Genomic DNA, 81,695 nt, shown 5'->3' with positions numbered 1-81,695 from the left:
CCGGGCCTGACCGCTCATGCTGTATCCGTTTCCGGCATGAGCGGGGCCCTGCGTGGTCACGCTGCGCTGCCGCCTCCGGGCCTGACCGCTCATGCTGTATCCGATTCCGGCATGAGCGGGGCCCTGCGTGGTCACGCTGCGCTGCCGCCTCCGGGCCTGACCGCTCATGCCAACACCGTCCCGGCACGAACGGAACGCTCCGCCGTGCTGTGCTGCATGATTCGCTCGCTGCGCTCACTCATGGTGTGACCACCGATCCCTTGCTGCTTGGCTCCGTTGCCGTATGCGAGGTTGTCGTATGCGGGGTTGTCGAGTGCTGGAGTGCCGGGTGCGCCTGCGCCGCGTGCGGGGTCGGCAGGCGGTGCGCGATGCGGCCGGATCCGGCGTGCGCGACCTCCGGCAGCGGGGACTGCTCGGCGTTGCGCACCCGTTCGAACGACAGCATCTGCATCTCGACGGCCAGGTCGACGCGCCGGACCTCGACGGTCGCCGGTGCGACCAGCTCGCAGGGCGCGAAGCTCAGAATCGACTGCAGACCCGACGCGACGAGCCGGTCGCACACGTCCTGGGCCGCGTCGTCGGGAACCGTGATGACCGCGATGGTCGGCTCCAGCTCGGCGACCGCCGCCGCCAGCTCGGCCACGTCGCGCACCACCAGGCCGGCGACCGGCATGCCGATCACCTCGGGGTCGCTGTCGAGAATGCCGACCACGGTGAAACCGCGCCGCTGGAACCCGCCGTAGCCGACCAGGGCCCGGCCCAGATTCCCCGCGCCGACCAGCACGACGCGGTGGCCCTGCGACAAGCCGAGCACGTCCTCGATGCGGGAGCGGAGCTTGGCCACGTCGTAGCCGACGCCGCGAACTCCGTTGGGGCCGAGGAAGGAGAGATCCTTGCGCAATTTGGCCGAATTGACACCCGCCGCGACAGCCAGTTCCTCACTCGATACGATGGCAACACCGTCGTCGGCCAACATGGCGAGGACCCGAAGATAGGTAGCCAGCCGCGCGACGGTGGCCTGCGGGATGTCCTTCTGCAGAGCCCTGCCGGAGACGCCGCTCGGCGCCTCATGCTGCTCTGTCACGTCGTCGGCTCCTCGTCCCGGGCCTCGGGCTCCGGTTCGTCGCTCGACCCGCTGCCCCGGGGACGGTCCGGTGCCAGGGTGTCGAAGTTTCGGATTTCGGGGCGGCTCCGCAGCCTCGGCATGCGGGTCGCGTGCCACCACCGTAACTGCTTGTGAAGCCCTGCACAAAGTCGGTGAAATTGGCCTCATTTTCCGCCGCGACCAGCACAGCGGCCGAATCGGACGGAAAACGGCGCGCTCAGCGCTTCAGGTCCGCCCGCAATCGGGTCTCGTCGACATCGAAATAGCTGTGTTCGCGGCCGTCGAGCAGGACGACGGGAAGCCGGTCGCCGTACTCCGCCCGCAGGCCAGGGTCGGTAACGGCGGCTTCGTCGACGTCGACGGTGCCCGGTTCGATACCGAATTCGGCGCAGATCACGCGCAGCTGTTCCAGTGCTGTCGCACACAGTCCACAGCCCGCGCGAGTCAGCAATGTCACCGAATGTGTGGGATTGGTCATGACCGGAATTTAATCCGCGGCCCGCGCGCCGGGCGGCCCGGTACGCGCCACGCGAATGTGTCGCGCGCCGCCTTCTGCCGTGACTGTCGGCTCATCCGGCTACTGTTGACATGGTTCGCGCGACGGGCGGAGGTACTGGTGCCGGAACGATCGAAGGTGGCGAGGGCCGGATTCATCGCGGGACGATTCGGTGAGTTTCCGGCGCGGTGGAACCTGACCCAGATGGGCCAGGGGTTGCAGGACCAGCTCGCCCGCATCTCGCGCAGCCCTTTCGGCCCGAGTGAAGAGGAATTGCGGGCCAATCTGGCCGGTGAGGCGAGCGCCGATGCGGCGCTGACGCTGCACGACGCCGAACTCGCCGCGGGTGAGTTGGAAGCCGTCGGCCCGGAGGCCCCGCGCGATCTCACCGCGGCCGCGTTCTTCGACGTCGACAACACCATGGTGCAGGGCGCGTCGATCGTGCATTTCGCTCGCGGTCTGGCGGCGCGCAAGTACTTCAAGACCTCCGATCTGGTGGACGTCGCCTGGAAGCAGGTGAAATTCCGGGTCACCGGCAAGGAGAGCAGCACCGATATGGCCAGCGGCAAGGAGAAGGCGCTGGCGTTCATCGCCGGGCGCTCGACCGCCGAGCTGGCCGAGCTGGGCGAGGAGATCTACGACGAGATCATCGCCGACAAGATCTGGCCCGGAACGCGCGCGCTCGCCCAGATGCACTTGGACGCGGGCCAGCAGGTGTGGCTGGTGACCGCGACCCCGGTGGAGCTGGCGCAGGTGATCGCGAAGCGGCTCGGGCTCACCGGAGCGCTGGGCACCGTGGCCGAGAGCGTGGACGGGAAGTTCACCGGGCGACTGGTCGGCGACATCCTGCACGGCCTCGGCAAGGCGCACGCCGTGCGCACGCTGGCGATTCGCGAGGGCCTGAACCTCAAGCGGTGCACCGCCTACTCCGACAGCCACAACGACGTGCCGATGCTCTCACTGGTCGGCACGGCCGTGGCGATCAACCCCGACTCGGATCTCCGCGAGGTCGCCAAGAACCGCGGCTGGGAGATCCGCGACTTCCGGACCGGCCGCAAGGCCGCCAAGATCGGCGTGCCCACCGCCCTGGCTTTGGGCGCGGCAGGCGGCGCGGTCGCCGCGGCAGTTACACGCCGTCGTGATGATCATTGATGGACCACCAGAGCGGAACGACGAACATCATCCGTGCGGCACGCCCCTTTACGGCCGGGCGCACTCCGATGCTGGAATGCCGAACGCGCCCAGCGCACTGCAACCACCGGTTTCGAGCGAAGCGAGATCGAGCATCCGCCGTTCGCGCGGAGGCGCGGCCGATTAACCAGTGAAGACGTTGCGGCGCTTGGTGAGCAGCTTGTAGAGCGTCTGCTGGATGGTCTCGCGGACCTGGTCGGTGACCTCGAACATGGTCATCGGGTCGTCGGCGGCTTCCGGCTCGTAGGGCGTGGTCGGGATGGGGGTGCCGAACTCGATGTACCACTTGGACGGCAGCGGCACCGCGCCGAGCAGGCCCAGATGCGGGAACAGCGGCGTCACCGGGAAATACGGCAGGCCGAGCAGCCGGGCCAGCGGCTTCAGATCGGCCAGCTTGGGGTAGATCTCCTCGGAGCCGACGATGGAGCACGGGATGATCGGCACGCCGGTGCGCACCGCCGCGGCCACGAAGCCACCCCGCCCGAAGCGTTGCAGCTTGTAGCGATCGGTGTACTGCTTGCCGACGCCCTTGAACCCTTCCGGGAACACCCCGGTCAGCTCGCCGGAGCGCAGCAGCCGTTCGGCGTCCTCCCGGCAGGCCAATGTGTGGCCCGCCCGGCGGGCCAGCACCCCGAGCACCGGCGTCTCGAAGATCAGGTCGGCCGCGAGCAAGCGCAACGCGCGCTGCTTCGGGTGCCGGTCGTGCACGGCGAGCTGTAGCATCAGCCCGTCCAGCGGCACGGTGCCCGCGTGATTGGCCACGATCAGCGCGCCGCCCGCCTCCGGGAGGTTGTCCATCCCGCTGACCTCCACCCGGAACCACAGGTCCGACAGCGGCCGCAGGGCGGGCAGGATGACCGACTCGAGCAGATGCTCGTCGAAACCGAACTCGTCGACCTGGTAGTCGCCGGTGAGCCTGCGGCGCGCGAAATCCGCGGTCTTCGTGATCTGCTTGCCGAGCGCGCCGCGCAGCATTCCCGACAGCGACTGCGGCGCGGCGGGCGTCACCGCCGCGCGGCGCTCGACCAGCGAGGTCACCGGACTCGGCGCGGCCAGGCGTCGTGGCGCAGGCCGCTGGCGCGCCTCGATCTGGAGGTCGTGGAGTCGGATGACTTTCGCTACGTCATTCATTGGTGTGCTCCCGTACCGGCCCCGAGCAGGCCGAGCAGTTTGTGTTCTGCGGCGTCGATCCAGGCTGGATCGACCACGGGCCGCAACGCTGCGCCCCCGATGAAGTCGTCGAACGCCTGCACTGTCGTCCAGCGCGGCACGAACCCGAGTTCGGTGCGCATGCGCGTGGTGTCCAGGCCACAACCGAAGTGGAAATAGTCGAGCTGTTCGGCGGAGAACTCCCGCATCACCGGGCCCATGAGCAGGCGGCCCGCGGTGCGGAACACCGTGAAGGGAATGGGCAGTTCGATCCGGCCTGCCCGCCGGACCGCCTGGGACAGTGACAGCGCGCCGTCGCCCGCGATGTTGTACGTACCCCCCACCGTACGCCGCGCCGCGTGCGTCAGCGCGGCCACGGCGTCCTCCTCGTGCAGCAACTGCATCCTGGCGTCCCGGCCGAATACGGTGGGCGTCACCGGCGAACGCAGATATTGCACGCCGCGAGCGGCCAACCGCGGGCCGACGATGGGTGCGAACCGCAGAATGGACGCGGCGATATCGGGACGTCGCCGGGCGAGCCCGCGAACGTAACCCTCTATATCGATCATGTCGCGAGCAAACCCGCCGCGCGGCGGTGTGCGCGCGCTCATTTCCTCGCTGAATTTCGCGGGATCCTTCGCACTGCACCCGTACACCGCCGACGAGGAGCGCAGTACCACCCGGCGCACCGAAGACACCTTCTGACACACCGCGAACAGCTGCATCGCGCCGAGGACGTTGTGATCCTTCATCACCGCGCGACCGCCGCCCGCGGGCGGGCGGGTCAGCAGGGCGGTGTGCACCACGGTGTCCACCTCGGCACCATCGATCACCTTACGGATCAACGGGTTTCGAATGTCCGCTCGCACGAATTCGGCGCGGCCCATGCGCCGCTGCAGCTCTCGGCTGGGCGTCATGGTGTCGACGGCGAGAATGCGCTCGATCCCGGGATCCTGGGCCAGCCGGGCGACGACCGTGCCACCGAAGAAGCGGCTGGCCCCGGTGACCAGCACGACCTTCGGCGCGTTTCCTTCCCGACCCGCAGAACCCACCGGCACCCGCTTTCCCTTGCCAGCCGCCCTTGTGATTATTCCCAGTGCCTAGCGTAGCGGCTGCCTACCCGCTCACCGAGAGTATTAACCAGGATCTAACGATGACTTCAGTCACGTGATACAAATGAGGATTTCAAAATTTCAAATTTCAAACAAAAGAGCCCGTCACCTATTGGTGACGGGCTCCTGCGGCTACCACGCAGCGATGCCTTACTTGCCGAGTTTGCGCCGCTGCACACGCGTACGGCGAAGCAGCTTGCGGTGCTTCTTCTTCGACATGCGCTTGCGGCGCTTCTTGATCACAGAACCCATAGGGTTGTCCTCGCGTTCTCTCTACTCGGCGCGCACGTTGCCCGTGCGCGATTGCCGGACGCCCGTCCGCCGAGTCCCCGGCCGACGGGCCGGGGTCACTCGGCAAGCTCACGCCCCGTGTCCGCGCCGCCGGATACCACGGGGCAACGAACAGCGATGCCACCGGCGGGCGAACACGAACCGAGGAGCTATCGTACCGGCCCGCCCCGATGGTCTCGAAACCGCCTCATCCGGCGTCGAAATAGGACGTTTCCAGATAGTCGTGCACCGCCTTGGCGTGCACTCGGAACGATCGGCCGACGCGCACGGCGGGCAACTCGCCCGAGTGCACCAGCCGGTAGACCGTCATCTTGGACACCCGCATCAGATTCGCCACTTCGGCGACGGTGAGAAACTGGGTGCCGCCGCCGAGCACGGATTGCCCCTGTGTCGCGGCCTCACGCTGTGTACGGGAATTCCCCCGACCGCCCGCGGGACCGGAGCCGCCGGACCCTCCGGAATTCGCAGACATCTTGTTCGCAGACATCATTGCACCATTGACCTCCGGCACGTCCGCGCCGCCGGCTTCCCCACCGGCGGAACAGACACGCACGTGCTCCTTGAAGCTTAGCGGGACCAGTGGTGTTACTGCGACGGGAGTGAGAAATCGGGTTTTCCGATTTTAAACAGACCGGTCACTCCGCTGACGCGCCCTGTTCCAGCGACCTTTCCTTGGCCGCCACGAGGGCTTCGTAGAACGCCGAGCGTAGTCCTCCGCGCTCGAGCTCGCGGATCGCGGCCGCGGTGGTGCCCGCCGGTGAGGTCACCGCGGCGCGCAGTTCCGCGGCGGTCTGCGTAGAACTGTCGAGCAGGGCGGCCGAGCCGACCATGGTCTGCACGACGAGCTGGGTGGCCACGTCCCTGGTCAGCCCGAGCCCGACGCCCGCCTCCACCATGGCCTCCACGACCAGGAAGAAATAGGCGGGCCCCGATCCGGACACCGCGGTGACCGCGTCCATCTGGCTCTCCGCCACGGTGACCACCTTGCCGACCGCGCCGAGCACCTCGCTCACCAGTTCCAGATGCTGCTCGCGCGCGTAGCGGCCCGGCGCGATGACGCTCATGCCCTGCCCCACCAGCATCGGCGTATTCGGCATCACCCGCACCACCGGGAACCCGGCGGGCATCTTGCCCTCCAGCCGGCCGGTCGGCACACCGGCCGCCAGCGAGACCAGCACTTGATCGCGGTCGCTGCCGATCTCCGCCTTGCCCAGCGGCGCGAGAACCGCGTCGACGTCGTTCGGTTTCACCGCGATCACCAGCAGATCCGCGCCGATCGCGGCATCCGCCAAATCGTCGGTGACCCGGATGCCGAAGCGTTCGGCGAGCTGATGGGCGCGTTCCCGATGGGTCTCCACGACGACCAGGTCCTTGGTCAGCCGCCCGGACTCGAGCAACCCGGCGACCAACGCCTCCCCGATGCGCCCGCCACCGATCACCGCAATTCTCGTCATGGGCCTCAAGGCTAGACGGCGCGCGCCGAAGCTCAGCGCTGGGGAACGAGCGCCAGCTGACGACTCTGCGCGACGACCGCGCCGGTGGAGTCGAGCACCAGCTGGTCCTCGTCGAACATGCGCCCGCCCACCTCGTGCGTGGTGGCGATGATCCGCAGCCAGCCCGGCGCGGGCCTGCGGCGCAGGTAGGTGGTCATCTGCACGGTGGGGGCCCAGCCGAAGTGGCCCAGGTTCACCGGCACCGGCGGGCTCATGTCGGCACACATCATGGCGAAGTACATCGCGACGTCGGGGTCCTGTTCGTCGCCCGGTCGCGGGCGGATCCACATCCGCAGACGCGGTTCGCCCTTTTCTCCGTCGAGGAAGCGGGCCCACTCGCGATCGAGGTAGATCTCGGCGCCCTGGCCGACGTGCACGATGTCGCCCATCTGGGAACCGGGCTCGTAGCCGATGGCGTCGGCGGGCGGCTGCACGGGCATGTCGGAGTGCTGCGGCGCGTAGCTCGGTTCCGCGTCGTCGAGACGGCTGAAGGTCAGCGCCGTGCGCACCAGGACGCGGCCGTCCTGGATCAGGTCGGTGTCGGCCAGGCAGATCTGGCGACCGATCTTGCGGACGCGCACCTCGTACTCGACCTCGCCGGGGTCCGGGGCGCCGAGGAAATCGGAACTCGCGGCGATCGGCGCCATGCCGACCAGCGCCGGATCTGAGGCGCGCAGCCAATTCGTGGCCGCCGCGGCGCTGCCCGCGACCATCGTCCCGCCGTGCACCTTCGGGCCGATGGTCCAGATGTCGTCGATGACACCCAGATAGCGGCCGGTCTCCGCGGTGGCGGGCGATGCCTCGCGCACCGCGCACACCCGGCTGAACGGTGCGTCGGTCGTGGCCGCCGGGCCGAATTCGGCCGTCAGCTCCATCGTCATCCTCACTCCTGTCCGTCGACCTCCCCCCGATGGCGCCGTTGGCGGATGCGGCCCGCATCGTCGCCGGAGGGTTCGTACAGCGTACAACGCGTTCCGTGCCGAACCGCATCGCCGCATGGCGCAGAAGCGACGAGCGTCACATCGGGCGGTCGGGCGACCTCCGGCTCGCACCGGCCGAGGTGGGCGCGGCGGCCACGACCAAGTGCTTGCGGGCGAAGGCCAGCGTGCGGTGCAGCATCTCGGCCCGCTCCTTGGTGGTGCGCGCGTTCTGCGTGTTGATCTCGGCGACGACTTGGCCGCTGAAGCCGGTACGGACAAGATTCGCGCACACCTCGACGCACGGCTGGGTGCCCTCGCCAGGAACGAGATGCTCGTCGTGCGCGGCGCCCCGGCCGTCGGCCAAGTGCAGATGGGCCAGTCCCGAGCCCATGCGCGCAGCCAGCGCCAGGGGATCGGCTCCGGCGGTGGCGGTGTGCGACAGGTCCAAGGTGTAGTGGCGGAAGCCGGTGTCGGTCGGGTCGTAGGAGGGGCTGAAGGCGGTGACCGCCGGGCCGGGACCGCCACGGCGCTCCAACCGTTTCACCGCGCCTTCGCGCCGGCCGAACAGCGTGTCGGCCCGCATCGGGAACATGTTCTCCACGGCCACGATCACCGGGCTGTTCTCCTCCAGCTCGGCCACCTGCGCGGCGAACCCCGCCGCGTAGCGGCGCTGCCAGCGGAACGGTGGATGCACGACCACCGTGCTCGCGCCCAGCGCCTCGGCGGTGTGCACACTGCGCTCCAGCTTGGCCACCGGGTCCGACCCCCACACGCGCTGCGAGATCAACAGGCACGGCGCGTGCAACGCGAGCACTGGAACGTCGTATTTGCGCGCGTAGGCCTGCACGGTGGCGATGCTCTGGCTGGCGGGCTCGGCCCACACCATCAGCTCGACGCCGTCGTAGCCCAGCTCGGCGGCGTACCGGAACGCGGCCTCCGTATTCTGCGGGTACACCGAGGCGGTCGAGAGCCCCACCCGGATCGGACGCGGCCGGGCCGCACTCTCGTCTTCTCCCGGCGGCCCGGCGTCCGTGCGCGTCCCCGCCCCGGTCTCGTTCGCTTGTCCGATATTCGCCACGACTGCTCCCTGCTCAGTTCGTGCTGAGAAGAAAGGCCAGTGGCCCCAGCGTCACGAAGATGCCCACGACGACGGCGATCACAGTGCTGAGGATGTCGTCGGTCCTGCGCAGAATCCGCACGAGGGCCACCAGGCCGAGAATCACGATCATCGCCAGCGCGAGCGCCACCCAGGGAAGCATCTCCCACATGCGCTCGAAGCCCTTGAACAGCAGCATGCCCGCGACGGCGGCGCCGGTGCTCTGGCCGCCGAGGATCATCCATTGGCGCCGGTTGTCGTCGTCCTCCGTCTTCCTGGCCGTCCGGGACCGGCGCGACGCGGCCCGGGTGGCGGCGCGGGGTTCGCCGGGGAGATCGTCCTCGTCGTCCTCGTCCAGCTCGATCGGCTCGTAGACGTCGGTGACGCCGTCCATTTCCGCGACGTCGACGGCGGGGCGCCCACCGCGCCCGCGCCGCTGCGCCGCCCCGCGCTCGGCCCGGTCGACGCCATCGCGCAGCAGGTCGCCCGCGACCGTCTGGCCGGAGAGCAGCTGCTGGTCTTGGCTGGCCAGCGACCATGCGGCGGTCGAAAGGCCGCCGGATTCCGGCGCGGGATCGGGCTGTGGCTTGTGCCGCCGGGCCGACCAGGCCGGGAGACCGTTCTCGCCGACGCCCTCGCGACGGGCCGATCTGCGATGCCCGTCCGGCTGCGGCTCGGGAGGAGCGGGTCTGCTCGGCTTCGGTCTCGGATCGGGCGGCGGCGGGAGCGGTAGCGGTTCCGACTCCGGGGCGAATCCGCCGGTGGACGGTGACCACGCCGCGGTGGACGGGCCGAGATCCTCGGCCGCTTCCGCCGCCTCCGCCGCTCTGCGCCTGGCCGCGCGACCGCCCCTGGCGCCATTGCGCTCGGGAAGGGCTGAGCGGCCGAACGCGGAGTCGTCGAGTTCGGCGTGGCTGTTGCGCCCCGGTTCGCCGATACCGCGATCGGGCAGCGCTCCCCCGCCGAACGGCTCGGGCGAGACATCGTGCCAGGAGCGGACCTCGGTGGCCTGCTCGTCGGGTTCCTCCCGCCTGCGCCTGCGCCCCGAACGCGGCGGCGTCTCGGGCAGCGGGTCGGGGACGTACGGAACGGAGGCGGCCGAGAACAGCTCGGACACCGGGGTATCGGGCGACAGCGGGTCGAACGACGAGCCGTGCCGCGCGGAAGGCATCTCCCGCCCTGGCATGACCCGGCTGGATCTACCGGGCGGCGGATCGGACTGCGGCGGGTCGGGCTGCGCGTAACCGGCCAGCGGGTCGTACATCGAGATCGGGCCCGACATGGGCGAATACGACGACAGGTCGGGCTGCGGCTCGGGCGAGTAGGACACCGGCTCCGGCGCGGGCGGATCGAACGAGGGCGGCGCGTAGGCCTGCTCGTCGGCGCCGGCATCGGGCGCCGCGTGCGCGGAGTGACCGCCGCCTTCCCGGATGACCGGCAGGTCGCCGGTGAGTTCGGCGACGGAGATGCCGCGCCCACTGCGGCGGCGCCTGCCACCGCCGGACGAGGCGCCGCTCTGCTGGCCGTTGCGCGCCAGCAGTTCCGCGACCGACAACTGTTTGGAGTCCTCACTCATGACGACACCGTCCCGATCGAGCCCGGCGCCGGGGCGCCGCTGCCGGACGCCGGCCGACCGTCTCCGGTCGCCGAGCCCGCTGAGTACGTTGCTTCGGGTCCACCATTCATATCGGTATCCAGTTTGCGCAGGATGAGCCCTTCACGCAGCGCCCACGGACAAATCTCCAAGGAATCCAGCGAAAGTGCCCGCATACTCGCCTCCGCGACCAACGCACCGGCCACCAATTGCTGTGACCGATCGGAACTTACGCCTTCCAATTCTGCACGGTCCGCCGCGGTCATCCGCGAGATGAACGCAATCAGTTGGCGCAGGCCCGAGCTCGTGAGTGTACGACGCACCCGCGGGCCCGCCGCCGAGGGCGCCGCTCCGGTCAGGCGGGCCAGGGACCGGAACGTCTTCGACGTGCCGACCGCGAGATCGGGCTTACCCGGCTCGAGCAGCTTCTTCGCCGGTACCACCAGCTCGGCGTCGAGCCAGTCGCGCAGCACCGCCACCCGGCGCTTGCCGGGCGGATCCTCGCGCAGCCATTCCCTGGTCAACCGGCCGGCGCCGAGCTGTAAAGAGAGCGCGACATCGGGTTCCTCGTCGCCGCCGTTGGTCATTTCCAGCGAGCCGCCGCCGATGTCCAGGTTGAGGATGCGCCCGGCGCTCCAGCCGTACCAGCGGCGTACCGCGAGAAAGGTCAGCCGCGCCTCGTCGACGCCGGTCAGCACCCGCAGATCGACGCCGGTCTCCGCGCGCACGCGGCCGAGGACCTCGTCGGAATTGGCCGCTTCCCGCAGCGCGGAGGTGGCGAACGGCATCAGTTCGACGCATCTGGAGGTCTCGGCGATGCTGGCGAATTCGGCCACGGTGTCGATCAGCCGCCGCGCGCCCGCCTCGGTGATGCACCCGGCGTCGTCGATGTTCTCCGCCAGCCGCAAGGTGGCTTTCGTCGAGCTCATCGGCAGGGGGTGACCGCCACGGTGCGCGTCCACCACGAGCAGGTGAACGGTATTGCTTCCGACATCGAGTACCCCAAGCCGCACATGAACACGGTACTGGGTGATGCGGCACTTCAACCCAGGCGACCGAACTGTTAGCGTCCTATTTCGTGACGGTAGGCGCATCCCCGAGCAGCCCGACCCGGCCCCGACCAGCGGGGAAGATCGACCCAGCCCCCGAAGTCGACCCCGACTTTCCCCGTGAGTGGATCGAGTTCGTAGACCCGGCAAACGACGAGCACGTGATCGTCGCCGACCTGACCTGGCTGCTGTCGAGGTGGACGTGCGTCTTCGGCACCCCGGCTTGTCAGGGGATCCTGTCCGACCGGCCGGACGACGGCTGCTGCTCGCACGGCGCGTTCCTCTCCGACGAGGACGACCGGAAGAGGCTGGCTCGCGCCGTGAAGATGCTCACACCCCAGGACTGGCAACTGCGGGAGGAGGCGACCAACCCGCAGGGCAAGATCACCAAGGGCGGCTATCTGGAACTCGACGAACTGGACGACGAGCCCGCCCTGCGCACCCGGCGGTTCGAGGGTGCGTGCATCTTCCTCAACCGTCCCGGCTTCGCCGGCGGGGTCGGCTGCGCCCTGCACACCATGGCGCTGCGGCGCGGCATCGAGCCGCTGGAGGTCAAGCCGGACGTGTGCTGGCAGTTGCCGATCCGCCGCACCCAGGACTGGGTGGACCGGCCCGACGGCGTGCAGATCCTGCGCACGGTGATCACGGAGTACGACCGCCGCGGTTGGGGGCCCGGCGGAGCCGATCTGGACTGGTACTGCTCGGGCTCGCCCGACGCCCATGTCGGCAGCAAGCCGGTGTGGCAGTCCTACGCTCCCGAGCTGACCGAACTGATCGGCGCGCCCGCGTACGCCGAGCTGGCCCGGCACTGCAAGCGCCGCGAGGGCTTGGGCTTGATCGCCGTCCACCCGGCGACGGTGCACGCCGATCGCATGCGCGATTCGGCGGATCCGTTCGCCTGAGCGTTTGCCGATCGAGCGCTCGGTTGGGAGCCGTGGGCGGTCCGGTTCGGCGGGTGGTTCACCCCGTCGCCATGCGAGCTTTACCCGGATCGGGTTTGATGTGCCGTTATGTCCAAGAAAGTTCTCACCGTGGCGACCATCGCCCTGGGCGCCGCCCTCTCGCTGACCGGAGTAGCCCACGCCGAGCCGAACGGCGATCCGCACAAGTTCTACGACTTCACCACGGAGTTCGTGGCGGCCACCGACCCGGCGGCGGTCAACGCCAAGGCCGCGGGCAAGCTCCTGATCGCGAGCCCGTACGGCACCTCGCACACCATCGCCTGCCGTGGCACCAACACCGCGGACCTCTACGACTGCATGCAGGAAGACGATCTGGGCTGGATCACTCTGCAGAAGACCGAGACCCCGCTGGGCACCACCTGGATCTACTTGCCGTAGCCGCCTCTCCGCGTCTTCAGGCCGTACTGGTCGGGAGCGCGAAATTTGCGTTCAGGTCCTGCGTTGGATGCCACGCGCGTTCTGGGCGTCCCCGGCGAGTTACCCATGTGCTCACGAAATCAGTTGTTGCGTTTCGTGAGCACATGGGGCGTCGGCGTGGATCGAGGCCGGAACTGACCTCGCTTCGGGGGTCTACGCTTCGAGTTTGTAACCGAGGCCGCGCACGGTGACCAGGTGTTCCGGCTTGGCCGGATCCGCCTCGATCTTCGAGCGCAACCGCTTGACGTGCACGTCCAGGGTCTTGGTGTCACCGACGTAGTCGGCGCCCCACACGCGGTCGATCAGCTGGCCGCGGGTGAGCACCCGTCCGGAATTGCGCAGCAGGTATTCGAGCAGATCGAACTCCTTGAGCGGCAGCGTGACCGGCTTGCCGTTCACCATCACGGTGTGCCGGTCGACGTCCATCCGGACCGGACCGGCTTCCAGCACGCCGCTCTCGTTGGAGCCCTCCAGCTCGTCGCCCGCGCCGCGGCGCAGCACGGCGCGGATGCGCGCGATGAGTTCACGCGCGGAATACGGCTTGGTCACGTAGTCGTCGGCGCCCAGTTCCAGGCCGACCACCTTGTCGATCTCGCTGTCGCGCGCGGTGACCATGATCACCGGGACGCCGCTGCGGGTGCGCAACTGCTTGCACACGTCGGTGCCGCTCATGCCGGGCAGCATGAGGTCGAGTAGGACGATGTCCGCACCGGACCGGTCGAACTCGGCGAGCGCGGATGGCCCGTCACCCACCACGGTGACCTCGAAACCCTCCTTGCGCAGCAGGAACGCGAGCGGATCGGCCAGCGACTCCTCATCCTCGACGATCAGAACACTCGTCATCTGCGTGCCTCCACACCATTCGGTCGGCCCGGCCCGGTGGGACGCGGGCTTGTTTCTTTCGTGCCCACCACGGCGCCGTCGTGGTCGTCGTCGGCGCCTGCTTCGTGGTGGGCGGGTATGCGCAAGGTGAACGTCGATCCGGTGCCCAACTTGCTCCACAGGGTGATTTCCCCGTTGTGGTTGGCGGCCACGTGTTTGACGATAGCCAGGCCGAGACCGGTGCCGCCGGTGGCGCGGGAACGCGCCTTGTCGGACCGGAAGAAGCGCTCGAACACCCGCTCCTGGTCTTCCTTGGCGATGCCGATGCCGCGGTCGGTGACCGCCATCGCCACGTGATCGCCGCGCAGCGAGCGGCTCACCGAGACATGGGAGCCGGCCGGTGAGTAGGCGATCGCGTTCTCCACCAGGTTGGACAGGGCGGTGACCAGCAGTGTTTCGTCGCCGAGCACCTCGAGGCCGCTCGGGCGGTCGGTGCTGACGGTGATCCCGGCGGCTTCGGCGGCGGTGCGGGAACGATCCACGGCCTGCATCACCACGGTGTCCACGTCCACCACCTCGAGTTCGGGCAGTTTCTCCGCGCCTTGCAGGCGAGAGAGCGCTATGAGTTCGGTCACCATCTTGCCGAGGCGACGCGATTCGCCGAGCACACGCTGACCGAAGTGTCGCACGGCCTCCGGGTCTTCGGCGGATTCCAGGAGAGCTTCGGCGAGCAGGCTCATCGCGCCGACCGGGGTCTTGAGCTCGTGACTGACGTTCGCGACGAAGTCGCGACGGGTGGCCTCCATGCGGGCCTGCTCGGAATCATCGTCGGCGAACAGCACGGTGAAGGTGGTCTCCTCGCGCGACAGCTGCCGGGCGACGCCGCGCACCGCGATGCGGCCGCGGCCGGGGACCGGATTCTTCGCGGTCAGGTCGAACTCGGCGGATTCGCCGGTGGCCAGCACCTTCTCCACCGCGGCCCAGGCGCGCTCGTCGAGCAGGCGATTGCGGACCAGCCCGAGTTCCTCCGCACGCGGATTGACCAGCACCACGTCGCGGTACTCGTCGACGACGGCGATCCCGCTCTCGGAGGCGAGCACGATCAGGTCGAGGACCTGGGACATGGTGAGACCGGACTCGGCCTGCCTGCGCGCGGCCTGCCTGGCATTCACATACGGGATCAATAGCCCGCCGACTGCCAGGCCGACGACAGCCGCCAAGATGGCCAGCAGCACGGCCTGGGGAACACTCACACTTGAATCGTACGGTCGCCGACCGGTCGGCCAACGCGGGGTACACGAAGTTTCGCGCAGGTCATGGCCCCTTCCGGCCCCGTTAGCCGCATGTTTACGCACTGTTCGACGTTGCGTACCCGCAGCGTATTCACCGACCGGTCAGTCCGCTTGGTCGTCGGCTCCGGCGAGCGCCTCGTTCACCGCGCGGCCGTGTTTGTCCACCCAGTCGCCGAGGGCGTAGATCGGCACGAGCAGATCCGCGCCCGCGGCCGTCAGCTCGTACTCGACGCGCGGCGGCGCCTCGGCGTAGCGGCGGCGGCGCACCAGCGTCATCCGTTCCATCCGGCGCAGCGTCTGCGTCAGCATCTTCTGGCTGATCCCGCCGATGGCCGTGCGCAGCTCACCGGGACGCATGGGGCCATCGCGCAGCAGGTAGACGATCACCGGCAACCAGGAGTTGCCGAAGATGTCCACCCCCATCCGGGCCGGGCAGTCGGATTCGAAGTCGCCGTAGGGCGCGAATTCCACCCGTTCGGCGGTGACCGGTTCGATCGGTACTGCGCTCACGGTTCCAGCTTGCCAGCGCCGTTGCGCACCCCGGAGTGCGTATCGGGGTTCCTAGCCTCGTCGGCGGAAACCTTTCGAGTGAGGAGTTCGGATGCGAATCGGAATCATCGGCGCGGGCGCGATGGCGCGGGCGCTCGGCGGCGGCTGGCGCGCGGCGGGTCACGAGGTGCTGGTCGGCGCCCGGAACGCCGGGGCCGCGGCGGAACTGGCGGACGCGATCGGCGCGCGGGCCGGAACGATCGGCGACGCCGCGGTTTTCGGGGATGTGGTGCTGCTCGCGTTGCCGGTGCCCGCGTTGCCGGAAGTGCTGCGCGCCGTCGGAGAGCTGCTGACCGGCCGCACGGTGATCGACTGCACGAATGCCTTCGCCCCGGACGCCGCCGCGCCCGAGGGGGCCACCGCGTTCGTCCTCGCGGAGGACGCTGTCGCCGAACGGATCACGGCGCAGGCGCCAGGGGCGAAGGTGGTGAAAGCGTTCAACCTCTGTGCCGCCGAGGTGTGGCAGGCGACGGCGCGGGTCTTCGACGAGCGTCGCTTGGCGGTGCCGCTCTGCGGCGACGACGCGGCCGCGGTGCGAGCGGTCGCGACGCTGGCCGAAGACCTCGGCACACAACCTTTTCCGGCGGGCGGGCTGCACCGGGCCCGGTACCTGGAGGCGACGTCGGTGTTCGCCGTCGGTCTCTGGTTCGCCGGGCACGACGTCCGCTCGATGTTCCCGCCCTTGGCGGCCGCGTTCGCCGTCGCGGACTGACCGCGGGCCGCTCAGGCCGGATCGGCCGCGTCGAGGCCCGCGAGCTTGCGCTCCAGCACCACCCGCTCGCGCTGGTTGCCGCACAGCCCGAGGGCGCGCTCCAGTTCGGTGCGCGCCTCCTGCGTGCGTCCCAGCCGGACGAGCAGTTCACCGCGAACGCTCGGCAGCAGGTGTGACCGCGCGAGCGCCTCGGTGGCCGCAAGCTCGTCCACGATCGGCAGCGCCGCGGCCGGTCCCTGCGCCATAGCGACCGCCACCGCCCGGTTGAGGTCGACCACCGGCGACGGCGCGAGCCGGCCGAGCGCCTCGTAGACGAGCACGATGCGCTCCCAGTTCGTCTCCTCGACCGACGGGGCGACGGCATGGCATTCGGCGATCGCCGCCTGCAAGCCGTAGGCGCCCAGCCCCCGGCCGGCCTGCTCGGCGCGGGCCAGGGCGGCTCGGCCCCGGCCGATCGCCGCCCGGTCCCAGCGGCGGCGGTCCTGGTCTTCCAGCAGCACCGGCTCGCCGTCCGGCCCGGTACGGGCGGGGAAACGCGCCGCGGTCAGCTCGAGCAGCGCCAGCAGGCCGTGCACCTCGGGCTCGTCCGGCATCAGCCGGGCCAGCACCCGGGCCAGGCGTAGCGCCCCGCTCGCGAGGTCGAGCCGGATCAGATCCGCACCGGAGCTGGCCGAGGACCCCTCGGTGAAGATCAGGTAGACGACACTGAGCACCGAGCCGAGGCGCTCGGCCCGTTCGTCGGCCGCGGGCACGGCGAACGGCACCCGGGCCGCCGCGAGGGTCTTCTTGGCGCGCGTGATCCGAGCCTGCACGGTGGCGGCCGGAACGAGGAACGCCTTGGCGATCTCGTCGCTGGTCAGACCGCCGACCACCCGCAAGGTGAGCGCCACCCGCGCCTCCCGCGACAGCACGGGATGGCAGGAGACGAACATCAGGGCGAGCAGGTCGTCGTCGATCCGGTCCGGATCCCAGAGCACATCGTGGGCGTCCCGGACGGGATCGGCCGGTGGGCCACCCGAGACGGCGCCGCCTTCGCCCAGGTCCCGGGCGAAGGCGGCGTACCTCTCGTCGAGGGCGGAGCGCCGGCGGAACGCGTCGATCGCGCGACGGCGGCCGACGGTGAGCAACCACCCGGCGGGATTGCGCGGCACCCCCTCCCTCGGCCAGGTCACCAGCGCTTCGGCCAGCGCCTCCTGCGCCAGGTCCTCGGCCAGCGCGAAGTCGCCGGTGTAGCGGGCGAGCGCGCCGACGATCCGGGCCGACTCGATCCGCCAGACGGCGGCGACGGCCGCACGGCCGGTGTGGTCACCCATCGCCCCTCGATCCGTTCAGAGCTGACCGGTGGCCTCGCGCCACGCCCGCTCCTTCTGGATCCACACGTTGTCCTGCGGGAACTCGTCGATCGTGGGAACCCGGCGGATCTCGGTCTTGAAGCCGGGGCCGGTGACCGGCATCCGCTTGGCCCACTCGATCGCCTCCTCCTTCGACGCCACGTTGAGGAGGTAGAACCCGCCGAACAACTCCTTGGTCTCGCCGTACGGGCCGTCGGTGACGACGGGGGTCTCGGCGGAGTAGTCGACGACCACGCCCTCGGCGGCATCCTCCAACCCCTCCGCCGCGAGCAGCACGCCCGCCCGGATCAGCTCGTCGTTGAATTTGCCCATGGTGTCGATCATCTGGTTGAAGTCGGTGTTCACCATGCTGGCGTAGGCCTCGTCGGTGGCGCGCATGATCAGCATGAATTTCATCGTTGTCTCCCTGACTGTCCGGGTCCCTTACTGGACCCTCTCACCCATAGGTCGAACGGGAGATGCAGACGATCGACACACGCGCGGAAATTTTTTTCCGCCTGTTCCACAGACCCGGTCGGAGCGTGCACCCTCACCCATACCCCGCGGCGTCAACCTTGATGCGCGAGGGAGCACGCCCCGGTCTACCAGCCCGGATTCCCCCGGACCGGGATGTTGACGAAGCTCGGACGAGCGGGATCCAGTTCCAGATGCTGGGGCCGCAGGCCGGTGTCGATCAGCATCGGCAGAATCGGCAGGCCCTTGGGGAAGTTGCCCGCGTACACGTCGACGCGCAGGCGATGGCCCGGCTGCAGGAGCGCCTCGGTGGCGGGCAGCGCGATGTCCAGCGTGGTCACTTCGCCCGGGACCGTCGGCTGCCGCTGCTCGAGCGAGGTGTACGGCCGCGGGTCGGTGTAGTCGCCGTTGGCCGACTTGCTGCTGTTCGCCTCGTCGATCGCGCGCAGCGAGGCCATGAGCTGCCCCGACGACAGCACGCTGGACTGCCCGTCCGGCGCGACGTCGTTCACGGTGACCACCCAGTAGCCGTCGGCCGCGTCCTGGACGGTGTTGAGTCGCACCGCGATCCGCCCGGAGATCGAGGTCGGCTCGGCGACCGGGGCGCTGGTGAAGGTCAGCCCGTTGAGTTCCTCGACCCTGGAGTCCTTGGCGCAACCGTCGATGACCGACAGCACACCGGCGGTGCCCTGGGCCGCGTCGTTGGAGCACAAGCTGGTCAGGCCGGGTGCGACCGTCAGGCGGGCGGGCTCGCCGCTGCCCTCGGGGCTGAGCGAACCGTCGTAGACGCTGGCGGCGGTGCCGCTGCGCGCGGCAGACAGATACATCCTGCGGTGCACCGCCTGCGCCGGATCCGCCGTAGCGGTCGGCGCGGCGAACGAATCGGTGGTGATCCAGCCGCCGCCCTGCTGGCGCAAGGTGATCGGGCCGTATTGGTCGATGCCGTTGTCGACATCCTTGAGCCACTTGTCGAACCACGCGCGCTGCAGCACGTCCAGCCGCGGCGGCAGGCCCGGCTTGCCGTACTCGTTGCCCGAGTTGAGGTGGTAGGTGTTGCCCATCAGCAACTGCTTCTGGCCCGGCGGCAGCGGAATCTCGTTGTAGATCTTGGATTCCGAGTAGGTGAACAGGTCGTGCCAGCCGCCGGTGACGAAGGTCGGCGTCCGGATGCCGCCCGGATCACCGAGCCAGTCCTGCCGCGGCCCGGAGCCGTCGGTCAGCAATTCCTTGGCGCGCGGGTCGAGATCCTCCAGACGCGCGGTGGTGTAGACGTTCAGCAGGACGTCCATGAACGTCAACGGGTCGCGGGCGCGGTCGGCCAGCCACGTGGTGTCCAGTTGACCGTTGAGCACCGAGGCCAGGTCCGGGATCAGCTTGAGGCCGTTGATCGCGGTCAGCCACAGCGGAATGAAGTTGAAGCCGAAGCCGCCGCCCGGCGCCAGCACGTCGTTGACCAGGTCGCTGCCCGGCACCACGGGGAAGATCGCCTGCAAGGCGGGCGGCCGCTGCTCGGCGGCCTGCACCTGGTTGATCCCGGAGTAGGAGATGCCGTTCATGCCGACGCGCCCGTTGGACCACGGCTGCCGGGAGGCCCAGTCGATCACCTCGACCGTGTCCTGCTGTTCGCGCCCGCGCAGCATGTCCCAGACACCCTGGGAGAACCCGGTACCGCGCACGTCGACGACCACCTGGGTGTAACCGCTCTTGATCAGCTGCCGGTCGACGGTGAAGTTGCGCAATTCGCCACCGCCGAACGCCTTCGTCAGATCGGTGACGCCGGACAGCGGGGTACCGCTCATGTCGATCTGCCGGAAGAACTCGATCAGCGCGTCGGACAGGCCGGGTATCGACTGCGCGTGATCGGCCAGGTTCGAGACCAGCTTGGTGTACGGCGTGAGGTTGACGATCGTCGGCGTGGGCGCGTCGACCGGGCGGCCGGAGGCGTCGGCGGGGCGGTAGACATTGCCCTTCAGGACGGTCCCGTCACTCATCGTGATGGGAACGTCCCACTGGATGTGGATGTTGGGGTACTGCTGAGGGCCGTCCTGGGTGGCCGCCCAGGCCGCTCCCGCGGCGCCGCCGTCCGGACCGGTAGGCGGCGCGACGGCATCGGCGCCGCCGGCGAGGAAGGGAACGAGCATCGTGACGGCAACTGCCGCCACCGTGGCCCGCAACGCGTGCTTCATCGGACGTGATCCACCTCTCGGCTGGTCGAACGACCAGAGTGTACCTATCTACTTGCCGGTAAAAACAGTGGGTAACTTAATCCGGCGCAGCCGCGTCGCAGGTCGATGTCAGCGCACCGGCGTGTCGCCCGGCAACGCTGTCGCCCGCGGGAAAAACGACAACGCGCCGCCACCCCGGCGGGGCGACGGCGCGTCGCAGGTTCGCGCTGTGCGGGCTATTTGCCGCCCTGCCCGGCGACAGCGGCGGCTCCCGCGGCGGCCGCCTCGGGATCCAGGTACTCGTGCGGGCGCACCGGGCGGAGGTTCTCGTCCAGCTCGTAGCGCAGCGGGATGCCGGTGGGGATGTTCAGGCCCGCGATGTCGTCGTCGGAGATCCGATCGAGGTGCTTGACCAGCGCGCGCAGCGAGTTGCCGTGCGCGGCGACCAGCACGGTCTTGCCGGACAGCAGGTCCTTGGAGATGGTCGACTCCCAGTAGGGCACCATCCGGTTGACCACGTCCAGCAGGCATTCGGTCTTCGGGACGTCGATGCCCGCGTAGCGCGGGTCGCCTTCCTGGCTGTACTCGTTGGCCGGGTCGATCGGCGGCGGCGGGGTGTCGTAGCTGCGGCGCCACAGCATGAACTGCTCGTCGCCGTACTTCTCCCGGATCTGCGCCTTGTTCTTGCCCTGCAGCTCGCCGTAGTGCCGCTCGTTGAGCCGCCAGTCCCGGATCACCGGGATCCAGTGCCGGTCGGCGGCGTCCAGCGCGATGTTCGCGGTGGAGATCGCGCGGCGCAGCAGCGAGGTGTAGACGACATCCGGCAGGATGCCGTGCTCGGCCAGCAGTTCCCCGGCGCGCTTGCCCTCGGCGATGCCCTTGTCGGTCAGATGCACGTCCACCCAGCCGGTGAACAGGTTCATGGCATTCCATTCGCTCTCGCCGTGGCGCAGCAGCACGAGGGTGTACGTCATGCGGTCATCCTCCCATGCGCGCTCGACCCGGTCGCATCGGTTCCCGCCACGCCGCCCCGGCCCGCGCGGGAAAGCGCGAAGTCAGACCGGTTCCTCGACGGCGAGCACCCCCGCGCCCGCCAAGGTGGCGCCGTGGGTGATCTCGGAGAGTTCCACTCGCAGCCCGCGCAGGAACTTCAGCCCGGCGTGCGCGTCCAGCGCGGCGCGCAGCGGATCCCACAGCGGCGCACCGGATTGCGCGAATCCGCCGCCGATCACCACCCGGTCGACGTCCAGCAGGGCCGCGGCCGACGCGATGGCCGTGCCGAGCGCGGTGCCCGCCCGGCGCAGCGCGGCGACGGCGAGTTCGTCGCCCGCGTGCGCGTCCGCGGCCAGTTGCGCGCCCGTCGCGCCGGACCAGCCCTGCTCGCGCGCCCAGCGCACCGACGACATGCCGCTCGCGACCGCTTCGACGCAGCCGCGGCCACCGCAGCCGCAGGGTGTGTTCCAGCCGGGCACGACGATGTGGCCCACGTGCCCGGCGTTACCGGTGCGCCCCAGCAGTACCTTCCCGTCCGCGACGATCCCGCCGCCGATCCCCGACGACACCGTCATGGCCAGCGCGTCCGGCACCCCGCGCAGCGCGCCGAGGCGATGTTCGGCCAGCGCCAGACAGGCGCCGTCGATGGCGAAACGAATCGCGGCGGCGGGGAACAGCTCCTGCACGGCGGCGACCACCGGAAAGCCCGCTTTCCACTCGGGAATGTTCAACGGACCCGTGACACCGGTCCGCACGTCCACCGGTCCGGCCGCACCGATCCCCACCGCACCGACGGGTTCCCCACCGGCCACCGCCAGGAGCAGCTCGCGGCAGGTTTCCCACACGCCGGCGTCCGGCACGTCCACCCGGCGCACGTCGCGCACCTCGGGGCCGGGGCCGACCACCCCGGCCGCGAACTTCGTCGCGCCGATGTCCAGAGCGAGAATCGCCAACGCCGTGTCCCTTCGCCGATCCGAGCCGCCTGCGATTGTCACCCGGCGGGCCGGGTCCGGCGACCGGCTACGGCTTGTCGGCGGAGTCGACCAAGTGCTCGAAAGCGCGCAGGTTCTGCAGCGACTCGCCGCGCGAGACGCGCCACTTCCATTCCCGCCGAATGGATTCCGCGAAGCCGAGTTCCAGCAGCACGTTGAAGTCGGCGTCCACGGCCTCGAGAATCTGCCCGAACACCCGGTCCAGTTCGTCGGCGGTGACGGCGTGCGCGGACATGCGGCCCACCAGATAGATGTCCCCGACCCGGTCGAGGGTGTAGGCGACGGCGTAGAGCCTGCGGTTGCGGCGCAGCAGGAATTTGTAGACGCCCTCGAAGTTCTCGTCCGGCTTGCGGCAGACGAACGCCTCGAACCGCAGGCCGTGCTTGCCCACCGTGACCATCACCGTGGTCTTCAGCTTGCGCTCGCCGGGCAGGACGACGACGAACGTCTCCTCCCCCGGGCGGGTGTACTCGATCTCTCTGTCGCGCAGCGTCTCGTCGATGAGCTGCGCGGTCACCTGTATCTCGTTCACCGGCGTACTCCCATCCGGCGCCGCCACAGCGCCCGCGATCTGGACTGGCTGGTCTCACCGAGCAGGGCGGCCGTCCGCTCACCGGCCGGGCCGGTGGCGACCCGGTCGTAAGCATCGTCCCGCACCACGCTGTGTGCGAGGACGCCGAGCCCCGTCCGCTCGTCCCGGAAACCGGCAAGAGCCGCGGCGTAGCTGGCGAGCAGCCCGTCGGCGGTGTGCGCCCAGGAGAAATTGGCCGCGTGCGTGACGGCCTGCTCGCTCATCCGATGCAGCCGATCGGGGTCGTCCAGCAGGTGGCGCAGCGCGTTCGCCCAATCCGTGGTGCGATGTCCCGGGACCAGCAGGCCGGACACTTCATGCCGCACGGCCGTGCCCAGGCCGCCCACATCGGCGGCCAGCACCGGAGTACCGCTGGCCTGCGCTTCGATCGCGACCAAACCGAAGGACTCGTTGTAACTCGGCACCGCCACCAGGTCGGCCGCGCGATAGATCTGCACCAGCCGCTGCGGCGGCTGCGGGGGCAGGAAGCTGACCCGATCGGCGATGCCCAGTTCGGCGGCCAGATCGATCAGCGCGTGGGGCCGCTCCAGTCCGCTGCCGGACGGACCGCCCACGATCAGCACGCGCAGTTTGCGATCCGGGTCGGCCCGCAGCACCTCGGCCGCGGCGCGCACCAGCACATCGGGCGCCTTCAGCGGCTGGATCCGGCCGACGAACGCGACGATCCGCTCGTCGGCGGCCAGTCCGAGTTCGGCGCGGGCGGCGGCCTTGTCACCGGGGCGATAGCGGGTCAGGTCGGCGCCGGGCGGGACGACGTCGATGCGCTCGGGATCGGCGCCGTACAGCTCGACGAGCTGACGGGCCTCTTCGGCGGTATTGGCGACCAGCCGGTCGGATTCGGCGATCACCTGTTTCTCACCGATCTCGCGGGTCGCCGGTTCGGGACAGTCGCCTTCGGCCAGCGCGGCGTTCTTCACCGCCGCCAGTGTGTGCGCGGTGTGCACCAGCGGCACCCGCCAGCGGTCCCTGGTCAGCCAACCGACCTGGCCGGACAGCCAGTAGTGCGAGTGCACCAGGTCGTAGTGACCGGGCAGGTGCCTGGCTTCCTGGCGCAGCACCTCCGCGGTGAAGGGGCACAGCTGGGTGGGCAGATCGTGCTTGTCCAGCCCCTCGAACGGGCCCGCCACCACGTTGCGCACCAGCACGCCGGGCGCGGCCTCCTGGACGGGCGGGACGTTGGAGGCCGTGGCCCGGGTGAAGATCTCCACCTCGGTGCCGCGCCGGGCCAGCTCGACGGCCGTCTGCAGAACGTAGACGTTCATGCCGCCCGCATCGCCGGTACCCGGCTGAGCGAGTGGTGAGGTGTGCACCGATAACACGGCGATACGGTTCGGCCGTAGGCCCGGGCGCTGGCTCACACTATCCATAGTGCACGTTGCGTTCCCCGGCCCAGACACGCTATCCGCGGCAAGTGAGAGCTATCACAGGGCAGACATGAGTCCGATCACAGGCTCTCGGCGAACGCACCGACCTCGGCGACGAAGCGGGGGCGGTCCTCGATGAACAGCCCGTGCTGGGCGCCTTCCCAGAACGACGCGCGCGCGTCCGGGGCGGCCTCGACGATGTAGCGGCCGTTCTCGATCGGGACCACCCGGTCGGCCGTCCCGTGCAGCACGAGCACCGGAACGTCCAGCGCGCGCAGCGTCTCGGTGTTGTCGACGGTCCGGTAGAACAGCGCTTTGCGCACCGCGGGCGGAGTGGCGAGACTGGCCCCGAACAGGCGCTGGGCGTCCGGGCCCTTGTCCGTGCCCGGTCCGGTGTTGGCGTTGCCGAACACGCCGAAGGCGCGCACAGCCCGTCCCGCGCTGTCCTCGAAGACGCCGGGGATGGCCTCGCGCATCATGTCGCCGGTCGCCGCACCCGGCACGCCGGGACCGATGTTCGCCATCGAGCCGGTGTAGACGACGCCCGCGACGGCGTCCGTGCCGTAGGCGGTCAAGTAGTCCGACAGCACGATCCCGCCGTAGGACCAACCGAGCAGCACCGCGCCGGACGCGATGCTCTCGGCCGCCAGCACCGCCGCGACGTCGGCCGCCCAGTTCTTCGGATCGTCGTAGCCCGCCGCGGGCGCGTCGGAGTAGCCGTGGCCGCGCAGGTCGACGGCGATCACCCGGAAACGCGCCGCGAGGTCGTCGGCGGCCGCGCCCCAGCAGCGCAGATTCGCCGACCAACCGTGCAGCAGCACCAGCGGCCTGCCGTGCGCCGGACCGCTCACCCGGTAGACGATGTTCGTCCCGTCCGCACTCACCACGTCCCGAATAGCCATGCCCCGAGGCTAACCGCGCGCGGTGACCGGGCCGCGCCCGGCAAACCTCGCGCACCTAGGATCGCTGGCATGAGCACTCGCACCGCCGTCGTCACCGGAGCCAGCTCGGGGATCGGGGAGGCCACCGCCCGCGAGCTGGCGAAGCAGGGCTATCACGTCTACGTCGGCGCGCGCAGGCTCGATCGTCTGCGCCGCCTGGCCGACGAGATCGGCGGCACCGCAGTCGAACTCGACGTCACCTCGGACGAATCGGTGCGCGCGTTCGGCGAAGCGGTCGAGCGCGTCGACGTGCTGGTCAACAACGCGGGCGGCGCCAAGGGGCTGGCTCCGGTGGCCGAGGCGGACCTGGACGACTGGCGCTGGATGTGGGAGACCAACGTGCTCGGCACGCTGCGTGTCACCAAGGCCCTGCTGCCGAAGCTGATCGCTTCCGGCGACGGGTTGATCGTCACCGTCACGTCGGTGGCCGCGTTCACCGCCTACGACAACGGTTCCGGTTACACCTCCGCCAAGCACGCGCAGGCCGTGCTGCACCGCACGCTGCGCGGTGAGCTGCTCGGGCAGCCGGTGCGACTGACGGAGATCGCTCCCGGGGCGGTGGAAACCGAGTTCTCGCTGGTGCGTTTCGGCGGCGACGCCGACCGGGCGGCCAAGGTGTACGAGGGCATCGACCCGCTGGTCGCCCAGGACATCGCGGAAGTCATCGGGTTCGTCGCGTCGCGGCCCGCGCACGTCAACCTGGACCAGATCATCATCAAGCCGCGGGACCAGGCGGACGCGGGCCGATTCGCCCGCCGCCCCGCGTAGCGAACGACTCGGCCGGTGCCGTCGGTCCGGCCGCGAAATGCCGGGACTTCGCTGTTCGCCCGGAGCCGTTAGCATCCGTGCAGCCGCAAGGGCAAGGACATCGGATGGGAGTGATTCGGCTCATGTTCAAGGGCTTCAAAGAGTTCCTGATGCGCGGGAACGTCATCGACCTCGCGGTCGCCGTCGTGATGGGCACGGCGTTCACCTCCGTGGTGACCTCGGTGACGAAAGGCGTCGTCAATCCGCTGCTCGCGGTCTTCGGCAGCACCAACCAACTCGGCCTCGGCGTGCAGCTGATCCCCTCCAAACCCGCCACCTTCATCGCCATCGGCCCGATCATCACCGCCACCATCGATTTCGTCATGGTCGCCGCGGTGCTGTATTTCGTGCTGATCCTGCCGATGAAGACGATCAAGAACCGCTTCGGCACCCCGAAGGCCGCCGAGCCCACCCAGATCGAGCTGTTGACCGAGATCCGCGACCTGCTCGCCGAGCGGCACGACGCGATCCACGCCGAACGCGCTGCCAACCGCGAGGTCGAAGCGGAGCACTCGGACGACCGCGAGGCCGAACCCCAGAACGTGAAGGTGCGCTAGAACCGGTCAGCGCGCTCCGGCGGGCCGCGGCGGCAAGGGCGTGGCGGAGACCACGGCCGACGGCGCGCCCTGCAACGCCGACATGGTCTTCCAGGTGCTCCAGTCGATGGTCCAGTCGTAGAGGTCGCCGTCGGCGGCCGACAGCGGGATCGATGTGCCGGTCACTTCGACCGGATCGCCGTACAGAGCCGTGGGGAAATACGCCTGGGCGTCACCGGGCGAGAGATTGATGCACCCGTTGGTGACGTTCGCCGACCCTTGCGCCGACAGTGATTCCGGGTTGGCGTGGATGAATTCGCCGTTGTTGGAGATGCGTACCGCCCAGCGTTCGCGGACATTGGTGTAGTACGGCGGATTCGACATCAGGAAATCCTCGTACTTCTCCGTGACCACGTGAACGCCGGAACGGGTCACGTTGCGCGGTTCGTTGCCCTCGCCGTAACTGACCGCGAAATCGAACACCACCTGCCCGTCGCGCACCACCTGCATGCGGTGGCTCGGCGCGCTCGCCTTGACGATCTGGCTGCGGCCGATGCGGAAATCCGTGGTCAGATCGGAATCGCCGTAATTGCCGCCGCCCAGGTCGAGTCCGTAGAGCCGGGCCGAGACGTGCACGCTCGTCCCCGGCGTCCAATAGTTCTTCGGACGCCAGTGCAGCCGGGAGCCGCCGTCGTCCGGGAACCAGGCCCACGCGCCCTCGGTTGGCGGATCGGTGGTGATGGTCAGCGCCTTCTCCACCGCCGCCTTGTTCGCGACGGAGGACTTGAACTGCAGGATGATCGGCGCGGCGATGCCGACTTCCTGGTTGTCGCCGATGTTCAGGGTCGCCGGGACGGTGCTCTTGGGGGCGAGGGTGCGGAACGAGCCGTCGATCGGGATCGCCTTGCCGTCGGTGCCGACGGCGGTGCCCGACCAGGTGTAGGTGGCGTCGTAGCCGAGCGGCTCGGTGATGGTGAAACCGCGCCGGTCCGGCGCGAGCTCGCCGCGAACCTGCTTGCCTGCGGCGTTGGTCAGCGCCACCTGGTCGATGGTGCCGTCGCTGATCGTCACCGAGACCGGCGCGGTCGGGTTGACGTTCGTGGCGTCGTCGGCTGGATTCAACGTTGCTTTCGCGATCGGACCGGTGGCGGACCCCGGCTTGCCGGAGTCGCGGTCTATCGTGCATCCGGTCGCCAGGGCGACGACCACCAGCAGGACGGCCGACACCACGGCAACCGATCGGCGGATCATCGGGCGGTGGTTCACTTCGTCGAATCTACGCTCGGCGCGTGTTCCATCCCGTTGTCGCAGCGTGTGGTGTCGGCCTCAGCGTCAGAGCGTGATGCCCACGGTGACCGGTTCCGGTTCCAAGCGGATCCCGAAACGCTCGGCGACGCCGTCGCGGACCGTCCGGGCCAGCGCCACCAGATCGGCCGCGCTGGCTGCGCCGCGATTGGTCAGCGCCAGTGTGTGTTTCGTCGACAGCCGGGCGGGCGCCCCGTCGCCGGGGAACCCCTTGGCGAACCCGGCCCGCTCGATCAGCCAGCCCGCGGAGAACTTGACGCCGTCCGGCGCCGGGTAGGTGGGCACCGGGACGTCGCCGGCGTGCGCGGCGATCATGGCGCGCACCCGCGCCTCCCGTTCCGGCGTGACCACCGGGTTGGTGAAAAACGATCCCGCGCTCCAGGTGTCGTGGTCGGCGGGATCGAGCACCATGCCTTTGCCCGCGCGCAACCGCAGCACCGCGTCCCTGACCTGCGCCGCGGGCCGGGACTCGCCGTCCGCGGCGCCCAGCGCCGAAGCCAGTTCGCCGTACCGCAGCGGCACGCTGGAACCGTCGGCCCGCAAGGCGAATTCGACCGCGAGCACGACGGCGTCGTCGCGATGCTTGAGCACGCTGGTGCGGTAACCGAACCCGAGTTCGCCCGGCTCCACCCAGCGGATCTCCCCCGCGGCGCGGTCCAGCAGGCGAACCCGGCGCAGCAGGTTCGCCACCTCCGCGCCGTAGGCGCCTACGTTCTGCACGGGCGTCGCACCGGCCGAGCCGGGAATCCCGGACAGGCACTCCAGTCCGCCGAGACCCGCGGCGACCGTCGCGCGCACCACGTCGTCCCAGTTCGCGCCCGCCTCGGCGATCACGCCGCCGTCGCCGATCTCGACACCGGTGGTGGCGACCCGCACCACCACGCCGTCGAAGCCATCGTCCCCCACGAGCAGATTGGAGCCGCCCGCGAGCAGCAGTACCGGGACGCCCGCCGCGTCCAGCGCGCGTACCGTCGCGACCAGCGCCTCGGTCGTCGCGCATTCTGCGACCAGCGCGGGCCCGCCCACCCGCAGGGTGGTCAGCTCCGATAGCCGCACGTCCGCGCGCAGCCGCGCACCGGTACCGGCGAGGAGGTCCGACGGCGCCACTCGTGAAGTTCGCACGGTGCTCAACGGTAGCGTGCGCCCTGATGACCGCACGCTCGCGTAGTCCGCCGCGAGCGGATCGGAGACAGCACGCCGGAAGCTCGAATCGCCCACTTGTAGTGCCGGCTGACAGCTACTCGCCGGCATATTTCCACCGCCGGCGGATCCGGCGGCACGACTCGTGCGGCCCGAGCGCCGCACGGTAGCGTGTGCACCCATGGCTACACCGCTGGCGTACACGGCCCGCTACTCCCATCCGCCCGCCGCGGTGCGCGCGGCGTTCGCGAACGACCAGTACTGGAAGGATCGCATCGCGGCGGTCGGTGGCCCCAACGCCCGGCTGGATTCGGTCACCGTCGGCGGTCACCAGGTGCGCGTCGAGATGGTGCAGGCCATCGCCACCGAACAGCTGCCGCCCGCGATCACCGCGGTGCGCCCCGGCGATCTGATCATCCCGCGCGTCGAACAGTGGAGCGGGGACGAGGCCACCTTCGAGGCCCGCGTCGAGGGCGCGCCCGCCGAGGTGCGCGGCACCATCAGCCTGGCCGCCGAGGGCTCCGGCGCCGTCGCCACGGTCGAGGGCACCATCGAGGTGAAGATTCCGCTGTTCGGCGGCAAGATCGAGAAGGCGATCGCGGAGCATCTCACCGAGCTGCTGAAGAACGAAGCCGAATTCACCGGCACCTGGCTCACCGAGCATTGATTCGCCCGCGGCGCGCGGGCATTGTTCCACGTCACACCATGCGGTCCCGGCGTTCGTGGCTATTGGGCACTCCACCCGCCCGCCGAGGTCGGCGCCGTCGCACCCAGTAACGTGTGAGCCCATGGCACGCCGATTGGACTACTCCGCCCGCTATCCGCTGCACACCACGAAAGAGCTGTACGCGGCGCTGTCGAACCGCGACTACTGGGAAGCGCGGATGGAAGAGATGCGGAAGCTCACTCCCGGCAACCAGGTGGTCCGGCTGGAGGCGGGCGACGGCGGCATCGACGTCGAACTGCATCACGTCCTGCCCCGCGACATGCTGCCGGAGATCGCGCAGACCGTGATGCGCAAGGACATGGTGATCACCCGCAAGGAGTCCTACAGCCCGTACAACGCGGAGGAGACCACCGGCAAGTACTCGGCGTCCATCCCGGCGGGGCCCGGCAGCCTCGGCGGCGCCATCCGCCTGTTCCCCACCGAGACCGGCTGCACCATGCGCTTCTCCTCGGAGGCGAAGGTGTTCATTCCCATGGTCGGGCCGCGCCTGGAACAGCTGATGCTGGTCAACCTGGTCGACCTGTTCCGCGGCGAGGCAGAGTTCACGGTGCGGTGGCTGGAAGAACAGCACTCCACTCGCTGACCAAACCGGTCGGCACCATCACCCGTGGCACCACCGCCGTCAACCGTCTCCGCCGCAGCGATCGCTGGCTGATCAACGACGAACTCGTCGCCGACCGGCTGCGTGCCGCCGCCGATCCACTGGTGGTCGACCTCGGCTACGGCGCGAGCCCCTGGACCACGTTCGAGCTGGCCGCGCGGCTGCGCACGATCCGCGCCGACGTGCGGCTGGTCGGGCTCGAGATCGATCCGCAGCGCGTGGTGCCCGGCCGCGACGGCGTCACCTTCGCACGCGGCGGCTTCGAACTGGCCGGGTTGCGGCCCGTTCTGGTGCGCGCCTTCAATGTGCTGCGGCAGTATCCGGAGTCGGCGGTCGCCGAGGCGTGGTCGACCGTGCTGGCCGGGCTGGCACCGGACGGTCTGCTGGTGGACGGCACCTGTGACGAATTGGGCAGGCGCTGCGCATGGGTCCTGCTCGATCGGGACGGGCCGCGCTCGCTCACGCTGGCCTGGGACCCGTTCACCGTCGAGCGGCCCTCCGATCTCGCCGAACGCTTGCCGAAGGCGTTGATCCACCGCAACGTCCCCGGCGAACCGATCCACGCGCTGCTCGCCGCCGCCGATCGCGCCTGGGCCCACGCGGCGCCGATGGCGCCTTTCGGTCCTCGCGTCCGCTGGCGCGCGGCGGCGCACGCGCTGCGCGCCGAGGGCTTCCCGATCCGCCACTACCGCCGTCGCCAGCGCGACAACGTGCTCTCGGTGCCGTGGCAGGCTGTCGCGCCGCTCGGTGCGGGCTGAGGGCGGTCTCGTCACGCTACGGCGAGCGCCTGATATACCCGTCGCGCGGCGCGCGGCGACAAGCGCGACCCCGCGTCGGTGATCTCCCCGCCCGCGCACCGGCGGATGGCGACCGCGTCGGCGACCACCTCGTTCAGAGCTGCTTGGCCGATATCGGCCTCGGCCAGGTCGAGCACCGTGCGCACCGGCGTCGTCACCAGGAACGGGCCCGCCGATTCCACGTCGCCGCCGACCAGCGACCGGCGCACCACCGCCAGCCGAGGCGTGACCGGCGGACGTCCGGTGCGCACCGACAGGTGCAGGAAACGCGGGCGCAGGCTGCCGAGCCCGTGCAGTTCCGCCGCACTCTGGTGGGAGACGACCGCGGCGCCGTCGAACCAGGCCGCCCACATCGCGTATTCGTCGAGTGGGCCTTCCGGCCACCCGGCCAACCGCAGCATGCCGATCCCCGCCCTGGTCACCGAACCGTCGCCGAGGGCTGCTCGCACCCGCGCCCCACACCCGGTGCGCAGCACCTGCCGAGTCGTGAAGAAACCGGCGTGCCGACCGGCCCAACGGCGCAGAACACGCCATCCTTGTTCCGCGGATCCGATCGCGCGGCTTGCCACATCGCCAGCCATGGAGATCAGGCTACGCCCGGATTTTGTGCTTCATGTCACATTCGAACCCCTCACCGCCTCCACAGAGACGGCTCAGAAAGGTCGGGAAGAATTTTGACCATGAGTACGAACGCAACCTCCACCTCGACGATCACCCGGCGAGGCCTGCTGATCGCCCTGACCGTGGTAGCGGTTCTGCTCGCCACGGTGCTGGTCGGCGGCGAGGCCTACGCCAGGCACACGGTCTCGAGCTGCATCAGCTCGCAGTTCGAGAAGGAAATGGGATCGAAGATCGACGTGAGCTTCGGGCCCAAGCCGATGCTGGTCACCTGGATCGACGGCAAGGTGCCGTCGGTGCGGGTGAACAGCGCCGACTCCAAGTTCGGCCCCGCCGTCGGGATGGGGGTGCACGCCGTCTTCCGGGACGTCGATGTCGCCGACCCCAACGGCAGCGTGATCGGCAGCTCCTCCGCCGACGTCACCTGGAGCAACGAAGGGATCAAGGAGACCCTCGGCGGCATGGTCAGCGGGGTGACCTCCTCGGCGGATTCCGGCATGCTCACCCTGGCGGTGCTCGGCGGCATCGCCGAACTCCAGCTGAAGCCGCAGATCGTGAACGGCGCGGTGCAGGTGGAGACGATGTCGGCGGAACTGCTCGGCATCGGATTGCCCGCCGATTTCGTGCAGAGCATCGTCGACCTGTTCACCCAGAGTCTGCAGAGCTATCCGCTCGGCATGACGGCGACCGAGGTGAAGGTCACCGACTCGGGCGTCGACGTCCATCTGTCGGGTGGGCGTACCCAACTCGAGTCCGCCGGTAACAGCTCCGACATGCGCTGCTGACGCGCCGCGCCGCAACGAACTTCGGGGTGCGCGGCGGCGAAGACGGCCGCGGAGCTGTCCGGCTCCGGTCAGGCCGGGAAGCCGTCGAGCACGTCGCGCGACCTGGACAGTCCGAGCCGGGTCGCGCCCGCCGCGATCAGCTCCGCCGCCGCCTCCGCGGTCCGGATGCCGCCGCTGGCCTTGACGCCGAGCCGGCCGCCGACCGTCTCGGCCATCAATCCCACCGCGTGGGCGCTCGCACCACCCGCGGGATGAAATCCCGTGGAGGTCTTCACGAAATCGGCTCCCGCGCGTTCGGCGACCCGGCACACCTGCACGATCGCCTCGTCCGGCAGTGCGGCCGATTCGATGATCACTTTCAGCAGCGCTCGATCGCCCACCGCCTCGCGCACCGTGACGATGTCGGCGAGCACCGCGGTGTAATCACCCGCGCGAGCCGCGCCGACATCGATGACCATGTCGACCTCGGCGGCGCCCTGGTCCACCGCGAGCCGCGCCTCCGCGCCCTTCACCAGCGAATGATGCTTGCCGGAGGGGAATCCGGCGACGGTGGCGACCACCAGCCCGGGCGCGCGCACCGGCAACATCGACGGCGACACGCAGATCGCGAGCACGCCCAACGCCCGCGCGTCTTCGACCAGCGCGTCGACCTCGTCGCGCGTCGCCTCCGGGGCGAGCAGTGTGTGATCGATCATGGCGGCCACTTCGGCCCTGGTCAGCGACGTGGAACTTGCCATGGGTCCAGAGTCTGGCACACCCGGCGCGAATTCCGTTGCGCGCCTGGTGGCACTTCCCGCACACTCGTAGCTGATGGCGCATCGGAGAGCGGGACGCCACGGTCGACTGACTAACGTGTGCGGATGGGCCTACTTCGTTCGGGAGGAGACGACCGTGCTGATCCGTCGCGAACGCGCCGACGACGCCGCTGCGATCGCGGCGGTGCATCGCAGCGCATTCGCCCCGCGCTATGCCTCTGCCGGCACTTCCGGTGACCGGGTCGACGCGGATCCACCCGAGGTGGACTTGGTCGCGCAGTTGCGCAGCGACGAGGGCTGGATTCCCACGCTCTCCCTGGTGGCGATCGAGCACGACAGCGTGGTGGGTCACCTGTGCCTGACCAGAGCTGCCGTCGGCCCGTTCCCGGTGCTGGCACTCGGCCCGATCGGCGTCCTCGCCGATCATCAAGGCGCCGGAGTCGGCTCGGCCCTCATGCACGCGGCCCTCGGCGCCGCCGACGCCCTCGACGAACCCCTGATCGGCCTGCTCGGCAGCCTGGAGTTCTACCCCCGCTTCGGTTTCGTCCCCGCCGCCCGTCTCGGCATCACCCCGGACGACCCGGCTTGGATCAGCCACTTCCAGGTCCGCTCCCTGTCCGCCTACGATTCCCAAATCGTCGGCGAATTCCGTTACGCGGACCCGTTTTACAGCCTTTGAGCGCCGCCACTGAGTTCAGACGCCCGGGGTGCGCAGACGACCTGGGCTCTGAAATATCCCGCGCGTCGACCTGGTGCGAGTTCCACGCCCATCCTGAGTACCAGCGCGACGGCGCTAGGCCCACGGATCGATGACGGGCACTCCAGCAGCTCGGAATGACGCGGTATCGCGGGTGGCGACAGCCATCCGCGCGGCGCTGGCGGTAGCCGCGATATAGCCGTCGGCAGTGCCGATCGCGGCTCCACTGGCGCGGGCCGCGGCCATGAGTTCCACATACACCGCGATCGAGTGCGCGGCGCGCCTGGGAAGATGTACGCATGAGTTCCGCTTCTCCCGTTCTGGACGATCGCCGTTACGTGCTGACGCTCGGCTGCAAGGATCGTCCGGGCATCATCGCCGGGATCACGTCGTTCATCGCCGAGTTCGGCGGCTCGATCGTGGAGGCGGGGTATCACTCCGACGTGGAGACGGGCTGGTTCTTCACGCGCCAGGCGATCAAGGCCGCGACGGTGCCGTTCGGGATCGCGGAGCTGCGGGACCGGTTCGCCGGGGTGGCGGCCGGCCTGGGGCCGGAGACCGAATGGCAGCTGCTGGACTCCCGGTCGCGCCGCCGTGCGGTGCTGCTGGTCAGCAAGGACGGGCACTGCCTGCACGACCTGCTCGGGCGCGCGGCCAGCGGTGAGCTGCCCGCCACCATCGAGGCGGTGATCGGCAACCACCCCGATCTGGCGGCGATGACCGAGGCGCACGGGGTGAAGTTCCATCACGTGCCGTTCCCGAAGGACCCGGCCGAGCGCGGGCCGGCGTTCGAGGAGGTCCGCGCCCTGGTGGACGCGCACGACCCGCACGCGGTGGTGCTGGCGCGGTTCATGCAGGTGTTGCCTGCCGAGCTGTGCGAGCACTGGGCGGGCAAGGCGATCAACATCCACCACAGCTTCTTGCCCTCGTTCGTCGGCGCCCGCCCCTATCACCAGGCGTTCGCCCGCGGCGTGAAGCTGATCGGCGCGACCTGCCACTACGTGACCGCGGAACTGGACGCGGGCCCGATCATCGAACAGGACGTCATCCGCATCGATCACGCGGACGAGGTACGCGACATGGTCCGCCAAGGCCGCGACATCGAGCGGGTGGTGCTCGCGCGCGGGCTGCGCTGGCATCTGGAAGGGCGCGTCCTGGTGCACGGCCGCCGGACGGTGGTCTTCTCCTGACCGGCGCGCCCTCGGCGCGTCAGCCCGCGAGGTCGGCGCGGGCGGACTTGCCCGCCGCGGCGAGGACGCGGGCCAGTTCCTCGTTGAACCGTTCGTAGGCCTCGACGTTGCCGAGATGGCCGGTGGGCAGCACCTGGTAGCGCGCGAGGCTGCCGGTCTGCCGGAGCAGCTCGACGATGCGTTCGGAGTGGACCGGCGGCGTCATGTCGTCGAACTGCCCCGACAGCACTGTCGTGGGCACCACCAGGCTCCTGGCCGCCTCCCCGACGTCCATCGTGGCGAGCAGGAAACCGAACTTGGACCGCACCCGGGCCGGGCACGACCGCACGATGGCCATGCTGAAGTCCAGCAGGTCGCCTTTCGCCGCGGTGCTGAGGATCTGGCGCGCGAACAGCCAGCGCACCGGCGCGATGGGCGGGAAGACGAGCGGGGCGCCCAGGCCGAGCCTGCCGAAGAGGAACGGCAGCGGCACTTTCAGTTGCAGCAGCCGCAGCGGGCGGTTGAGCAGCGGCACCACTGTGGTCTCCAGGATCAGCCGATCGGCCGCGGTATTGGTCAGCAGCACCGCGAGGGCTCGGCGCGCGACCTGCTCCGGGTAGCGTCCCGCCCACGCCTGCAGCGTCATGCCGCCGAGACTGTGGCCGACCAGCACGGCCCGCTGCCCGGGCGCGAGCGCGGCGTCGAGCACCGCGGCCAAGTCGTCGGCCAGCAGGCCCATGGTCAGCTCGCTTGAGCCGTATTCGCTCTCGCCGTGGCCGCGCTGATCGTAGGCGATCACGCGATAATCGCCGGCGAACGCATTGATCTGCGGGTTCCAGTACTCGAGGCAGCAGGTCCAGCCGTGCACGAGCACGACGGCCGGCTTGTCCGGCGGACCGTAGGCGTGTACCCGCAGCCGAGCTCCGTCCCCGGCGCGGACCGGGATCACCTCGCGGGGCGCGGCCGGGGGGTTGAACGCGACGGTCTGGTAGGTACGCGAACGCAGGTCGGCGCTGTGCGCGGCGCGCAAGCTCCGGAGCAGTCCCGGGAAGCTCGTCAACGCGGTCGGCAGCATGGCACGCATCGGACACTCCTTTGTGTTACTGCTAGATACAGTAACCCCGATTCGCGCCGCTTGCTAGTGCAAGCACCCTTACCTGTCGGCAGTCTTCCCTCTCACCAGCGCGGACCCCGCTGCACCTCGTCCACCTTGGGCCGTACGTCGGCCAAGTAGACACCCGTGGCGATGATCGCCGCGAAGGACAGCAGGCCCAGCCCCGCGGGTGAGAGTAGAAGCACGAGCACAGCCGCCCCGAGAATCGCCAGCCAGATCGGCTTGGTCAGTTTGTCCACCGCGGTGAACGCGTCCGGACGCTGACGCACGGCGTGGATCAGCGCGAAAATCGTCGCACCGAGCGCCGCCAGCCACAGCACCAGCAGGATCATCCCGGTCAATCCGTGCACCATATTCACCCCACCCATCATAGAAGCAACGCCCCCGCGCACCAGGGGTGCGCGAGGGCGTGGAATCGCACTCAGCGGCGGGCCGTTCAGGCCTTCTTGGGGGCGGCCTTCTTCGCCGGAGCCTTCTTGGCGGCGGGCGTGGTGGCCTTCTTGGCCGGAGCCTTCTTCGCCGCACCGTTCGTGACCGGAGCCGGGGTGGACTCGGTGGTCACCTCGACGACCTCGGCCTCCACGACCGGTTCCGGGACGATGTCCGCCTCGGTTTCCACCTCGACCTCGGTCTCGACCTTGACCGGGCGGCCGAGCAGTCCGTTGACGCGCCCGACCACATCCTCGGCGCGGCTCACAGCGTCGCCGTAGAGGGTCTCGACCTTGCCGATCCGCTCCTCGACGGCCTGGTTGGCGCGCAGCCGCTCGATGGTCTCCTCACCGCGGGCGGCAAGGTCGGCGTAGAGGTCGAGCGCCTGCCGGTAGTACTTCTCGGCCAGGGCGCGCAGCTCCTCGGCGGTGAACTTCTCGCGCAGCTCGGCGAGGTCGTCCGGCAGCTCCGACGGCAGTCCGGACAGCCGCTCGCGCAGCGTGTCGAACTGCGCCTGCACGTCGGCGGGGACGTTGGCGAAGCGCTCGCGCGCCTCCTCCACCCGGGCCTGCACCTCGGTGGCGGCCGCGCGCTCGCGCACCTGGGCGAACACGTCGTTCACGGCGGTGTAGAGGGCGTCACCCGCACCGACGGTGGCGAGCAAGGGCTTGGTGACGGTGGCGTTCTTCTCGGTCATAAGGTTTCGTTCTCCTGGCGTGGCGGAGTGTCGGTTGTCGTGCGCGGAACGTCGCTGTCCCATACGTCCCCCCCTGCCTCGTTTCCTCCGTTTTCCCGGCGAAACGATTCATAGATGTCCAGCAGCACCTGCTTCTGCCGCTCACTGATCGACGTGTCGGCGAGCAGGGCGTCCCGGACCGGACTGTGCGGCCGCTGCTCGAGATAGCCAGCCCGTACGTACAAGACCTCCGATGAGACCCGCAGCGCTTTCGCGATCTGCGTGAGCACTTCGGCGGACGGATTACGCAGTCCGCGCTCGATCTGGCTGAGGTACGGATTGCTCACCCCCGCCAGCTGGGCGAGCTGACGCAGCGAGACTTGCGCCGCTTCCCGCTGCGCCCTGATGAAGCCTCCGATGTCGTGCGCCGCGTTGACGACGCGACCCGCTCGTTCTCCGACGCCGGACGAATGCTCGTCCGATCTGTCGGTGTACTCGGCGGAAACCTCGGGCTGGTCTGCCATCACTCACCTTCTGGCGGTTGTACGGGTTCGATTCTAGGTCAGGGTGCTAGCTATTGCAAGCAGTCTGCTAGCAGTGTTTCGGCAAACGTTCCGCGTGCCGCGGATCAGCCGCCGAACATCAGATGGGAAATCGTGTAGATCGCCAGTCCGGCAAGCGAACCGACGACGGTTCCGTTGATCCGGATGAATTGCAGATCCCGGCCGACCTGCAATTCGATCTTCTTGCTCGCTTCGTCGGCATCCCACCGGGCAACCGTGTCGGTGACCAGGGTGCTGATCTCACCGGCATAGTTTTCCACCAAGTACCGCGCCCCGCGATCGATCCAGCCGTCGACGTTGGCCCGCATGTCCGGGTCGTCGCGCAACCGCTCGCCGAGCTGCTGCACGTTCTCGGCGACCTTGCGCCGCAGCGTGCTGCCCGGATCGTCGGCGGATTCCAGGATCAGCCGCTTCGCCGCGCGCCAGGTGGCCGAGGCCAGTCCGGTGATCTCCTCGCGGCCCATGATCTGGGCCTTGATGCGCTCCGCCTTCTTGATCATGGCGTCGTCGAATTGCAGGTCCTCGGCGAATTCCTCCAGGAACCGATTCGCGGCGAGGCGCACCTCGTGCTCCGGATTCGAGCGAATTTTCCAGGTGAACTCGACCAGTTCGCGATAGATCCGTTCCGAAAGCAGGATGTTGACGAATTTCGGCGCCCATTGCGGGGCGTCGCGCAGCACGATCCGGTCGATCGTCTCCTGGGAGCCGAGCGCCCACTGGTGCGCGCGCTCGGCAAGCAGATCCAGTAGCGCGAGCTGCCGGTTGTCGGCCAGCAGTTCCGCCAGCACGCGCCCGATCGGCGGACCCCACAGCGGCTCGGCGATCCGCTTGACGATGGTGTTGTCGATGACCTGTTCCACGTCCTCGTCGCGCAGCACGCCGACGACGGCCCGCAGGAGCGTCGAACTCTCCTGCGCCACTCGCGCGGCATGACCTGGATCCGCCATCCAGCGTCCGACCCGCAGGGATATCCGGGCGGAACTCAGCTTCGCCGACACCACCTCCGGCGCCAGGAAGTTCGTGCCGACGAAGGTGCCGAGACTGGCGCCGAGCTGGTCTTTCTTGCGCCGGATGATCGCCGTGTGCGGAATGGGCAGGCCGAGCGGATGGCGGAACAAGGCGGTCACCGCGAACCAGTCCGCCAGCGCGCCGACCATGCCCGCCTCCGACGCGGCGCGCAGGTAGCCGACCCAATCGCCGCCCGCTCCGCGCGATTCGATCCAGCGGCAGAACAAATAGATCGCGGTTGCCAGGGCGAGCAGGCCGGTGGCCAGCGCCTTCATCCGCCAGAGGTCACGACGCTTGGCCGCCTCGTCGAGCACGGCGGCGAAGCCGAAGGGCGCGGCGGCAGGCGCGGCGGGGGCGTCCGCCACCGCGGTGTTGCCGGGAGCTTTCTCCATGCCTCCCATTCTGCTGTGCGCGGCGAAATGGGCGAGCGGGCGAGCGGAGCGGGGACACGCCAGACGCGCCCGACACTGTGGTTCCTACCGCATCCGCGCCCAAAAGCGCATATCACCGGTATCGGGGACCTAAGCTGGTAGCCACCGGAGCACATACGAACGAGGGAGCCCACGCTGTCCACCGAAGACCTTGTCGATATCGGCGAGCGACCGTCGGCGGTGCGCGGCGGCCGGATGGACGGCCGCAAGCGCCGGTGGCGGCAACACAAGATCGATCGCCGCGAGGAACTCGTCGACGGCACCCTCGCCGCCGTGCGCGCCCGCGGCTCCAGCGCGGGCATGGACGAGATCGCCGCGGAGATCGGCGTCTCCAAGACCGTGCTCTACCGCTACTTCTCCGACAAGAACGACCTGGTCCACGCGACCATGCAACGGTTCATCGAGACCACGCTGATGCCGCGGGTATACGGCGCGATCAGCCTGGACGCCGACGAGTACCAGCTGGTCCGCTCCGCGCTGGCCGAGTACGTCGGGACGGTCGACGAGGATCCCGAGGTCTACCGGTTCATCATGGGCAACGGCTCGGCCGACCAGTCCTCGCTCGCGGAGTTCGAGAAGCTCTTCGCCGAGGTGGTGTGCGCGGTCATCACCGAGCGCGCCAAGGACCGGGGCGTGGCGACCGAGGGCGCGGCGCTGGCGTCGTACGTGCTGGTCGGCGGCATCCAACTGGCGACGCACTGGTGGACCACCAACAAGTCGCTGTCCCGCGAAGACGTGATCGACTACCTCACCATGCTTGCCTGGAGCGCGATCGAGGGCATGGCCCGCGCCGGCGGTTCGCCCGCGGCGTTCAACGCGCAGCAGCACGTGCTGCCCGTGCCCGAGTCGCCCGTGCAAGACTGAATCCGCCATCGGCCCCGGCGCTAGCTGGACCGCTTGCAAAAGTTCACTGCCACTCTCGACTTTGTCGAAACCTTGGCTAGTCTGAACCCGAGCGGTGCGCCGAGTGCGCTGCGTCACCGCCTGCGCCGTACTCGACGGCGGTCCACGCGGGACACCCCGGTTCCGCGCGTCGCCGCCTGCGTGTCCGTCGCTACGACCGCGGCACCAACGGAGGTACCTCGATGGCGAAGCAAGTACCGACCTCTCGGCTTGCTCGTGGCACGAAACTGGGCGCGGTGGCAGCCAGTTCGGTGCTTCGCACCCAGCGCACGCGACTGACCATGCGGGGCAGATCCGAGGCCGTCCGGGCGAAGATGGCCGAAGAATCCATGATTCGCACCACCGAGCAAGTGGTCACGGTGCTGGGCACCATGAAGGGCGTGGCCATGAAGCTCGGCCAGATGATGTCGGTGCTCGACCTGGATCTGGTGCCCGAGGACCACCGGGAACGGTTCCAGAAACGCCTGGCCGTGCTGCGCGACGCGGCCCCGACGGTCTCCTTCGCGGCCATGCGCCAGGTGATCGAGGACGATTTCGGCAAGCCGCTCGACGCGGTCTTCGCCGAGTTCGACGCCGAGCCCGTCGCCGCCGCGTCGATCGGCCAGGTGTACCGGGCGCGGCTGCACGACGGTCGCCAGGTCGCGGTCAAGGTGCAGTACCCGGGCATCGACGCCGCGGTGCGCGCGGATCTGAAGAATCTCGCGATGTTCCGGCGCGTGCTGCAGTCCGCGATGCCCTGGGTGACGCCCGCGGTGCTGGACGAGCTGCGGCTGAACATGGAAGCCGAACTCGACTACCGGGCCGAGGCGGCCACCCAGCTGCAGATCGCCGAGTTGTACTCCGGGCACCCGTTCGTCATCGTGCCGCGCTCGCTGCCGGAGTTCTCCACCACAAGGGTGCTGGTCACCGAGTACGTGGAGGGCAAAGGCTTCGACGCGATCCGGCAGCTGCCGCAGGCGGAGCGCGACCGGATCGGCGAGATCATCTACCGGTTCTACGTGGGATCGTTGTTCACCTTCAACGAGTTCTGCGGCGACCCGCATCCCGGCAACGTGCTGCTCGCCGCCGACGGCCGGGTCGCCTTCCTGGATTTCGGATTGTTCAACCGCATGGACGCCGAGCACGTGCAGTTCGAACTGGTCTGTCTGCGCGCCGCCGCGGAGGATCGCGCCGAAGACCTGCGCGAGCTGATGATCCAGCGCGGCGTCATCGATTCACCGCAGGAGATCGGCGCCGAGGAGTGCCTGGAATACGTGCTGGCCGCCTCGGAATGGTGTCTGGTCGACGAGGAACTGACCATCACCCCGGAATTGGCCAGCGGCGCGTTCCTGCTCGCGGTGGACCCGAGGGCCAGCGAGTTCACCGGCATGAAGCAGCAGAACCTGCCGCCGGAACACCTCTTCTCCCGCCGCGCCGACTTCCTGACCTTCGGCATGCTCGGTCAGCTCGGCTGCACCGGGAACTGGCATCGCGTCGCCCGGGAATGGCTCTACGACGAACCGCCGGTCACCGATCTCGGCCGCGCCCATCACGCCTGGCTCGCCGACCGCCCGCCTGCCGCGCCGCAACGGCCGCGCAAGAAGACCACGAAGTAGCCGCCGACCGGCGACTCGACCCCAGAACGGAAGACCATGGCAGACACACGGGAATTCGACCTAGTCCTCTTCGGGGCGACGGGTTTCGTCGGCAAGCTCACCGCGGAGTACCTCCTCGGAGCCGCGCCGGAATCCGCCCGGATCGCCCTGGCGGGGCGGTCGCTGGACAAGCTGACGTCGGTCCGTGACGGTCTCGGCCCGAAAGCGGCGGACTGGGGCCTGGTGGTGGCCGACTCGACCGACCAGGCCGCGCTGGACGCGCTGGCGGCGCGCACCGAAGTCGTGGTCACCACGGTCGGCCCGTACCTGCGCTACGGGATGCCGCTGGTGGCGGCGTGCGCCAAGGCCGGCACCCACTACGCCGACCTCACCGGTGAGCCGCTGTTCATCCGCGACGCCATCGACGCCTATCACGAACAGGCCGTCGCCACGGGCGCGAAGATCGTGAACTCCTGCGGCTACGACTCGATTCCGTCGGATCTGAGCGTGTACCAGCTCTACCGCCGCACGGTCGAGGACAACGCCGGTGAACTCGTCGACACCACGCTGGTGGCCTCGCTCAAGGGCGGGGTCAGCGGCGGCACCATCGATTCCGGCCGCGCCATGATGGAGGCGATCGCCGCCGACCCGGCCAAGGGCAAGGTGCTGTCGCACCCGTACTCGCTGAGCCCGGACAAGGCGATGGATCCCGACGTCGGCCGCCAGTCCGATCAGGCGCTGTCGCGCGCCAGTGCCATCGACCCGAGCCTGGACGGGTGGGTGAGCACGTTCGTGATGGCCGCGCACAACACCAAGGTCGTGCGCCGCACCAACGGACTGCTCGGCTGGGTCTACGGCAAGAACTTCCGCTACCGCGAAGTGATGAGCGCGGGGAAGTCGCGGGTGGCGCCGCTGGTGGCGGCGGGCATGGCGGGCGGCATCGTGGCGGGCCTGACCGCGGGCGCGCTGCTGTCGCGGGCGGCCGCGGGCCGCAAGCTGCTGGACCGTGTGCTGCCCAAGCCGGGCACCGGCCCGGACGAGAAGGCGCGTAAGAGCGGCTGGTTCACCATGAAGACGTTCGCGCACACCACCTCCGGCGCGAAGTACGTGGCCACCTTCTCCGGCACCGGCGACCCGGGTTACCAGGCCACCGCGGTGCTGCTCGGCGAGAGCGGCCTGTGCCTGGCGTTCGACACCGACAAGCAACCCGAGCTCGCGGGCATCCTCACGCCCGCCGCCGCGATGGGCGACGCGTTGACCGAGCGGTTGCGCGCGGCGGGCATGACCATCACCGTGGACCGGGCCTGAGGGACGTGCCGCGGTGAACCTCGCACGCAAGACGATGAACGCCCCCGCGCTCGCCGCGGTGTACGAGCGAGCCTGGCGGCCGACGCTGTTCTATCTCGCCAGCGGGCGGACGACCGCGTCGGACCGGCGCGACGCGGTGACGACCCTGCGGCTCGGCGGCGCGCAGAAGGTGCTCGACATTGCTTGCGGGCCGGGCAATTTCACCAGATACCTGAGCGACGCACTGTCCGGCGACGGCTACGCGATCGGCTTGGACTACTCCGAGCCGATGCTGGCGCGCGCTGTCGCCGACAACGCCGGACCGCGCGTCGGGTATCTGCGCGGCGACGCGCGCTCGCTCCCGTTCGCGGACGGAACGTTCGACGCCGTCTGCTGTTTCGGCGCGCTCTATCTCATCCCCGACCCGCTCGTCGCCGCGCGCGAGATGATCCGCGTCCTGGCTCCCGGCGGCCGGATCGCGATCACCACCAGTTACCGGGCCGCCAACCCCATCGGCGAGGTGAGCCGCGTGGTCGGCGGTTTGAGCGGTCTGCGGGTGTTCGGCACACGGACTTTTCCGACCCTCTTCGCCGAGCAGGGCTTGGTGGAGATCGATCAGCGGGTCCATCGTCTGCTCCAGTACGTCAGCGCGACGAAACCCGCCTGATCGCGGGGCTTCCCGGCCGCACGGACGGTGCTCGGTCGCCGGTGACGGCCCGGATCGGCGACTCGCGCTCGTCCACGGTGCGGGCAGGCGGATGCTGGGCTCGGACCGGCACATCGCCGCCGCGAGGATCATCGAGGTCGGGCACGGGGTTGCCCTGCGCGGACGGCCGTGCGCGTCAGGACGGCCGCGGGCCGGAGCCGAGATCGACCATGCGGTGCAGGATGGCGGGAGCCAGGGCCAATTCGAATTCGGTTCCGCTGCTTTCGAAGACGAACGCGAGGTAGTCGCCGCGAGGTACCGGGGCCAGGCGGACCGAGCACTGCTCCCCCACGATCACCCAGCCGCCGACGGTCAATTGATCGGACATCGCCCCTCCCACCCTTCGACACTTCCGCCAAGTGGACTATGCCAGTTGCGGCGAACGGGTGTCAACGGCGGAAATCGGCCGCTGAGCTGGTGAAATACTCCCGATACAGGGTGGACTGGCCGGGTGGGTGGACGCTTTCGCGGTACTCCAGCGCGACACCGTCGGTGTCTCGGCCGATGCGGTGCACGACCAGCACCGGCGCCGGGGGCGCGAGCGCGAGATGGCGGCATTCGTCCTCGGTGGCCAGCCGGGCGCCGACACTCTCGCGCACGATCGCGGCAACGCGCCCGAGCACGGCTTCCAGATACCGAGAGACGTCCCCGGGCACCGGCTCTGGTTCGGCCAACAGTGTGGCGGCCGAGGCGAATTCGCCGGGATACCAGCAGGTGATCAGTCGCGCGGCTCCGGAATGGTCGTCGGTCACCAGCTTCCGGACGATCACCGCGCTGGAGGCGGGGAGGCCGAGCGCGTCGGTGACCTCCCGCGGTCCTTCCACCACCTCCGCACGCAGCACGCGCACCGAGTAATCCCCGGGCGAAGACGACTCGTATCGGGGCGTGCTCTCCCGCACCAGCGCGGATCGTTCGGCCACATAGGTGCCCGACCCACGGCGAGACCTGACGATTCCTTGCTGGCGCAGCGAATTCAGCGCCTTGGCGGCGGTGGGCCGCGCCACCTTCCAGCGCGCGGCGAGTTCGCGCTCGGACGGCACCTCGGCGCCCGCGGCCAGCTCGCCGCGCTCGATCAGCTCCCGCAGATGCCCCGCGATCTGCAGGTATTTCGGGACCACGCCCTCGATTCCGGTCACCGGTCGCCTTTCCCCTGCGGACACCGCCCCTCGGACCGCTGGTCAGTGTAACAACGACGGAGCCGGGCGCCGGGGGACGCGCACAAGCCCGGACCCGACGGGGTCCGCGGCGCTGTACCGGCCGGTAAAGTGCGAGTCCAGTACAGCGCGGTACGAACAGGACCGAGCCGAAGGGGGTTCCACATGGCGGTGCCCGATACCGGACAGGGGACGGCGCGAGAGCTGTACGCGGCGGCCATCGGCGCGAGCGGGGGCGAGCGGTTCGAGCTGGACACCGCGGTCGCGGAGAACCTCGCCGCCGCGTGCGATCAACTGGTCGACGATCTACGCCGCGCGATGGCCGACGAACACCTGGTCACCGACGTGACCGGTTTCCCCGACCTGCCCACCGGACACGGCCTCACCCGCGGGTTCGCCGCGAAAGGACGCCAGTACCTGGACACCCTGACCGCGTTCCAGGAAACGGCGCTGCTGTTCAAGGCCGCCTATCTCGCCGCGGCCAACCGGCTCGCCGACGCGGAGGCGGCGAACCAGGCCGCGCTGCGGTTGATCGCCGACTACTTGGAGCCCCGGTGAGCCCGCGGGCCGGAACCGACTGAGGGGGACGACCGATGGCAGACTCCGCGGCACGCGCCGCCGCCGACGGCATCCGGCAGGAGCTGGCCGGATTCACCAGCGGCGCAGCCGATCCCGCCTACGCGCCGGACCGCGAGCTGTTCGGCGCCTACACCCATCAGCAGATCTGGGACCTGGTGCACGAAGCGCTCGACCCGGCGGCGCTCGGCCGGGTCGCCGCGGCGTGGCAGGCGAACGCCACCGCGGTGGCCGAAGCGTTCCAGGCGTTCTCCGACGCCACCAACCGGGAGTTCGCGCGCTGGTCCGGCCGGACGGCCGACGCGGCCGTGGGCGCGACCAGGCAGTTCGTCCGCGCGGGCGAGGAGGCGCACGACGTGCGCCGGGCGGTCGCCCGGCTGATGGAGTTGAATAGCGATGCCGCGCAAACGGTCCGGGGCGCGATCGTGCCACCACAGCGGTATCGCCCGCTGGCCGACCCGGCCGCCGAAGCGGTTTACGGTGGAAAACGTAGGATGGAACACGACAGTGCGGCGGCAGACATCGAGGCGGATGTCCGGGACACGATGACGTACGTCTACACCCCGACGATGCCCGCCACCGGCGATCACGTTCCCCAATTCCCCCGGCCCCGTGCGGGTTCGGTGACCGAGGACGCACCCGGCGATCCGGATTCCGTCCGCGGAGGCGGCGCACGGTGAAATGGGTGCTGACCCCGGACGAATTCACGCATGTCTGGACGAACGAAACGAGCCTGGACCGCAGGCCCTACCCGGTCAACATGGTCCCCTCGGCCACGGCGCGGACCGAGTCGGAACACCTGGCCCTCCGCCTGCCGCAGCGCTTCGCCCGCCAAGCCGACCCAGACCTGGCCGCCGCGTTGATGCTCTGCGCGCGCAACGACGCGACCACCATCACCGTCTCCGGCGAACGCACGCCGCTCGCCCGCAACGGAACCGGCGCGGCGGCCGAACAGATCCTCGCCTTCGCCGCGGTCGTGCACAACCACGCGGGCATCCTGGTCGCCACGCCCGACCGGGTGACCGTGCAGATGTGCCATGCCCGCGCCGTGGGCGAACGCCTGGTACAGGTCATCGGGTCGGCGCGGCCGGGCAAGCTGGCCCCGATGCGGGAGCCGCAAGACGCCGTGCTCAGTCCGGACCGCACCGAGCCGTTCGTCACCAATGGTCATCGCGGGGCGGCGAAATTCCGCCAAACGTTGCGCAAGCCCGTGGACGGGCGCGGCTTCATCACCGTCACGGTGCAGCCCGAGAACCCGATGTCCCCGCCCACCCGGCACCGCACCTGGCTGGACTTCACCGGCGACGGCCGCTATCTGCTCACCACCGCGCACGATCTCATCCTCACCCCGGTCTCGGACGAGGAGTTCGCCGCCCAGCTGCTGCGGCTCGCGCAAGTCTGACCGGGCGCCAGGGCCGCGTGGGTAGTTTGGGACCATGCCCGAACAGTGGACGACGTGCGCTACCGAAGCCATGAAAGCCGATGGCCTGCGAGTAGCGGAACTGGACACCTCCGGGACACCCGGGTTCTCCGGCGGCAAGAAAGCCGGACTCGAGCTGCTGGCCGACCGCAGCCAAGTGCTGTCGGATCTGCAGGAGAAGCTGTACGCCAACGGCAGGTCGGGCGGCGACAAGCGCAACGTGCTGCTGATCCTGCAGGGCATGGACACCGCGGGCAAGGGCGGCATCGTCCGGCACGTCATCGGTTCCGTCGACCCGCAGGGTGTCGACCATGCCGCCTTCGGTGTGCCGACGCAGGAAGAGCGGCGCCATCACTATCTGTGGCGCATCCGCAAGGCGCTGCCGCGCGCGGGTCAGCTCGGAGTGTTCGATCGCTCGCACTACGAGGATGTGCTCGTGGTGCGCGTGCACAACCTGGTGCCGCCCACGGTGTGGGAGCCGCGCTACGACGAGATCAACGCGTTCGAGCGCGAATTGGTGGACGAGGGCACCACGCTGGTGAAGGTGGCCATGTTCGTCTCGCTCGACGAACAGAAGAAACGGCTCGCCGAGCGACTGGAACGCAGGGACAAGTTCTGGAAGTTCAACCCGGCCGACATCGATGAGCGCGCGTACTGGCCCGCCTACCAGGAGGCGTACCAGGCGATGCTGGACCGCACGTCCACCGCGCACGCGCCCTGGTACGTCGTGCCCGCCGACCGCAAGTGGTTCTCCCGGCTCGCGGTCACCGAACTGCTGATCGCGGCCCTCGAGGGGCTGGATCTCGACTGGCCAGGGCCGACGTTCGACGTCGAGGCGCAGAAACGGCGCCTGGCCCGAGCCTAGGGCGTCGCGTCTTCGCGCGGTCGGCCTCAGGGGACCAGGGGCCGGACTTCCTCGGCGACGAACCGGAGGAAAGCGGCGGCATCCGGATCGTCGGCGGTGGTCTGGAGCACGACGGTGTCGGCGCCCGCTTCGGCCAGCGCGGTCACGGCTTCGGCGATCGCGTGCGCGTCACCCGCCACGCCCGCGTTCGGCGCGTGCGCGGGGGTGCGTTCGGCGGCCAGGCGCGCTTCGGCGTCCGGGCCGGTGACCGCCAGCAGGTTCGCCACCACCTGGTGGCGGTCGGTGCGGCCGGCCGCGGCACGTCCCTCATCGATCAGCGTGCGCGCCGCACGGACGCCGTCGGCGTCGGTGATCGAATCCAGCAAGGTGCCGTCGGCCTGTTCTCCCGACAGCCGGATCGAGCGCGGTCCGCGCGCGCCCGCGTATACCTTCGGCGGCGTGGCGGGCGGCCAGTCCAGCGCGACGGCGTCGAGCCGCACGTAGCGGCCCGAGACGGTGACCCGCTCGCCGGCCAGGAGCGCGCGCAACGCGGCCACATGCTCGCTCAGCAACGTCACCGGCGACGCGACGCGTGCGCCGACTTGCGCCATCCAGCTCTGCACGCCGTGGCCCACACCGAGGAGGAACCGGTCCGGGAAAAGCCGGTGCAGCGTCGCCGCCTCCATCGCGGTGAGCGCGACGTTGCGCAGCGGCACCGGCAGCAACCCGACTCCGACGCGCACCCGTTCGGTCCAGGCGAGCGCGGCCGCCGCGCTGGCGATCCCGCTCTCCAGGAAGCAGTCCTCCCACAGCCACAGCTCCTCCAGCCCCGTCTCCTCGGCCACGCGAGCCGCCTCGCGCAGCAGTTCGGGCGGATTTTGCGGACGGAACACAGCACCGAGAACAGTCATCCCACTATTCCTACCGGCTGCGGACCGCTCGAGTGCGGATGTCCGGCAAGCGCGGCGGCATGTGCGGTCGGTCGGTTCGCGACGTAGATTGCGAACGATTCGGTGACCTCATCTGAGGTGCGGAATCGATGCCGACCCGACCGGTGTGATCCGCATGGCGTTGCCGGGTTCACTGAAGCGCATACCTGCTCAGGGCAGTTGCCGCGCGAGACGCGAGCCCGGCCGGTGTGGTGTCCAGCCGGTGTCGGCGATCCGTCCGGTGTGTACGAATTCGCCCCAGTGGCTACGGGTTCGGCGGCCGAGCGCGTCGATCTCGCCCGCCGTGAGGGGCGCGAGCATCGGAGCGGCTTGCCAGGTCTCGCCGTCGGCGAACAGCAGCGGTAGATCGATGCAGTGGCAGGCGCCGTACGGATTCGCCGGATGGAGCTGTCCCACCCGGTAGCAGTACACGCGCGCCCCGGCATCGGCCAATTCGTCGGCGAAGCGGAACAGCCCGTCCTCGAACGCCCTCCGGCCGATCAATCGCTGGACCGCCACGTCGAGCCGGGCGCCCGTCACCGGCAGTCGACGTAGCCTGCCGAAGATCGGATGCGGGCCGCCGTAGAACGCCCGCGCCTCCTCGGCCGCGCAACCGAGCAGCACCGGCAGTCCGATGGCCCTGTCCCGCAACACTTGCCGCCAAGCGGGCTCGGCGGGCAGTGCGCCGGCATCGGCCACGGGCGAGAAGGGCGGTGCGGGGTTCAGCGCGGCGGGCCCAGCGATCCGGCGGGCCGTACGCGCCTGCGCGGCAAGCAGTTCGGCCACCGGTGCGGTGCGCGGATCGGCGCCGAGTTCGGCGAGGAACATCGCCCCCACCCGCTCGGCCTGCCGGTGACTCCGGAACCCGACGCCGAAAGGCGCGCTCTGCACGATCGCCTGGGCGAACAAGCTCCTGGCCGCCGTCATGCCGAGCAGCGCGACGACCGACTGCGCGCCGGCGGACTGTCCGGCAAGGGTGACGCGCTCCGGATCGCCACCGAACTCGGCGATGTGCTCTCGCACCCAGCGCAGCGCCGCGATCTGGTCGTCCACGCCGCGATTCCCGGCCGAGACGCCCGGTGCCCGGAGGTACCCCAGCACACCGAGCCGGTAGCTCACCGACACCACCACGATGCCGGTCTCGCGCACGAGCCGGTCCGCGTCGTACAGGTTCCATTGGCCGCTGCCCGCGAGATAGGCGCCCCCGTGCAGCCAGATCAGCACCGGACAACTCCGCGGTTCGGCGCCTGCGGGGGCCGTGACGGTGACCGCCAGGCAGTCCTCCGACTGCGGCAGCGCCTCCGCCCGGCCCATCACACCCTCGAGTCGTCCCGGCAACTGCGGTGCGATGGCGTACCGGCGCGTCGCGTCGTACACCCCGTCCGGCGGCTCGACCTGCTCCGGTGCGCCGAACCGCTCGGCCCGGGCGTACGGGATGCCGCGGAACACCGCGACTCCGGCGCGGGCCTCGCCGCGCCAGCGCCCGGAGGCCGCCATGACGCGATCCATGCCACTCTCGCTTTCTATCGCAAGTCGACTTGCGATATCTCCACGCTAAGGTCAGGCCCGGCAGAAACGCAAGAGAACTTGCGATAATCGCCGCATGGCTGATTCCCTCGGACAGATCCGCGGCGCACGCCTACGGAAAGCCGTCCTCGACGCGACCCTGGCCCGCATCGAGTCGGCCGGTATCGGCGCCGTGCGGATCGCCGACATCGCCGCGGCCGCGGGCGTCCACGAGACCTCGATCTATCGCCGGTGGAAGACGCTGCCTCGCTTGCTTCTGGAGGCCCTGCTGTCCCGGGTGGCCGAAGAGATCCCGCTGCCGGACACCGGATCGCTGCGCGGCGATCTGGAGCGGTTCATGACCGATCTCATCCGTTTCGCGCGGACGCCTTCGGGCCGGGCCTTGATCCGCGGCAGCGTGATCGCCGAGGCCGATCCGGAAGTGGAGGCGATCCGGCGCGAATTCTGGGTGCGGCGGCTGTCGGCGTCGGAAGAGATCGTCCGGCGGGCCATCGCCCGCGGCGACGTCGCGGCGACGGTGGATCCCCGGCTGACCGTGCTGACGCTGGGCGGCCTGGTCCATCTGCACGTCACGCAACTTGGCGGCGAGCTGCCGCCCGGGCTGGCCCGCGACGCCGTCGATCTGATCCTCACCGGCATCACCCGTGCCGAACCTGCCGGGCGAGACTCGGCCGGTGTCACCGGCAGCGGGACGGATGTTTCGGAATCTCTCAGGTAGGCCGACCATGATGGCCGCTGTGGGCCGATCGCCGGGCAAGGTGGCCGGCGGATCTACGATCGAGGCGGCAGGAACCGTCCGGCGAGCGAAAGGCGTGGTGAGCGCACGGTGAGCAAAAACCAGGGTGGGAAGTCGAACCCGCTGCTGGCGGCGGAACGCGCCGACCGCAACCGCAAGATCTTGATCCAGGTGGCCGTCGCCGCCGTGCTCGTCGCGCTGATCGCGGCGATCGGCATCGGCATCGCGGTGAAGAAGGCCCGCAACGACGATCCCGGCCCCACCCCGGCCATCACGGCGACCGGCACCGCGAACGCGGGCGGCGTGCCCGGTTCGCTCACCGACAACGGCGCGGTCCGGATCGGCAAGCCGGACGCGAAGGTCACCGTGCGCGTCGTCGCCGACCTGCAGTGCCCCGCCTGCAAAGCCTTCGAGGCGGCCAACGGTCAGGTGCTCGAGGACGCCGTGGCCAACGGCACCGCGGTCGTCGAATACAACATCATCGCCTTCCTGGACAAGGCCTCCACCACGCGGTACTCCACGCGCGCGGCCAACGCCGCCTACTGCGTCGCCGAGGCCGACCCGTCGAAGTACCAGGCGTGGCTGAAGACGATGTTCGCGCAGCAGCCGCCGGAGGGCGGCGCGGGTCTGCCCGACGACCAGCTGGTGCAGATCGCCAAGAGCGCCGGATACACCGACGACGCGGTCGCCCAGTGCATCACCGACCACAAGTTCGACAAGTACATCCAGGCCCGCACCAAGGACGTGCTGGAAAGCGGTATCCAGTCGACGCCCTCGGTGTTCGTGAACGGCAAGAAGGTCGAGTCCAGCCAGGAGATCTTCGGCACCGGCGGACTCGCACCCGCGATCAACGCCGCCGCGGGCCGATGATCACCGCGGGACCCCGGGCCGCCTGGGTCCTGTTGATCGGCGGGCTGGCCGGTTGGCTGGCCGCGGTGGCGCTGACCGTGGAACGGTTCAAGCTGTTCACCGATCCGGGCTACACGCCGTCGTGCAGCATCAACCCGATCCTGTCCTGCGGATCGGTGATGGTGACCGACCAGGCCGCGGTCTTCGGCTTTCCGAACCCGCTGATGGGCATCGTCGGGTTCTCGGTCGTCGTGACGCTCGGCGTGCTGTCGGTGGCGGCGGTCGGTTTCCCGCGCTGGGTCTGGGGCGGACTGTGGCTGGGCACGCTGCTCGGGGTCGGCTTCATCGGCTGGCTGATCTTCCAGAGCCTGTACCGGATCAACGCGCTGTGCCCGTACTGCATGGTTGTCTGGGCGATCATCACACCGCTGCTCGCGGTGAGCACCGATCAGCTGTGGGGCGGCTCGCGTGGCCCGCTGGGCGTGCTCGCCGAGTGGCGGTGGACGATCGTCGCGCTGTTCTTCGCGGTCGTGCTGCTGCTGGTGTTCCTGCGCTTCCAGGACTACTGGCTGTCGCTGGTGTGATCCGGCTCAGTTCGGCGGGCCCGCGACCAGCGCCACCGGCACCGTGCGCGCGCCGCCCGCGCCGGTGACGCCCAATCGGACGGTGTCGTTGGGTTTGCGCCTGTTCAGTGCGGCGCGCAGGGCCTGGGCGCTGGTGACCGTGCGGTCGTCGACGGAGGTGATGACGTCCCCCGCGGCCAGACCGGCGGTATAGGCGGGCATGCCGTAGATCGCCACGTCCACCCGGGCCCCCGTCCCGGTCGGCAGCGCGTTGGAGATGAGCACGCCGAGGGTGGCCGTGGGGCCGATGTGCACGGTGTCGGTGGGCGTGCCCGAGCGGATCTGCTCGACCACCCGCATCGCGGCGTCGATGGGCACCGCGTAGCCGTTCGCGGGATGGTCGGCCGGGCGCGCCCCGTCGCCCGAGGCCGCCGCGATGACACCGACCACGGAGGCGTTCCGATCGACGAGGGCTCCGCCGGACTGTCCCGGCGTGACCGCCGCCGCGACTTCCAGCATCCCGCTGAGCGCTTTGCGGGACAGATCGGCGGCGTTGACCGCCACGATCGCGCTGTCCAAGTCGGTGAGGGGGCCGTGCACCGCGGTCGGCGTTCCGCCGGTCCCCCCCGCGTTGCCGATCGCCACGACCTCCTCCCGCAGCCGCAACCCGGCCGAACTGCCGATATGCGCGACCGGCAGCCCGGTGGCGGCCAAGTCGAGCAGCGCGATATCGGCCTCGGCGTCGTAGCCGAGTACCACCGCGTCGTAGACCTTGCCGTCGCCCACGTCGGTGACCGTCACGGTGTCCGCGCCCTTGACCACGTGATGGCTGGTGAGCACCTCCCCGTCGGCGGTCAGGACGATACCCGATCCCGCGGCACCTGGTCCGGACCGCTCGGCCGAGGCGTTGATGTTGACCAGCGCGGGCCGCACCGCCGCGGTGACCATTGCGGGGTCCAGCGGCGCGGGCGGAGCGAACGCGACCGAGGCCGCGGTCCCGGCGGGGCCGTGCGGGGCGGGATCCGGCAAATCGGCGCGATATCCGAGAAAAGCCGCGACCGCGAGCACGAGGGTGAGGACCGACACGAACACCCTGCCACCGCGCGGCGTGCGCCGCGCCCCGGTCCATTGCTGCCGTTGTTCGTCCATGGCTCTCCCGCCTCGGCCGAAACCGCTCACCGATTCCATTGTCGCCGGAGACGCCGCCGAAGATCATCGAACGCCGGACCGCGCCGGAAAAAGGCCCTCGACCGCGCCTTTCTCGTGTCACAGTTGGCAACCGCACCCATGCGACGGTAGGCATGTCCTCATGAGCACTGCCGCCGCCTACGCCCTGTCCACCTCCGACGGCTCGTTCGAGAAGGTCACGATCCAACGCAGGGACCTGGGTCCGCACGACGTGCTGATCGACATCAAGTTCGCGGGCATCTGTCACTCCGACATCCACACCGCCCGCGACGAGTGGGGCCGGACCCGCTACCCCTGCGTGCCGGGGCACGAGATCGCGGGCGTGGTCGCCGCGGTCGGATCCGCGGTCACCAGGCATCGGGTCGGCGACCGCGTCGGCGTCGGCTGCATGGTCGATTCCTGCGGGGTCTGCGCGCCGTGCCTGGCCGACGAGGAGCAGTACTGCGCCGCGGGCGCGACCATGACCTACAACACCGCGGTCGACCCGGCGGTGCAGCCCGGCGGGCACACCCTCGGCGGGTACTCCACGCAGATCGTGGTGACCGAGAACTTCGTGGTCGCCATCCCGGAGGGAATCGGCTTGGACGTGGCCGCGCCGCTGCTGTGCGCGGGCGTCACGGTGTACTCGCCGCTGCGGCACTGGGGCGCCGGACCGGGCAAGAAGGTCGCGATCATCGGCATGGGTGGGCTCGGCCACGTCGGGGTGAAGCTCGCGGCCGCCATGGGCGCCGAGGTCACCGTGCTGAGCCACTCGCTGAGCAAGCAGGACGACGGCAAACTCTTCGGCGCCAGCGGTTACTACGCGACCAGCGACAAGCAGACCTTCCGCGAGCTGCGCGGGCGGTTCGACCTGATTCTCAACACCGTCTCGGCGGACCTGCCCGTGGACGACTACGTGCGCCTGCTGAACCTGGACGGCACCCTGGTGATCCTGGGTCTTCCCGAGAACCCGGTGAGCGTCAAGCCGTTCAATCTCGCGGGGTACCGCCGTTCGCTGGCGGGCTCGATGATCGGCGGCATCGCCCAGACCCAGGAGATGCTGAACTTCTGCGCCGAGCACGGCATCGGCGCCGAGATCGAGCTGATCGCCGCCGACGAGATCGACGGCGCCTACGACCGGGTGGTGGCCAGCGACGTGCGCTACCGGTTCGTCATCGACGTCTCCACCATGTGAGCCTGCTCGCCGCACCGGCGCGGCCCGCGTCGTCCGGCCGCGAACCGGTCACGGCGTGGGTACCTTGGCGGTGTGCCTGTGCAGGACGACGACGAGACGCCACCCGCCAACGGCGCCCGGGACATGCCGCCGTGGCTGCCGCGCGCGTTCCTGCTGGCCGCGGCGACGATCACCGGGTTGCTGGCGGCGTTCTGGGTGCTGGAGCGGCTGCAGGGCCTGCTGACGGTGCTGCTGGTCTCGCTGTTCCTCGCCTTCGCGATCGAGCCCGCGGTGAACTGGCTGGCGCGGCGCGGTATGCGGCGCGGTCCCGCGACCGGATTGGTGTTCCTCGGCTTGACGGCCCTCGTGGTCGCTTTTCTCTGGACGCTGGGCGCGCTGCTGGTCGAGCAGGTCACCACCTTGGTGAAGCACGCCCCCGAATACGCCGATCGGGGCGTTGAGTGGATCAACCACACCTTTCACCAGGATCTGTCGAGCACGGACATCCAGAAGTACGCCACCGACTGGAGTTCGACCCTGGAGGGCTACCTCACCGGGTTGGCGGGCAACGTCTGGGGCATCGGCACCGCCGCGATCGGGGCGCTCTTCCAGGGGCTGGGCATCCTGCTGTTCACCTACTACTTCGCCGCCGACGGCCCCCGGATCCGCACCGCCGTCTGCTCGCTGCTGCCGCCGCGGCGCCAGCGGCATGTGTTGCGCGCCTGGGACATCGCGGTGGAGAAGACCGGCGGCTACATTTTCTCGCGGGGCCTGCTCGCGCTGATCTCGACGCTGGCGCACTACGTGACATTGCGGATACTGGACGTGCCGTCCGCGTTCGCCCTCGCGCTGTGGGTCGGCGTGGTCTCCCAGTTCATCCCCACGGTCGGCACCTATCTCGCCGGTGCGCTGCCGGTGATCGTCGGGCTGGTGCACGGGCCGAGCACCGCGCTGTGGATTCTCGGATTCATCGTGCTCTACCAGCAATTCGAGAACTACGTGCTGCAACCGCGCATCACCGCGACCACCTTGGACATGCACGCGGCCGTCGCTTTCGGCGCGGTGCTGGCGGGCGCGGCGCTGCTCGGCGCGACCGGCGCACTGCTCGCCATCCCGGTCACCGCGACGGTGCAGGCGTTCGCCGGCGCCTACATCCGCCGCTACGACGTGGAGGCCGACGTGGAGGCCGACATCGATCGCGGGGGTGCGCCCAAACGCCGCCGGAAGTTCGCCAGGCAGTTGACGCTTCGACTGGCCGGGCGGCGCCGCCCGCCCGCGGAGTGAGCCCGGGCGCGTAGTCAGGCGGCGCGAACCGCGGCCAACGTCCGCGTCAGCGCCTGGCCCACCTCCCCCATCTGGGCCCGGCTGTGGCGCGCGGTGTCGTACTCCACCTGAATGGTCATCCGGTCGCCGACAGTGAACACGGTCAGCTTCGGCGGCATGCCCGCCGCCATGGCGAAGACGTCGTTGCGGACGATCCGCAAACCTGGCGGGGTCGAAAGTGCTGGCAGGCGACCGATATTCGAGATGGCGAAGGTATTCGGCGACGAGAACAGCGCGGCCGTCGCCGGATCGGGGACCCGCTGGGCGGCGAGCATGATCAGCAGCGCCTCTCGGCGCTCGATCGAGGCGCGCATGCCCGAAGCCACCGCGTGCGCCAGCGCGATCGGGTCGGCTTCCGATTCGACCAGCGCGAACGTGCCGACTCCCGAGACGCAGTTGAGGACGGTGCTCGCGGGGAGCGGCGGCACGAGGTCCGCGCGGACGTCGACCGCGTGACCGCAGATCATCGGCAGCGCTCCGGCCGACGACTCCAGTCGCGCGCGGAAGGCGGCGAGCGCCGCCCCGGTGATCAGGCTGTTCACCGAGACACCGTGGACGCGCGCGGCGGCGACCACCGCGGCGGTTTCGGTGTCGTCCAGTTCGACACGGTCCAGGGTCAACCGGTTCCGCTGCGCGCCGTCGCCGTGTTCGGGTAGGTGCCGCGGCGCGAGATCGGGGCTCATCATGGCCGCGCCCGCGCGCATCAGGTCGAGTAGCCCCGCGACATCCGCGTCGGAGACGATGCGCGCCAGCCTGGTGTCCATCGCCTCGGGCAGCCGCTGATCCGGATCGGCCGCCGGCGCGGGTGCGCCCGTCACCTGTGCGGTGTAGCGCTCCCACAGCTCGGTGAGCAGCGCGAAAGCGGATCTGCCATCGGCGATGCCATGGTGGATGGCCAGCACGATCCGATCGCGGTCGCCGTCGCGCAGGAGATGCGCGTGGAACAACCCGTCGGTCCAGTCCTGCGGAGTGTTCACCAATTCCAGGTAATCGGGCTCGCCGCCCTCGGCGATCGTCAAGCGCGGCCGATAGGAATCGTCGCGCCGGAAGCGTTTCACACCCTCGGCGTCGACCACCTGGTTGCTGCGCAGAAGAGGATGTGCGGCCGCGAGTTCGGCGAGTACGCGGCGCAGCGCGGACACGTCGAGGCCGCCTCGCACCGTCGAACCGACGAACAGCGGCATGCCACCCACCGGCACGCTGCCAATTCTGGTGCCGGAGCCGAAGTAGCTGTTTTCGAATGGGGACAGGGGGCGCTGAGCGGTCATCATCTCGTTCCTTCTCGTACCGGCGACGAACCCAACATACGCACGTTTCAAACGCTTGTCGCATACGCGTGTTTGAAACGTACGTAAGAAACAGGCGTATGGCCACTTGCTAAGGTGCTCGAGTGGGAACCCGCGAAGACCTTCTCGCCGCGGCCAAGCAGTGCTTGGCCGAGCTCGGCTACGCACGCACGACCGTGCGCGAGATAGTCGCCGCCTCCGGCAGCAACCTGGCCGCGATCAACTACCACTTCGGCACCCGGGACAAACTGCTCAACCAGGCGATGATCGAATCGAGCGCGGAGGCGGTGCAGCGGATCGCCGCCGCCTTGCCCCAGGACGGCCTCGATACGCCCGCGACACGCCTGGAAGTCTTCTGGCGCGAGCTAATCGCGTCGTTCACCGAAGACCGGCCGCTCTGGTCGGCGAATATCGAAGGCATCGCGCAGGCGCTGCACTCCCCCGAGGTACGCGCGGAGCTGGCGACCGCACAGGAACGCGCGCGCGAGCAGATCTGGCAGCTGTTCGGCCCGACCCGCGGTGCGGACGCCGACCGCGCCGTCGGCGCGGTGCTGCACGCGCTGATCGGCGGTCTCATGGCTCAGTGGTTGGTCGATCCCGAACACGCGCCGTCGCCCGACGACCTGATCGCCGGATTGCGCGCGCTCGCAAACGAGATCAGCGCGGACTGAACCGTCCCGCGCCCGGCGTATCCCACGCCATGGGTAGCCAGGGATCGCGCGCCGATGTAGAACTTCTCGGAAAGGATTCGCACCGACTCGGTGCCGAAGGCTGGATGGGAACAATGCTGAAGCGGCCGCCGGACCTGGCCTTCGATCTCGGCAAGATGCACCGCAGGCGCAACGATGTGGCGGCCGCGCGCGAGGCGTTCCAGATCGCCATCGCCTCCGGCCATCCGAACTGGGCGCCGCTGGCCGCCGCGGAGCTGGGCGGACTGCTCAGCGCGGCGGGCGACAAGCCCGCCGCGGAAGGCGCGTACCACGTCGCGGTCGATTCCGGCCACGAAGACGCGGCGCCGCGCGCGGCCTACAACCTCGGCCTGCTGCTGGCCGAACGCGGCGATACCGCGGCGGCCGAAGCGATGTACGAACGCGCCGCCGAATCCGGCCATCCCGACGCCGCGCCGCGGGCCTGGATCAATCTCGGTTACTCACGCGCCAAGCGCGGGGACGCGGACGCGGCGCGCACGGCCTACCGGCACGCGATAGAGGCGGGTCCCGGCGACATCGCCCGGCTCGCGCTGTCCAACCTGGCGTACCTCCTGCGCACCGAGGACGACCTGGACGGCGTGAAAGCCGCCTACCGCACGGTCATCGACGGCTGGCCCGCCGATCAGTCGCTCATCGTCGCGGGTGACCTGGTCCAGCATCTGAGCGAGGCGGGAGATCTCGCGGGGGCCAGGGAGATCAGCCGGTCGCTGGCCGAATCGGACGATCCCGCGGTCGCCGCACGCGCCAGCTTCGACGTCGGAGTGTTCAGCGAGCGGCTCGGTGAGCCGGACGTGGCGCTGGCGGCCTTCCAGCGTGCGCTCGACTCGACGGACGCCGAAGCGCGAGTTCGCGCGGCGGCCGCGCTCGCGCCGATCTATCACGAACGCGCCGCGACCGTGCTGCGCGAGACGGACTGGGCGGCGCTGGCGCACGCCGACGGACCGGCGGTCGATGCTCCGGCCATGCTCGCCGACCTGATCGGGACGGCCGTCGAGGACCAGGTGCGCGGCATCGTCTTCCTCTTCTCCGCCGTCCTGCACCAGGGATCGATCTACTCCGTCACCGCGCCCGCCGCCGAGGTCGTGCTCGGCGCCCTGCTGCACGAGCGCACCGACGTGGCCTATGCCCGCGCCTGGGTGCGCGAGCCGCAACCGCTGCGCTTGGAGCTGCTCAACTGGCTGCACGAGGTGATGGCCACCGCGGCATGGCAATCCGCCGCCGAAGACGACGCCGAGCTCACCACGGCCGACCGCGCCGCCGCCGCGGCCTGCTTGGCGCTGCTGCCGCGTGTGCGTGCCGCGACATCGGCCGCACTGGCCATGGCCGAGGCCGAGGCGGTGGCCAACGCCGCCACCGAAGTGCTCGCGACGCTCAGCGCGCTGCCCGCCGTCAGCGGGTGATCGCGCTGAGCACCGCCGCGACCGACTGCTCGGCGAGTTCGTCGGTCAGCGGCAGGTGCCCGAACAACGCTCGGTAGTAGATCGGCGCGGCGACCGCGTCCAGCACGAAATCCAGATCGATGCCGGGGTCCACTTCGCCGCGCGCGACGGCCGCTCGCAGCGCTGTCGCCGTGGTCCGCCGCCGCGGTTCGAAGACGGTGCTCAGGAAGTGGGCACGCAACCGCTCGTCCCCCGCCAAGTCGGCGACCAGCGCGGGCAGTACCCGGTGCAGCGAGGTGTCGCGCAGTGCGGCGACGAGATCGCGCATCGCACGGGTCAGGTCGGCGCGCAGGTCGCCGGTGTCCTGGGTGGGGTGCAGGCCCAGCAGTCCGGCGACCACGTCGACCACCAGATGCCGCTTCGAAGGCCATCTGCGGTAGATCGCGGGACGGTGCAGACCCGCCTTGGCCGCGACCTGGCCGATGGACAGATCCGCGTATCCGACCTCGTCGAGCAGTTCCCGCGCGGCAGCGAGCACCGCGGCGTCGATGCGGTCGTCGCGGGTTCGTCCCCCCATCAGAAGACCGGCCGCGGCATCAGCACGACGCGCCAGCCATCCGGATCGGGAAAGGTCAAGCCGCCGTTGGCCGCCCAGAACGGATTCTCGGCTGGCACCGGTTCGACGCCGAACTCGCCGAGCCGCTGCGCCACGGCGTACATGTCCGTCTCGCCCGCGAAGTAGAGCACCAGCAGGTTCTCCGCGCTGGGCGCGTCGCCGGGGCTGCCGTGCACGTGGGTGGTGAATTCCAAGTGGTAGGCGGCTCCGGGCAAGCCGAGCATCACCCCGTCGTAGCCGGCGTGGTCACGGAATCGGTAGAGCTCGCGCAGGCCGAGCCCGTCGACATAGAACCGCACCACCTCGTCGAGCCGGTCGGTCGGGCGGGCGATCCGGACCTGCGCGACGCGCAGCGATTCCGGCCAGCTGTTGTCGGTGTCCACACCCGAAACAATACAGTACGTACTGTACTGAAATGAGGTCGGAATATGGCGAGGGCCGCCTCGTCCAGTCGAACGTAGACGGCCCTCGGTGCTTGTCTGTCCCTACTCGGCGGACTCCACCCGCCTGCGGATGCGGCGCGCCGCGGCGACCATGTTCCGCAGCGACGGTTCGAGCTGCCAGTAGTGCCGGGTCTTCAGACCGCCGTCGGGATTGGCCCACAACCGCTGCGGCGTCACGGCCGCGGCCGCCGCGGTGAGCAATTCGTCCAGCTCGTCGATGTCCGGGATGCGCGCCGACCGGCTCTCGTACACGCCGGGGCCGACGCCGTGGCTCAGGCCGTGCCCGGAGGCGCAGTCCTCCTTCAGCGCCCGCAGCACCCACTCGATCGAGCGGGTCGCCACGATGGCGGTGACGTCGGCGTCGAGCTGCTCGATCGCCTCGACCACCTCGGCGCGGCCGGAATAGCCGATGTGCGTGTGGATCTGGGTCTCCGCCTGCACCCCGGAGGTGGCCAGCCGGAACGCGCCGATCGCCCAGCGCAGGTACTCGGCGCGGCCCTCCGGCCGCAGCGGCAGCATTTCCCGGATCGCGGGCTCGTCGACCTGGATGATCGCGATGCCCGCCTTCTCCAGGTCCACCACCTCGTCCCGGATGGCCAGCGCCACCTGGTCGGCGGTCTCGTGCAGCGGCTGGTCCTGCCGGACGAAGGAACGGGCGATCATCGTGACCGGACCGGTGACCATGCCCTTGACCGGCTTGTCGGTGAGCGACTGCGCGTAGGTGATCCACTCCACCGACATCGGCGCGGGGCGCGAGACGTCGCCGTAGATGATCGGCGGCCGCACACACCGCGACCCGTACACCTGCACCCAGCCGAAGTGGGTGGTCGCGAAGCCGTCGAGCAGCTCGGCGAAGTACTGGATCATGTCGTTGCGCTCGTGCTCGCCGTGCACCAGCACATCCAGGCCGATGTCCTCCTGCAAGCGGATCGTCGCCTCGATCTCGGCTTCGATCCGCTTGCGGTACTCCTCGTAGGACAACCGGCCCTGACCGAGTTCGTAGCGCGCCTGACGGATCCGGGCGGTCTGCGGGAACGAACCGAGCGTGGTCGCGGGCACCGGCGGCAGGTTCAGCTTGCGCTGCTGGGCTTCCCGGCGCACCTCGTAGGGCTCCCGCGAGCGCATGTCCGGCGTGACCGCGTAGACCCGCTGCCGCACCGCGTGCTTCTGCTTGAAGTGCACCTCGGTGGGCCGCTTGCGCCACTTGTCCGACGGGCCTTCGGTGAGCGCCTTGGCGAGCGAGACCACCTCGCCCACCTTCTGTTTCGCGAACGCAAGCCGGTCGGCGACGTGGCCCTCGATGTCGTATTCGATCAGCAGGTCGTAGGGCACGTGCAGCAGCGTGGTCCCGGTCGAGACGACCAGGTCCGGGCACACCTGGGCCAGCTCGTTGAGGTATTCCAGCGTGACGTAGCGGTCCGCGCGCCACACGTTGCGTCCGCTGATCACCCCCGCGTACAGGCGCTTGCGACGGATGCCGGGCACCTCGGCGAGATCCTCGGGACGAATCCTGTGGCTGGCCAGGTCCAAGCCGATCGCCTCGACGTTGGTGCCTGCGAGAATGGTCAGCGCCTCACCGAAATCGCCGTACTGGCCGGTGACCAGGATGCGCGGGCGCAGCGGAGCCCTGCCCAGCCGGTGATAGGCCGCCTCGAACGCCGCCAGCTCGGCGGGCGTGCGCTCGCTGGTGAACGCGGGCTCGTCCAGCTGCACGCAGGTGGCGCCGCGCTTGGCGAGGATCTCGAACAGTTCCTCGTAGACCGGCAGCAGCTTGTCCAGCAGGCTCAGCGTGTCGAATCCGCCCGACTCGCCGGGGATGTGGCCCGCCTTGGACAACAGCAGCAACGACACCGGGCCGATCACGACCGGCCGCAGTTCGATGTCGACCGCCTTCGCGCGATCGAATTCGTCGAGCAGGGCCTCGGGATGCAGCGAGAACTCGGTGTCGGCGTCCACTTCCGGCTGGCGGTAGTGGTAATTCGTGCCGAAGAACCGAACCAGTTCCAGCGGCGGCAGGTCCGGGCGGCCGCGCGCCATGAGGAAGTAGAAGTCCAGCGGATGCAGGCCCTCGCGGTACGGCTCGAACCGCCTCGGCACCGCGCCGAACAGCAGCGCGTTGTCCAGCACGTGGTCGTAGAACGAGAAGGTGTTGCCCGGCACCTGGGTCAGGCCCGTGGCGGCCAGCTCGTTGAACTGGGTCTCCTGGATCTCGCGGCCCACCGCCAGCAATTCCTCGCGATCGAGCGAACCGTGCCAGTAGGCCTCCAGCGCCCGCTTGAGCTCGCGGTGCGGCCCGATTCTGGGATAGCCGAGGATGCTCGACCCGTAGCCGTCGGTCACGTTCACCATGAGCGGGATACCTTCTTTCGATCACCTGCGCGGCCCTTGCCGAGATCGACGGATCGATCCGGCGCTGCGCTCCGGATACCCAGCCGAACCGTTGCCATGGCCCGGCTGTTGTGCAGCTTATGCCGATTGCCGTCACCGGCTCGACGACACCGACTTCTGGCCGGCTCCGCATCGAGGTCGGGCGGTGCCGTCGGGTGCGAGTCTTACGAGCACCGTTCGCGGCCCGTCTCGCGTGCGAGCGTCCGTCGCGCATGCGCCGCAGGCGCGAACGGCGGACACTCGGACGCGAGACTCCCGGGGGCCGCGAACACGCAGCGCCGCAGGCGCCGCAAAATCAGGCCCGGTACTGGTAGAAACCCGCGCCGGTCTTCTTGCCGAGCAGTCCCGCCTCCACCATGCGCATGAGCAGCGGCGGCGCCGAGTACAGCGGCTCCTTGAACTCGCCGTACATCGAGTCGGCGATGGACTTCACGGTGTCGAGGCCGACCAGGTCGGTCAATGCCAGCGGGCCCATCGGGTGGGCGCAGCCGAGTACCATCGCCTTGTCGACGTCCTCTTTGGTGGCGAAGCCGGACTCGACCATGCGGATCGCCGACAGCAGGTACGGCACCAGCAGCGCGTTGACCACGAAGCCGGAACGGTCGGCCGAGCGCACGACCTGCTTGCCGAGCACGTCGCCGGCGAAGGCCTCGGCCCGCGTGGAGACCGACTCGCTGGTCTTGAGCGTGGTGACCAGCTCGACGAGCGGCAGCACCGGGACGGGGTTGAAGAAGTGCATGCCGACCACGCGCTCGGGGTTCGCCGTGGCGACCGCGATCTTCATGATCGGGATGGAGGAGGTGTTGGAGGCCAGCACGGCCGAGGGGTCGGTGACGACCTTGTCGAGTTCGGCGAAGATGCTCGTCTTGACCTTCTCGTCCTCGAGCACCGCCTCGACCACCAGCTGGCGGTCGGCGAAATCGCCGAGGTCGGAGGTGAACCGCAGGCGCCAGGCGGCCTGTTCGCGTTCGCGCTCGGTGATCTTGCCGCTGCTGACGCCACGATCGAGGGACCGCAGGATGCGCGCGCGGCCCGCCGCGGCCAGTTCCCGGGTCTGCTCGTACACCAGTACGTCGACGTGCGCCCTGGCACACACCTCCGCGATTCCTGCGCCCATCTGGCCGGCGCCGATGATGCCGACGCGTTGGATCTTTTCGCTGCTCACGTCCCGCTCCTGCTGGGTTGTCTGGCTCTGGGGTGGCTGGTCTGCGAAGGTGTCGCTCCGGTGTGAGCGCGCCCTTCGATGGTCCAAGGTATAGGGATGCCCTCCCTGCCGGGGCTGTTCAGCGGGGAGGGCAGTACACCCCTACCGGAGTAGAGGAATGTCGGTTTTCACGTCGGGAACCTCACTTCCCTCGGCAAGCACCTGATGTGTTTTCGAATGCCCCGCGCGTCGTTTCTCTGCGCGGTCCACGACGCGCGGGACATTCGACCAGCCGCGCCCGGGGCGCGGCCCGTCAACTCAGTGGAACTGGCCCTCTTCGGTGGAACCCTTGAGCGCCGCGGTGGAGGTGTTCGGGTCGACCGTGGTGGCGATGGTGTCGAAGTAGCCCGCGCCGACCTCACGCTGGTGCTTGATGGCGGTGAAGCCACGCTCGGCGGCGGCCTTGAACTCGCGCTCCTGCAGGTCGACGAAGGCGGTCATGCCCTCGCGGGCGTAGCCGTAGGCCAGGTCGAACATGCCGTAGTTGAGCGAGTGGAAGCCGGCCAGGGTGATGAACTGGAACTTGAAGCCCATCGCGCCGAGCTCACGCTGGAACTTCGCGATGGTCGCGTCGTCCAGGTGGGCCTTCCAGTTGAAGGACGGCGAGCAGTTGTAGGCCAGCAGCTGGTCCGGGAACTCGCCACGGACGGCCTCGGCGAACTTGCGCGCGACCTCGAGGTCCGGCACGCCGGTCTCCATCCAGATGAGGTCGGCGTAGGGGGCGTAGGCCTTGGCACGCGCGATGCAGGGCTCGATGCCGTTCTTCACACCGAAGAAGCCCTCGGGGGTGCGGGTGCCGTCCAGGAACTCACGGTCGCGCTCGTCCACGTCCGAGGTGATCAGGGTGGCGGCCTCGGCGTCGGTGCGGGCGATGATCACCGACGGCACGTCGGCGACGTCGGCGGCCAGACGCGCGGAGGTCAGGGTGCGGATGTGCTGCTGGGTCGGGATCAGCACCTTGCCGCCCAGGTGGCCGCACTTCTTCTCGGAGGCCAGCTGGTCCTCCCAGTGCACACCGGCGGCGCCGGCGGCGATCATGGCCTTCTGCAGCTCGTAGGCGTTCAGCGCGCCACCGAAGCCGGCCTCGGCGTCGGCGACGATCGGGGCCAGCCAGTTGGAGACGGCGGTGTCGCCCTCGACCTTGGCGATCTCGTCGGCGCGCAGCAGCGCGTTGTTGATGCGGCGGACCACCGACGGCACCGAGTTGGCCGGGTACAGCGACTGGTCGGGGTAGGTGTGGCCGGACAGGTTCGCGTCACCGGCGACCTGCCAACCCGACAGGTAGATGGCCTTCAGGCCGGCGCGGACCTGCTGGACCGCCTGGTTGCCGGTGAGGGCGCCGAGGGAGTTGATGTAGTCCTCGTTGTTGACGAGATCCCACAGGATCTCCGAGCCGCGGCGAGCGAGGGTGTGCTCCTCGACGACGGTGCCCTGGAGCTTCGACACCTGCTCCGCGGTGTAGTTACGGGTGACGCCCTTCCAGCGGGGGTTGGTGTCCCAATCCTGCTGGATTTCCGCGGCGGTCCTCGGGGTGCCGGTGGTCGACATCTGTGACTCCACTTCTTCGTTCGGTCCATGCCGCCCGGTCGAGCTACGAGGCAGCTCGTACTGCTGGAGCGGCAATTTGCAGGCTTGCTAGGCCCTTGGGGTGTACTTCCACACGATGGCACACGAAGAAATGGCCGTCTACCTGTTGTTAATGTGAATCTAAGCTAGGTTTTCAACAGGCTTTGCTAACCCTGCAAAATTTGCCACCGAATTGCAAAGGTGCAATCTACTGGCTGGTAGCCCTGACGTGGGGTTTTAGCGTAACGCTCGTACTGTTAGCGATCACCGGGCGGGTCCCCTTACCCCGGCGCCACCATTCCCAACTGTGAGGACCTTCACAGAACTCCTGTGGCCCACACCACGCCTCGATCACGCGCTCCGAGCGCCCGGTCTCACCCGGTTTCCCAACCCGGAGCGCGCTCCACTGCCTCCTGCCCCGCGCGCTCCACTGCCGCCCGCCCCGCGCGCTCCACTGCCGCCCGCCATGCGCGCTCCACAGCCTCTTGCCCCGCGCTCCACAGCCGCCCGCTCCGCGCGCTTCCTGGCCGCACCCGCTATGCGCCCTGCCCCAAAACCGTCAGCCGGATTCCTCGGACCATCCCCACAGCCGGTGTCGTCGCGCGGAGTCCGGCGTGATGCGCCCCGCCGCGATCAATGCCGCGAAGGCGGCGCGCTTGCGAGGGCAGTCGTGGTCGCGATGCAACTGCATCGCGCGATGAGCATCAGAGAGCGTGAACGACTGCCCCGGACGATTACATGTCCACGCCTCCGGCCAGACCACCGGCCGCGACGAACAACGCGCCCGCGCAGGAGTATGCGGATGGTCGGGGCGGCGCGGCCGGGCGATCGGCCAGGCGCACGCGACACCGACCACGGCGAACGCGCCGCCTCCGACCACGGCGAGAATGCTGTGCGCTATTTGCCACACGCCCACGGCCGCTCGCCTTCCACCGCACAGCCGTCGTCCGGGTCCGGTGTGGATAGCACCCAGTGCGCGAGGCCGTCGAGCACTTGCCGAAGGGTCGCCACTTCCGGCGTCCCTTCGAGCTCCGGTCCACGCCCGCTGTGGTCGAACGGAAAAGCGATACCGCGACGATGAGCGCGTTCTCGCGGGCTGAACCGCTGCGGAACGATCCGGCCGCTCTGCACCAGCGTGGAGTAGGCGACCCACTTCCAGCCGCACCGCTCGATCCGGCAGGCACGGTGACGCTGCATCTGCTGGTGCGCCAGCTCGAGATCAGCGGACGCGCAGACGCGCGGCGGAGCCAGGATCACGTGTCGATGCATCACGCCGCCCCCGCTCCGGCGGTCGGAGAAGTCTGCGCCGACCGCGCCCACGTGCTCTGCGGGCAAACGGTTTCCAGATCGAACCCCACATCGCAGATCAACGCGGGCTGGTTGTCCACCTGCTCGAGACCGAAGACAACGATCGCCTCGATCGCGAGCCCACTCGCGATCGCGAGCACGTACCCGATCGGATCAGCGACGTCGACCGGCGGACGAACCGTGTAGACGTAGTGATAGCCGAGCGTGCGAGCATGCCGCTGCACCGCGTCGGCATGCCGCGGTGCGTCCGCGCCGGACACGTCACCGCGAACCAGCCCGATCGCTTTCGGCTCTTCCCCACTCGCGGCCGAGCGAAGACACGACCCGACATCCACGACTTGCCTGTTCATCGATAACCCCCAGCATCTTCGTAGCGATACGTCCGACCTGCGGCACGGCGCGGTTCCCGCGAGCGCCCCAGCCACCTGGCGCACACCGAGTACAGCATCATTCAGCCCGAAAATGGAGTGATAACAATATGATTGGACACAGACAGATTCACTCCAGATCAACTGGAATGACTTCATAGCACTGCTAACGAAAGGTGGGGGGTTCGCGTGGCAGCCCAGACGACGACTCTTCCGCGCAGACTGCTGGCTCGACGCCTCCTCGAGCTGCGCGAGAACGCCGGACTCACCAGGGACAAGGCGGCCAAGCTGTCCGAGATGAGTTCGCAAACGTTGTGGCGCTTGGAGAACGGCCAGGTCGCCATGGTCAAGAAGATGGTGATCCGAGCGCTGTGCGACGTGTACGACGCGAGTGACGACGACCGGCAGGCGCTGCTCTGGCTGACGGAAGAGGCACGCAAGACCGGCTGGTGGCAGTCTTACAGCGACGCGATGTTTGCGAACACAGACTTGTTCGTCGTGCTCGAACAGGCCGCCTGCCGTGTCACGTCGTTCCAATTGACCCTGCTCCCAGGTTTGGTGCAGACAGCCGACTACCGACGTGCCGTTGCCAAAGCTTTCATCCCAGCGTTGACCGATGACGCAATCGACCGGCACATAGAGTTGCTCACCAAACGACAAACACGCCTTCAGGAACCACCTGACCGATTCAGCCTGGACGTGAGACTGAGCGAGGCGACGTTGCGCCACCAGATCGGTGGCGCTGCGGTCATGGCAGCCCAGTCCAGTCACTTAGCGGAACTGAGCGGCTTGCCGAACGTATCCATCCGAATCGTTCCGCTGACCGCCGGTTCCTACCTCGGGCTAGAGGCAGGTTCCTTTGTATTGCTCGAGTTTCCCGAACACCCGAACCCGTCGTTGACCGAGCCGCCTGTGGTCTACGTAGAGGGCTACACTGGGGCGCTGTACCTGGACAAACCCGACGAGATCGATCAGTACCAGACCGCGCGATCAAGTGTCGAGAGTGCGGCACTGAACGAGGACGAGTCCAGGGCGCTGCTGGTGGCAATTGCAGAGGAGTACGGAGCGTGAGTGCCGACCTATCGACGGCGAAGTGGTTCAAGAGCAGCCGCAGCGGCACGGGCAAGGACTGCGTCGAGGTCGCACATCTCACCGGAGGCATGGTCGGGGTCCGCGACTCCAAGAATTCCTCCGGGCCAGCGTTGATCTTCACACCCTCCGATTGGGATACCTTCACAGCAACCATCACCGATGGCGGGTTCGATTTCTCAGAATGAGCACGCTTCCCCCATAGACGACGCCGTCGGGGCACTACCCACCACCGACCCGGCCGCCGTCCAGGAGGTTCACGGCACCGGCGGAGATTGCGTGGAGGTTGCGCACCTCGACGGGGGCATGGTCGGAGTCCGTGATTCCAAGGACCCCACCGGCCCGGCGCTGGTCTTCACTCCAGGCGCGTGGGACGCCGTCATCTCTGGCGTGCAGTACGGGCAGTTCCACCCGCCCGCCTGACCTCGGTTCTCGGAGTCGATGACGACGCCGGAAACACTGACGGAGTGGTTCGGCAGGTCAGCCGTCGATCCCCGACGAGTCGCAGTCCAGACATTCCTTGCGGGCTCAGCCTATCCCCTCGTCGAGATCAGCGCACATGTCGTTGCCGCGAGCCAGAGACCCACGCTGTCAATAGGTTTCAACCTTGACCATGCGGAAGTCGATACGTAACCTGAGTCTGGGATCTACCTCGGAATATGCATCCGAGACAGGGGGAACGATGTACTCGATGCGCTTCTATTCAAATGTGCAGTTGTGGAAATTTCTCGGAGCAGTTCTAATCTTATCCGTTGGATGGATTTTGGGCGTTGGAACGGGTGTTGCAAGCGCCGGTGTCGGCAGCTGCGAGGTCAACGTTCACAATGTGCATCAATCGAAAGGTTCACCTGGCCTGATGGACGTCAAAGGAACGCTCATCTGCCAGGGTGATGTCGAACGCGCAGATGTGTTCATCTACTACGTCAAAGTGGACGGGGCGGAGTGGGTTCGTATCGAGAGCAGCATTGCTCAGAGAACGGTGCATTCGCCTACAGCCGGAAAGAAATACACCGTCATGTCGCAGAATGGAACTCCCTGCGTACCAGGGGAGTACATTGGGATAGCAGAAGGGTATCTCACCGTGGACGGGAAGACAACTAAGAATTATCAGAATGGGTTTGGGCCACGATCGACGGTGACCTGCTGATTCGCGGACAAAGAAAGAGGTGGCTAGACTTCGTGGATGATTTCGATCATGTCATGTCGAACTTGTACTCGTGGCTGTCGACAGAGTACGGGACCGTCGGGCACATCTTGTTCGATGCAGGTTCGGATATCGTGACAGCGATTCCCAGAGGTGGATCGGGGTTATCCATCGCCTTGACCAGACAAGAGGAGGGGATTCGCGTTGATCTCGGACTCAATGTGTCGTTCCTGGCACCACGAGACGACCCGTTCGAACTATCCGACATCCTTGCTATCGTGAAATCGCTTATCGAGTCAGGCATTTCGATTTCGATTCCCATCAATCCGTTCGGGGAGCCGGTAATACGCTACACACTGGAATTCCAGAACGGCGTGCTGAGCTCGAAGGTCCCAGGACATGATTACGTAGAATTCACGATCGGAGGTTGGCCGCCGTTCGACGCTTCCCGATACATTTAGCACGGCATGAGCCCACTTCGATCGCATCGAATCGAACTATTCACGTCAACGAATGTAGTGCGGTTTACAACCAGCAGATTCCTACTGACAATCGCGCCGCCATAGACTCCGCTATCACCACCGCCCTATCCGAATTCCTGACCCGAAACGCCCCTGACCGCAGACCGTGAGTGGCACACCAGCGTGGGGCCTTCTCGACGTATGCCGCAACCATGTGCCACTCGCGAACCACTCAGGAGGCGGGCGGGGGGTGGACCGCGCGCCAGTGTTCGGCGATGTCGATGCGGCGGGTGATCCAGACCTGGTCGTAGGACTGGATGTGGTCGAGTAGGCGCTCCAGGGCGGCGGCGCGGGCGGGGCGGCCGATGAGGCGGCAGTGCAAGCCGATCGAGAGCATCTTCGGACTTCCCTCCGCGCCTTCGCGATAGAGGACGTCGAAGGCGTCACGGACGTGGGCGAAGAACTGTTCGCCGGTGGGGAAACCGGCGGGTGAGGCGAAGCGCATGTCGTTGGTGTCCAGGGTGTAGGGCACCACCAGGTGGTCGCGGTCGTGTACGCGCACCCAATAGGGCAGGTCGTCGGCGTAGGAATCCGCGTCGTAGGCGAAGCCGCCGTGCTCGACCACCAGTTCTCTGGTATTCGGGGAGTCGCGGCCGGTGTACCAGCCCAGCGGCGGCGCGCCGGTCAGCTCGGTGAGGATGCGCACCGCCTCGGCCATGTGCGCGCGTTCGGTATCGCGATCGGTGAGCTGGTAGGACTTCCACCGCAGGCCATGGCAGGCGATCTCGTGGTCCAGTTCCCGGAAGGCCGCCACCGCCTCGGGGTTGCGTTGCAGCGCGCGGGCCACCGCGAATATCGTCAGCGGCAGTCCGCGTCGCTCGAAGACGCGCAGCACCCGCCACAGCCCGGCGCGGGAGCCGTACTCGTAAAGCGACTCCATGCTCATATGACGGTTCGGGAACGCTTCGGCGGGCGTCATCTCCGAGAGGAACGTTTCGGAGTGTTCGTCGCCGTCGAGGACATTGTTCTCGCCGCCCTCTTCGTAATTGAGCACGAATTGGACCGCGATCCGCGCCTCACCCGGCCATCGCGGGTCCGGCGGGTTCGGGCCGTACCCGACGAAATCCCTTGCAGTACGCTCGGCTCCGGCAGGCGCGACGCGCGGTATCGACTTTCGCTCGCTCATGCGCCGAGCTCGCCGTACAGTCGCAGCCGCGCCAATCCGCCATCCGGGTAGATGTCCAGGCGCACTTCCTCCACGGACGCGGCCATCGGCGCGATCGGGAACCGGTGCCTGGTGTCGGGTAGCAGGGTGGTGCGCGGCAACAGCTCCAGCTCGGTGCCGTCGTTGGTGCGGCCGGTGAGCCGGGCGGCGCCCGGACTGTTGCCGAGAAAGTAGGAGGTGTCCAGTTCGGCGAGCCGGATCAGTCCGGGTCCGGCCAGGCGGATGCGCACCCAGTCGTTGCCGTCGTCCCGGCGCCGGGCGGTCTCCCAGCCCTCACCCATGGACCGGGCCCAGCCGGGATACAGCAGCTGGTTGGGCGAGCTGTAGAAGCGATTGGAGCAGTCCAGCACCAGCGCGCCGTTCTCCAAGGCGGCCAGATCCAGCGGGTGGAGCCCGAGCAGACGCGGATCGGGCCTGCCCTCGCCGTGCACGCGCAGCCTGGCCACGCCGCCGTCCGGGTGCATCGCGAGTTTCACGTGGGTCCAGCGCTTCTCGTTCTCGACCGGGAACAGGTTGCGGCTGTCCCCCGCGACCGGGGAGCGATCGACCAGCATCACCCAATCATCACGCGCGGCAATGGCTTCCGCTGGAAGATAGTCCTCGATCTCCAACGCGGACACCGAGACGGCGGGCGGATAGTTGCCCTTGAACCACGCGGTGTCCACGACGATGCCGCGGATCACGCCCGGCACGCCGAGCCGCACGATCGCGGCGTCGTCGCCGGGCTGCCCGCGGTGCCTGCGGGTCTCCCAGCCGTCGTAGATCTGCCCTTTGTGCCCGAAGGTGGACGGACGGTACTGCGCGGGGCCGGGGTTGATCAGGTTCTCCTTCTCCGCGAAGAATTCGTCGTTCGCCCAGATCACCGAGCCGCCGAGCGGCCGGACCGCCAGATCCGGCAGCAGGGTGAACTCCGCGTCCTCGCGCCCGGCGTCTCCCGGGATGACCCCGTTCGGATGGCCCGTCACGGCGTCTCCGCAGGCAGCGGCGCCCGTGCCGCCAGGGCACGCAGGACCGCCTCGGTGAGTTCCGCAGCGCCGGCGTCCGGGCGGGCGCCGCACTCGATGCCGCGCAGCACGGTCGCGGCCAGCGCTTCGGCGGTGGCGGGTTCGTCGACGACGTCGCCGCCGCGCCGAGCCAGGTAGTCCAGCAGGCGCGGAACCGCGACGTCGATCGCCCGGCGGAAGAAGTCGAAGGTGGCCAGCCAGCGGGTGACCAGGTGGCCCGGATGCATGTCCCAGCCCTGGTAGTACCCCCGCCGCAACGCCCGGGTGACCAGCCGGTGGTGGTTGCGCAGCGCGGCCGCGGGATCGCCGTCGGGCACGATCTGCGTGGATCCGTCGCACACCCACACCCCGGTCTGCGCGGCCGCCACCTGCATCACCGCTTTGGCGTAGTCGGCGGCCGGGTGGTCGAGCGCTTGATCCGGCGCGGCGACGCCACAGGCGGCAGTGTAGTCGTAGGTGCCGAAATGTAATGCGCTACAACGACCTTCGGAGAGAGTGAGCATGGCGGCTACCGGGGCCGTGCCGTCCGCGCCCAGGATCGCCTGCGGGCTCTCGATCTGCAGTTCGAAGCGCAGACTGCCCTCGGCGATGCCGTACGCGCGCTCCACCCCGACGCACAGCTGAACCAGAGCCGAAACCTGCTGTACGGCACGCACTTTCGGCACGGTGAAGACGAAGCCCGGGGGCACCCCGCCCACGCCCTCCAAGACGAGATCCAGCGTGCGGAGCGCACGACGACGCTCGCCGCCGCCCAAGCCCTTCATCCGGATGCCGCTGCTCGCCGGACCCGCGGAGCGCCGCGCCCAGGCCGCGAGCACCGCACCCGCCGCCGTGGCCGCGCGGTCCTCCTCGGCGTCGGCGCGCAGGCCGTAGCCGTCCTCGAAGTCGATGCGCAGATCTTGAACCGGGTCCGACTCCAGTCGTTTACGCACGTCGGGAAGTGAGCCGCTGGCGTCGAGGGAGGCCAGCAGATCGTGGTGGCGGTCGAGCAGTTCGACCGCGGCCGCGCCCCACTCCCGCGGAGTCTCCTCCGCGACCCGGTCGGCCGGGACGTACACGGTGTGGATCGGTTGCGAGCGGCCGTTCGATCCGGGATACCTGCGGCGCAGTTCGGTGTCCACCGTGTCGAGCATCGACTCGATCCGCGCGCGGACGTTCTCCGGCACCTTCGTCATCGTGATCCCTTCTCCCGCAGTGCGGCCCAGACCCGGTCCGCGGTTATCGGCAGCCGGTACAGCCGCACGCCGACCGCGTCGCGGATCGCGTTGGCGAGCGCGGGCGCGACCGGGTTGTACGGCGATTCGCTCATCGACTTGGCGCCCAGCGGGCCGAGCGCGTCGGCGGTCTCGGCGAAGTAGACCTCCGTGCGCGGCACGTCGGCGAACTGCGGCACGTGGTAGTGCCGCAGGGTCCGCGCGCCGACCACGCCGTGCGCGCTACGCATGTCCTCGTACAGCGTGGTGCCGACGGCCTGCGCGACACCGCCCTCGACCTGCCCGCGGCACTGCACCGGGTTGAGCACCGTGCCCGCGTCGGCGGCCTGGATCGACTGCAGGATGCGCACCTGCCCGGTGCCGGGATGCACGGCGACGCGGAAGGCCTGCACATTGAAGCTCACCGACCTGGGGCTGCCCCCGTGCTCGGCGTGAGCGACGAGATCGCCGCCGGTCAGCAGTTCGGCCGCGGGAAGCAACCGGTCACCGCAGTGCACGCCGCCGGAGGTCAGCGCGCAGTCCCGCTCCGGGACGCCCGCCAGTTCGGCCGCTCTGGCCAGCAGGAGCCCGCGCAACGCGCACGCCGCCGCGTACACGGCCTTGCCCGCGACCACGATGCCGGTGGAGCCGAACGCGCCGGTGTCGTGGTCCACCAGGTCGGTATCGGCGTGCCGGACCACGATGCGGGCGATTTCGGTGTCCAGCGCGGTGGCCGCGAGCTGCGCGTGCACCGTCGTCGTGCCGTTGCCGAATTCCGCTGTACCGCAGCGGATCTCGTAGCGACCGTCGGGCAACAGCGCGGCCGTCGCCGCCGACCGGTGGCCGCGCGGCGGGACGGTCGCGATCATCGCGGCGGCCATGCCGGTGCCCACCCGCCACTCGGGGCCGGGCGCATGCACGTCGTTGCCGCGCAGCAGCGCCCGTTCGGCGAGGTCCAGGCACTGGTCCAAGCCGTAGCTGCCGAACATGAGGTCGCTCTCGTTCACCGCCGCGCCGACGAACCGGTCACCGGGCACCACGACGTTGCGGCGGCGCAGTTCGAACGGGTCCATGCCGAGCGCGTGCGCCAGCTCGTCCAGCGCCGACTCCACCGCGAAGATCACCTGCCCGAGGCCGTAGCCGCGGAACGCGCCGGAAGGGACGTTGTTGGTGTACACCACCCGCGCGTCGACCCGCTTGTTGGCGCAGCGGTACAGCTCCACCGACTCGCCGACGCCGTGATACATCACGCCGCCGCTGTGGTTGCCGTAGGCGCCGGTGTCGGCGAGTACGTCGACGGCCAAGGCGGTGAGTACACCGTTGGCGTCGGCCCCCGCCGTCACCTCGACCCGCATCGGATGACGGCACGTGGCGGAGGTGAACTCGTCGGAGCGGGTGAACTCGTACTGCACCGGTCTGCCGGTGCGCAGCACGGCCAGCGCGATCAGGTCCTCGGCCAGCATCTCCTGCTTCGCGCCGAATCCGCCGCCGACCCTGGCCGCGAGCACCCGCACCTGCGCCGCGTCCAGCCCGAACAGCCGGCACAGTTCGTCGCGGACCAGGAACGGCACCTGCGTGCTGCACCGGATGACGAGCCGTCCGGCGTCGTCCAGCCAGCCGACCCCGCCGTGCGTCTCCAAGTGCACGTGCTGTCCGCGTGGGGAGTACCAGACACCTCGCACTACCTGAACCGCGGCGGTCAGTCCCGCCGCGACATCGCCCACCTCCCCGTGCAGCTCGGCGATCACGTTGCGGGCGGAATCGGCGATCCGGGCCGAGGCCGGTTTGTCGCCGTGCAGTTTCGGCGCGTCGGCGCGCAGCGCGTCTTCCGGCTCGAAGACGGCGGGCAACACCTCGTAGTCGACTTCCAGCAAGCGGCATGCCTCACGGGCGATCGCGACGCTGTCGGCCACCACCGCGGCCACCCGCTGCCCCACGAACCGGACGGTCCGGTCGAGCACGTAGGTGTCGTCGGGGTCATCGGTGCGCGCTTCGTGCCGCGCGGTGGAGAACGACACGTCCGGCGCATCGGCATGGGTGAATATCGCGTGCACGCCCGGCAGCGCCTCGGCCGCGGTGGTGGCGATCGAGCGGATGCGCGCGTGGGGGTGCGGGCTGGTCAGCACGGCGAGGTGCAGCGGAGCGGTCGGCGGCGCGCTCTCGCCGACTCGTGACCGATCCTCCGCGCGCGAGCCGACCTGCGGTAGGTCCAGCGTGAACGGCTCGCTGCCGGACACGAGGCGCGGCCCGGCCAAGGCACCGCCACCGGAGCCCCCGCCGGTGACGGTCGGCTCGCCCAGCGCCGCGCGGATGGCGCGGTAACCCGTGCAGCGGCAGAGGTTCCCTTTCATCAATTCGGCCAGTTCGTCGCCCGGCACGTCGACCTGCTCACCACCCCGGAGCCCCGCTGCCGTGACCACCATGCCCGCGGTGCAGAACCCGCACTGGAAGGCGGCGTTGTCGACGAACCGGCGCTGCACCGGGTGCGGGTGCTCGGGCGTCCCGAGCCCGGCGGCGGTGACGACGGAACGCCCGTCGGCGCGATACGCGGGAAAGACGCAGGAGTGCACCGTCATTCCGTCGACCAGCACCGAGCAGGCTCCGCAATCGCCCGTGTCGCACCCCTTCTTCACCGCCAGGGCGCCACTGTCCCGCAGCGCCGTCCGCAGGCACTGGCCCGGCCGCGCCGTGACGTCGACGGTCCTGCCGTCCACTTCGAACCGCATCAGGATTCCCGCAGTTCGGCGGCGACCTCGTGGGCGAGCATCCCGGTGACGTGCGCGCGCCACTCGGGCGAGCCGTGCGGATCGTCGAACCAGAGGGCGGGATCGATGCCGTCCACGGCGTCGCTGATCGCGTCCGCGGTGGGCGGCTCGGCGAAGTCCAGGACGACGGGCCTGGTCGTGGCGGCCGTGATGGTGATCGCGCCGCGGCCGTCCCGTTCCCGCCGTCCCATCACCACGGAGCCGGAACGGCCCAGCGGAGCGAGCGCGATCTTCCGGAAACTCGTGCGCGCCAGCAGACTCGACCGCGGCAAGTGAATCGAGCGCAACACGTCACCGGGCCGCAACACCGTGCGTCCCGGCGCCAGGACGAACTCCCGCAGCGGAATGCTCCGATCGGCACCGTCCGCAGCCCATACCTGCGCCTTCCCGTCGAGCGCGACCAGCGCGCCGAGCACCGCGCCCGCGGGCAGGGCGAGGCAGACGTTCCCCCCGACGGTGGCGGTGCGCCAGATCTTGTGCGAAGCGAGCAGCGCCCGGCACGACCGTGCGAACAGCGCGGTCCCCGGCCATGGGTCGTGCAGCACCGGCATCCCCAGCTCGCGTCCCGGCGCGGCGCCGGCGAACTCGGCCAGGGTGCAGGTCGCCGCGATCTCCAGTCCGTCGTCCCGGATCTCGAACGAAGGCCACCCCAAGCCGGTGATGTCCACCAGCCGCACCAGTCGATCCTGCGGCTCGGAGAACAGGAAGGTCCCTCCGGCGAGCACCGCGGCCGACGCGCCGAGCGCCGCCAGGTCCGCCCGCTCGCGGGCGATCACCACCTCGCGGATCGTGTCCAGGTCCACGTCTCACCTCGTTCCTGCCTCTCCGTCACCGTAGAGCCAGTCGGTTGCCGCCATATTGCGCGCGACGCACATCAGATTGCGCGGCCGTTATCTCGCCACACGACGGCCGCCCACGGGGAACTATCCCCGGTCGACCATTCCGTCCACCACGGCTCCCGCCCGGCCGCTACGAGCCGTCCGAGCCGGCACTGCTTCAGTATCGCTCGTTCCACCTGACCAGGCACGACACCTCGCCCAGTCGGGCAGGTGCGATCTTCGTCAGGTCGGCAGGCGAGCCGCGCGCGCCCTCAACCCGCCTTCGCGAGCAACGCCGCCTGCGCCCGTGCCACCTCGCCGGCGACCACGTCCGTGTCGACCGTCCTGACCTCGCCGTCGCGCACCACCTCGCGTCCGTTCACCAGCAGCGCCGCCAGCGGCGGGGCCGAGCCGAGCACGAGGGCGGTCACCGGATCCTGGATCCCGGCGTGCGCGGCCGTGTCCAGGCGCCACAGCGCCAAGTCGGCCAGTTTGCCCACCTCGATCGAACCGATCTCGGCGGCGCGGCCCAGCACGCGCGCCCCGCCCATGGTGGCCAGTTCCAACGCGGTGCGCACGGTCATCGCGTGCGGGCCGCCCCGGTTGCGCGCCCACAGCAGCGCGTGGCGCGGCTCCTCGATCATCGAACCCGCCTCGTTGCTGGCCGCCCCGTCGACACCGAGACCCACCGGGACGCCCGCGCGCACCAGGTCGGCGGTGCGGGCGACGCCCGCGCCGAGCCGCGCGTTCGACGTGGGGCAATGCGCCACGCCGGTGCCCGTTTCCGCCATGGCGTCGATCGCGTCGTCGTCCAGGTGGACGGCGTGCGCGTACCAGACGTCGGGACCGAACCAGCCGAGCCGCTGCATGTACTGCGCGGGCGTGCAGCCGAAGGCCGAGGCGCAATAGTCCTGTTCGTCGGCGGTCTCGGCGAGGTGGGTGTGCAGCCGGACCCCCGTCGCGCGGGCCAGCGCCGCCGACTCGCGCAGCAGGTCCGGTGTGACCGAGAAGGGCGAGCACGGCGCCAGCGCGATCCGCAGCATGGCGTCGAACGACGGGTCGTGCCAGCGCGCGACGGCCTCCGCGCTCGCGGCGAGGATGTCGTCCAGGCGTTCCACCAGATGATCGGGCGGCAGCCCGCCCGCACTCGCCCCCAGGTCCATCGAGCCGCGACAGGGGTGAAACCGCAGACCGACCCGCGCCGCCGCGGTGATCTCGGCGGCGAGCGGGTCACCGCCGTCGCGGGGGAACACGTAGTGGTGATCGGTGGTGGTGGTGCACCCGGTGGCGGCGAGGGCGGCGAGTGCGCCCGTGGCCGCCACGCGGACCGCGTCCTCATCGATACCCGCCCAGACGGGGTAGAGCTTTCCCAGCCACTCGAACAGCGTGTGGTCGGTGGCCAGGCCCCGGGTGATCCATTGATAGAGATGCTGATGGGTGTTCACCAGCCCGGGCGTCAGCAGGCAGCCGCGCCCGTCGATGCGCCGCGCACCGCCCACTTCCGGCGGGTCGCCCGCGCCGACCGCGTCGATCCGGTTGCCGCGCACGACGACGTGGCCGCTGACGTACTCGGTCCCGTGCGGGTCCACGGTCGCGACGGCGCAGTCCGCGATGACGGTCACCTGGTCCACGCGAGGCCCGCTTCCGGCGCGTCGGCACGTGCCACGGTGGCGTGGATCAACCCGTAGGGCCGGTCGTCGGCGTGGTACACCTCGCCGCGGTTCTCGATGCCGAAGCGGGCCAGGTCGTACTCGAAGTGATGCTTGTTCGGCGCGGCGAGCCGGATCTCGGCCAGCACCGGGTAGGCCGCCAGCGCGGCCTTGCCCATTTCGAACAGGGTCTGTTGCAGTGCCTTCGAGTGCAGCGTCGCGAAGGTCTCCACCAGCCGCGCCCGCACGCCCGCGTAGACCTCGTCCCAGTCCACGCCCGTGCTGCTCGCGAACCGCCATTCGGCCACCAGCGCGGTGGCCAGCATCCGATCATGGGTCGGCGCGAGCACGGTGAAGTCGTCGGTCAGGAAATCCGCGAACTCCGAGCCGGTCGACTTGAGGATGGTCAGGTCCTTCACCCCGCCGACGACCCAGGCCCGTCGTTCGTCGCCGCTGCCGGTCACGGTGACGGCCGCGGTGCGCACGTCCGGCCCGCTGCGCACCCAGGTGTGGTCGTGCTCCACGCCGCCGACCGACACGCGCCGCCAGGCGTATTGGTCGACCTCGACGCGCGCGCTGCGCACCGGTTCGATGTCGGCGACGAAATGATCGGCCAGCGCGAGCGCGTAGTCCTCGATGGCTCGCAATCCCGGCTGCTTCGCGAAGGCGTAGGCCGTCTGCTTCTGCGTGTCGGTGGGCAAGACCTTCGCCTGGTCGCCGGACACGTACGCATCGGCGAAATCACCGCGCAGCACGGTGGACACGTTCACGTCGCGGATCTCGTGCCGTGCGCTCCGCCGGTAGATGCGGACGATCCGGTTCTCCGCCTTGCCGTATCTGTGGCCGGTCAGCTCGATCGGTCCGGTCAGTTCCATGCTCGCTCAGCTCCCTCGATAGGTGGAAAAGGCGAAGGGCGACAACAGCAATGGGACGTGATAGCGCCGCTCATCGGTCATGGTGAACGTGATGCTCACCTCCGGATAGAAGGTTTCGACCCCCTGCCTCGTGAAGTAGGCGCCGGTGTCGAACACCAGCCGATAGGTTCCCGGTTCGAGCGCTTCGCCCAATGCGCGGATCCGCCCGTCCGCGCCCGTTTCGCCCGAATCGAGCTGGCGCGCCTGCTGGTACAACGTCACCGTGACGCCCGCGGCGGGCGTACCCCGCACCGCGTCCAGCACGTGGGTGCTCAGCGCGCTCACGACAGCTCCGCCAGCAGCGCGCGCAGCCGGATGCGGTTGATCTTGCCCAATTCTGTTCGCACGACTCGCCTTTCGGTTTCGGGATCATTGCGCAACCGGGCGGTGAGCAGCGCGAGCAGCTCCTCGCCCGACTTTCCGCTCGCGCACACCAGGTAGATGTGCCCGAACCGTTCCTCGTAGACGCGGTTGCCCTCGGCGAGTGCCGCGCGTACCGCTTCGTCCGCTCCCGCCACCCCGGCCTGCTCCCGCGCCGAGGCCGTGGAATGCGGCCGCTCCCCGATCCTGGGATGACCCGCCAGCGCCAGCTCGAGTTCGGACTCCGGCAGCAGCGCCGACAGCTCCTCCGCCGCGTCGAGCAGCGCCTCGACCCGCCGGTACGGACGGCCTGCGACCACCGACCGCGCGAAGCCCGGCGCCGAGCAGCAGCGGAGCACCGCCTGGTAGGCCGCGTCGTCGGACAGCGCGTCGAACGCCGCGATACCGGGTCGCCGATCCGTCATCGGACCAGCATCGAATACGACCCCGCGAGCCGCCACCGGAAGGGGTCGGATCGCTGTCGGCGTGTCGCTCCCGGACGCGCCTGAGCACCGGGTTTCCCATCGTGCGGCGCAGACCGGCCGGTATTACCGTTTACGCATGGCCGACCCTGATCGCTCCGCCGTCGCACCGTGCGCCGGCGTCGTGCTCGCCGCGGGCGCCGGAACCCGCTACGGAAAACCCAAAGTGCTCGCCGAGGGCGGCGCATGGTTGCGAGCGACGGTCACCGCGCTGCGCGACGGGGGCTGCGACCCGGTCATCGTGGTGCTCGGCGCGACCGGCCCCACGCCGCGGATCGTCGAACTGCCGCCGGGGGTGCGGCACGTCTGGGCGGCGGACTGGGCCACCGGTCTGAGCGCCTCGCTGCGGGCGGGTCTGATCGCCGCGTCGAGCACGCCCGCGCGCTACGCCGCGATCATGCCGGTGGACACCCCCGATGTCGGCGCCGACGTGGTCGCCCGGGTGCTGAACGCCGCGCTGGCGGCACCCGGCGGCCTGGCTCGTGCTGTGTTCCACAACACACCGGGCCACCCCGTTGTTATCGCCCACAAGCACTGGAACGCGGTGTGCGGGGCGGCGGCGGGAGATTCCGGAGCCCGGACATATTTGACCGGTAGAGACGATATGGTGTGCGTCACGTGCGACGATTTGGCGACGGGCGTCGATCGTGACTTCCCGGCCACGACCGCACGGTGATCGGAGCTAGCTGATGCGGGACATCGTCGACGACCTGTTGCGGGTGTGGCACTCGGGCCGGACCGGCGGACTTGGCACCATCGTGCGCACTGTGGGCGCCGCCCCCTTGCCGGTGGGCTCCGCGATGCTGGTCGATCCGGACGGGGGCGTCTACGGATCGGTCGCCGCGGGCGGGCTGGAGGAGATCGCGTACGAGGCGGTGCTCCAGGCGGCGCGCACCGGCCGGCGCGCGATGCACCGCTTCGGCGTGGCCACCGGCCTGGAGGCGGGCGCGAACGGCGAGGGGATGATGGACGTCTTCACCGAACCGTTCTCCCGAAGACACTTCCCGGAGTTCCCGGATGTCGCCGCCGAGATCGCGGCGCACCGCAGGGTCACCGTCTTCACGGTGGTGTGGAACTCCGATGCCGACCTGATCGGCCAGCACCTGATCACCGACAAGAAGCACGCCACCGAATTGGTGGCGCTACCGGATTCGGACGTCTTCGTCTCCTCGTTCGCCCCGCCGCCGCGCCTGATCATCTTCGGCGCCAATTCCTTCGCCGCCGCACTCACGGTGCAGGCCAAGCTACTCGGTTACCGAGTGACCATCTGCGACTCGCGCCCCAATTTCGCTACGCCGGACTCCTTTCCCGGCGCCGAGGTGGTGGTGGAC

Annotated in this window: 88 protein-coding genes (1 of these 88 cut by a window edge); 34 read left to right on the top strand and 54 right to left on the bottom strand. The window is 69.4% G+C overall.

The features are described 5' to 3' along the window. Positions 1-238: 238 nt before the first annotated feature. Positions 239-1,084 carry a redox-sensing transcriptional repressor Rex gene (locus ABZ552_RS23525; RefSeq protein WP_281875796.1) on the bottom strand — a complete coding sequence of 282 codons (846 nt, stop codon included), beginning with the start codon at positions 1,082-1,084 and terminating at the stop codon, positions 239-241. Positions 1,085-1,322: 238 nt separating this feature from the next. Beyond that, a complete protein-coding gene (locus tag ABZ552_RS23520) occupies positions 1,323-1,583 on the bottom strand; it encodes a glutaredoxin family protein (RefSeq protein WP_159841608.1) in 261 nt (86 codons plus the stop codon). Positions 1,584-1,805: 222 nt separating this feature from the next. Here ABZ552_RS23520 and ABZ552_RS23515 point away from each other — a divergent pair, with 222 nt between their 5' ends. Further along, positions 1,806-2,753, top strand: a complete 948-nt coding sequence (locus ABZ552_RS23515) for an HAD-IB family hydrolase (RefSeq protein WP_281881171.1) — start codon at positions 1,806-1,808, stop codon at positions 2,751-2,753. A gap of 162 nt (positions 2,754-2,915) precedes the next feature. Here the strand turns inward: ABZ552_RS23515 and ABZ552_RS23510 are convergent, their stop codons facing one another. From ABZ552_RS23510 to ABZ552_RS23470, 9 genes are all read right to left on the bottom strand, one after another. Beyond that, entirely contained in the window at positions 2,916-3,923 is a 1,008-nt protein-coding gene (locus tag ABZ552_RS23510) for a lysophospholipid acyltransferase family protein (RefSeq protein WP_281875798.1), read from the bottom strand. Next, a complete protein-coding gene (locus ABZ552_RS23505; protein WP_357439736.1) occupies positions 3,920-4,993 on the bottom strand; it encodes an NAD-dependent epimerase/dehydratase family protein in 1,074 nt (357 codons plus the stop codon). The genes ABZ552_RS23510 and ABZ552_RS23505 overlap by 4 nt, the downstream gene beginning before the upstream one ends. Positions 4,994-5,203: 210 nt before the next feature. Continuing rightward, positions 5,204-5,305: an AURKAIP1/COX24 domain-containing protein gene (locus ABZ552_RS23500; protein ID WP_003402602.1), complete on the bottom strand. Its 102-nt coding sequence runs from the start codon at positions 5,303-5,305 to the stop codon at positions 5,204-5,206. A gap of 226 nt (positions 5,306-5,531) precedes the next feature. Next, positions 5,532-5,816, bottom strand: coding sequence for a helix-turn-helix domain-containing protein (locus tag ABZ552_RS23495; RefSeq protein WP_281875803.1), 285 nt, complete (start codon positions 5,814-5,816; stop codon positions 5,532-5,534). Between the two features lie 163 nt (positions 5,817-5,979). Continuing rightward, positions 5,980-6,798, bottom strand: a complete 819-nt coding sequence (gene proC / locus ABZ552_RS23490) for a pyrroline-5-carboxylate reductase (RefSeq protein ID WP_281875805.1) — start codon at positions 6,796-6,798, stop codon at positions 5,980-5,982. A 32-nt stretch (positions 6,799-6,830) separates the two neighbouring features. Beyond that, a complete protein-coding gene (locus tag ABZ552_RS23485) occupies positions 6,831-7,718 on the bottom strand; it encodes a thioesterase family protein (protein WP_357439732.1) in 888 nt (295 codons plus the stop codon). A gap of 136 nt (positions 7,719-7,854) precedes the next feature. Then, complete coding sequence (locus ABZ552_RS23480) at positions 7,855-8,733, bottom strand: sugar phosphate isomerase/epimerase (RefSeq protein ID WP_357439822.1); 879 nt, start codon at positions 8,731-8,733, stop codon at positions 7,855-7,857. Positions 8,734-8,848: 115 nt separating this feature from the next. Beyond that, on the bottom strand, positions 8,849-10,429 hold the full coding sequence (locus ABZ552_RS23475) for a hypothetical protein (protein ID WP_357439730.1): 1,581 nt from the start codon (positions 10,427-10,429) through the stop codon (positions 8,849-8,851). Further along, entirely contained in the window at positions 10,426-11,460 is a 1,035-nt protein-coding gene (locus ABZ552_RS23470; RefSeq protein WP_281875810.1) for a Ppx/GppA phosphatase family protein, read from the bottom strand. Before ABZ552_RS23470 ends, ABZ552_RS23475 begins: the two co-directional genes overlap by 4 nt. Before the next feature lie 65 nt (positions 11,461-11,525). Between ABZ552_RS23470 and ABZ552_RS23465 the strand changes: the two genes are divergently transcribed. Further along, complete coding sequence (locus ABZ552_RS23465) at positions 11,526-12,398, top strand: hypothetical protein (protein ID WP_357439726.1); 873 nt, start codon at positions 11,526-11,528, stop codon at positions 12,396-12,398. Positions 12,399-12,506: 108 nt separating this feature from the next. After that, a complete protein-coding gene (locus ABZ552_RS23460) occupies positions 12,507-12,836 on the top strand; it encodes a hypothetical protein (protein ID WP_281875814.1) in 330 nt (109 codons plus the stop codon). Positions 12,837-13,028: 192 nt separating this feature from the next. Here ABZ552_RS23460 and ABZ552_RS23455 read toward each other — a convergent pair whose 3' ends face one another. From ABZ552_RS23455 to ABZ552_RS23445, 3 genes are all read right to left on the bottom strand, one after another. Further along, positions 13,029-13,718 (bottom strand): response regulator transcription factor, encoded by a 690-nt coding sequence (locus ABZ552_RS23455; RefSeq protein ID WP_039802162.1) that lies wholly within the window; start codon positions 13,716-13,718, stop codon positions 13,029-13,031. Then, positions 13,715-14,950 carry an ATP-binding protein gene (locus ABZ552_RS23450; protein ID WP_281875816.1) on the bottom strand — a complete coding sequence of 412 codons (1,236 nt, stop codon included), beginning with the start codon at positions 14,948-14,950 and terminating at the stop codon, positions 13,715-13,717. The genes ABZ552_RS23455 and ABZ552_RS23450 overlap by 4 nt, the downstream gene beginning before the upstream one ends. A 141-nt stretch (positions 14,951-15,091) precedes the next feature. After that, complete coding sequence (locus tag ABZ552_RS23445; protein ID WP_281916467.1) at positions 15,092-15,499, bottom strand: helix-turn-helix domain-containing protein; 408 nt, start codon at positions 15,497-15,499, stop codon at positions 15,092-15,094. 91 nt (positions 15,500-15,590) lie between these two features. On the opposite strand from ABZ552_RS23445, the gene ABZ552_RS23440 reads away from it, so the two are divergent. Beyond that, positions 15,591-16,250 carry an NAD(P)-binding domain-containing protein gene (locus ABZ552_RS23440; RefSeq protein WP_357439722.1) on the top strand — a complete coding sequence of 220 codons (660 nt, stop codon included), beginning with the start codon at positions 15,591-15,593 and terminating at the stop codon, positions 16,248-16,250. An 11-nt stretch (positions 16,251-16,261) separates the two neighbouring features. Here ABZ552_RS23440 and ABZ552_RS23435 read toward each other — a convergent pair whose 3' ends face one another. From ABZ552_RS23435 to ABZ552_RS23400, 8 genes are all read right to left on the bottom strand, one after another. Then, complete coding sequence (locus ABZ552_RS23435) at positions 16,262-17,563, bottom strand: DUF6596 domain-containing protein (protein ID WP_281875819.1); 1,302 nt, start codon at positions 17,561-17,563, stop codon at positions 16,262-16,264. A 15-nt stretch (positions 17,564-17,578) separates the two neighbouring features. Then, positions 17,579-17,998 carry a YciI family protein gene (locus tag ABZ552_RS23430; protein ID WP_281875820.1) on the bottom strand — a complete coding sequence of 140 codons (420 nt, stop codon included), beginning with the start codon at positions 17,996-17,998 and terminating at the stop codon, positions 17,579-17,581. 185 nt (positions 17,999-18,183) lie between these two features. Continuing rightward, the gene (locus tag ABZ552_RS23425; RefSeq protein ID WP_357439719.1) at positions 18,184-20,241 is read right to left on the bottom strand and encodes a CocE/NonD family hydrolase; all 2,058 of its coding nucleotides are present in this window, start codon (positions 20,239-20,241) and stop codon (positions 18,184-18,186) included. Positions 20,242-20,456: 215 nt separating this feature from the next. After that, the gene (locus tag ABZ552_RS23420; RefSeq protein ID WP_281875822.1) at positions 20,457-21,194 is read right to left on the bottom strand and encodes a phosphoglyceromutase; all 738 of its coding nucleotides are present in this window, start codon (positions 21,192-21,194) and stop codon (positions 20,457-20,459) included. Positions 21,195-21,275: 81 nt separating this feature from the next. Beyond that, the gene (locus ABZ552_RS23415; RefSeq protein ID WP_281875823.1) at positions 21,276-22,166 is read right to left on the bottom strand and encodes an ROK family protein; all 891 of its coding nucleotides are present in this window, start codon (positions 22,164-22,166) and stop codon (positions 21,276-21,278) included. Positions 22,167-22,233: 67 nt separating this feature from the next. Further along, entirely contained in the window at positions 22,234-22,728 is a 495-nt protein-coding gene (locus ABZ552_RS23410; protein ID WP_281881173.1) for a YbjN domain-containing protein, read from the bottom strand. A gap of 5 nt (positions 22,729-22,733) precedes the next feature. Then, complete coding sequence (gene mshA, locus ABZ552_RS23405; RefSeq protein ID WP_281875825.1) at positions 22,734-24,164, bottom strand: D-inositol-3-phosphate glycosyltransferase; 1,431 nt, start codon at positions 24,162-24,164, stop codon at positions 22,734-22,736. Positions 24,165-24,241: 77 nt separating this feature from the next. Beyond that, positions 24,242-25,063 carry an alpha/beta hydrolase gene (locus ABZ552_RS23400; RefSeq protein WP_281916464.1) on the bottom strand — a complete coding sequence of 274 codons (822 nt, stop codon included), beginning with the start codon at positions 25,061-25,063 and terminating at the stop codon, positions 24,242-24,244. 69 nt (positions 25,064-25,132) lie between these two features. Between ABZ552_RS23400 and ABZ552_RS23395 the strand changes: the two genes are divergently transcribed. Both ABZ552_RS23395 and mscL read left to right on the top strand, forming a co-directional pair. Continuing rightward, entirely contained in the window at positions 25,133-25,870 is a 738-nt protein-coding gene (locus ABZ552_RS23395; RefSeq protein ID WP_357439714.1) for an SDR family NAD(P)-dependent oxidoreductase, read from the top strand. A gap of 104 nt (positions 25,871-25,974) precedes the next feature. Next, on the top strand, positions 25,975-26,466 hold the full coding sequence (gene mscL, locus ABZ552_RS23390) for a large conductance mechanosensitive channel protein MscL (RefSeq protein ID WP_350356354.1): 492 nt from the start codon (positions 25,975-25,977) through the stop codon (positions 26,464-26,466). Positions 26,467-26,472: 6 nt separating this feature from the next. Here mscL and ABZ552_RS23385 read toward each other — a convergent pair whose 3' ends face one another. Together ABZ552_RS23385 and ABZ552_RS23380 are read right to left on the bottom strand one after the other, a co-directional pair. Further along, complete coding sequence (locus ABZ552_RS23385; RefSeq protein ID WP_281881175.1) at positions 26,473-27,696, bottom strand: Ig-like domain-containing protein; 1,224 nt, start codon at positions 27,694-27,696, stop codon at positions 26,473-26,475. An 81-nt stretch (positions 27,697-27,777) separates the two neighbouring features. Then, positions 27,778-28,818: a UDP-N-acetylmuramate dehydrogenase gene (locus ABZ552_RS23380; RefSeq protein ID WP_281919443.1), complete on the bottom strand. Its 1,041-nt coding sequence runs from the start codon at positions 28,816-28,818 to the stop codon at positions 27,778-27,780. Positions 28,819-29,071: 253 nt separating this feature from the next. Here ABZ552_RS23380 and ABZ552_RS23375 point away from each other — a divergent pair, with 253 nt between their 5' ends. The 3 genes from ABZ552_RS23375 (at position 29,072) to ABZ552_RS23365 (ending at position 30,976) form a co-directional block, all read left to right on the top strand. After that, positions 29,072-29,557, top strand: a complete 486-nt coding sequence (locus ABZ552_RS23375) for a DUF2505 domain-containing protein (RefSeq protein ID WP_281916463.1) — start codon at positions 29,072-29,074, stop codon at positions 29,555-29,557. Between the two features lie 121 nt (positions 29,558-29,678). Then, positions 29,679-30,200, top strand: coding sequence for a DUF2505 domain-containing protein (locus ABZ552_RS23370; RefSeq protein WP_281875829.1), 522 nt, complete (start codon positions 29,679-29,681; stop codon positions 30,198-30,200). Then, positions 30,170-30,976 carry a class I SAM-dependent methyltransferase gene (locus tag ABZ552_RS23365; protein WP_357439711.1) on the top strand — a complete coding sequence of 269 codons (807 nt, stop codon included), beginning with the start codon at positions 30,170-30,172 and terminating at the stop codon, positions 30,974-30,976. Before ABZ552_RS23370 ends, ABZ552_RS23365 begins: the two co-directional genes overlap by 31 nt. A gap of 11 nt (positions 30,977-30,987) precedes the next feature. On the opposite strand, the gene ABZ552_RS23360 is transcribed toward ABZ552_RS23365, so the two are convergent. Next, the gene (locus ABZ552_RS23360) at positions 30,988-31,596 is read right to left on the bottom strand and encodes a hypothetical protein (protein WP_281875832.1); all 609 of its coding nucleotides are present in this window, start codon (positions 31,594-31,596) and stop codon (positions 30,988-30,990) included. 99 nt (positions 31,597-31,695) lie between these two features. On the opposite strand from ABZ552_RS23360, the gene ABZ552_RS23355 reads away from it, so the two are divergent. Beyond that, positions 31,696-32,418, top strand: a complete 723-nt coding sequence (locus tag ABZ552_RS23355) for a DUF2993 domain-containing protein (RefSeq protein WP_357439708.1) — start codon at positions 31,696-31,698, stop codon at positions 32,416-32,418. Positions 32,419-32,486: 68 nt separating this feature from the next. On the opposite strand, the gene deoC is transcribed toward ABZ552_RS23355, so the two are convergent. After that, positions 32,487-33,155, bottom strand: a complete 669-nt coding sequence (gene deoC, locus ABZ552_RS23350; protein ID WP_281875834.1) for a deoxyribose-phosphate aldolase — start codon at positions 33,153-33,155, stop codon at positions 32,487-32,489. 154 nt (positions 33,156-33,309) lie between these two features. Between deoC and ABZ552_RS23345 the strand changes: the two genes are divergently transcribed. Both ABZ552_RS23345 and purU read left to right on the top strand, forming a co-directional pair. Further along, entirely contained in the window at positions 33,310-33,852 is a 543-nt protein-coding gene (locus ABZ552_RS23345; RefSeq protein ID WP_281875836.1) for an N-acetyltransferase, read from the top strand. A 317-nt stretch (positions 33,853-34,169) separates the two neighbouring features. Beyond that, positions 34,170-35,060: a formyltetrahydrofolate deformylase gene (purU, locus tag ABZ552_RS23340; RefSeq protein ID WP_159841558.1), complete on the top strand. Its 891-nt coding sequence runs from the start codon at positions 34,170-34,172 to the stop codon at positions 35,058-35,060. 19 nt (positions 35,061-35,079) lie between these two features. On the opposite strand, the gene ABZ552_RS23335 is transcribed toward purU, so the two are convergent. The 5 genes from ABZ552_RS23335 to ABZ552_RS23315 all read right to left on the bottom strand — a co-directional run bounded on the left by ABZ552_RS23335 (position 35,080) and on the right by ABZ552_RS23315 (position 39,104). Continuing rightward, positions 35,080-36,123 carry an alpha/beta hydrolase gene (locus ABZ552_RS23335; protein ID WP_281875838.1) on the bottom strand — a complete coding sequence of 348 codons (1,044 nt, stop codon included), beginning with the start codon at positions 36,121-36,123 and terminating at the stop codon, positions 35,080-35,082. A 92-nt stretch (positions 36,124-36,215) separates the two neighbouring features. Next, complete coding sequence (locus tag ABZ552_RS23330) at positions 36,216-36,521, bottom strand: DUF2516 family protein (protein WP_039802199.1); 306 nt, start codon at positions 36,519-36,521, stop codon at positions 36,216-36,218. Positions 36,522-36,589: 68 nt separating this feature from the next. Continuing rightward, entirely contained in the window at positions 36,590-37,279 is a 690-nt protein-coding gene (locus ABZ552_RS23325) for a heparin-binding hemagglutinin (protein WP_281875839.1), read from the bottom strand. Next, positions 37,276-37,782, bottom strand: a complete 507-nt coding sequence (locus ABZ552_RS23320; protein WP_159841552.1) for a helix-turn-helix transcriptional regulator — start codon at positions 37,780-37,782, stop codon at positions 37,276-37,278. Before ABZ552_RS23320 ends, ABZ552_RS23325 begins: the two co-directional genes overlap by 4 nt. A 104-nt stretch (positions 37,783-37,886) precedes the next feature. After that, positions 37,887-39,104 carry a DUF445 family protein gene (locus ABZ552_RS23315; RefSeq protein WP_281881179.1) on the bottom strand — a complete coding sequence of 406 codons (1,218 nt, stop codon included), beginning with the start codon at positions 39,102-39,104 and terminating at the stop codon, positions 37,887-37,889. Positions 39,105-39,455: 351 nt separating this feature from the next. Here ABZ552_RS23315 and ABZ552_RS23310 point away from each other — a divergent pair, with 351 nt between their 5' ends. The 4 genes from ABZ552_RS23310 to ABZ552_RS23295 all read left to right on the top strand — a co-directional run bounded on the left by ABZ552_RS23310 (position 39,456) and on the right by ABZ552_RS23295 (position 43,691). Next, a complete protein-coding gene (locus tag ABZ552_RS23310) occupies positions 39,456-40,124 on the top strand; it encodes a TetR/AcrR family transcriptional regulator (protein WP_281875840.1) in 669 nt (222 codons plus the stop codon). 221 nt (positions 40,125-40,345) lie between these two features. Then, the gene (locus ABZ552_RS23305) at positions 40,346-41,758 is read left to right on the top strand and encodes an AarF/ABC1/UbiB kinase family protein (RefSeq protein ID WP_357439702.1); all 1,413 of its coding nucleotides are present in this window, start codon (positions 40,346-40,348) and stop codon (positions 41,756-41,758) included. 36 nt (positions 41,759-41,794) lie between these two features. Further along, on the top strand, positions 41,795-43,045 hold the full coding sequence (locus ABZ552_RS23300; RefSeq protein ID WP_357439699.1) for a saccharopine dehydrogenase NADP-binding domain-containing protein: 1,251 nt from the start codon (positions 41,795-41,797) through the stop codon (positions 43,043-43,045). A gap of 13 nt (positions 43,046-43,058) precedes the next feature. Then, positions 43,059-43,691 carry a class I SAM-dependent methyltransferase gene (locus tag ABZ552_RS23295; protein WP_357439696.1) on the top strand — a complete coding sequence of 211 codons (633 nt, stop codon included), beginning with the start codon at positions 43,059-43,061 and terminating at the stop codon, positions 43,689-43,691. A 175-nt stretch (positions 43,692-43,866) separates the two neighbouring features. On the opposite strand, the gene ABZ552_RS23290 is transcribed toward ABZ552_RS23295, so the two are convergent. Both ABZ552_RS23290 and ABZ552_RS23285 read right to left on the bottom strand, forming a co-directional pair. Next, positions 43,867-44,058: a hypothetical protein gene (locus ABZ552_RS23290; RefSeq protein ID WP_281875845.1), complete on the bottom strand. Its 192-nt coding sequence runs from the start codon at positions 44,056-44,058 to the stop codon at positions 43,867-43,869. Positions 44,059-44,119: 61 nt separating this feature from the next. Then, complete coding sequence (locus ABZ552_RS23285) at positions 44,120-44,866, bottom strand: GntR family transcriptional regulator (protein WP_357439693.1); 747 nt, start codon at positions 44,864-44,866, stop codon at positions 44,120-44,122. Positions 44,867-45,049: 183 nt separating this feature from the next. On the opposite strand from ABZ552_RS23285, the gene ABZ552_RS23280 reads away from it, so the two are divergent. The 4 genes from ABZ552_RS23280 to ABZ552_RS23265 are packed head-to-tail and all read left to right on the top strand — an operon-like array spanning position 45,050 to position 47,745. After that, positions 45,050-45,442, top strand: a complete 393-nt coding sequence (locus ABZ552_RS23280; protein ID WP_281875849.1) for a hypothetical protein — start codon at positions 45,050-45,052, stop codon at positions 45,440-45,442. A 35-nt stretch (positions 45,443-45,477) separates the two neighbouring features. Next, entirely contained in the window at positions 45,478-46,140 is a 663-nt protein-coding gene (locus tag ABZ552_RS23275) for a hypothetical protein (RefSeq protein WP_357439690.1), read from the top strand. Next, positions 46,137-46,862 carry an ESX secretion-associated protein EspG gene (locus ABZ552_RS23270; protein WP_281875851.1) on the top strand — a complete coding sequence of 242 codons (726 nt, stop codon included), beginning with the start codon at positions 46,137-46,139 and terminating at the stop codon, positions 46,860-46,862. Before ABZ552_RS23275 ends, ABZ552_RS23270 begins: the two co-directional genes overlap by 4 nt. Before the next feature lie 34 nt (positions 46,863-46,896). Next, positions 46,897-47,745, top strand: a complete 849-nt coding sequence (locus ABZ552_RS23265) for a polyphosphate kinase 2 family protein (RefSeq protein ID WP_281875854.1) — start codon at positions 46,897-46,899, stop codon at positions 47,743-47,745. A gap of 26 nt (positions 47,746-47,771) precedes the next feature. Here ABZ552_RS23265 and ABZ552_RS23260 read toward each other — a convergent pair whose 3' ends face one another. Both ABZ552_RS23260 and ABZ552_RS23255 read right to left on the bottom strand, forming a co-directional pair. Then, positions 47,772-48,635 (bottom strand): LLM class flavin-dependent oxidoreductase, encoded by an 864-nt coding sequence (locus ABZ552_RS23260; protein WP_281875855.1) that lies wholly within the window; start codon positions 48,633-48,635, stop codon positions 47,772-47,774. A 189-nt stretch (positions 48,636-48,824) separates the two neighbouring features. Further along, positions 48,825-50,162, bottom strand: coding sequence for a carboxylesterase family protein (locus ABZ552_RS23255; RefSeq protein ID WP_357439685.1), 1,338 nt, complete (start codon positions 50,160-50,162; stop codon positions 48,825-48,827). Positions 50,163-50,256: 94 nt separating this feature from the next. On the opposite strand from ABZ552_RS23255, the gene ABZ552_RS23250 reads away from it, so the two are divergent. The 3 genes from ABZ552_RS23250 (at position 50,257) to ABZ552_RS23240 (ending at position 52,349) form a co-directional block, all read left to right on the top strand. Then, positions 50,257-50,898, top strand: a complete 642-nt coding sequence (locus tag ABZ552_RS23250) for a TetR/AcrR family transcriptional regulator (protein WP_281916457.1) — start codon at positions 50,257-50,259, stop codon at positions 50,896-50,898. Between the two features lie 108 nt (positions 50,899-51,006). Next, positions 51,007-51,786 carry a thioredoxin domain-containing protein gene (locus ABZ552_RS23245; protein ID WP_281916456.1) on the top strand — a complete coding sequence of 260 codons (780 nt, stop codon included), beginning with the start codon at positions 51,007-51,009 and terminating at the stop codon, positions 51,784-51,786. Next, a complete protein-coding gene (locus ABZ552_RS23240; protein ID WP_281916455.1) occupies positions 51,783-52,349 on the top strand; it encodes a vitamin K epoxide reductase family protein in 567 nt (188 codons plus the stop codon). The genes ABZ552_RS23245 and ABZ552_RS23240 overlap by 4 nt, the downstream gene beginning before the upstream one ends. 6 nt (positions 52,350-52,355) lie before the next feature. Here ABZ552_RS23240 and ABZ552_RS23235 read toward each other — a convergent pair whose 3' ends face one another. After that, positions 52,356-53,477: a trypsin-like peptidase domain-containing protein gene (locus ABZ552_RS23235; RefSeq protein WP_281916454.1), complete on the bottom strand. Its 1,122-nt coding sequence runs from the start codon at positions 53,475-53,477 to the stop codon at positions 52,356-52,358. Positions 53,478-53,637: 160 nt separating this feature from the next. Between ABZ552_RS23235 and ABZ552_RS23230 the strand changes: the two genes are divergently transcribed. Further along, entirely contained in the window at positions 53,638-54,690 is a 1,053-nt protein-coding gene (locus tag ABZ552_RS23230; RefSeq protein ID WP_281875866.1) for an NAD(P)-dependent alcohol dehydrogenase, read from the top strand. Between the two features lie 72 nt (positions 54,691-54,762). Beyond that, positions 54,763-55,953 carry an AI-2E family transporter gene (locus ABZ552_RS23225; protein ID WP_281916453.1) on the top strand — a complete coding sequence of 397 codons (1,191 nt, stop codon included), beginning with the start codon at positions 54,763-54,765 and terminating at the stop codon, positions 55,951-55,953. Positions 55,954-55,967: 14 nt separating this feature from the next. Here ABZ552_RS23225 and ABZ552_RS23220 read toward each other — a convergent pair whose 3' ends face one another. Beyond that, positions 55,968-57,260 carry a hypothetical protein gene (locus ABZ552_RS23220; RefSeq protein WP_281916452.1) on the bottom strand — a complete coding sequence of 431 codons (1,293 nt, stop codon included), beginning with the start codon at positions 57,258-57,260 and terminating at the stop codon, positions 55,968-55,970. A 122-nt stretch (positions 57,261-57,382) separates the two neighbouring features. Here ABZ552_RS23220 and ABZ552_RS23215 point away from each other — a divergent pair, with 122 nt between their 5' ends. Beyond that, positions 57,383-57,949, top strand: a complete 567-nt coding sequence (locus tag ABZ552_RS23215) for a TetR/AcrR family transcriptional regulator (protein ID WP_281916451.1) — start codon at positions 57,383-57,385, stop codon at positions 57,947-57,949. 113 nt (positions 57,950-58,062) lie between these two features. Continuing rightward, on the top strand, positions 58,063-59,388 hold the full coding sequence (locus ABZ552_RS23210) for a tetratricopeptide repeat protein (protein ID WP_281875871.1): 1,326 nt from the start codon (positions 58,063-58,065) through the stop codon (positions 59,386-59,388). Here ABZ552_RS23210 and ABZ552_RS23205 read toward each other — a convergent pair. From ABZ552_RS23205 to ABZ552_RS23170, 8 genes are all read right to left on the bottom strand, one after another. Further along, positions 59,378-59,944 (bottom strand): TetR/AcrR family transcriptional regulator, encoded by a 567-nt coding sequence (locus ABZ552_RS23205; RefSeq protein ID WP_281916450.1) that lies wholly within the window; start codon positions 59,942-59,944, stop codon positions 59,378-59,380. The genes ABZ552_RS23210 and ABZ552_RS23205 overlap by 11 nt on opposite strands. Further along, positions 59,944-60,366, bottom strand: coding sequence for a VOC family protein (locus ABZ552_RS23200; protein WP_357439678.1), 423 nt, complete (start codon positions 60,364-60,366; stop codon positions 59,944-59,946). The genes ABZ552_RS23205 and ABZ552_RS23200 overlap by 1 nt, the downstream gene beginning before the upstream one ends. Positions 60,367-60,468: 102 nt before the next feature. Beyond that, the gene (metE, locus tag ABZ552_RS23195; protein ID WP_281875876.1) at positions 60,469-62,775 is read right to left on the bottom strand and encodes a 5-methyltetrahydropteroyltriglutamate--homocysteine S-methyltransferase; all 2,307 of its coding nucleotides are present in this window, start codon (positions 62,773-62,775) and stop codon (positions 60,469-60,471) included. A gap of 334 nt (positions 62,776-63,109) precedes the next feature. Continuing rightward, positions 63,110-63,979, bottom strand: a complete 870-nt coding sequence (locus tag ABZ552_RS23190) for a 3-hydroxybutyryl-CoA dehydrogenase (RefSeq protein ID WP_195084172.1) — start codon at positions 63,977-63,979, stop codon at positions 63,110-63,112. 297 nt (positions 63,980-64,276) lie between these two features. After that, complete coding sequence (gene aceA / locus ABZ552_RS23185; RefSeq protein ID WP_174183431.1) at positions 64,277-65,566, bottom strand: isocitrate lyase; 1,290 nt, start codon at positions 65,564-65,566, stop codon at positions 64,277-64,279. Positions 65,567-66,143: 577 nt separating this feature from the next. Continuing rightward, positions 66,144-66,275 carry a hypothetical protein gene (locus tag ABZ552_RS23180; RefSeq protein ID WP_357439673.1) on the bottom strand — a complete coding sequence of 44 codons (132 nt, stop codon included), beginning with the start codon at positions 66,273-66,275 and terminating at the stop codon, positions 66,144-66,146. 206 nt (positions 66,276-66,481) lie between these two features. Further along, positions 66,482-66,853 carry a hypothetical protein gene (locus ABZ552_RS23175; RefSeq protein ID WP_357439670.1) on the bottom strand — a complete coding sequence of 124 codons (372 nt, stop codon included), beginning with the start codon at positions 66,851-66,853 and terminating at the stop codon, positions 66,482-66,484. Then, positions 66,853-67,242 (bottom strand): hypothetical protein, encoded by a 390-nt coding sequence (locus ABZ552_RS23170; RefSeq protein WP_357439667.1) that lies wholly within the window; start codon positions 67,240-67,242, stop codon positions 66,853-66,855. The genes ABZ552_RS23175 and ABZ552_RS23170 overlap by 1 nt, the downstream gene beginning before the upstream one ends. Before the next feature lie 207 nt (positions 67,243-67,449). Between ABZ552_RS23170 and ABZ552_RS23165 the strand changes: the two genes are divergently transcribed. The 5 genes from ABZ552_RS23165 to ABZ552_RS23145 all read left to right on the top strand — a co-directional run bounded on the left by ABZ552_RS23165 (position 67,450) and on the right by ABZ552_RS23145 (position 69,954). Continuing rightward, positions 67,450-68,331, top strand: coding sequence for a helix-turn-helix transcriptional regulator (locus tag ABZ552_RS23165; RefSeq protein WP_357439664.1), 882 nt, complete (start codon positions 67,450-67,452; stop codon positions 68,329-68,331). Beyond that, on the top strand, positions 68,328-68,537 hold the full coding sequence (locus tag ABZ552_RS23160; RefSeq protein ID WP_357439661.1) for a DUF397 domain-containing protein: 210 nt from the start codon (positions 68,328-68,330) through the stop codon (positions 68,535-68,537). The genes ABZ552_RS23165 and ABZ552_RS23160 overlap by 4 nt, the downstream gene beginning before the upstream one ends. Beyond that, positions 68,512-68,772, top strand: a complete 261-nt coding sequence (locus ABZ552_RS23155; RefSeq protein ID WP_357439658.1) for a DUF397 domain-containing protein — start codon at positions 68,512-68,514, stop codon at positions 68,770-68,772. Before ABZ552_RS23160 ends, ABZ552_RS23155 begins: the two co-directional genes overlap by 26 nt. Before the next feature lie 268 nt (positions 68,773-69,040). After that, the gene (locus ABZ552_RS23150; protein ID WP_357439655.1) at positions 69,041-69,496 is read left to right on the top strand and encodes a hypothetical protein; all 456 of its coding nucleotides are present in this window, start codon (positions 69,041-69,043) and stop codon (positions 69,494-69,496) included. A 32-nt stretch (positions 69,497-69,528) separates the two neighbouring features. Next, entirely contained in the window at positions 69,529-69,954 is a 426-nt protein-coding gene (locus ABZ552_RS23145) for a hypothetical protein (RefSeq protein ID WP_281916444.1), read from the top strand. A 232-nt stretch (positions 69,955-70,186) separates the two neighbouring features. Here ABZ552_RS23145 and puuE read toward each other — a convergent pair whose 3' ends face one another. The 9 genes from puuE to uraD form a co-directional block, all read right to left on the bottom strand. Continuing rightward, positions 70,187-71,140 (bottom strand): allantoinase PuuE, encoded by a 954-nt coding sequence (puuE, locus tag ABZ552_RS23140; RefSeq protein WP_281875889.1) that lies wholly within the window; start codon positions 71,138-71,140, stop codon positions 70,187-70,189. Then, on the bottom strand, positions 71,137-72,144 hold the full coding sequence (gene alc / locus ABZ552_RS23135; protein ID WP_357439651.1) for an allantoicase: 1,008 nt from the start codon (positions 72,142-72,144) through the stop codon (positions 71,137-71,139). The genes puuE and alc overlap by 4 nt, the downstream gene beginning before the upstream one ends. Next, the gene (locus ABZ552_RS23130; protein WP_281875892.1) at positions 72,141-73,358 is read right to left on the bottom strand and encodes an aldolase/citrate lyase family protein; all 1,218 of its coding nucleotides are present in this window, start codon (positions 73,356-73,358) and stop codon (positions 72,141-72,143) included. The genes alc and ABZ552_RS23130 overlap by 4 nt, the downstream gene beginning before the upstream one ends. After that, entirely contained in the window at positions 73,355-76,102 is a 2,748-nt protein-coding gene (locus ABZ552_RS23125; RefSeq protein ID WP_357439648.1) for a molybdopterin cofactor-binding domain-containing protein, read from the bottom strand. The genes ABZ552_RS23130 and ABZ552_RS23125 overlap by 4 nt, the downstream gene beginning before the upstream one ends. Continuing rightward, complete coding sequence (locus tag ABZ552_RS23120) at positions 76,102-76,944, bottom strand: FAD binding domain-containing protein (protein WP_357439646.1); 843 nt, start codon at positions 76,942-76,944, stop codon at positions 76,102-76,104. The genes ABZ552_RS23125 and ABZ552_RS23120 overlap by 1 nt, the downstream gene beginning before the upstream one ends. Positions 76,945-77,231: 287 nt before the next feature. Then, entirely contained in the window at positions 77,232-78,590 is a 1,359-nt protein-coding gene (locus ABZ552_RS23115; protein ID WP_281875896.1) for an 8-oxoguanine deaminase, read from the bottom strand. After that, on the bottom strand, positions 78,578-79,483 hold the full coding sequence (gene pucL, locus ABZ552_RS23110) for a factor-independent urate hydroxylase (RefSeq protein ID WP_357439643.1): 906 nt from the start codon (positions 79,481-79,483) through the stop codon (positions 78,578-78,580). The genes ABZ552_RS23115 and pucL overlap by 13 nt, the downstream gene beginning before the upstream one ends. A gap of 6 nt (positions 79,484-79,489) precedes the next feature. Beyond that, positions 79,490-79,807, bottom strand: a complete 318-nt coding sequence (gene uraH / locus ABZ552_RS23105; RefSeq protein ID WP_281875898.1) for a hydroxyisourate hydrolase — start codon at positions 79,805-79,807, stop codon at positions 79,490-79,492. Continuing rightward, positions 79,804-80,307: a 2-oxo-4-hydroxy-4-carboxy-5-ureidoimidazoline decarboxylase gene (uraD, locus tag ABZ552_RS23100; protein ID WP_281916440.1), complete on the bottom strand. Its 504-nt coding sequence runs from the start codon at positions 80,305-80,307 to the stop codon at positions 79,804-79,806. The genes uraH and uraD overlap by 4 nt, the downstream gene beginning before the upstream one ends. A 136-nt stretch (positions 80,308-80,443) precedes the next feature. On the opposite strand from uraD, the gene ABZ552_RS23095 reads away from it, so the two are divergent. Both ABZ552_RS23095 and ABZ552_RS23090 read left to right on the top strand, forming a co-directional pair. Next, positions 80,444-81,040 carry a nucleotidyltransferase family protein gene (locus ABZ552_RS23095; protein ID WP_357439639.1) on the top strand — a complete coding sequence of 199 codons (597 nt, stop codon included), beginning with the start codon at positions 80,444-80,446 and terminating at the stop codon, positions 81,038-81,040. Positions 81,041-81,053: 13 nt separating this feature from the next. Beyond that, positions 81,054-81,695 carry the 5' portion of an XdhC/CoxI family protein gene (locus ABZ552_RS23090; protein WP_281875902.1) on the top strand. Its footprint extends 396 nt past the window's final position, so 642 of the gene's 1,038 nt are visible here — the first part of the coding sequence; the start codon lies at positions 81,054-81,056; its stop codon lies off the right edge, out of view.

Source organism: Nocardia sp. NPDC019219 (assembly GCF_040632645.1).
GTDB lineage: Bacteria > Actinomycetota > Actinomycetes > Mycobacteriales > Mycobacteriaceae > Nocardia > Nocardia sputorum.
This window is presented reverse-complemented; position numbering and strand designations above follow the sequence as displayed.

Bases quoted from the DNA above. Each gene is read 5' to 3' on its own strand.
- ABZ552_RS23515 (WP_281881171.1), top strand. From the start codon at position 1,806: ATGGGCCAGGGGTTGCAGGACCAGCTCGCCCGCATCTCGCGCAGCCCT.
- proC (WP_281875805.1), bottom strand. From the start codon at position 6,798: ATGACGAGAATTGCGGTGATCGGTGGCGGGCGCATCGGGGAGGCGTTG.
- ABZ552_RS23360 (WP_281875832.1), bottom strand. From the start codon at position 31,596: ATGGCTGGCGATGTGGCAAGCCGCGCGATCGGATCCGCGGAACAAGGA.
- ABZ552_RS23170 (WP_357439667.1), bottom strand. From the start codon at position 67,242: ATGAACAGGCAAGTCGTGGATGTCGGGTCGTGTCTTCGCTCGGCCGCG.
- deoC (WP_281875834.1), bottom strand. From the start codon at position 33,155: ATGGCAAGTTCCACGTCGCTGACCAGGGCCGAAGTGGCCGCCATGATC.
- ABZ552_RS23265 (WP_281875854.1), top strand. From the start codon at position 46,897: ATGCCCGAACAGTGGACGACGTGCGCTACCGAAGCCATGAAAGCCGAT.
- ABZ552_RS23425 (WP_357439719.1), bottom strand. From the start codon at position 20,241: ATGAAGCACGCGTTGCGGGCCACGGTGGCGGCAGTTGCCGTCACGATG.
- ABZ552_RS23355 (WP_357439708.1), top strand. From the start codon at position 31,696: ATGAGTACGAACGCAACCTCCACCTCGACGATCACCCGGCGAGGCCTG.
- ABZ552_RS23280 (WP_281875849.1), top strand. From the start codon at position 45,050: ATGGCGGTGCCCGATACCGGACAGGGGACGGCGCGAGAGCTGTACGCG.
- ABZ552_RS23230 (WP_281875866.1), top strand. From the start codon at position 53,638: ATGAGCACTGCCGCCGCCTACGCCCTGTCCACCTCCGACGGCTCGTTC.
- ABZ552_RS23375 (WP_281916463.1), top strand. From the start codon at position 29,072: ATGGCTACACCGCTGGCGTACACGGCCCGCTACTCCCATCCGCCCGCC.
- ABZ552_RS23385 (WP_281881175.1), bottom strand. From the start codon at position 27,696: ATGATCCGCCGATCGGTTGCCGTGGTGTCGGCCGTCCTGCTGGTGGTC.
- ABZ552_RS23235 (WP_281916454.1), bottom strand. From the start codon at position 53,477: ATGGACGAACAACGGCAGCAATGGACCGGGGCGCGGCGCACGCCGCGC.
- aceA (WP_174183431.1), bottom strand. From the start codon at position 65,566: ATGTCGACCACCGGCACCCCGAGGACCGCCGCGGAAATCCAGCAGGAT.
- ABZ552_RS23455 (WP_039802162.1), bottom strand. From the start codon at position 13,718: ATGACGAGTGTTCTGATCGTCGAGGATGAGGAGTCGCTGGCCGATCCG.
- ABZ552_RS23400 (WP_281916464.1), bottom strand. From the start codon at position 25,063: ATGGCTATTCGGGACGTGGTGAGTGCGGACGGGACGAACATCGTCTAC.
- purU (WP_159841558.1), top strand. From the start codon at position 34,170: ATGAGTTCCGCTTCTCCCGTTCTGGACGATCGCCGTTACGTGCTGACG.
- puuE (WP_281875889.1), bottom strand. From the start codon at position 71,140: ATGAGCGAGCGAAAGTCGATACCGCGCGTCGCGCCTGCCGGAGCCGAG.
- ABZ552_RS23485 (WP_357439732.1), bottom strand. From the start codon at position 7,718: ATGACGATGGAGCTGACGGCCGAATTCGGCCCGGCGGCCACGACCGAC.
- ABZ552_RS23500 (WP_003402602.1), bottom strand. From the start codon at position 5,305: ATGGGTTCTGTGATCAAGAAGCGCCGCAAGCGCATGTCGAAGAAGAAG.
- ABZ552_RS23475 (WP_357439730.1), bottom strand. From the start codon at position 10,429: ATGAGTGAGGACTCCAAACAGTTGTCGGTCGCGGAACTGCTGGCGCGC.
- pucL (WP_357439643.1), bottom strand. From the start codon at position 79,483: ATGGAACTGACCGGACCGATCGAGCTGACCGGCCACAGATACGGCAAG.
- ABZ552_RS23290 (WP_281875845.1), bottom strand. From the start codon at position 44,058: ATGTCCGATCAATTGACCGTCGGCGGCTGGGTGATCGTGGGGGAGCAG.
- ABZ552_RS23275 (WP_357439690.1), top strand. From the start codon at position 45,478: ATGGCAGACTCCGCGGCACGCGCCGCCGCCGACGGCATCCGGCAGGAG.
- ABZ552_RS23250 (WP_281916457.1), top strand. From the start codon at position 50,257: ATGGCTGATTCCCTCGGACAGATCCGCGGCGCACGCCTACGGAAAGCC.
- ABZ552_RS23460 (WP_281875814.1), top strand. From the start codon at position 12,507: ATGTCCAAGAAAGTTCTCACCGTGGCGACCATCGCCCTGGGCGCCGCC.
- ABZ552_RS23320 (WP_159841552.1), bottom strand. From the start codon at position 37,782: ATGGCAGACCAGCCCGAGGTTTCCGCCGAGTACACCGACAGATCGGAC.
- ABZ552_RS23205 (WP_281916450.1), bottom strand. From the start codon at position 59,944: ATGGGGGGACGAACCCGCGACGACCGCATCGACGCCGCGGTGCTCGCT.
- ABZ552_RS23315 (WP_281881179.1), bottom strand. From the start codon at position 39,104: ATGAAGGCGCTGGCCACCGGCCTGCTCGCCCTGGCAACCGCGATCTAT.
- ABZ552_RS23420 (WP_281875822.1), bottom strand. From the start codon at position 21,194: ATGACGTACACCCTCGTGCTGCTGCGCCACGGCGAGAGCGAATGGAAT.
- ABZ552_RS23125 (WP_357439648.1), bottom strand. From the start codon at position 76,102: ATGCGGTTCGAAGTGGACGGCAGGACCGTCGACGTCACGGCGCGGCCG.
- ABZ552_RS23305 (WP_357439702.1), top strand. From the start codon at position 40,346: ATGGCGAAGCAAGTACCGACCTCTCGGCTTGCTCGTGGCACGAAACTG.
- ABZ552_RS23095 (WP_357439639.1), top strand. From the start codon at position 80,444: ATGGCCGACCCTGATCGCTCCGCCGTCGCACCGTGCGCCGGCGTCGTG.
- mshA (WP_281875825.1), bottom strand. From the start codon at position 24,164: ATGGATAGTGTGAGCCAGCGCCCGGGCCTACGGCCGAACCGTATCGCC.
- ABZ552_RS23370 (WP_281875829.1), top strand. From the start codon at position 29,679: ATGGCACGCCGATTGGACTACTCCGCCCGCTATCCGCTGCACACCACG.
- ABZ552_RS23440 (WP_357439722.1), top strand. From the start codon at position 15,591: ATGCGAATCGGAATCATCGGCGCGGGCGCGATGGCGCGGGCGCTCGGC.
- ABZ552_RS23155 (WP_357439658.1), top strand. From the start codon at position 68,512: ATGGCGGGTTCGATTTCTCAGAATGAGCACGCTTCCCCCATAGACGAC.
- ABZ552_RS23325 (WP_281875839.1), bottom strand. From the start codon at position 37,279: ATGACCGAGAAGAACGCCACCGTCACCAAGCCCTTGCTCGCCACCGTC.
- ABZ552_RS23395 (WP_357439714.1), top strand. From the start codon at position 25,133: ATGAGCACTCGCACCGCCGTCGTCACCGGAGCCAGCTCGGGGATCGGG.
- ABZ552_RS23240 (WP_281916455.1), top strand. From the start codon at position 51,783: ATGATCACCGCGGGACCCCGGGCCGCCTGGGTCCTGTTGATCGGCGGG.
- ABZ552_RS23520 (WP_159841608.1), bottom strand. From the start codon at position 1,583: ATGACCAATCCCACACATTCGGTGACATTGCTGACTCGCGCGGGCTGT.
- ABZ552_RS23335 (WP_281875838.1), bottom strand. From the start codon at position 36,123: ATGCGTGCCATGCTGCCGACCGCGTTGACGAGCTTCCCGGGACTGCTC.
- mscL (WP_350356354.1), top strand. From the start codon at position 25,975: ATGGGAGTGATTCGGCTCATGTTCAAGGGCTTCAAAGAGTTCCTGATG.
- ABZ552_RS23330 (WP_039802199.1), bottom strand. From the start codon at position 36,521: ATGGGTGGGGTGAATATGGTGCACGGATTGACCGGGATGATCCTGCTG.
- ABZ552_RS23180 (WP_357439673.1), bottom strand. From the start codon at position 66,275: ATGCAGTTGCATCGCGACCACGACTGCCCTCGCAAGCGCGCCGCCTTC.
- ABZ552_RS23210 (WP_281875871.1), top strand. From the start codon at position 58,063: ATGCTGAAGCGGCCGCCGGACCTGGCCTTCGATCTCGGCAAGATGCAC.
- uraD (WP_281916440.1), bottom strand. From the start codon at position 80,307: ATGACGGATCGGCGACCCGGTATCGCGGCGTTCGACGCGCTGTCCGAC.
- ABZ552_RS23300 (WP_357439699.1), top strand. From the start codon at position 41,795: ATGGCAGACACACGGGAATTCGACCTAGTCCTCTTCGGGGCGACGGGT.
- ABZ552_RS23495 (WP_281875803.1), bottom strand. From the start codon at position 5,816: ATGTCTGCGAATTCCGGAGGGTCCGGCGGCTCCGGTCCCGCGGGCGGT.
- ABZ552_RS23255 (WP_357439685.1), bottom strand. From the start codon at position 50,162: ATGGATCGCGTCATGGCGGCCTCCGGGCGCTGGCGCGGCGAGGCCCGC.
- ABZ552_RS23130 (WP_281875892.1), bottom strand. From the start codon at position 73,358: ATGACGAAGGTGCCGGAGAACGTCCGCGCGCGGATCGAGTCGATGCTC.
- ABZ552_RS23175 (WP_357439670.1), bottom strand. From the start codon at position 66,853: ATGCATCGACACGTGATCCTGGCTCCGCCGCGCGTCTGCGCGTCCGCT.
- ABZ552_RS23310 (WP_281875840.1), top strand. From the start codon at position 39,456: ATGGACGGCCGCAAGCGCCGGTGGCGGCAACACAAGATCGATCGCCGC.
- ABZ552_RS23220 (WP_281916452.1), bottom strand. From the start codon at position 57,260: ATGACCGCTCAGCGCCCCCTGTCCCCATTCGAAAACAGCTACTTCGGC.
- ABZ552_RS23260 (WP_281875855.1), bottom strand. From the start codon at position 48,635: ATGACTGTTCTCGGTGCTGTGTTCCGTCCGCAAAATCCGCCCGAACTG.
- ABZ552_RS23150 (WP_357439655.1), top strand. From the start codon at position 69,041: ATGCGCTTCTATTCAAATGTGCAGTTGTGGAAATTTCTCGGAGCAGTT.
- ABZ552_RS23510 (WP_281875798.1), bottom strand. From the start codon at position 3,923: ATGAATGACGTAGCGAAAGTCATCCGACTCCACGACCTCCAGATCGAG.
- ABZ552_RS23435 (WP_281875819.1), bottom strand. From the start codon at position 17,563: ATGGGTGACCACACCGGCCGTGCGGCCGTCGCCGCCGTCTGGCGGATC.
- ABZ552_RS23430 (WP_281875820.1), bottom strand. From the start codon at position 17,998: ATGAAATTCATGCTGATCATGCGCGCCACCGACGAGGCCTACGCCAGC.
- metE (WP_281875876.1), bottom strand. From the start codon at position 62,775: ATGGTGAACGTGACCGACGGCTACGGGTCGAGCATCCTCGGCTATCCC.